We start from the raw sequence: 115,343 nt of genomic DNA on the forward strand, positions 1-115,343 counted from the left end.
CCGGTCGAGTTCTTCCAGCATCTGCAGGGGGACCCAGCTGGGTGGCATGGTGCGCCACGGTTGCTTGTTGGGGTCGGTGAATTCCGGTCGCCGTCGTTTTCTGCTCATGACCCGATTTTACTGGCTGCCATCGACAGTCGGGCTGCCAGTTTTCGTTTCTGTGGATAAGAAACGGACCACCTAAATGCCCCTGTGGAAACCCCTGTTTCAGAGCACGCTCTGGCGTCCGACAGAGGCGGAATATTCGTCGCTCTTCCAGCTCTGCCCGCCACAAACGGTCGCCCCGGCGACAGGCCCATGTTGCGCAGCAACCGTCCGACTAACACTTGACCAGCCGTAGCACCAGCCCATCGGCCACGTCCGGGGAAAGTCCACTACAACACCCCCGCCTTGGTAGATGACCTGTTCCAAGGTGGTCAGTGGTCGGCGGAATTACACCGCTGATTTGTCTCGGATACTGGTGCGTGGCCAGCCGGCCCAGGCTGAGGCGACCATTTCGGAGAGGTCGAACTTGGCTCGCCAGCCAAGTTCGGCTTCGATCCGGGTCACGTCCGCGACCACCTCGGCGGGGTCGCCTGGGCGCCGAGCAACGACGGTTGGTTCGAAGTCGCATCCGGTGATGGTTTTGATCGTGTCGAGCACCTCGAACACGGTGCTGCCGTCGCCGCGACCCACGTTGTACGTCCGTCGGGTAAACCGCTGCTCCAACAGGTCCACTGCCTCGACGTGCGCGGCCGCGAGATCGAGGGCATGGACGTAGTCGCGTACGCACGTGCCGTCGCTGGTCGGCCAGTCATCCCCGAACACCTTCGGTGGTACGTTCTGCTGCAGCGCGGCGAAAACTCTCGGGATGAGGTTGTCGCCACCACGGTCCGCCAGTTGCGCGGTGGCCGCGCCGGCGACGTTGAAATACCGCAGGGAGATATAGCCGATGTCGTGCGCCGTCGACGCGTGGGCGAGGATCTTCTCGCAGTTCAGCTTGGACTCGCCGTACGGATTCTCCGGCCGGCAGTCGGCGTCCTCGGAAACCGGGGAAACGTCAGTGGTGCCATAGACCGCCGCGCTTGAGGAAAGCACGACCCTGCGCACATCGGCCCGGATGGCCGCGTCCAACAACGAGATCATGCCACCCACGTTCTCGTTGTAATAGAAGATCGGGTGGCGAACCGAATCCGGAGCGGACTTTCGTCCGGCCAGATGGACGATGCCGCGGACGTCGTGCTCGCGAATGGTCGACTCGACCAAGGCGGTGTCCAGGACCGATCCCACGACCAGCGGTGTTCCGACCGGAATGCGCTCTGCCACGCCGGTGGACAGGTCGTCCAGGACAACACATTTGTGTCCGGACCGATCCATCGCGTGCAGCACATGTGAGCCGATGTAGCCGGCGCCGCCGGTGAGCAGCCAGGTGGTGCGCCCTGACATCTTTGTCATAGGTAATCCAATGATTGTTGACGGGCATCGCGGAAGACGGTGCAGCGCGACCGTCAGTTGTTGAGCGACATCAAATAGACTATTGACGCTGTTTCCTTGATCTCGGCAGCGTCCGCCTGCAGGATGACCCCGTTCTCAATGGCGGTGTCAGTCGCCGCGTCGAACGCGGTTTGGTACGCGTCCGCGCTTGGATAGATCTCTTTCAACATCGCGGCCGGAAAAGGCGCGGTCAGATCGGTGGGCTCGGGCGGGATGCCGTCCTGTGGACCAACTCCGGTCAGCAACGCGGTCGGCACGTCCACCCACGGTGTCCGAACTCCGCCCACCGCATTGCCGCGCACGTCACGCCGGAGAATGTGCGGTGCGTGCGCGACGGTGGCAAGCCGATCGCCATACGGCAAGGCAACACCATCGCGAAGACAGCGATGGAGGCTGTGAAGCGCGGCGTTGGCCACGTAATGGTGCTGTGGGCCCGAAGTCACGAACTGGTTGAGACCCGGCCCGAACATCTTCGCTCGGCTGGCCAGCGCCGAGATGATATCCGATGGCCGGCGTTGGAGGGGATGGAGCGGGGCCATCGCCTGAAGGTACGCGTCGGATCGCGCCGCTCCGGCGATTTCCCACAGCCGGAAGCATTCCTCGTCCGGCTGCCGGACGGATCCGTACCCAGAACTGGCGACCTCGGTCTCGGTCTGCAGGACGAGCACCGGCACCCGCAGAACATCTGCGAATCGTACGGATCCCGAATCGTCGACGGTATCCGCGCGATGGGGCACTTTGGGCTGCGCGAACGTCGGCCGACAATGCACCAGATATCCGTCGAAGACTTCGGCGATCGGGTCAATTTTGTTGACATAGGTGGTGAGCCGGTGCGCCGACTTCGACATTCCGGCCGCCAGCAGGCGAACCCCTGGCAAGATCGCCCGGATGGCCCGCCCGGCCTGCGAGAACATGTCGTAAGAATATTCGTCGCCGGGATGGTGCAGGCAGGAATACCGCTGGGCGTCCCAGCCTTTTAGCCCGTCCATCACACCGGCGCGCTGCACCGAAACACCGGCCCAGGCGAAACCTCCGCGCACCAGCTCCGGCTGGGTGTATGCCCATTCGTGCGCCGTGTCGACGGAATCGGTGGCATCGAGCCATTCCACCACCGCGGTGCCGTTGAATCGGTCGAACTGTGCCGGGGTCCGAACCAGAATCCGGGTGACGTACGCGGCCTGGGGACCCACGTCGATCTCACTGTCCTCGCCGTGCCGGAACGTCGTCGACACGCCCCGGATTACGTACTCTTCCTCGACATAGCCCATCGCGGCCAGCCGGTCGGCGGACAGCTGTGCTGGACCTGGCGAGAAAGCCTTTCCTTGGTCACCTCGAAAAGGTTCGAGGTCTGGCAGCGGTATCACCGCGGATGTATGTGGAGCGGGAGCCACGCTTATCAGCCTTCCGATGGGCCTGCCTCTGTGAGGTATTGATGCCCAGGTCCGGTTCCCGTCTGAGGTCGCAAGACCAGCCCTGGTGCAAGTAATGACGCATCGGCCGGCATGAAAGGTTGCGCTCGATTCCACATGCGTCCGATATGCAGGGAAAATTTCGCCGGTGCCCTCGATTGTCGGAAATCCGGCGAAGAGGTGACACAGAAGTACGACTCGCGGACCGTCAGTGGGTCGAAGATCCCAGCAGTGACCGGTAAACCGTGACCAGCCGCCGAGTGACGTTTGCGGTGTCCAACCAGGCCAACGCCTCGCGGCCAGTGGAGCGGGTCGGGCTGGTCAGCAGCGGTTCTACCGCGTCCGCCAGGCGGGTAATCAACGTCGCGCGGGATTCGTCGGTTCCCCACGGTTCCGGGAACTTCACCACGGTGCTGGGCGAGGCGTGCGCCAGCGTCTCGGCGGCATCACCAACATCCACGGTGACGACGGGCAAATTCATGGTGGCCGCTTCCTTCACCACCGTCGGCGACGCTTCGGTGCCCTTTCGAGAAGTAAACAACATGACATCCGCGGCGGCGAACTTCGGGACTACCGCGGGCCTGTCCTGTCCCGGCGCGGCCAGCACCAGTTCCTGTGCTGGTACGCCGCGCTCGCGCAGCTCGGCGAGTACATCAGCGAAAACGTCATATCCCTTGACCTGATTGTCCGGGTGACCGCCGAACAAGACCACTCGCGCATCGGGATCTATGCCCAAAGTGGCTCGGGCTTCGGCCCGATCGGTCGGAGTGAAAAGTTCGAAATCCACACCGTTGGCGATGACCGTGGCCTCTGGTTCCTCGGCCGTGACAGCCAATCGGCGTGACACGTAGATCCGTGCCACCGAGCCGGCACCGAGCCGGGTAATCCGCCGCTGTCGTGGCGAGTTGATATCCGACCCGTACAGCGAAAGGATCTTCGGAATACCGGTCACCAGCCGCGCGGCCAGCGCGGTCAGGCCGTAATGGACGTGTACGATGTCGTAACGGCCGGCGCGGGCGCGACGGCGTACCCGAGGCGCGGCCAGCAAATAGTCGACTTTGCCGCGGGCCTGCGCGACCACCTCCACATCCACCTGATGTCCCTGTCTGCGCAGGGCTTCCACCTGTTCGCGTACGAAGACGCCGCGAAAACTGCCACTCTCCGGCCACAGGTTGGTGACCGTCAGAATGCGCAGTGACGGCTGGTGAGATGGCGACAACGCTGTCATGACAACTCCGAATCTTTACTGTACTGGGCGCATCGCCCTTGATGAGCAACCCAGCTAATCCCAGCATAGAGAATGACAGCCGCGGATGAACCGCGTCCTTCAGCAGCGGTTCTTCGCCGTCTGGATGGCATTTGTCATCCAGACGCGATATTCGGACACGCCGGTACGATCCAGCCTTTTCCGCAAAAGACCCAGCACTGATTATCGTACGACCGCAACCTTTCTCGGCCACCATGCGTCTTACCTTCATGCTCACCAGTCGACAACCGCGGACGGAGCGACGAATGCCCTGATTAACCGCTGTAACGCGCGTCCGCATCCGGACTCGCCGGTAAATTCACCCGACCGGCGCGGTTTCGACGGCGGGCCGGCGGGCCGGGCGCAGAATCGGCGCCAGTATGGCCACCACGACCGTGAGCACCACCGGAATTCCCAGCGCCACTGGCAAAGTGACCAGTGACGCGGCAGCGCCGATGGCGACCGGTCCGAGCAGCATGCCGGCGTAGCCGGTGCCGACCACCTGGCCGAGGTCACGGCCGCCCCGGTCGGGATTGCGGTTCGCGGTCGCGGTGAAGACCTGCGGTACGATACTGGCGAGCCCAAAACCGAAGATTCCGAAGCCGATCGCGGCCCCTATCGGCTGGTTGACCAGCAAACCAACGGCCATGCCGGCGGCGCCGAACCCGGCGCTGAGCTGGACCAGCCGGACCGGACCGAGCCACATTGCCAGCCGGTCCCCGATAAACCGGCCCATCGTCATGGTGATGGAGAAGACCGCATAGCCGATCGCCGCTGTGCCGGCCGTCGTGCCCAGGTTTTCGTGCAGGTAGATGGAACTCCAGTCGGCCACCGAACCTTCGGCGAGGAAACAGAACATCGCGAGCAGGCTCAGCACGATCACCGCGAGCGACGGGCCGCGACGCTTGACCGGCAATGCCGACGGGTCCGTACGCGCCGAAGACCCCGTCGCCGGCGGAAGCAGCCAGGCCGGTCCCAGCACGGCGATCACCAGCATCAGTACGGCAGCCGCCGCGAAAGTGGGCAACGCGCCAATCGCCAGCGCGGCCGCCGCACCGCCGAACGCGGAGCCGGCAAATCCGCCGACGCTGTAAATCGCATGAAAAGAAGTCATGATCGGTCGTCCGTACGCGCGCTCGACCTCGACCGCGTGCGCATTCATCCCGACATCGAGGGTGTTGAAGCCGACACCGAAGCAGAAAAGTGCGGCCACCAGCCAAAAGTAGCTGGGCGCGAGGCCGGGGCCCAGGACGACCACGCAGCACAGCACGCCACCCACCAGCACCACCAGTCGGCTGCCGAACCGGTCCACCAGCCGGCCAACGAACGGAATGCAAGCGATAGAGCCAATACCGAAGGCCAGCAGCGCGTAGCTGAGCTGCCCATTGGTCAGCCCCAGCCGCATCTTCACGTCCGGGATCCGGACCGCCCAGGTGGCGGCCAGCATGCCCATCAGGAAGAAGTAGCCAATCACCGCCCACCTTGCCTTGCGCAGCCGGGAATCCACTGCCGGGGCGGCCGGGAAAAGCCGCGCCCGCAACGATTCAGACACGCCGAACCTCCACCCCGGCGGCTTGGAAGTCAGCGATCACGCGCTCCGGGGCGCTCGTGTCGGTGATGAGTACGTCGATCCTGGCCAGCGGGCAGACCTGGCCGAGGGCGGTACGGGCGAATTTGGTGGCGTCCGCGACCGCGATCACCCGCCGGCTGGATTCCAGCGCCGCCTGCTTCACGTCCACGTCGTCGAGGTCGAAGGTGGTCAGGCCGTGCTCGGCGGAAATCCCGCAACAGCCCAGGATCACCGTGTCGAAGCGCAGCGACCGCAGCGCCCGGGTGGTCAGATGCCCGGTGAAGACGAGCTCGCCGGCCCGGACTTCCCCGCCCGGCATCAGCAGGCGTACGCCGCCATGTCCTCCTGCCGGGGCCGACAGCGTGTTCGCCACGTGCAGTCCTAACGGCATCGCGGTGATCCGCCGGCCGATCAGCGCCCGGGCTACCTCGCGGCCGGTCGTACCTCCGTCGACGACGACCGCCTCACCGTCGGTCACCATCGCCGCCGCGGCCGCGCCGATCCGCTTCTTCGCTGCCAGCTCTTCCAGCTCCCGCAGCGCGAACGGTGGCTCGTCGCCACGCGGGAGCAGGCTCACCGCGCCGCCGCGAACCCGCCGCAGCACGCCCTGCGCGGCCAACAGGTCGAGGTCCCGACGAATCGTCATCTCCGAGCACGCGGTCTCCCGGGCCAGGTCGACCACGCTGATCCGCTCGGCGGCCCGCAGGGCCTGGACGATCGTACGCACCCGTTCGTCACTACTCACACGATGATTCGAACACGATTGATGTTCTGAACACAAATCTCTGAACATTTTTTATGTTCGAAACGTCTGATCGAGCGCCCAACTCTGTAGGCCGGCCATATGTACGTCGTCTAGCCTGCGAGGATGACTGATCGACTGCGAGCGGTGACCGAACTCGACCTTGCCACGGCACGGGAGCTGGCCGGCCTGCACGAATATGACGGACGGATCCAGGACCTCTCGGCGGACGGCGTCCAGCGCGCCCTCGCGACCGTCAAAGAGGCGCAGGAGCAGGGAAAACTCGACGATCCGCAAGACGAGGCGCACCTGGCCGCTTTCGAACACAGCGCCCAGGTCGTGTATGGGGACCTGCAGCTGCACCGGCGGTTCCCGCTGCTGCACCAGGCGAACCTGGAGCTGACCGGCTACGAGCGTGACTACGCGCCAACCGCGGACCGTGCACAAGCCCGTGAGCGGCACCTCGCCAGCTGGCCAGATGCGGTCGACATGGCCGTCCGTACGCTCGATCAGGTGCCAGCGCCGGTCGCGCAGGCGTGCCTGGGAGCCGCCCGGGGCGTGGCCGCCGGGCTGGACGCGGATCGGTCCGACATCGAGGCGAAGGCCCTACAAGCGCACGCCCGGTTCGTCGAACACATCGCCGCCGCGGCTGAGCACGGTCCGGCCGACGCGGCGCTCGGCGGCCCGGCTCTGGCCAGCCTCCTGTCGGCCTCCGAAGCGGTCCCGATCGACCTCTCCGAGCTGGGCAAACAGGCCGACGCCGAGCGGGACCGGCTGCGCGAGATGCTGACCGAGGCCTGCGCGCGGCTGCTGCCGGGTGTGTCGGTGGCCGACGCCGTACAGCGGCTCAACGCAGACCACCCGGACGCTGACGGGGTGCTCGACGAGGCCCGCGACCAGACCGAGGAGGTGCTGGCCTGGACAAAGCGGCACGACCTCGCGCCGACCGACGGCGAGTGCCTCGTACGCCCGTCGCCGGAGTCCTACCGGTGGTCCATCGCGTCGCTGTCGCCGGTCGCGCCGTACGAACCAACCAGCCAGACCTTCTACAACATCACTCCGCCGGACGCGTCCTGGCCCGAGGATGAGCAGGAGGGCTGGCTGGAGGTGTTCAGCCGGACCACCCTGCCGGCGATCACCATCCACGAGGTGGCGCCCGGGCACTTCAGCCACTTCCTGGCGATGCGCAGCCTGACCAGCGACGTACGCAAGACCCTGCACAGCAACTCGTTCATCGAGGGCTGGGCGCACTACTGCGAGGAAATGGCGCTGCAGGAGGGTTTCCGGGACGACGACGCCCGCTACGCCGCCGGGGTGGCGATCGAGGGGCTGGTACGAGTGACCCGCCTCGCGATGGCGATCGCGCTGCACACCGGCGCGCTGACGGTGGCCGAGGCGGCCGAGCAGTTCGCCATCAACACCTTCTACGGGACGCCCGGCAACCCCAGCCAGGCCGCCTGGTCGGAGGCCCGCCGCGGCACCTTCGACCCCACTTATGGCCGCTACACATGGGGCAAGCTGGAGATCCTCGCACTGCGGGAGCGGGCCCGTGCGGCCTGGGGCGCCGACTTCGGCCTGCCGCGGTTCCACCGCGAGCTGCTGGCGCTCGGCTCGCCGCCACTCGGCCTGATGGCGTCGCTTATCGCGTGACATAGTCGAACATCGCGCGTTCTTAAGGGTGCCCTTTCGATCACTTTGGAGGCACCCATGAGAATACGCAGGATGGCCCTCGCGCTGGGCATCGCGGCGCTGGCGCTCACGCCAGCCGTCAGCGCGCCGTCGGCGGCGTCCGCGACGACGATCAGCCCGGCGATCTGGGCCGTGGGGCCGTACGCGGACTACTACGACCCCAGGATGTGCTGGGCCGACGGTGACGCGGGCATCGCACAGGGGCGCTGGCGCGAGTACGACTGCCGGCAGCTGCCCGGCATCTACGAGTGGCGCATGTACGTGAACTGGACTATCTAGTTCTGATGACGTGGCCTCGTCACGTACGACTGACGGGGCCACGCCGCCACCCGGTGGTTACTTGCGAGTAAGGGTCTGGCACCATGATCGGCGGTGCGGACTCTGGTGCTCTCCTGGGAATACCCGCCGGCAGTAGTCGGCGGGCTTGGCCGTCACGTGCATGCGCTGTCCGAGGCGATGGCCGCGGCGGGTCACGAGGTCACCGTCATCAGTCGGCACGCGCCCGGTGCCCCGGCCGACGAGATCGTCAACGGCGTACGGGTCATCCGGGTGCCGGACGACCCGCCGCTGTTCGAGTTCAACCCCGAGACGCTGCTGGCCTGGACGATGGCCTTCAACCACGCCGTCACCCGGGCGGCGCTCGCGGTCTGCGACGAGATCCAGCCCGAGGTCGTCCACGCCCACGACTGGCTCGTCGCGCACGCCGCCGCCACCCTCAAACACCACCTCGGGGTGCCGCTGGTCGCCACCATGCACGCCACCGAGGCCGGCCGGCACCAGGGCTGGCTGCCCGGCGACCTGAACCGCTCCATTCATTCGGTCGAATGGTGGCTCACGTACGAGGCCCGCCGGGTGCTGGCCTGCAGCGAATACATGCGCTGGCAGATCACCCAGCTCTTCGAGCTGCCACCGGCCAAAGTGGACACCGTCCCGAACGGTGTTCACCCGCAGGACTGGAAAGTCTCCGCCGCCGCTGTTCGTACGGTCCGCCGCACGTACGGGTCCACATTGGACGCCCCACTCTTGTTGTTCAGCGGCCGACTGGTGTACGAAAAAGGTCTGCAGGACATTCTCGCCGCCCTCCCCCGGCTGCGCCGCCGGCACCCGGGACTGCGGTTGGTGGTCGCCGGCGACGGCCCGTACGGCGACGAACTGCGTGCCCAGGCCCGCCGGCTCCGGCTCGGGAAATCCGTACAGTGGCTGGGTTTCGTCCCCGGCCGACAACTCGCTTCGCTCGCCGCCGCCGCCGACTGCGCGCTGGTGCCGAGCATTTATGAGCCTTTCGGCATGGTCGCCCTGGAAGCCGCCGCCGCCGGCGCCACCCTCGTGCTCTCGGACACCGGCGGATTGGCTGAGCTGGCCAAAAACGGCGTCTCCGCGCTGCAAGTGCCAGCTGGCAGCCCGGCCGCGATCGCCGACGCCGTCAGTCGACTGTTGCGCGACGAGGTGTTGTCCCGGCGACTCTCCCGACAGGCCCGCGCGGTGGCGACGCGGGACTACGCCTGGCCGCGGATCGCCGAGCAGGTCATCGAAACGTACGAACAAGCCGTCATCGAGGAACGCGAACTCGCCGCCGCCCTTCGTCGCACCGGCCGAGCCCCCACTCCCCTGCGCATCGTGGTCCCCGACGGAAATCTCCTCGCCGACGGCACCGACTGATTTCCCACCGAGTGCGGGACTTTATCCGACGGTCGGCGCTGGTCCGGCGGATTACCGATCGGCGGCGCGCAGCTCGCTGACGGCTTCGGCCTGTTTGCGGGCCATGTCGGCGACATCGGCGCGTTGTTGGGCAGCGAGGTCCCAGGCCTGCGCGATGTCCTTGACCACCCGGCCCGGCACGCCGGCGACCACGCTCGCCGCCGGTACGGTGCCCTTGACCACGGTGTGGGCGGCGAAAACGCAGTTAGGGCCGGTGCTGGCGCCGCGCAGCACGGTGACTTTCACGCCGAGCCAGCTGCCCGGGCCGATCCGGACCGGCGACTTCGCCAGGCCCTGGTCCTTGATCGGCACCGACGGATCGGCGTAGACGTGGTCGAAATCCGTCACGTACACCCAGTCGGCGATCAGCGTACCGGCGCCGAACTCCACGTCGACGTAGCAGTTGATGGTGTTCTCACTGCCGAAAACGCACTTGTCGCCGATCCGCATGGTGCCCTCGTGGGCCCGGAACTTGGTGCCCGATCCGATGTGCACCCAGCGGCCCACCACGATCCGGCCATAGCCGCGGCGGACCTCGAACCGCACCTTCTTTCCCAGGAAAACCATGCCTTCCAGGACGATGTCCCGACGGGTCAGGGTGAGGCGGGCGAGGCGCAGGTAGCGGATCAAATACCACGGGGTCCAGGCGCGGTTGCGGATCACCCAGCGCAGCGACGCGAGGGTGAGAAACCTGGCCTGCCGCGGATCTCGCCGTCCCACCTCGCGCACGCTACCGGACCACCCGGCGAGCCAGCGCGCTGGCAGGCATGATGGGACTTTGCCGGGAGACCGAAGGCGGATACGTGAAGGTCTATGTCAGTGCGGACATGGAGGGCGTCACCGGGCTGGTTGACTTCCACGACGTACAGCCCACCGGCCGGGACTACGAGGCCGGCCGGGTGATGATGACCGAGGACGTGAACGCGGCCGTCAGCGGAGCCCTGGAAGGCGGCGCCACCGAGGTTCTCGTCAACGACGCGCACGGCCCGATGCGGAGCCTGCTGCCGGATCGACTGCACCCGGTCGCGGAGTTGGTACGCGGCAAGGCGAAACCGATGAGCATGTTGGAAGGCCTGGACGCGGGTTTCGAGGCGGTGCTGTGCATCGGCTTTCACACCCGGTCCGGCGCGCTCGGCGTGCTGAGCCACAGTTTCATGGGCCACGAGATTGAGGACATGTGGCTCGACGACCGGCCGGTCGGCGAGATCGGCATGGTGTACGCGACCGCCGCCGCCCTCGGCGTACCGGTCATCCTGCTCTCCGGCGACGACGCGGCCTGCGCGGAAATGGCCGAGTGGAACGCGAAAGTCGCGACCGTGCCGGTGAAATGGGCGATCGACCGGTTCGCCGCGAAACTGCGCCCGGCCGTCCAGGCGCGGGAGGCGATCCGGACCGGCGCTCGCGATGCCGTGCGACGTGCGAAGAACAAGGGCGGCAAGGTCAAGCCGGTGCCGGGCACGGCGACTCTCGCGGTCCGCTGGCAGTCCGCGTCGGTGGCGTCCCACCTGCTCGGCATTCCCGGAGTGACGGCACGGGACGGCCGTACGATCCAGACCACCGCTGCCATGCCGGACCTTTTCCGGCAGTTCGCGCTGTTTATGCGGATCGCGTCCACTCTCACCCACCAGCCGCCCTATTGCTAGTCCGTCAACTAGGTTGACTATCCGGCGAGGATCGATGCATACTCCTGGAGTTCGTCAACCACATTGACCATTGGAGTCAAGCAATGCCCGTCATTCCCGCCCCCGAAAAACCGACCCACGAGTTGCCCGGCACCAAGTTCACCTCGCTGGCCACCCCGAGCCGCGGCTCCACCCACCTGAGCGTCTGGCAGGTGGAAATCGAGCCGGGCCCCGAAGCGGCCCCGCACGAGGTCACTCTCGAAGAGGTTTTCGTGATACTCAACGGCAAAGCGTCCGTTGTCCTTGGCGACCGGACGTTCTCGGCCGGCGCCGGCGACGCGATCGTGGTGCCGCCGGACACGCCGTTCGCGATTTCCAACGCCGGGCAGGAGACCCTGCGTACGATCTGCTGCATGCCAGTTGGTGGTCAGGCCCGGATGGCCGACAGTCCGGCCTTTACCCCGCCCTGGGCCGAATAACATGAGCGAGGCCGCCGAGACGGTCCCACTGGCCAGGCTTTTCGCGATGGCCTATGGGCACCTGATCGACGGCCTGCACGCTCGGCTCGCCGAGCAGGGCTGGCACGACGTACGGCCGGCGTTCGGATTTATCCTGCTGGCCGTGCGTTCCGGCCCGATCACCGCGACCGAGATCGCCGCGCTGATGGGCACGACCAAGCAGGCCGCGTCCAAGCTGGTGACCGCGATGGACGAGGCCGGCTATGTCCAGCACACCGTCCATCCGGGCGACAGCAGGGCGAAACTCGTCGGCCTCACGCGCCGCGGCCAGCGCTTACTCGCCGCGGTGGACCAGATCTACCGCGACCTGGAGGCCGAATGGGCCAAAACTCTCGGCGCCACCCGGATCGAACACCTCCGGGCCGACCTCACCACAGTTTTGCGCGCCACCCACCAAGGACAACTCCCACCCGTACGCCCAACCCCCTGACCTACAGCGGTTTGGTGCCGGTGATGAGGAGGTTGTAGAACAGTTCCTTCGGGATCACCTGGCTGAAGACGTGCTTGTCGACGGCGGACAGGGCGAGCCAGCCCTTGTACGCGAACATGGCCCAGTTCCAGCCGAGTTTTCCGGACGGCACCGCACATTCGAACGTACGCACCGGCCAGCCGAACCAGGCGGCGGTGAATTCCTCTGTCTTCACCGAAACATCCTGCGCCCCGGCGCGGACGGCCCGGACAGCCAAGGAATGCGGGTCAAAGGTGTGCAGGTCGACGACTGCCTCCAGGGCCGCCGCCTCGCTGGAGGCATCCAGCTCCTGTTGCGGCCGGCGCCAGTCCGCCAGCACCGGCAGCCTGGTCGCGTTGGTGGTCGCCCACCAGGTCAGCTGGGAGAGCTTGCGGGCGATCACATCGCCGTATTTTGTGGGTTCTCCGGCGAAAACGAACCGGCCGCCGGGCTTGAGCACCCGCAGCACCTCGGCGAAAGCCTGGTCCACATCCGGGATGTGGTGCAGCACCGCGTGTCCGACGACCAGGTCAACCGAGGAGTCCTCGACCGGGATGGTCTCCGCGTCGGCCACCCGGCCGGTCACGTCGAAACCGAGTTCCTTGGCGTTGCGGGTGGCGACCTCGACCATGCCGGGCGAGATGTCGGTGACGATCCCGGAGGTGGCGACCCCGGCACGCATCAGGTTCAGCAGGAAGAATCCCGTGCCGCTGCCGATTTCCAGGGCCGTCTCGTACGGCCAGCCGTCCTCGCCGGCGATGCTGGTGAACCGCTCCTTCGCATAAACCGTGCAGCGGTCGTCGAACGAGATCGACCATTTCTCGTCGTAGGTGGTCGCTTCCCAGTCGTGGTAGAGGATGTTCGCCTGCTTCGGATCGTGCCGAGCGGCTTCGACCTCTTCTTTGGTGACTGCCATGCGGATTTCTCTTCCTCTACTGGCCGGTGAAAGTGGCCTTGCCCGGCCCGTTCTCCACAAAGGACTCCATGCCGGCGGTTCGGTCCTGAGTGGCAAAGGTGGTCGCGAAGAGCTGGCTTTCCAGCGCCAGCCCGGAAGTCAGGTCGACCTCGATGCCACCGTCGATCGCCGCCTTCGCGGCCCGCAGCGCCAGCGAGGCCGCGCCCACGTACGGCCGGACCATCGCGACGGCCGCCTCGTACACGTCGTCCGGCGCGACGATTTTATCCAGCAGCCCCAACGAAAGTGCCTCATCGGCGGCCACGAACCGACCGGAGAAGACCAGGTCTTTCGCCTTCGCCGGGCCGATCAGCCGGGTCAGCCGCTGGGTGCCACCGGCACCCGGGATGATGCCCAGCAGGATCTCCGGCTGGCCGACCTTGACGTTGTCGCCGGCCACCCGAAAGTCCGCGCACAGCGCCAGTTCGTGCCCGCCGCCGAGCGCATAGCCGGTGATCGCGGCAACGACTGGCTTCGGGATTTTGGCGACCGCCACGAAAGACGCCTGCAGCCGGTGCGCTCGTACGGACATATACGCGTACGAGCGGGTCTTCATTTCCTTGATGTCCGCGCCGGCCGCGAAAACCTTCGGTCCGCCGTAAATCACCACCGCGCTGATGTCTTCGCGCGCGGACGCCTCGGTGGCGATCTCGGCCAGCTCGTCCTGCATCTGCTCGTTGAGCGCGTTCATCGGCGGCCGGTCCAGCCGGATCGTGCCGATGCCGTCGCTGACCTCAAGCCGTACGAACTCGCCCATCAAGCCTCCCAAACGTCAGTTAACTAGCGGCCCGCGCGGTGTAGCGGTCGCCGGCCGGGGTCACCTGGCGATCCAGCGTCAGCGGCATCCCGAACGTCTTGGACAGGTTGTCCGCGGTGATCACGTCCGGCGTCAGCCCCGCCGCGACCGCCTGCCCGTCAGCCAGCAGCAGGGCGTGCGTGAAGCCCGGCGGGATTTCCTCGACATGGTGGGTGACCAGCACCAACGCAGGTGCGTCCGGGTCGGCGGCGAGCTGCGAGAGGCGGCGTACAAGATCCTCCCGGCCACCCAGGTCCAGCCCGGCGGCCGGTTCGTCCAGCAGCAGCATCTCCGGGTCGGTCATCAGCGAGCGGGCGATCTGGACGCGCTTGCGCTCGCCCTCGGACAGCGTCCCGTACGTCCGGTGGGCAAGCTGACCGACGCCGAATGCCTCCAGCAGCTCGCGAGCCCGGGTCACGTCCATCTCGTCGTACGTCTCGGTGAACCGCCCGACGACGCCCCACGCGGCAGTCAGCACCACGTCGAGCACCCGCTCGGAGGCCGGCACCCGGCCGGAAACCTGCGAGGTGGTGAGCCCGATCCGCGGCCGCAACTCGAACACGTCCACCGCGCCCAGGCGCTCGCCCAGCACGTACGCGCGGCCGCTGCTCGGGTGCATCTGCGCGGCCGCGACCTGCAGCAAGGTGGTTTTGCCAGCGCCGTTGGGGCCGAGCACGACCCAGCGCTCGTCCAGCTCGACCTGCCAGCTCAGCGCGTCGAGCAGGACGCTGTCGCCGCGCCGGATGGTCACCCGGTCTAGCGCGATCACAGCGTCCGGACTGGGGTCGTGTTCAGGCACGTCACCATCCAACAACATCAGTGTTGCCGGACCGCCCTGGGGTCCGGGACCCAGACGCGACTTGCGCCCCAGAGGACAACCTCTTTAACACCACTTGGACGGTTTTCTCCCAGGCCGACTATGGTGGTCCCGACACCGGGTGTGGTGTCTCCGCGACAGGGGGTGGTTCTGTCGTGGGTGCAGGAGGGGGAAGCGTCATGGCTTCGGGGTCTTTGATGGCCGGGCTGCCCGGAGTGGCTTCCGGGGTGCCCGCGATCGAGGTCAGCGGGCTGCACAAGGAGTTCCGCGGGTTGCGCGGCGGCCGCCGGGTGGCGCTGCACGACATGAACATGTTGGTGGAGGCCGGGACCGTACACGGGTTCCTCGGGCCCAACGGTGCCGGCAAGACGACGACGATCCGGTCCCTGCTCGGGCTGATCCGGCCGGACGCCGGTGAGATGAACATCTTCGGCCACGAGGTGCCCCGCGACCTGCGATCGGTGATCCAGAACATCGGCACGGTCGTGGAGGGCGCGCAGTTCTTCGGCAACTTCTCGGCCCGGCGGAACCTGCGGATGCTGGCCACCCTCGCCAAGGTGCGCAGCACCCGGGTGGACGAGGTGCTGGAGCTGGTCGGTCTGCGGGATCGGGCCGGCGACAAGGTGAAGGGCTTCTCGCTCGGCATGCGCCAGCGCCTCGCGATCGGCGCGACGCTGCTGAAGGAGCCGTTGCTGCTGATCCTGGACGAGCCGAACAACGGGCTGGACCCGGCCGGGATCCGGGAGATCCGGGATCTGATGCGGGCGCTGGGCGACGGCGGCGTGACCGTGCTGCTGTCCTCCCACCAGCTGCTGGAGGTCCAGCAGGTCTGCGACAGCGTCTCCATCGTCGCGCACGGCCGGCACGTGGTCACCGGGCCGGTCAGTGACGTGCTGGCGACCGCGGCGCGCGGCGAGGTGCTGGTACGGGTCGATGAGCCGCAGACCGCGGCGGGGCTGCTCCGGGACGCCGGGATGACGGTCACCACTCGGCCGGACCACCTGATCGTCACCGATGTCGACGATCCGGCGCGGATCACCCAACTGCTGGCGAGGCGCCGGTTGTACGTGTCCGAGCTGACCCCACTGGAGCCGGATTTAGAGGACGTGTTTTTGGAGCTCACCGGCACCGCGCCGGGTGCCACCGAGGCCGAGGGCGAGCTGGCCAGGGGCAACGAGGGTCTGCCCAGCTATGCCCCCCAGCATGCCCCCACTCCGGCGCTGCCTGGCCGGCACGCGGCGCCGGACGAACCCCAGCCGGTGATGGCCGGGGATGTCCCCGGGATGGATTTGCGCGATGAGGCGAACGATCTGTTGGACCAGACGATCGGCGCACCGCCGCCGTTCCGGGGTGAGGCGTAGATGCGACTCGTACGGGTAGAGATTCGCCGGCTGTTCGCCCGCCGGCTCACGTGGGCGTCGGTCGTGGTGGTGTTGGTGCTGGTAGGGCTGTTGGTGGGCGCCAACGCGTACAACGCCCGCGGCCACTACTTCTTCAGCGCCTCCGCACCGATCCTGATCCGGATCTGCGCCGCGCTGTTCGCGATGGTCGCGTTGGTGATCGGCGCGAGCTTCATCGGCGCCGAGTGGACACAGGGCTCGATGGCCTCGCTGCTCACCTGGGAACCACGCCGGCTGCGGGTTTTCGGCAGCAAACTGCTCGGGCTCTGGCTGGGCAGCATCGCGATCGGGCTGCTGGTCTTCGGGCTGGCGCTGGCCATCAACTACCTGGCCGCCCGCCGGTTCGGGCAGATCGGGCCGATGCCCGCGGTCCTGCAGCATGAGCTGCTGATGAGCACCGGGCGCGGCATCGCGTTGGCGCTGGTCGGCGGCGCGGTCGGCTTCGCCATCGCGTACGCGACCCGGCTGTCGTCGGCCGCCCTCGGTGTCGGCCTCGGCTACGCCGTGGTCGGCGAGATCGGCGTACGGCTGGTCGACCCGCATGCCGAGCGGTGGCTGGTCTCCAACAACGTGACCGCCTGGCTGAACAACGGCACCTCGATCGCCGGCTCGACGTCCCCGCTCACGGTCTGGCAGGGCGGCATCTACCTCGGCGCCATCGCGCTGGCCCTGCTCATCGTTTCTGCCGCTCTGTTCGCCCGCCGCGACGTCACGTAACTACCCCACCCGCGCACCGTTTCAGTCGGGCGAGCTCCTTACCGTCGAACCAAATGATGATTGTCATGCACTATTTATGGCAATTGCATCTGGTGCGCCCCGCTATGGACCACGAAAGATGACCCGGCGTGCCCGAAAAGTTCGGGCGTAGGTCCGACCTTGGAAAGGTAGCTACCTATGCGCAAAATCCTTGCCGCCTGCCTCCTCGCGGGAAGCGCGGTCGCGCTGGCGACGGCGATGGCGTCGCCAGCTCAGGCATCGACATCCTCTGTGGTACGGCCCGCTGATCTGGCTTGCTCGGACTACAACGACGCGCATGGCACCGCGTATGCGGTCAAATGCAGCTCGCTGCCGCCGGGTTATACGCAGTACGCGGCCGTTGCTTACTGCTCAGACGGCAGCGTGCAAGTCGGCGACTGGGTTGGTCTGAACACCTGGTCGGAAGCCTACTGTTCAGGCACGTCCATCCTCGACCACGGATACGTCGGCACCCGCTGAACGACAGCGGAAACAGACCGTTCCCGAGCTAACGCAGAACCGCTGGGCGCGTCCGCGCTCGGCGGTTCCGCGGCTGCGCAGCGGGAAGTGCCGGCGACCCAGAGTTATCTCTTGGGCGAAGTCGCTGGGAGTGTCGGGGGTAGGCATTAGAGTGCGGGGTGTGGATCTTGTCCGGGAGCAGTCGAGCAGCCGCCGGGCCGGGTTCTAGCGGATGGCGGTCCGGATCACCGGGCCCGGCGATCCGGGCATTCTGGGCGCGCGCCTACAGCCTGGCCGGCGCAAACGCCGTGCGACCGTCTCGGTGCACAGTTCGGCGGCAGACGCGGTTGACCTGTGTGTCTTCGACCGGCACACCGGCGAGCAGCGACTGCCGTTGCAGCGCTCCGGAGATCGCTGGCACGCCGAGGTCTCCGGCGTACGTCCTGGCACTCGTTACGGCTTTCGCGTCACCGGTCCGTACGACCCGAGCCGTGGCCTGTTCTGCGACCCGGGTCACCTGCTGATCGATCCGTACGCCCGGGCGATCGCCGTCGACCCGCTGATTTCGTTGCTGGTGCCCGAACCAGCCCCGCTGGCCGACCCAGGGCACGCCCGGGTGAGCTGGTCGGACACGATCATCTACGAGATGCACGTCGGCGGTTTCACTCGCCGACACCCGGATGTGCCCAAGCGACTGCGCGGCACGTACGCGGGTCTTGCCCACCCCGCCGCGATCGCGCACCTCACCCGGCTCGGAGTGTCCACTGTGGAGCTGCTCCCAGTGCACGCCCGGATGACCGAGCCGTCGGTGGCCAGTCGCGGGCTGACGAACTACTGGGGTTACAACACTGTTGGTTTTTTCGCGCCAGATCCCCGATTCGCGGCCACCGACGACCCGGTCACCGAGTTTCGCCAGATGGTTGGCGCACTGCACAACGCTGGCCTTGAGGTCATTCTCGACGTGGTCTACAACCACACCGCCGAAGGCACCCCGGACGGTCCGACGCTGAGTTGGCGCGGGCTCGACAATCCCGCCTATTACCGGCTCAATTCCCACGATCGCCGGCAATACTGGGATGTCACCGGTTGCGGCAACACTTTGGACGTACGCCAGCACGTCGTGCAGGATCTGGTGCTGGACTCGCTGCGACACTGGGTCACCGTGATGGGCGTCGACGGTTTCCGTTTCGACCTGGCCACCGTGCTCGGCCGGGTCGACGGCGACGCTTTCGATCCGGAGTCACCATTGTTGCGCGCGATCGGCAGCGATCCGGTGCTCAGCAAGACAAAACTCATCGCCGAGCCGTGGGACCTGGGCCCGGACGGCTATCGGGTGACCGGTTTCTCGGCCGGCTGGGCGGAGTGGAACGACCGCTATCGCAACAGTTTCCGGGAGTTCTGGCTGGGAAACAGCGGTGTCGGTGAACTCGGCACCCGACTCTGCGGCTCCACCGATCTTTACCGCCACCGCACGCCTTACACCTCGGTCAACTTCGTCACCGCGCACGACGGCTTCGCCCTCGCCGATCTGGTTTCCTATTCGGCCAAGCACAACGAGGCCAACGGCGAGAACAACAACGACGGCAGCAACGACAATCGGTCGGCGAACTTCGGCGTCGAAGGTCCCACTGATGATCCGTCGATCCTCGCAGTTCGGCGCCGGAGCGTACGAAATCTACTGGCGACCACGATCTTGTCCGTCGGCGTCCCGATGTTGTCGCACGGCGACGAACTTGGGCGTACTCAGCAAGGAAACAACAACGCCTATTGCCAGGACAACGAGATCAGCTGGATCGACTGGGCGAACGCCGACGACGACCTGCTCACCTTCGTACGAGCCGTGATCGGCGTTCGCCGGAGCATCGCGGCCTTCCGGCCGACCGCGTTCTACACTGGCGAGGGCGACCTTCCGGACGCCTGCTGGTTCCGTCCGGACGGCCAGCGGATGACCTCCGATGACTGGCACCGACCGGAAAACCGGACCGTCGGCATGTACGTACGGGACGACACCGACGACACCACGACCGGCTATCTGTTCTGGCTGCACGGCGGCGACGAGGACGTGTTGGCCCATCTTCCCACCGGTCCGTACGGAAATTCGTACGAGCTGCTGCTCACCACCACCGACCACGACCCCGAAGTCACCGACGCGGTCCTTCTGCCGGCCCGCTCCGCCGTACTCCTGCGGGCGGTTGCCCCACCGACGCGCTAACTGCAGGTGGAGCCGTCGTTCACGTGTTTGCCGAGGTTCGAGGTCTGAATCCAGACGTCGTTGTACGGGGCCGGGAACGGGCTCTGGTCGGTCATCACGTGGCCCCAGGCGTAGCCGCGCGCCCAACCGCTGTCTCGGTACTCGTACACGCTGAAGGTCTGGCCGAGGTCCAGCTGCGTCCATGCCTGCCCCGCCGGATAGTTGCGGATGTAGCCGTTGGGTACGTCGACGCAGCGCCGGTCACCCGAGACCGCTGGGGCCGCCACGATCGCCTGTTTCGCCGCACTGCAAAGCTTGTCGGACAGTACGTACCCGGAAACGCCGTTGTAGTTGCGAACTCCGAAGTCCCAACCGCCGTCTTGGTGGTACACCTGGAAATGCGCGCCCCGTGGCAGCGCGTCGAGCCGGGCCGAGCCGGTGTCCTCGTACTGGTAGATGTAAGCGGTGTCCGCGTGGCAGATGACCGCGTCAAAACCGTGTTGGTCGGCGTTCGCCGCGACACTGCCGGTCAGTAGCAGGCCGGCGGTGGCGAAAAACATTACGGCTACTCGAAAAAAGCGCATGGCTCCTCCTCAGTCGTTGTCGTTGTAGAGGGCGGTCGGCCGCTGGACGCAGCCGATCGGCAGGAATCCCCAGCCCAGGTTCGGGTCGCGGACGACCACCGCGGCGCCGTCGTTGGTGGTGAACCGGTAGAAGACAGTGCTCGCGGCGTTGCCGGCCGGGTTCGCCCAGTGGCCGCCGTTCGAGCTGTAGTCGGTGCCGACGAAGTAGTTGAACTGGACCACGCAACCGGTGTTGGCCGCTGCCGCGGTGCCGTCGCCGGTGGCGTGCGCCGGCTGGTTGTAGTCCTTGCCGACCGTACGGCGATGCGAGATGGCGTTCTGGGTGGTCGTCGAGCAGGTGTCCGCGGTGTCCCCGAGGCTGCCGCCGAGCGACCCGGGCATCACCCAGCCGCACATGTCGACGGTCGTGGACGCGCGGCCGAAATGCCAGTTGCCCGATGACGTGACCTCGTCGTCGAAGACCGAGCCGGCCATCGCCCGGCCAACGTAGTAGCCACTGGGCTTGTTGACGATCCAGCTGCCGCCGCCGAGCACCGGCTGACCGGTGCTCGGCGAGTTGGCGGTCTGGATCACGTGGACGTGACCGGCGGTGGCCGGCGCTTGGACGACCAACCCGGCCGCGGCCGCGGTGGCCAGGACAAACACCAGGTTGCGACGGGTACGAGCCATCATTCCTCCCTCTCTGTGACTGTGTGTCGGGTTCTGAAACGCTGTTCTTCCGGTGGATGTCGGAAAGTTCTCCCAGCCGGCGGTTGTCCGGCTAGAGTCCCGGACGGACTCGGTGGGGGCCGGACATAACCGGATATGGGATTCGCGAGCAAGAGGCGGACCGATGAAGTCAACTGACGACAAACAGGCCGATGGGGCGGACGCCATCTGCGCTCAGCTGGCCGCGGACCTACGGGAGTTGCGGCGCGCCGCCGGCTCGCCGAGCTATGTCGAACTCGCCCGCAAGACCGGCGTGCCACGCAGCACCCTGCACGACGGGCTGACCGGCCGCCGGCTGCCGAGCCTGGAGACGACCCTCGCGGTGGCCGCCGTCTGCGGCGGCGACTCGGTCGAGTGGAAACGCCGCTGGGTCGCCGCGCGCGCCTCGATGGAGGAACCGACGCGTACGCCCGCCGAAGAACCAAACGTTCCCCACCGACGCCGGTGGGCGCTGGTGATCGCGGGCATCCTGGTGCTGGTCGCGGTTGGGGTCACCGCGGCCGTGTTCGTCCGCTCCTCGGCGGCCTGCTCGCCCGTACGCGAATACCGGATCGACGCCGCCGGCGCGGTTCTGAGCGGCACCGGCGCGACGATCGGCGCCGTCGTGGCCGGCGACACCTTCGACGTCACCAGCCTCGCCCACGACCGCTATCCGCATCGCTATCTCGGCACCGTCCGGCGGACTCGGGTCCACGGCTATGTGGACGAGGCAAAACTCACGTTCGTACGCGAAACCTGCAGCTGAAACCCGTGAGCGAAGGAGCACCCATGCGACGACCTCCGGTCAGTTGGGTCATCACCGTGGCAGTGGCGTTGGTCGCGGGACAGCTGGCGACCAGCGGCGCGGCCGCCGCGGTGCCGCGCAAGGTCCCGGCCGATCAGGCCGCGAGCCCGGTCAGTTACGCGTATGACGCCGCCGGCCGACTGGCCGGGGTCAGCCAGGACTCGCAGGGCGCCGGTGCGTACGACTATGACGCGAGCGGCAACGTCACCGCGATCCGCCGGTCCGATGCGAGCGCGTTGTCGATTTTGAGCGTGGTCCCGGTAAAAGCGCCCACCGGTGCGACCGTGACGATCACTGGCACCGGACTCGCGACCTCCGACACGGTGACATTCGCTGGAACGCAGGCAACCGTCGCCAGCGCGACACCCACCGCGCTCACCGTCACTGTTCCCGATGGCGCGGCCTCAGGTGCCATCACCGTCGACAGCGGCGGTGGTACGGCGACCAGCCGCCAGTCCTTCACGGTGACCGCGCCAGCCGGCCCGCTGTCGGTGACCGGAGTGTCGCCGCAGTCCGGTACGACCGGCACGACAGTGACTATTTCCGGCACCGGCTTTGATTCCTCGACCGCGGTGACCTTCGGCCACGCCCGCGCGCCGGTCACCGCGGCGACCGCGACCTCGCTGACCGCGACCGTGCCGGAGGCGGCCGGCTCCGGTCCGGTGACAGTGGCCAGCGGTAGGCGTACGGCCAGCTCGGACGCGACTTTCGTGGTGGTGCCCACTATCGAGAATCTCTCGGACCTCGCCGCGTCCGGAGTGCTCGCGATCGACGGCACCGCGACGACGGTTTCCCTTACCCAACAATACAAGTACACGTTGCTGCGATTCAGCGGCACGAGGGGCCAGCGGCTCAGCCTCGGCCTCACGGGGGTGGCCAATCCGGCCAATGTCTACCTGGCCGTCTACGACCCCTACGGCGCGACTTTCGCCCGCGGTGAGTACAACCGTGGCAGATGGGGCGACGGTCTCTACGGCTCGTACGACCTGCCGCCGTTGCCGACCACCGGTGTTTACCAGGTCCTGGTCTGGCCGGCTGTCGCCAGCGTCGGCTCAGCGACGCTGACCTTGTCCAGCCATATCCTCAAAACGGTCGCGGTGAACGGCGCCGGCACGGCGGTGACCTTCAGCCGGCCGGGCCAGCAGGCCGAAGTGTCCTTCCCAGCCACCAAAGGCCAGTCGATCGGCCTCGGTTTCACCGGTTTCGCCGCGAACAAGACCGGCACCCTCAGCCTCCGAGAACCCAACGGGGTGGCACTGACCTGGGACAACAGCGGCAGCACCGACGGACTCGCCTATCTGGACGGCGAGGGCCACTTTGACCTGTACGCGACCGAAACCGGCACCTACACCGCGGAGATCACGTCCACCGACGCGAGCACCGGCACCTTCACCATGTACGCGTCGACACCGCAGGCGGCCGGCGCGCTTTCGTTGGGCAGCGCGAAAACCGTCACGATGGGGACGCCAGGGCAGCACGCCCGGCTGACGTACGCGGCGACCGCGAACCAGGAAATCGGCGTCGACCTCACCAACAACACCACGCCGTACCAGCCGTATCTGACCATCACCGAGCAGGACGGAACGGTCCTCTGGCAGAACGACATCAGCGGCCACGCGGACCTGCCACCGCTGCCGGTCGGCGGCACCTACACCTTCGACGTCAGCACCTACTCGACCACCGGCCAGTTCGCCCTCAAGGTGAGTACGCGGTCCGCGGCGACCACCATCAGCACGACCGGCCCGACCGTGGTGGCCAAGGTCGCCAGCAAGGGCGACAGCGCGCAGCTCAAGTTCGCGACCACCAAAGGCAACCCGCTGTCCGTTGGCTTCACCAGCTCGACTTTTCCCAGCACCACCACACTGGACGCGCAGATCATCGACTCCAACGGCGACGAGGAACTTACCGAGACCGGGATCACCTCGACCAGCGAGTTCTGGTTCACGCCGGCGCGTACCGGCCAATACAAAGTGCAGATAACCCCGCATGACGGGAAAAGTACCGGCTCGATCGCGGTCACACTGTCCGCGGAGACGGCCGGTGGGACGCTGGCCACCGGTGTCGAAACGACGCTCTCCGCCAGCCGCGCCGGTCAGACAACCCGCTACACGTTCGCCGGCACCTCAGGCCAGAAAATGAGCCTGGTCTTCGGCTCGTTCACGTTCTATGACGACGTGGGCGTGGAAATCCTGAAGCCGGACGGTTCGGTGCTCCGAGATGTCGGAACCTGGACCGAGGTGGACCTCGACCCGTTGCCCTCGACCGGCACCTACCAGGTCATCGTTTATCCCTACGGTGAAACGGGATCAGCGAACATCCGGATCGCGCCGCGCTCGACCGCGCCGGCCGCGACCATCGGCGGGGCCGCGTCGACAGTGGCCATCGGTGTGCTCGGCGGAGCGGTCGAGATTCCGTTCTCGGCCAGCGCGTCCGAGCGGATCTCGGTCGGCATGCAGGACAGCGACCTCGACATCGCCAACGTGCGGATTATCGCGCCGGATGACACGGTCCTGACCAATGCCGTCAGCCAGGACGACAGTTTCGTCACCGCCACGACCACCAAGTCGGGCACCTACCGGCTGATCATGGCACCACCCAACGGCGACTACGGGTCGGCCACCTTCACCCTGTCCGACCAGATCAACGCGGGCAGTATTAGCCTGAACACAGCGAAAACCGTCAGTCTGCCGAGGATCGGGCAGCAGGCGTACCTGACATTCCAGGGCACCGCGGGCCAGAACCTGATGCTGTCTTTCGCCCACATGACGACGAAATACCGGCCGTACGTGGAGATGGTCGAGCCCAACGGCACGGATCTGATGTGGAGCAACAACGACGACAATCCCGTCGCCATCGGCACACTTCCGGTCAGCGGCACGTACCAACTCAACCTCGACCCGTTCGGTTTCCCCGGCTCAGTCACCGCGACTCTGGGCAACTCGACCCTCAACAACGCGATGGTTACGGCAAACCCGAAGGCCGCGGGAGCGTCTCGGAAGGGCCCGCCGACGCTGCTGAAGCCAACGGCTCACCGGCCCGTCGGCGGCCAGGTCAAGCCGCTCAAGCACGGGCGGCGGCCGGTTCCGGTGCCACCGGTGAACACCAAAGGCCGGCAGACTCCGGAAAGACTGCCGTCCTGCGCCACCTGCTCGACGGGCACGGCGCCACCACCCGGGTCCGCGCCGGTGCCCGGTGGCGGCACCGCCGGCGGTGACCCGGTGGACCTGGGCACGGGGCTGCTGGCCGACACCCAGACCGACCTGACCGTGCCGGACGTTCTTTCGTTGGCGGTGACCAGAAACTACCAGCAGAGCGACGTGGGCATCCGGTCTTTCGGGGTCGGCGACAGCAGCCTCTATGACATGTTCCTTTACGCCCCGAACGGCGCGACCACCAGCCAGCTGGTGCTGCCCGGTGGCGGCCGCATCACGTACCAGCGGATCACCCCGGGCGGCAATGCCGACTACCAGGACGCCGTCTTCGCGGCACAGCCCACGCCGACCCAGTTCAGCGGATCTGTGTTGGTGTGGAACGGAAACGGTTTCGACGTACGACTGCGCGATGGCAGCTCGCTGGTCTTCGGTGAGGACGCGCCGCTGCAGGCGATCCGGGACCGCTATGGCAACACGATCACCATCACCCGCGGTCCGGGCGGCTCCGACGAGCAGGGCGATCCGCTCGCGAACGGGCCACTCAGCCAGGTCACCTCACCCAACGGCCGGTGGATCAAGTTCAGCACCGACCGGCTCCGCCGCATCACCCGCGCGCAGGACAACACCGGCCGATCCGTTTCCTACACGTACGACACGAAAGGCCACCTCGCCACTGTCACCAGCCCAACCGGCGATGTGTCGTCCTACACGTACGACCCGCAGGGCCGGCTGGCGACCGCCAAGGACGGCCGCGGGACGACATACCTGACCGACACGTACGACTCGGCCGGCCGGGTGAGTACGCAGACGCTCGGCGACGGCAGCACCTTCCAGTTCGCCTACACGACCGACGCGGCGGACAAACTCGTCGAGACCAGGTTGACCGACCAACGCGGCAACGTCCGCCGGATGACGTTCAACTCCCGCGGCTATTCCACCAGCGACACCAGCGCTTACGGCAATCCACTCGCGCAGACCATCACGGTCGCGCGCGATCCCGTCACCAACCTGCCGACCAGCGCCACCGACGCCCTTGGCCGTCGTACGGACGTCAGCTATGACCCGTACGGAAATGTCGCCACCGTCACTCAGCTCGCCGGCACGTCGTCGGCGCGAACGGAGAGCTTCACCTATCAGGGTCCTTATGACCAGCTCAGCAAAACGACCGACTGGCTCGGCCGAAACACCGTCTACGCCTACCGAGCCGACGGCGCGCTCACCACGGTGACTGACGCGATGTCGCGAACCGTCACGATCGACAGCGATGCCACCGGCATGCCGATCAAGACCACCGACGCGCTCGGCCACACGGTCTCGTACGGCTATGTGCTTGGCGATCTGGCCACGACCACCGACCAGCTTGGCCGGGTGCAACGGCAGATCGTCGACGCGGCCGGACGGGTGGTGAGCAGCACCGACCCGACCGGCGCGACCACCGCCCTCGGCTTCGACGCGGACAGTCGGACGGTGTCGACCACGGACCCGCTGGGGCAGGCGACGACGATCGCGTACGACGGCGACAACAACGTCACGAGCGTCACCGATCCACGCGGCAACGCCACTTCCTATGCGTACGACGCGGAAAACCGCCGGACGTCGATGACAGATCCGCTGAACCACGTCACCACGTACGGATATGACGCGGCCGGCAACCGTACCTCCCTGACGACGCCGGACGGCCAGCAGACCACGTCGGATTACGACGCGCTGGGGCGGCTGACCACGACGCGGTTCAGCGGTTCCGGCGGCACGATTGGCTACGGATATGACGCCGGCAGCCGGGTCACGTCGATCACGGATTCGGTCAGTGGCACCATTTCCGACGTTTACGACGGCCTCGACCGACTGACTCGTACGACCACGCCGACCGGTCAGGTCGACTACGGATACGACGCGGCCAACCATCGCACCGGCATGACGGTCGCCGGCCAGGCCCCGGTCACTTACACGTACAACGCCGACGGTGACCTGACCAACCAGACGCAGGGTTCGACCAGCGTCACGATGGGATATGACACCGTCGGCCGGCGAAGCTCGCTGACATTTCCGGACGGTGTCACTCAGACGTACGGCTACGACGCGGCCAACCAGGTCTCCGGCATTTCGTACGCGCTGGCCGGTTCCTCGCTGGGTGATCTTTCCTATGCGTACGACGGTGCCGGCCGGGTGACGAGCATGGGCGGAAGTTTCGCTCGTACGACGATCCCGGCCGCGTCCGGACCGGCCACCTACAACGCGGCCAACGAGCTGACCAACACCGGCTACACGTACGACCCGAACGGGAACCTGACCTCGGACGGCTCGACGCAATACACCTGGGATGCGCGCGGACAGCTGGCGAGCACCGCGAACAGCGGCCAGACGACGTCGTACGCGTACGACGGATTGGGCCGCAGGACTGGGAAAACCACCGCCGCTGGGACGACCGGATATCTTTACGACGGCACCAACGCCGTCGAAGAGCTGACCGGTGGATCGGTGTCCGCCTCGATGCTGACCGGCGCGACCGACGAGGTTTTCGCGCGTACGTCCAACGGCGCCACCCGGTCGCTGCTGACCGACGCGCTGGGCAGCACCATCGGCGTGGCGGACGGCTCCGGCCAGGTCAACGGGCATTACACGTACGAGCCTTTTGGGGCGACCACCGAAAGTGGCGACGACGGCGGCAACCCGACCCAGTTCGCCGGCCGGGAAAACGACGGCAACGGGCTGTATTTCAACCGCGCACGCTACTACTCGACGAGCACCCAGCGCTTCCTGAGCCCCGACCCGATCGGTTTCGCTGGCGGCGACACGGATCTCTACGCGTACACCGGCGAGCAGCCGACCGACCTGGTGGACCCGACCGGGCTGAGTGCGCAGCAGTCGCTGGGCCAGGATCTCCAGCAGGCGTGGGACGCGATCTGGAACAACCGCACCGTGATCGAGATCGGCACCGGAGTCGGCTCCATCCTGATCGGTGCCGTCGCGGTCTCCCTTGGCTGGGAAGTCCTCGGCACCATCGCCTTCGGCATCGCGGTAGCGGGTCTTGTGTTGGGAGCCGCCGACACCGCCTACGCGTGTACGCATCACGAGCCCGCCAGTTGCGTCCTCGGGATAGCGGGCGTCGCGAGCGGCGTCGGCGGGATGGCTTTCGACCGCGTTGCGGAGAAGTTCGTCACCGAGGCGGCCGAGCGAGGGGATATGAAGCGGACCGCCGGCTGGGTGTTGGTGAACGTGTGGAACTGGGCGGCGGCCGGGTTCCCGTTCATCGACAAGATCCGCCACAAGCCCGAAGAACACTGACTTTTCGCTGCGGACAAAGGAGAGCCATGAGGACAGCACTGATAGCGGCGGCGCTCGTACTGGCCCTGCCGGTGAGTGCCGCGGCGGCGATCCGTCCGGTCGTACGCCATGGCCACGGCCTGGACGTGTCGGCCGAACGGGCGATTTCGGCGCGTACGAACAAAACGCCGGTCGTGCCACTGGCGAGCCCGCCGGCCAGCTACGACCTGAGCCAGTTCGCGCCGCCGGCCGGCGACCAGGGACCGGTCAACTCCTGCCCCACCTGGGCCACTGGCTACACCGCGTACGGGCTGCTGATGAACGAACAACATCTGACCGGCGCGCCAATGGAACCAATGTATGTCTACGCCCAGATCGTGAAGGGCCGCAACCGGGACACCGCGGTGACCACCAGCCTGGAAATGGAGCAGGACCAGGGAATAGACACCAAAGCCGACTATCCCCAGGGCGATTTCGACTACACCACCCAGCCCACCGCGGCGCAGCGGCAGAACGCCGCCCATTATCGGATTTCCAGCTATAGCACCCTTCCTCTGGACGGCACCCTGCAGCAGGCCATCGAATCGGCGGTCGTCCAGGGCCAGGCGGTGGTCGTCGCCTTCCGGGTTCGGCAGAGCTTCGACTACGTCACCGCGGACGACGACGTCTACTCCCCCGGCGGCGACGGCACCGACCCGGTCACCGGCGGCCACACCGTCGTCGTCATCGGCTACGACGCGAACGGCTTCAAGTTCGAAAACAGCTGGGGCACCGGCTGGGGCGCGAACGGCTTCGCCACCGCGCCTTGGAGTTTCGTCAGCTCAGCAGACGTGGATTCGGTCTACGTACTACACAATCTGATCCACTAAGACGGCTCCTGGTCAGGTGACCCGGCCAGTCGTACGGCGGCGGGCGAACGAGGTGTTGAAGCCGGTGACGGCGAAGGTCGGCGGCTGGATGGGCGGCAGGTGGCCGCCGGGCAGTTCGAAGCCGGCGCCGTGGCCGGTCGGCGGGTTCGCGGACCGGTGCGGCTTGGGCTTGTTCGGGTTGTTCGGGTTGTTCGGGTCGGTCGGGTTCTGGTCCTGACCGGTGTTCGCGGACTCGTCGTCGATGCCACCGGAGACGAGATCGTCCGGCGGGGCATCGAAATTCTGCTCGTCCATGCCGTCGGTGACCCGGGCCATCGTGCTGCTGAAGATGTCGTTGGCGACTCTGGTGTCACCCTGGTCGTAGTCGCCGTGGGGGGTGTCCGGGTCGGTGGAGAACGACGCCCCGGCCAGCTGCGGGACGAAGCCGGCGAACCACAACTGCTTGTTGCCCGGCGTCGAGCCGGTCTTGCCGGCCGCTGGCCGCGGGTCCAGCCGGTCGCCGACGCTGCCGCCGGTCGGACCGAAACCGTTGCTGCAGGAGCCGGTCAGCGGTGACTGGCCAATGGGGCAGCGGGCCGCGTCGGTAGCCGCGTCCGCGACCCCGGCCGGAATCACCTGCGAGCACTTCGGGTTGCCCACGTCCAGCGCCTTGCCGTCGGGTCCGGTGATCGACTGCACCGGCGTGGGCTCGCAGTATTTGCCGTGAGCGGCCACTGTGGCGTACGCGTTGGCCATGTAAAGCGGCCAGGTGTCACTGCCCTGACCGAGGGTGAGCGACAACCGCTGGGCCCGCCCGTTGCCCTCCCGGACGATCTGCGCGAGGCTGTTCACCCCGGTCGGGGCGGCCTTGGTTTTGGCGCCGGGAAAGAACGAGATGCCCACCTTGGCCGCCATCTGGGCCACGTTCGCGGCGCCGACCTGCTGCTCGAGCTGCACGAAATACGTGTTCACCGAGGAGCCGAAACCGGTCCACATGTTCTGCCGGCCGGTCATCCCCTTGCTGGCGTTCTGCGCGCAGTATTTGCCGTCGCAGCTGCTGTCCCCGGTGGCCGGCACATTCGACACGTACGTCTGCGGGGCGTAGAAAGCGGTCGACAGCGGCTTGTCCTGGTTCAGCGCGGCGAGCATGGTGAACATCTTGAAGGTCGACCCGGACGGATAGCCGGTGCTCCGCCCGCCATTGGCTGGATCACCGGTCAACAGCGGGTTCTGGGTGTATTCGGACTGCCGGTCCGGCCCGGATCCCTGCGGTGGGACACCGAAGAGCCGGTTGATGGCCATCGCCTTGATCTGACCGGTGCCGGGTTGGATCAGCACGATGCCCTGCGCGAGCCTGCTGTCCATCGACGTGCCGCGGCTGTTCACCACGTCCTGCGCGATGGCCTGCATCTGGGAATCCAGCCCCAGCTTGATCGTGTAGCCGCCGGTCTGCAGGTTGTTCCAGCGTTCCTCCGGGGTGGCCCCGAAAGCCGGCTGCTGCTCGGCCCAGATCCGCAGGTAGTCGCAGCTGAAACCCCAGTTGTTCCCGGTGGTGATGGAACCGTTGTCGAAGCACGAGTTGGGGGTCGTGTACGGGTGCATCGTCGGCGGATGCGCAAGCGCGTCGGCCAACTGCGGGGCGGTGACGAAGTTCAGGTCTTTCATTCGCTGCAACACGAAGTCGCGGCGCTGCTCGGCCGGCACCGGGTGGGCAGGGTAATACGTTGGGCTTTTGATGAAGCCGGCCAGCATCGCCGACTCGCTCAGCGTGAGTTGGTCGACGGACTTGGAGAAATACCGCTGGGCGGCCTGGGCGATGCCGTACGCGCCGTGTCCAAAGTAGACGATGTTCAGATAGCGCTCCAGGATTTGCGCCTTGCTGTACTGCTTTTCCAGCGCGATCGCGAGCCGCGCCTCCCGCAGCTTGCGGCCGATGGTGACCTCGGTGGCCTGCTGCCGCTCCTGCGGGGTCTTGGCGGCCAGGATCAGCTCCTGCCGGACATACTGCTGGGTCAGCGTGGACGCGCCCTGCGACGCACCGCCGGCCTGCTGGTTGGCCACGAACGCGCGGATGATGCCCTTCAGGTCGACGCCGTGGTGCTCGTAGAACCGGGTGTCCTCGGTGGCCACCACGGCGTGCTGGACGGCGACCGGCACCGACGACAGCGGCACCGCCACCCGGTCCTGCACGTACAACGAGGTGACGTACTTCCCGTCGGACGTCAGGATCTTCGTGGTCTGCGGCAGCTGCACGGTTTGCAGCGTGCTCGGCAGCGACTCGAACATCTGGGCACCGGCCTTGGCGCTCAGGCCGGTGACCGCCACTATCGGGAAGGCGGCGGCAGCCACCACCACTCCGGCAAGCAGGCCGCACAAAAGCAGCGATGCCAAGCTGGACAACAGACCGCGTTTGAGTCCTCGCGCCACCTCGACAGCCTACGTGTCATCGGCCGCCGGCGCCGGCAACCGGTGGATCCGCTCGGTGCCAAGTGTCCGGGACCGGTCCAGTCGAGGCGTACGACTGAGCCACTTGTCGAGCGCCATGGACACCGCGATCGACAAAAGAGAAATGCGGCTCGTACGCGCAACACGCCCGGGGGTAATCTTTTTCCCAAAACGTGGACGCTCTTTAGCGACATTCCATCTCTAGCGGTACAAGAGCGACATTCAAAAGGGTTAGCCGACGTCCTGTCCCTGCCAGGACCCTTTACAGTACGGGAAATCGACTACGGTCCGGCATGTTTCACCCGGATTTCGGCCGGACGTACTAACACGTTAAGGGCGACTGTACTGACACGTTAGGACCAGCCGGACGGCCATTTCCCACGGCAACACTCGGCAAAGAGCGGACGTAGGCCCTGTCGATGGTCTATTTTCGGGCCACCTGCGGCAGGGGAAATCCCGTCCGCTGACATCTGGAGGGGAACCAAAGTGCACCATCGTGTAATGGTCCGCGTGGGGGCGGTGCTCGCCGTCTCGGCGCTGGCACTGACCGCATGCGGCAGCCGCAGCGGCGACAGCGGGTCCGGCAGCACCGGCGGCAAAATCGCCAAAATCGGCGTCATCGCCCCGCTTTCGGGTGACCTGTCGGCTATCGGCCAGGGCATCCGGGACTCGGTCAACCTCGCCATCAAGCAGGCCAACGACGCCAAGGCCATCCCCGGCTGGACCCTTCAGCTCGATGACCAGGACGACCAGGCCAACCCCGACGTCGGCAAGAACGCGGCCACCAAACTCGCCTCCGACAACCAGGTCGTCGCGGTGGTCGGCACGCTGAACTCCAGCGTGGCGCAGAACGTGCAGCCAGTGCTCTCCGCGGCCAAGGTCGCCGAGGTGTCGCCGGCCAACACCAACCCGAGCCTGACGCAGGGCGCCACCTGGGCGACGACGAAAAAGCGGCCGTACGCCAACTACTTCCGCACCTGCACCACGGACGCCGTGCAGGGCCCGTTCGCGGCCCGGTACGTCTACAACACGCTGCACCTGACCAAGGTCGCCACCGTGCACGACAAGAAGACCTACGGCCAGGGCCTGGTGCAGACCTTCACCGAGGAGTTCAAGAAGCTCGGTGGCACCATCGTCTCGGCGCAGACGATCAACCCGGACGACAAGAACTACAGCGCCGTCGTCTCCAAGATCAAGCCGAGCGGGCCGCAACTGCTCTACTACGGCGGCGAATACCCGCAGTCCGGTCCGCTGACCCAGCAGATGAAGTCCGCCGGCCTGTCGATCCCGCTGATGGGCGGCGACGGCATGTACTCCAAGGACTACCTGACGCTGGCCGGCAACGCCGCGCCTGGCAACTTCGCCACCTCGGTCGGCGCGCCGCTGGACCAGCTGCCGGCTGCCAAGAAGTACGTCTCCGACTACACCGCCGGTGGCTACAAGGGTGACAACTCCTCGTACGGTGCGTACGCCTTCGACGCGGCCAACGCTGTTATCGCCGCGCTGAAGACCTCGCTGGCCAACGCGACCGACGCCAAGTCGGCCCGGCAGGCGACCATCGACGCGCTCTCGAAGGTGTCCTTCGCCGGTGTCTCCGGCCAGGTCGCCTTCGACCAGTACGGCGACACCACCAACAAGACGCTGACCGTCTACAAGGTCGACGGCACGGCTTGGAAGGGCGTCAACACCGGGGAATTCAAGGACTAACTCTCGTAGCGAAGGGCCGGGCCACGCGCCCGGCCCTTTGTCCGCCATCAGCGGGAGGCCCCACCAGGGCTCAACCCACGGAGGTCACACGTGCAGGCAGTGGAGCAGCTGCTCCAGCAACTCGTGAACGGGCTGTCGCTGGGCGCGCTTTACGCGCTCATCGCGGTCGGATACACGGTTGTTTACGGCATCATCCAACTCATCAACTTCGCGCACGGCGAAGTCTTCATGATCGGCGCGTTCAGCAGTCTCACGGTGTGGCTGGCGCTGTTCAAGGACAACACCGCTCTGTGGGTTTTCCCGTTCATGATCCTGGCCGCGATCGGCGGTTCGATGGGCGTCGCGGTCCTGATGGAACGCGTCGCGTACCGACCGCTGCGCAACGCTCCCCGGCTCGCCCCGCTGATCACCGCGATCGGCGTCTCGGTGTTCCTGCAGGAGGCCGTACGGCTCTTCTACGGTGACATCCCCGGTTTCCCGGACGCCACCCAGGCGCTGCCGTTCCCGCAGATCGACGTGGTGACCGGTACGCCGATCAACGTGGCTGGCGTGCTGGTCCAGCGCTCGTCCATCTTCACCCTGTCCGCACTGGTGATCTGCACGATCTTCCTCTACTACTTCATCAACCGGACCAAGACCGGCCGGGCCATGCAGGCCGTGTCGCAGGACCCGGACACCGCCCGCCTGATGGGCATCAACGTCGACCGGATCATCGTCATCGCGTTCATGCTGGGCGGCGGACTGGCCGCGATCGCCGGCATCGCGCACGGCCTGATCAACACCAACATCGACTTCCGGATGGGCTTCCTGGCCGGCCTGAAGGCGTTCACCGCCGCGGTGCTCGGTGGCATCGGCAACATTTACGGCGCGGTCGTCGGCGGCCTCGTACTGGGCCTGGTGGAAACCATGGCCACCCAGTACATCCCCGGCCGGTTCGGTGGCAGCGCGTGGAAAGACGTGTGGGCCTTCGCGATCCTGATCCTGGTGCTGGTGTTCCGGCCGCAAGGACTGCTCGGTGCCCGGGTGGTGGACCGCGCGTGACCACCAAACTGGACTCCTTCCTGCAAGCCAGATTCGGGAAACTGGCCTGGCCACTGTCGCTGGTCGGCACCCTGCTCGTACTGCTCGGCGGTTTCATGCGCTGGACGTACGACCGCAGCCTGCTCGGCGACGTGACGCTCTACTTCAACCCCGCTCCCGTGCAGTACTGGGTGATCGCGCTGGGCGCGATCGGGGTGCTGTTCCTGATCACCCAGCGGACCGGGCTGCGCCGTGCGTTGCCGGGCGGGCCGGCGGCCGTACGCGCCACCGCGATCTTCTCGGTGATCGTCGTCTGGATGATGCTCGCCTCGATCGTCATCCAGCTCGGTGGCTTGGTGAACCTGGAGCCGGGCATCGCGGTGCCGGCGGTCGGCTCACTGCTGATGCTGGTGGCCAGCCGCGCGCTGCCGTCCGAGCCGCCAGCCAAGCTGAACTGGAACGTGCCCGGCTGGGCTCAGATCCTGATGATCGCCGCCGCGCTCGCGTTGGCGCTGTTCGCCGGCGCATATCTGCTGAACCAGGACGACGGCTGGGTTTTCGTCGGCTTCATGGTCTTCGTGACCGGGCTGGTGCTGATCTGCCGCGCCTTCGGGCTGCTCGGCTTCCTCAACCACGCGTTCGTCGACTACCGGCGGGTGACGCTGCTCGCCGCGGTGGTCGCCGCCTTCGCCTTCCCGTTCACCCAGAACGGCAGCGACGCCAACATGTCGATCGCGACCCAGGTGCTGATTTTCGCGGCCACCGCGATCGGCCTGAACATCGTGGTCGGCCTCGCCGGCCTGCTGGACCTCGGATACATCGCCTTCCTGGGCTCTGGCGCGTACGTCGGCGCCATGTTCTCCAACTCCGCCTTCGCGACCATCGGCTGGCACCCGCCGTTCCTGGTGGTGATGGTCTTCGGAGCGGTGGTCGCGGCCTGTTTCGGTCTGATCATCGGCAGTCCGACACTGCGGGTCAGCGGTGACTACCTGGCCATCGTGACGTTGGCGTTCGGGGAGATTTTCCGGCTCACCATGAACAACCTGGACGGGACCAACGGGCCGAACCTGACCCATGGCCCGAACGGCATCCCGTCGATCCCGGACCTGAACTTCTTCGGCTTTGACTTCGGCCAGCCGCACACCGTCTTCGGGATCGTGCTGGGGCGCTTCGCGAACTACTACTTCCTGCTGCTGGTACTGGTCGGCGCCATCGTGCTGGCCTTCGCCCGGTTGAACAACTCGCGGATCGGCCGCGGCTGGGTGGCGATCCGGGAGGACGAACGGGCCGCCGAGGCGATGGGCATCAACATCTTCGGCCTGAAGCTGCTGGCCTTCGCCGGCGGCGCGTTCCTCGCCGGACTCGCCGGCACCATCAAGGCCCACCACGACGTTTCCGTCACACCGGACCAATACCAGTTCCTGGAGTCGGCCTTCCTGCTCGCCGCGGTGGTGCTGGGCGGCATGGGTACGGTCGGCGGTGTACTGCTCGGTGCCACGATTCTGAAGCTGCTGCCGGAGAAACTCCGGTTCTTCGCGGACTACCGGCTGCTGCTTTTCGGGCTGCTGTTGGTGGTGATGATGCGGTTCCGGCCCGAAGGCATGATCGCCAGTCGGCGGCGGCAGCTGGAACTGCATGAGGAGGACGAGGAATTAGCGACCGAGCTGGACACTCAGGTGGCCGACACCGAGCTGACGGACCAAGTGGGGGTGGCGAAAGCATGACCGCGCCCGCCCTGCAGAAATCGTCACCGGTCGCCGGCCAGGTCGTCTTGGATGCCACCGACGTCACCATGCGGTTCGGTGGCCTGGTGGCCGTCAACAAGGTGAACTTCTCCGTCAACGAAGGCGAGATCGTCGGCCTGATCGGCCCCAACGGCGCCGGCAAGACGACGTTCTTCAACTGCCTCACCGGTCTTTACAAGCCGACCAGCGGCACCGTGCGGTATCTCGGCAAAACCCTCAAACCGCAGCCGGTCGCGGTCACCCGGGCAGGCGTCGCGCGTACTTTCCAGAACATCCGGCTGTTCGGCAACATGAGCGCGCTGGAAAACGTGATGGTCGGGCGCTATTGCCGTACGTCCGCCGGCGTTCTCACGTCGATCCTGCACGGACCGCGCTACCGACGGGAGGAGAAGGAGACCGTCGAGAAATCGAAGGAGCTGCTCAGCTTCGTTGGTCTCACCGACGTCGGTGACCACCTCGCACGGAACCTGAACTACGGCGACCAGCGCCGGCTGGAGATCGCCCGAGCGCTGGCCACCGAGCCGGGGCTGTTGCTGCTGGACGAGCCAACCGCCGGCATGAACCCGCAGGAGACCGGCGAGGCGACCGACCTGATCTTCGCGATCCGCGAGCGGGGCGTGTCGGTCGTGGTGATCGAGCACGACATGCGGTTCATCTTCCGGCTCTGCGACCGGGTCACCTGCCTGGTCCGCGGCGAGACGTTGGTGGAGGGCACGCCGGCGCAGGTGCAGTCGGACGAGCGGGTCATCGAGGCGTACATCGGCAGCGGCCCCACCCACGCCAACAAGCCGGCCACCGAGAAGTCCCTGGACGAGGAGGCCGGCGCGTGACGAGCACTCCGATGCTGGAGGTCAAGGACCTCCAGGTGGCGTACGGCAAAATCAAGGCAGTCAAGGGAATCAGCTTCACCGTCGGCGAGGGGCAACTGGTCAGCCTGATCGGCACCAACGGCGCCGGCAAGACGACCACGCTGCGGACCATCTCCAATCTGCTGCCGACCGCCGGCGGGTCGATCACGTTCGCCGGCGAGCGGATCGACAAGGTGCCGGCTCACCAGATCGTCGAGCGCGGGCTCGCGCACGTCCCCGAGGGTCGGCACATCTTCCCCCGGATGACGGTCGAGGAGAACCTGCTTCTCGGTGCGTACGCTCGAAAAGGCGCCGTCACCAGCGACCTGGAGAGGGCGTACACCCTCTTCCCGGTGCTGGCCGAACGGCGCAAGCAGGCCGCCGGCACGTTTTCCGGCGGTGAGCAGCAGATGCTGGCGATCGGCCGGGCTTTGATGTCAGCGCCCAAAATGCTGATGCTGGACGAGCCGTCGATGGGCCTGTCCCCGATCATGATGGCCCGGATCATGGACACTTTGGCTGAGCTGCGGCAAAGCGGCACCACGATCCTGCTGGTCGAACAGAACGCCCAGGCCGCGCTCGAGCTCGCCGACTACGGTCACGTGCTGGAGATCGGTCGGATCGCGCTGTCCGACACCGGCGAGAACCTGCTCGGTAACCCCAAGGTCCGCAAGGCCTACCTCGGCGAGGACTGACCGTCTTATGGCCGCCGCTGGATATGCGGTTTCAGCGGCGGCCGAGGGGGCGGGCGTAGATTTCGTGGAACTTGAGGGCATCCAGGGCCGCCGCCACCGCTGGTTGGGGCTGGCCGCAGGACAGGGTGGGGACTGCCGGGGTGATGCCCCGGCCAGAGCCGTCGACCAGCACGAAAGAGGACGTCTGCGGCCGGACGTACGGACAGTGGACGTTCGTCGCCCGCGGCTGCGACGGCTTCTCCAGCGCGGCCACCAGATCAGTCGCCGAGGTGTCGGCCCGCTCCGACACCAGCATCTGCCACTTTCCGTTGCCCGCCAACGTACGCGACGCGATGGAACACCGCAGCACCCACGCGACCTGGAATCCGGCGGGAAGGGACACGCCCTGGGCATCGGCCGGCACGGTCGTACAAACCGTCGTCGGCACGCTGGCCGCTGGCGCGCTGATCGGCAGCGTACGCACCTCCTGAGGTCCGCCGCACCCAGCTACCAGGACCACCATCGCTGCTATCGCTGCTGTCGTCGGGAAGATCCGCACGATCAGTCCACCTCTCGTCGACCTCCCCGCTTCGACGCAGCGCACCGTCCCACGGTTCCCTAAAGTCAGCCGGATGCCGACCCTGTGAGGAGATTCAGGTCGACTTCACCGGCAAGGGCTCGCGCTCCCGCGTCGTTGGGGTGTAGCCCGTCGCCGGAGTCGTACGACCTGGCCAGCCGGTCCGCGTCGCCAGCCTCGGCAACAGCCGCCGCGAAATCCACCACAGGCCACTCAGCCTGCGCTCTGATGGCCTGATTTACGGCTAAGCGAATGTCCTCATTCCCGGACCCGACGAAGTCACCGATACGGCTTTCACCGACCGGGGTGATGGTGCCCAGCAGCGGCGAGATGCCGCGCTCCCGCGCTCGGCGCGCGAGCGTATTGAGTCCGTCGACGATCACGGCGGCGGTTGGCTGCGATTCCCCCAGCAGTTTCGGCAGCGCGATGTCGTTGATTCCGCCCATGACGATGACGTGGGTTGTCTCGGTGACCGACAGCACGTCCCGCTCGAACCGCTCGGCCATCGGCGGACCGAGCCCAGAACGCAGGATCCGGTTGGCGCCCAGACCAGCGTTCAGTACGACCGCACCAGCCGGCAGCAGTCGCTGCAGGTGGTCGGGATACCGCTGGTCCGCGTCGAGCGTGGTGAAGTCACCCCTGGTGATGGAGTCGCCGATCGCGACAATGACCGGACCTTGCGCGGGCGCGTCGACGAGCACGCGGGCGATCCAGTACAGCGACGGCGACGACTGCGCGCTTCGCAGGTGCCGGTCGCTCGTCTGGTTGCCGGCGGCGATTTCACTGGTTCGCTGGGCCGAGTGCAGATAGGTCGCCGGCTCGGTCGTGCCCGCGACGAAGCAGCTGATCGACAGCTCCTCACCGGCATCGACCGGCAGCGGGACCGGATCGCTGGCCGCTGTCACGCCCGGCGCGAGGTGCCAGCGCCCGACGCCATGACGCAGCGCCGGCACGTCGTGCTTTGCTGCTCCGCTGACGACGATCTCGTCGATCACCAGCGGTTGGCGGCCGAACTCGTTGCCGAGAACGATCCGTACAGCCGTCCCGGCCCGCCTCAGCCGGACCGACTGGCGGATCGTCTGGTTGGCAAACGCTCGCGACCGCGGCGGAAACGGGAGACTCACCTCGGGTCCGGCGAGAGCAGCGAGAAACGACGTGGTCCAGACATCTGTCGTCACGGGAACACCCTTTATGTCGATGGATATCGAACAGTACGATAGACATCGATAGATGCGGTGGCTAGCCTTCGCCTGTGAGCAGTGACGACAGACACCCCGCGCCCTCCGATCTCGAGTTGTGCGCAGTGTTGGCCGCGCTGGCTGACCCGGTGCGCCTGCTCGTGGTGCAGACGCTTCTGCCTCTGGGCTCCTCGCCCTGCAACGATCTCCACCATGCCGCTGGACTGACGATCAGCCGCTCGACGTTCTCCCACCACCAGAAGATCCTGCGCGAGGCTGGAGTCATCCACGAGCGCATCAACGGCGCGCGCCGAATTCTGAGCGTACGCACCGAAGACCTCCAGGCCCGCTTTCCCGGACTCCTTGACCTCGTCCTTGCCGACGCCCCGAAAGTCGCGGCCGCACCCACCACATCTCGATTCCACCCAACGAAAGTCGATCCTGGACGCGTACGCACATTCCTGCCCAGACGATGATCCGCGATCGATGGACGTCCGCCGCGCGGACGCGCTGCTGGATTTGGCTACTAGCCGCAGCTTGGGTGATATTCCGGCACCGCAACTCCCGGACGATGACACAGACAACAGTGAAGGCAACCAGCGCACAGCCGACGGCACGGGTGTAAGCGGCGGTGGCACCGACGGCTGCGGGTACGAGCCGTCCACTTCCTCAGCAACTGCAGCGGGTTCTGGTGGTACCGGCCATACTCGTTCACGCAAGCCGGGCGTTGACCTGCGAGTCGTGGTCGGGGCCGGCACGACAAAGACCACTCCATCCCGTTTCCGGATGGGTGCACCTGCAAGGAAAATCTTCTCAGCTTGGGCCGCTTCCACCACCGGTTGAAAACACACTCCGACTGGAAGGTAAGACTTGCCCCAGACGGCACGTACACCGTCATGAGCCCCACCGGACGCGTCTACGTCACCGAGCCACCACCGCCCGGAGAAGACGTCTGCCCACCTACCAGAAACCGGCGACGCGGATCGATCTACCTGAACGACAAGGACGAACCACGCGTCCAGCCGCCCCCCACCCGAAAAACCCACCACCTGGCCAGCCGAACCACCGTTTTAGGGCCGCCGGATGAGTTTATGAGGTCAGGCGTTGGGGTCGAAGGTGGTGTCGATGCCGTTGGCCCAGTCGCGGACGCCGTCCGTACGACCAGCCAGCCAGTCCTTGACCCCGCGCAGCTCGATCGTCTCGATCACGTCCGCGATCTCTTCGTTCCAGGCGCTGAAATGTTCGTCGTCTCCGGTCACTCTCGCACCTCCGTCGCGGAACGGGACCGGACCGCGATGGCCACCAGCGTAGCGAAAAGCCGGCCAGCGAGGGTCGGCGACCGCCCGTTGGACACGGCGTTGACGTCGTTGACACCGATGACGATCATCACCATCCAGCTGCTCCACCATTCCAGCGGCCAGGCAGGCGGAATCCTTCAAGGTCTAGCCACCTCAGGGCGCGTGCGTTGAGGTTGCGGGGAATGTGTGTAACTGCATGCTCGTACGCGACTCGAAACTTGGTGCCCAGTCGCCCATCTTGACGTTCAGTGCTACTGACTGGCAGGCGTTTGTTGTATCTGTTCGTAACGGTATGTGAGCGCCCGGCTCCTTGATACGCTTCTGCCCTAAGCAACACACGCCAACGGGTGGAGGGTTTCTTCGTGGCCAAGGTCATCGTCCCAGTCGGCTTCGACGGCGGACCTCTGTTTGACCGGGACGACAGCAACGGTGCCATCACCGGTCCCGGCACTTTCGAGATCGTCAAGCCAACCGAGATTATCGACCTCACTAGGGACGAGTATCGAGTCTGGCTGCTCAGCTACGCAGATCCCGAGGCCGCGAGCCGCTGCGAGTTCAGCCGGGCGGATCTGGAGAACCTGGCAACCCTTGAGATGGCTGCGCAAGAAGCGGACGGGAATCCCGCCGTGGACGTGTTGGCTGTGGTGGACCGCCTGTTCAAGTACGGGTTGCTGGCCGAGTTTGATCCGGATGGGCCGTCCGGCCTCGAATTCCTCAAGAATCACCGGCTGTTCCCCAGCGGTGACGGACTCGGCGAGAGCGAAGACACGCCAGGCTATTTCCAGGTGGGACGCGAGGGGCGCATCCTCTTGAAGTTGATGATCGATCCCTACGTCGCTTGGCTACAGGGGGCGTACGCGAAGTCGATCTGGGACAACATGATCGCTTTCCGCGCTGATAGTGATGAGGAGCCGCTGCTCAGCGAGCAGAACACGATGCAGATGGTCGCCCAGTCGGTTCCCGGCATCGTGACCAATCGTTGTGGGTTTGTGCAGCCATCATGACTAAATTCAGTCGCAACCGGAATGGCGTCGTTCGAAGTGGCCTCAGTGCCTCCGGTGTGACTGAGAAGAAACAGCAGGATGGGGTTTTTGAGGAGGCTCGCAAGACTGGGCTGAAGATTGCTGGTCTCTCGCCGATTCAGTGGATTTCCACCACGGTGTCCACAACTCTACTGTCCCACAACTACTCCCTTGCGGTTCTCCAGGACACCGCGATCAGAGCGGGCGTCACCACCGCGTTGAGCTCCGCACTCACCTTCGGTCAGACCGTGTTCAGCAAGATCGGTGAGGGGCGTGAAGGCAGCAGGGAGATGGCCAAGGATCGGAAAGCGGGCAAAGACGTAGACACGCCGCTTGACGATCAGGTTCAGCAGCACGGCAAGGGCATTACCTCGCTCAATACCCGCTATCGGCGGACGCTTGAGCTGTTTGGAAAAGTCGTACGCAGCCTCAAAGATGGACAGAAACACACCAACGAGCGCCTCGACGCCGTTGAGGTGTCGATGGGCGACGCGCTCGACCAACGGATCCAGACCGCAGTCAATACCGCAGTCAATGCGGCGCTCGCCGGACAGGAACAGCGGCATCAAACCGAAATCGCCGCGTTGCAGCAAAAGGTCACCATTCTGGAGGCCAATACCGACGGCAAACTGGAAGCCGTCTACCGGCACACCGAGGAGCGGATTGGGGCGGCCGAGCGGCGTACGGTCAGCACTCTCAACGCCCACACTAATCACGTGGGCGCGGAATTGGCTTCGGTACGGGAAGATCTCGGCGCGACGCAGGCCGAAACCGCCGGCAACTCCGAGCTGCTGGGTAAGCACGACGGCCAGTTGCGCGAGCACATCGACCTGATCACCGAGCAGGCGCACCTGACCATGGTCCACGGTCAACGGATGTCCGAGCAGAGCGTGAAACTCCAGGAATACGGCGGAAAACTCACTCAGCACTCGGCCGGCCTGCGGCTGGCCGAAAACGCCTTCCGTACGCTGGACGCAAAAGTCACCGCGAGCGCACCACCACCCGCTCCCCCGGCCGCCCCTGGCGTGCTTTCCCCGGAAGATGCGGCAAAAGCGATGGGCGTGCGGGACGGAGCCGAGCGGCTGCGCGAAAAAGCCCGCGAAACCGCGCCGCGACCGCAGCCACCCCACCAGTCGCCGCCGGCGCAACCACCGCCCCAGCAGCCACCCAGCTCGCACCGGCATCCGACCCGCTAGCGGACCGTGACCGGCAGGGTCCCCGGGTCGTACGCGTAGAGCCAAGCCGTCGCTTTTGGGTAAGCACGGGCGAAAAACAGCGGCATGAAAAGGTTCCGCATTCGCGCCGCGAGGGGGCCGGCGATCTTGGCGTCGGTGTTGGCGGCGGCCATCCTGACCATCTTCTCGGTACGAGTGCGGCGCAAGTGGTCGTACGCCCGCAAACCCGCGGCGACAGAGTCAGCCTTGCGCAGTTGTTGGGCGAGGACAACGGCATCTTCGATCGCCATCGAAGCACCCTGGCCGGCGCCAACTGGATGAGCGGCGTCGCCGACCAACACGGTCCGTCCGTCCTGGTGCCGGCTGACCGGCCCGACGACATGGTGCAGAGTCGAGCCCAGGACTGCGCCGGCTGCCCGTACGATCGGCAGAACGTGAGTGTCCGCGACAAAAACCGTCATCAACTCATCGATCCCGATCGTTGCCAGGTCCGGCGGCTGGGCCGAAGGCACCTGTGCCTGCCACCAAATCGAGCCATCCGGGGCTGGCAGATAAAGGAAAGTGGCCCGCCGGCCGTAGACCATGTTGAATGTCCCGGAAGGCCGCGCAAGGCCGCGCGACACCCCGGAAACGCTGTAGAGACCGGCATAGCTGGGCTCTGCAGCGGTCGCGTCCAACTCCCCGCGATATCCCGACCAGAGCCCGTCCGCGCCCACGACCAGATCGGCGCCGTCGACGACGCCGGCCAGCCGCTGCCCGGTGACGATCCGCGCATCGGCACGTACGGCGGCCTCCCGCAGCACCTCGACCAGATCGCCGCGCATGAGCGTGACACTGTGCAACGGATCGCCGTCCGGACGGCCTCGGGCCACCTCACCGAGCATTTTCCCGTTGCCAGACCACATTCGCTGCAGGGGCACCGAAAAGCCGACCTCCTGCACCTGCGTCAGGCAGCCCAGCGCACCCAGCCCACGCAGCCCGTTCGCGGCCAGGCTGAGGAACGAACCCACCGGACCGGCGGGATCCTCGTACGCCTCAACCACCGTCACCTCCGCGCCGATCCGGGCCAACGCGATCGCGCTGGCCGCACCTGCCACTCCCCCACCAGCGATAACAGCCTTCATCACAGCTCCTGAAATCATATTCACCGAACCTATATTCGCCGAAACTTTGTTCAGTATGATCAGCGGCGACGACAAACGTCAAGGAGGCAATCGGGTGGGCGTACGAAAGGCCAAAGCGGCCGAGACCGAGGCGGCGCTCAAGGAGGCCGCCCGTCGGCTGTTCGTCGAGCGCGGCTACCTGAAGACGAAAATCGCCGACATCACCTCGGCGGCGGGCCGGGCCACCGGCGTGTTCTACGACCATTTCGCCAGCAAGGAAGCGCTGCTCCAGGCGCTGCTGGCGGACATGCACGAGCAGGCCAGCGACGAGTTGGGCAGTCACGAGCACCCCGCCGACCACGACCTGACCGACCGCGCCCAACTGCGCGCCCACCTCGCGGTGCCCTGGCGGCTGATGCGCGACAACCTGCCGGTCATCGTCGCCCTCCAGGAGTCCGCGATGGCCGCCGGATCGCAGTCGGGACAGGCCTGGCAGCGGCTCTCCCAAGACACCGCGGTGCTTCGCGAGCACCTCGACTACCTGCGAGAACGCCGGCATGAACTGCCCGGCGACCCGGCCCTGATCGCGGCCGCGATGGGCGGGATGCTGGCCACCCTCGCGTACGCACTGCTCCCGGAGGGCGGGCCCGACTACTCCGATGACGAAGTGGTCGACACGGTCACCGATCTGCTGCTCCACGGCCTCAAGGGGGCACTACGTCACTTGGAGTAGGCGCATACCGCCGTACGACGACGACTAAGCACCGCCCGCCGGTTAGCGTGAGCGGATGAACGCAGCCTGGTTCCGGGATCGCCGGCCGAGCCGGTACGACCTGGCACTCGGCCTGGTCACTGGCGGGGTGATCGCCTTCAACGGCATCACCGGCATCGGGCTCGGCGGCGTCGACCTTCGCCGCTTCGACGTGGTCGGCGCGCTCCTGGTCGCTGCGGTCACGGCGGCCACGATCCTGCGTCGGCGCTATCCCGTACCAACCGCCGTCACCAACCTGACCTGCATGCTGCTGTGGTTCCTGCTCGGCTTCTACGGCCGGGTGATCCTGATCGTGCCGATCATCGTCTGCGTCACCCTGACCATCGTGTTGGGCCGCTGGTCAGGGATTTTGGCCGGCCTGCTGACCATCGGCTTCGGCACCGGAACGATCCGGCTGCTCTTCAGCGACCACCGGTTCGTCGATTACTCGGTCATCGCGGTCCTGCTGGCACTGAGCTCCGTCGCTTTCGGCGAGGCGATCCGCTACAACCTCGCGTGGCGCAAGGTGATGACCGAGCGGGTCGCGCAGCTGGAGCGGGAGCGGGACGCCGAGGCGGCCCGGCTGGTGAACGAGGAGCGGCTGCGGATCGCGTACGAGGTGCATGACGTGATCGCGCACAGCATTGCGAGCATCAGCGTGCAGGCGGGGGTCGCGTCGCACGTCATCGACCGCAGGCCGGAGAAGGCCAAAGAGTCGTTGGATGCCATAAAACAGACGTCCACCGAGGCGCTCGGTGAACTGCGTAGCGTCCTTGGGGCGCTGCGCAGCCAGGACGCCAACCTGGACGAACGGCACCCGGCGGCGAGCCTGCGCCGGCTGCCGGAGCTGACTCGGATGGCCGAGGCGGCCGGCCTGCACGCCACCGTTACCGTGCTGGGAGAACCGGCGACGCTGCCGGCCGCGGTGGAACTCGCCGCATATCGGATCGTCCAGGAGGCGCTCACCAACGTGGTCCGACACGCGCACGCGAGCAAAGTGGCGATCCAGCTCACCTACCGATCCGACGCGCTCGGCATCACCGTCGAGGACGACGGGTCGGGATCGGGCTCTTTCGGCGGCAGCGGCAGCGGCCTCGCCGGCATGCGAGAGCGCGCTCGTACGCTCGGCGGCACCTTTGACGCCGGCCGGGTCGGCGGCGGTTTTCAGGTCGCGTGCCAGCTGCCGGTGGAGTCCCGATGAGCCGCATCCGGGTGCTGATCGCGGACGACCATGCGCTGGTACGAGCCGGTTTCCGGACTCTGGTGGAAACCGAGGACGATCTGGAACTGGTCGGCGAGGCATCCACCGGTCACGAAGTCCTTGATTTAGTAAGAAAAGTACGCGCGGACGTGGTGCTGATGGACATCCGGATGCCGGAGCTGGACGGCATCGAAGCGACTCAGCGGATCACCGCCGACGAGGATCTGGCTGGCGTACACGTCCTCATCCTCACCACGTTCGATCACGACGAGCACGTGCTGGCCGCCTTACGGGCCGGCGCGAGCGGTTTTCTGGTCAAGGACACCGATCCGGTCGAGCTGCTGCGGGCGATCCGGGTGGTCGCCAGCGGCGACGGTCTGCTCTCCCCCGGTGTCACCCGGCGGATGATCGCCCGGATCGCCGCCAGCCCTGGACCGTCCACTGTGGACAACGCGGCGCTGGCCGCACTGACCGAACGCGAACGTGAAGTGGTCACCCTGGTCGCCGAAGGCCTGAACAACGACGACATCGCCGAGCGCCTGTTCATCAGCCCCACCACCGCGAAAACCCACGTCAGCCGGGCACTGGTCAAACTCGACGCGCGCGACCGTGCGCAACTCGTCGCCATGGCGTACCGCAGTGGCTTGGTCACCCCGCCCCGCTGATTCCTGATCGCGCGGGGCAGACTCGCTTCCCCAAAGGGAAAACCGATCGACCATCAGCGCCACCCCAGATACGATCTTGTTCCAGAGCACTCCCGGTGCGCGGCTTGGCGGTTACTTCCTTAAAGAATCCACCGCTGGGCATTACTGATCTCGGGAGCGACAACTTCATGGATGCCCGGTGCGCAGGCGACGGTTACTTCCTTTTAATGGTGAGGTCGCGGGTTCGAGTCCCGCCGGTCGTTCGGGCGACCGTAGCTCAGCTGGGAGAGCACATTACGTACCGTTTCCGACTTTGGTCTCGGGCATTCTTGAAGCTGCGGCTCCCCACACGGAGGGGAAAGACGTGAGCAAGTTCAACGCGGCGACGGCCAGGCCGGCCGCGTTCGGTCCGGTGACCAGCGAGCAGGTGCCTAGCCAGCTGACGTTTCAAGGTGGCGCGGGTTACGCTCGTGACGCGAAGTCGGAACTTTTCCTGCTGGCCGTGATGAACCTGGTCGGGGAGGAGACTTTCTATGTGTCCGCCGGCGATCGCGACAGCCGTTTCGTCGGGCTGGTGCATGCGGTGACCCAGCAGGATCCGGACTGGACTGGCCGGTTCCTGCGCTGGCTGCGGACCGAGGCCAACCTGCGCTCGGCTGCGCTGGTCGGCGCCGCCGAGTTCGCGCGCGCCCGACTGCTCGCCGGCGAGGCCGGACTTTCCCGTCAGGTGGTCGATTCCGTGCTGCTGCGCGCCGACGAGCCGGGCGAGCTGCTGGCGTACTGGACCTCACGTTATGGCCGGTCCATCCCGAAACCGGTCAAGCGCGGGATCGCCGACGGGGTACGCCGGTTGTACGACCAGCGTTCGCTGCTCAAGTGGGATTCCGCCGCGCATGGCTACCGGTTCGCGGACGTACTGGAGTTGACACACGCCTCGCCGGCGGCGGATTCGCCGTGGCAGGGCGATCTTTTCCGGCACGCCATCGACCGGCGACACAAGCGCGACAACCCGATCCCGGACTCGCTGCCGCTGCTGGTCGCGCACGCGGATCTGATGAGCTGGCCGCACGAGGCCCGGATCGAGCTGTTCACCCGGCACGAGCCCGAAGAAGTGGCGGCCGTGCTGCGCGATGCGGGCATGACGTGGGAATCGCTGTCCGGATGGCTGCAGGCTCCGCTCTCGGCCAAGAAATGGGCCGCGATCATCCCGTCGATGGGTTACATGGCGCTGCTTCGCAACCTGCGGAATTTCGACCAGGCCGGACTTTCCGACCGGAGCGCCGGAAAAGTCGCCGAGAGACTCGCCGATCCGGACCAGGTCGCGCGGTCGCGGCAGCTGCCGATGCGGTTCCTGTCGGCGTACAACGCGGCACCAAGCCTGCGCTGGGCCTGGCCGCTGGAGCAGGCTCTGCAGCATTCACTCGGCCGCATTCCCGCGCTGCGTGGACGTACGCTGGTGCTGGTCGACACCTCGGGATCGATGGACGAGAGCTTCTCGCGGGACGGCAGCCTGATGCGGTGGGACGCGGCGGTGCTTTTCGGCCTGGCGCTGGCGCAACGCTGTGAGAAGGCCGACGTGGTGTCCTTCTCGAACGGCTGGCAGGGCCAGACCCCGTCGCTGGTTTTCCCCGCCAAGGCGGGGGAATCGGTGCTCAAGGCCGTGCAGCGGTGGAAGTCCGACGGCTATTTTCTCAACGGCGGCACCGACACTGTCGGCGCCGTGCAGAGGCACTTCGCGGGGCATGACCGGGTTGTCATCCTCACCGACGAGCAAGCGGCCCGCGGCGATGTCGGGCAGGCGCTGCCGGACACTGTTCCGCTGTATACCTGGAATCTGGCCGGCTACCAACAGGGCCACGCCGCGGACCGAGCCAACCGATACACCTTCGGTGGGCTGACCGACCAGTGCTTCGCGATGATCCCTCTGCTGGAAGGCGGCCGGAACGCCGACTGGCCGTTCTGACTCGCCGTTCTGACTGGCCGGTCTCAGGTCAGGGGCGAAGGCCAGAGCGAAGGTCACGGTCTGCCCTCAAGACCGCCGCGCGGTAGGCGTACGCCCCTGGGAGTACGGGCAACTGACAGCATGACGACGAGGCGGACGACGGGGTGTGGTCGGCAGCATCGGTGTCATGAGCGAACTGACTGTGGCGCGGTGGGAGTTCGCCGCCACCACCTCGTTTCATTTTCTCTTTGTCCTTCTCACTCTCGGGCTCGTGACGCTGGTCGCGATCCTGCAGACCCGATACGCGTTCACGAAAAACCCCGAGCACCTGCGGCAGGTCCGGTTCTGGGGCCAGCTGTACGTGGTCAACTACCTGGTCGGCATCGCCAGCGGGGTGCTGATGGAATTCCAGCTGGGGCTGAACTGGGCCGGGCTGAACAAGCTGGTCGGTGGGGTTTTCGGTGCCCCGCTGACCATGGAGACGCTGGTGGCGTTCTTCATAGAATCCACGCTGCTGGGGATCTGGATCTTCGGCTGGGACCGGATCGGCCGGGTCGCGCACACGGTGGTGATCTGGCTGGTTTGCGTGACCGCGTACCTGTCCGCTTTCTGGGTGCTGGTGGCGAATTCCTTCCTGCACCACCCGGTCGGGTACGCGATCCAAGGTGACGTGGGCATACTGACCGATTTCGGGGCGCTGCTGACAAACCCGAACCTCTGGCTGGCCTTCCCGCACGTCGCGTCGGCCGGCATTATGGTCGGCGCCTGGTTCATGATCGGGGTCAGCACATGGCACCTGCGGCGCGGCCGGGACCGCGAATTCTTCCTGCCCACGCTGCGGTTCGCGCTGCCGATCGCCACTCTGGCCGCCGGCGCCCAGATCTATACCGGTGTCCGACAGTTCCACGTTTTCACATTGATACCAGCAAAAGCCGCCATGTGGCACGAAAGTCCGGTCGAGATGGCGAAGGTGCAGGCCGACCTGAGCGCTCAGTACGGCCCGGGCAACTACCTGCCGCCGGACTGGATTCACTGGGCCGGCGACACCATGCTCTACATCGGCATTGTTCTTGCGGCGGTCGGCCTGGTCGCCTCGCTCTTCCTTTTCCGGGACCGTTTGTTGCGCTGGTCGTGGCCGCTGCGGCTGCTGACGTACCTGATGTTCCTGCCGTTCCTCGCCGCCATCGCCGGTTGGGTGTGGCGAGAAGTCGGCCGGCAACCGTGGGTCGTCTACGGCGTACTGAAAACTGACCAGGCCATCTCCGGCGTCGGGGCGACCACCGTGGGAGTGAGCTTCGCGATTTTCGCTGTGCTGTTCGCATTTCTCGGCGGCCTTGACTGGATCTTGCTGACCCGGCTGGCAAAACGTGGTCCAGGCTGGACTTTCTGGTCCGTTCCTTCCGATGACAGCGGCATCGAACCCGTACGAGACGACCTTGAGATGGTGACCCTGTGATCGGCTGGGCGCTCGCGCTGGGCGTGCTCTTTGCCGGCTACCTGCTGTTGGCCGGCTATGACTACGGCGTCGGCATGCTGTCCGTTCTTTCTGGACGGGCCCGGGCCGAGACGCTGGACACGCTGCGACCGGTGTTGCTCCGCAACGAAGTCTGGTTGGTCGCCACTGTTGGGGTGGTCGCCGGGGCGTTCACGCACGCCGAAGAACTGTTGTTGTCCGGGTTATATCCGCTGGTGGTCGTGGCCTTGGCTGGCGTTGTCGCGGTCACCGCAGGGGTTCCGCTTTTCTGGGTGGCCCGAGGTCGCGGGCAACGAGTCGCCGGCACGATCGCGGCCGGTGGCGCGGTGGCCGCGGCGCTGGGCTGGGGCGCGGTGCTGGGGACACTCTTCGTCGGCCTGCCCTGGCGGATCGGTGCGGCTCCGGACCAGCTGGCGCTGCTGACCCAGCCGATGACGTACGTCGGTGCGTTGACCATGGTCGCGCTGATGGTCACGCACGGCGCGACTTTCCTGTCGTTGCGGGCCGGCGGTGACGTACGCCAGCTGGCGGCTCGGATCGGGCAGCGCAGCGCGCCCCTGTCGATTGGCCTTTTGTTGGTGAGTGCCGGCTGTCTGGCCTTCGTCCACATGGGACAGACGGGCAGCGAGATCGTCCTGCTCTGCGTGGGAATCGCCGCCCTGGTGGCGGTCCGGGTCTGGCTGCGCCGGAATCGACTGTGGTCGGCTTTCGCGGCCAGTATGGTCGCGATGGCGGTGCCGATCGTGGCGCTCGTGGCCGCCCACCCTGGAGTTCTGGTGGCCTCATCGGTCGATCCGGCCAGCGGCCTGACGGTTGCCGCGGCGGCCTCTGGCTCGTCGACTTTGCAGACCCTGACCACTTTCGCGGTCATCGCCGCTCCGCTGATGGCCGCCAGCCAGCTCGTGAGCTGGTGGCTTTTCCGCACGCCGGTGCCGCGAGTCCGGAGTGGACAGTGAGCAAGGACGCGGTGGCTGGCCGGCTGCGCGGTCTGCCGTCGGTACGGCGGCACCTGGTGGTCAGCACCGCGCTGGCGGTCGTGGTGGCCGGAACCGTGCTGGCGCAGGCAGACGCGTTCGCCGCGCTGCTGACCGAAACCATGAGCGGCCGGATCCGGCTCGACAGCGCGAGTTGGCTGCTCGCCGCGGTCGGCGCCCGTGCCGTGGTCGGGTGGGTACGAGTGCGCCTCGCGGAACGGTCCGCGGGCGCGATCACCTGTGAACTTCGGGACGCTGTCAGCGAAAGCTGCGCCCGCCGCGGCCCGACCCGGTTGACCACCGAGCGATCTGGCGAGCTGGTGACGCTGTTGACTCGCGGTCTCGCGGGCCTGCGACCGTACCTGTCCGGCTATCTGCCGGCGACCGTCACGGCTGCGATCATCCCCGTCACAGTGCTGATCCGGCTGGCCGTCGCCGACCCGACCTCCGCGGTCATCACCGCTGTGACGCTGCCCCTGGTGCCGATTTTCGGGATCCTGGTTGGCTGGCACACCCAAACCAAGACGGACTTGCAGTGGCGCCGACTGTCCACTGTGGGCGGTCATTTCCTGGATGTGGTGCGCGGGCTGCCCACCCTGCGAATGTACGGCCGGGCGCGAGCGCAGGTCGAGGTCATCCGGCAGCTGGCGGACCGCTGTCGGGTGGCCACCATGGCGACCCTGCGGATCGCCTTCCTGTCCGCGCTGGTGCTGGAAATCCTGGCGAGCCTAGCGGTCGCACTGGTCGCGGTTCCGCTCGGTTTCCGCCTACTGGACGGGCAAGTGGGTCTGCGGACGGCATTATTGGTGCTGTTGCTCGCACCGGAGGCGTTTCTCGCGCTACGGGCCGCCGGTGGCCAGTTCCACGCCAGCGCGGAAGGCTTGGCCGCCGCCAAAGACGTCTTCGCTGTCCTGGATCTTCCGGCGGCGGCACCAAAACCGACATTGAGCGTACGGTCGGCCGCGGCACGGATAGAGTTCGAGAACGTCAGCGTGCGTTATGAGCCGGACGGCCCGTACGCATTGCGAGACGTGTCCCTGACGATCCGGCCCGGCGAGCGAATCGCGGTGGCCGGTCCGAGCGGCGCCGGCAAGTCCACCCTACTGTCGCTGCTTCTTCGTTTTATGGAGCCAACTTCCGGCCGCATCACGGTGGACGGCGCCAACCTTGCGGACCTCGACCCGGAACAGTGGCGCCGGCGGATCGGCTGGCTGCCGCAGCGGCCGCGGCTTTTCGCCCGCAGTGTGGCCGAAAACATCCGGCTGGGGCAGCCTTCGTACGACCTGGAAGCCGTCGCGACCGCGGCCCGCCAGGCCGGCGCGGACATCTTTATCGACGCCCTACCGGCCGGTTATGCCACTGTGCTGGGCGAAAACGGCTGCGGGCTGTCCGCCGGCCAGGTGCAGCGGGTAGCGCTCGCGCGTACTTTCCTGCAAGACCACGACCTCGTGCTGCTCGACGAGCCGACCGCCCGGCTGGACCGGGCCACCGAGGCGGACGTGCTGGCCGGCATCGAGCGGATCAGCCAGGGCCGTACCGCACTGCTCGTCGCGCATCGGCCAGCGGTCGCCGCGCTGGCCGATCGCTTGCTGCGGCTGGAAAACGGCCACTTGGAGGTGGGCGAATGCGTACGTCTGGGCTGATCAGATCGGCGATGCCCGGGCTTGGCCGCGCGCTGGCACCGGCCGGTATCGCCGGGGTGGCTGGAGAACTCGCCAGCATCGGGTTGCTGAGCACCGCGACCTGGCTGCTCTGCGAGGCGGCGCGGCGCCCGTCGCTCGCCGTCCTCGCGGTCGCCATCGTGGGTGTACGCGCGCTGGCTCTGGGGCGCGGAACGCTGCGATACGTGGAAAGGCTGCGCGGACACGACGTGGCCCTGCGGATGGTGGCCGGGCTGCGCGGACTGCTCTTCGGCGGGCTGGTCGAAGGTCGCGCGCGGCTGGCCAGCGGCGACCTGCTGAGCCGGCTGGTGTCCGATGTGGACGCCGGCCAGGATCTGTTGGTGCGCTGCCTCCTGCCGGGTATCACGGCGGTGGGCACCGGTGCCGCGGTGGTGACCGGCATCGCGGTGGTCGACCCCGCGGCCGGCCTCGCGGCCGCGATCGTGGTGCTCCTGGCCTGGCTGGGCCCACCGTTGTCGGCCGCCTTTGTCAGCCGTCGTACGGCCAAACGGCTCGCGCCACTACGTGGCGAGCTGGCCGCGGCGGTGGCCGACCAGCTGCACGGAGCCGCCGACCTGACCGCCGCCGGTGCTTGGCCGTGGCTTCTTCGGCACACCCACCTGCTCGGAATCCGGCTGGCGGGTAACGAAAAGTCAGCGGCCGGTCCGGCCGCGGCCGGACTTTTCCTGCCGGCGACCGGCGCGGTCGCGGTCCTGTCCTTCACTCGGGTCACCGGGCCGGTCGCGGCGGCCCTCGCGATGGCCGCGTTCGGCGCGGTCGGATCGGCGCTGCCGCTGGTCGACGCGGCCGCGTACTGGCACCGCTCGATCCGCTCGCTCGGCCGAGTCGGCTCGCTCTTCGACGTTTCTCCTGACGAACAGCCCAAAGCAGTCCAGGGCACGGTACGTACGCTTCGGCTGCGCAGTGTCCACTGTGGATACGGGAGCGGGGATGTGCTGTCCGGGGTCGACCTCGACCTGTGGCCGGGGCGGCGGGTAGCCCTCGTTGGGCCCAGCGGTGCCGGGAAAACCACCCTGTTGAAGCTGATCGCCGGCCAGCTCGCGCCGACCGCTGGCACGATGATCGCCGGCGGGCGACCGGTCGGGCCAGCGGACCTCGCGGCCAGCTGCCGGGGCGTACTGGCCGACTCGCACGTCTTCCATCGCAGCGTTCGGGCCAACCTGCTGATCGCCCGACCGGTGGCCGGCGACGACGAGGTCACCGAGGCGCTGCACAGGGCCGGATTGGGGCCATGGCTGGAAACCCTGCCGGCCGGTCTGGACACCGTGGTGGGTGAGGACGGCGGCCGGCTCTCCGGCGGGCAGCGCCAGCGGCTGCTGCTGGCTCGGGCTCTGCTGTCCGACGCGCCGCTGCTGGTCCTGGACGAGCCCACCGAAGGACTGGACCGGGCCACCGCCGCCGAGGTGCTGGCGAGCATCGTCGAAGCCACCCACGACCGCGCCCTGGTGGTGGCCACCCACGATCTGGATGCGGCTCTGTTTCAGGAGATTCTCGACGTGCGGGACGGTCGGGTAGTGCGCCGCGAGTCGATCAGGACGGGTTGAGGACGGCGAAGTTCTGGTCCCGGCGGGCCGCGAGCGCCGGCTGCGTGGGCACCGGGGTAAGGATGAATTCGTACGCCGCATCATCAGAACCCTGCCGGAACGAGTAGCCGCGGACCTCCACCTCGTACCAGCCGCCCGGCACCCCCACCGCGCGGTTCTTCGGGTGCCGCGGGTCCCACCGGGTCAGATAACCGGCACCGCAAAAGACCAGGTATCCGCTCTCGGTGCCCAGGACCCAGCCGGGCGAGGAAAATCTCGGCGCGTACGGCAGCGCCGCATCGTCGGCGTGCCGGACGATGACCGTGTAATAGCCGGTGTCGACGCCGGACATCGGCAACGCCACCCCGTCCCGTACGACCCGCTCGCCAAGGTCGGTCGCGTCGAACAGGGACAACACGTCCCGGCCGGCGGCGTGGCCGCCGCAGGCCCGGTCGAGCCGGGCCGGATCAAGGAGCACGAAACCGAAGAGCTCAGGAAAGCACCCGGTTAGACGTACGGCTGGAAACACCATGGTCGCGACAGTAGCGCCACCGCAAACCCAGTGCTCGCCTCGTGTTCATGAATGTGGGCAATGGGTGCTCTCCCGGCGGCCCGCACGCGGCGATGCCGTATCGTGTCGCCCGGTACGCAGCTACTGACACGGCGGAGGTGGCGTGACCGCTGATTTCTGGGAAGACGTAAGCACAACATGGGCGGAAGCCGAGCAACTCGGCGACCAGCCTGACCCCTCGGCGAACGCGAGTGTCGAGCTCAGGAAGGTGCGGTTCGGCCGTACCGACAATCCCATCGCTATCACCGGCCAACCCGGGGCCGGCAAGACCGTTCTCTACGACTCGATCGTGAACCGGATCGGACCGGACTACCGGCCGCCGGGTCAGAGCCATAACAGGGAAAAACATCGCACGCTGGTACGCACGGGGGCCACTTCGCAGCGGTCCTCGGTGATTGTGGTGCCCGGCCAGCGATCCAACAACCAGGCGGCGGCTTTCGACGAGCTGCTCGCCACCGGCAGCGGGCCGGTCGGCATCATCCACACCGTGTGCTGGGGTTACAACACCCCGTGGAACGCCGGCAACCGGGCCACCATGCTGGACGAGATCACAGCCAGCGGCGAGCCGCTGGACGACGCGTCCGTACGAGCCTGGCATCTGGCCGGCGAGCTGGCCGACTTCCGTGTGCTGGCAGAGAAACTCGCCATCTCCGGAGCGCTGGAGCGGCTTCGCTGGCTGATTGTCGCGGTCGGCAAATGCGACCTTTTCTGGTCGGAGATCGCGGCCGCGAGGGAGTACTACATTCCGGTGCCCGGCCACCCGACCGCGGATTCACCTTTCGGTGAGGTGCTGCGTGGGCTGACCGCGGACGGGAAAAACGACGTGCGGCTCGCCGTCGTACCGATCAGCTCCTATTCCAAGGACCACGATTTCGGGGTGGGCCTTGCCAAACAGCGGCACCAGTTCGACGCCGCCCAGGCCGCGGCCGTACGCAACCAGTTCTTCACCGTCTTGGGGAGGTTCCTGTGAAACCGGACGCGCCCAATCGGGGCCCGGCCACCGGCGACGACTTCGACCAGGCACTGCGGGTCGCCGAACAACTGCTGTCCGGAGTGGACCGCGGCCGGCACCGGGTCGGCGAGGCGCGGATGCTGCAGATCCTGGTGTTGCTGGCCGGCGCGGTGATCGCGGTCGCGGCAGCCGTCCTGTCCTCTCCCACGGTCGCCATCATCGCGGTGGTGGCCGCGATCCTCGGCCTGCTGGCCGGCCACATCCTGCTGGTCGTACCGCTGGGCGCCCGGGTGCTGCGGGACGAGCGGGCGATGGTCGAGATCATCACCGTGCTGCGGGAGCTGCACCCGCACGTGGCCGAGCGCGAGGCCTGGAGTGCCGTACGCGACCGGTTCGCCCGCGAGCGGATCTCCCGGTTCCCGGTGGCCGAGCGCACTCGCGGCATCACCACCTTCTCCGGCCTCGCCGCCGACGTCGCCAAGCGCCGTCCCACCATCAAACGCGCCACCGGCGCCGCCGCCCCTTAACTCCGCGCACGCCACAACTCTCCGCCGGAGTACGGGCGGCGGAAATTGGCGCCAGGATCACCTGCGCTGGATCGAGCCGATGTCGGCTCGGACTGGAACAATGGGGGCAGGCGAGGGGAGGCGACGGTGGCCGAGTACGACATGGTGTGGCACGACGACGAGTGGTTCGACTCGGGGTGGTTCCGGCTGCTGCCCACCCAGGGCGACCAGCTGCGGATGATCGCGCTGAACGCCGGCCGCCGCGACCTGACCGGCTCGCTGGACTACCTCGTGCTCACCCTTGACCAGGGCACTTTCGACCGGCGGACCGGTGGGATGGACGCCGAGGTGACCTGGGGCGAGCCCTATGAGGCCAGACCGGGCCACATCGTCGGGGCCACCGCCAAGGAGCGCGCCTGGCGCCGGGACGTCTGCATCGCCGCCCTGGAGACCAGCGGATACCCGGTCCCGGTCACGGTGCGAGACCTCGCCGACACCATGGAGATGCTCGGCCTGCTGACGGTGACCAACCGCGGCAAACCGTCCGAGAAATGGCGTACGGAGAAGTTCCTGCCGCATCCCGACGAAGTCCTCACGCTGTCCGACGACTGGCTCCAGGACGACGCGAAGACCCGCTGGGCCCTCGCCCTCGCCGACGTGACCTCCGCCTTCTGGGAGCTACAGGACCGCCGGCGCAGCGCCGCCCACCAGCCGTGGCGGACGAGCATCAGCAAGATCGCGAAGTCGACCGAGCACGACCCCGAGTCAGTCCGGCAGATGCTCGGGCTGGTTTGCCGCGGCGACTACTACGGCGACGTGGAGCATTGGGGCGTCGAGATCAGTACGGTCGGCCATGAGGGGCCGTTCGACGCCGATCCCGAGCGGATTCTCCGGTCCAAGACGATCTACTTTCGGTTCATCACCCCGCCGGGCCTGCAGGCCGCGCTCGACGACATCGACCGCATCTTCGGCCCCGGCCGTTCCAAGAAGGAAAACTAGCGGGGGCGACCACCTCGGCCACCCCGCCAGTGCGGCTATGAGGCGAGTACGACCAGGCCTGGCTCGGCGGACGACGACAGCAACTCGTGCCGCGGGAGCACTCGTACGGTGTAGCCGAAAGCGCCGGCTCGCTGCAGCGGCACGTCACCGTCGAAGATGGTGAACTCGTCGCCATCGCCGGTGTGGCTCATCTCCACACAGGTCACGTCGTGCAGTTCCTCAGTCGCATCGACCCGGCCGTAGCAGGCCTGCACGGTCACGTCCGACGGCGACAACGGCCCGAGCACCACCTCGGCACGCAGGTGCATGCTCGCGCCCAGCTGCGGGGTGTCGCCGGTGCCACTGGCGTCCACGTGCGCGACGCGTACGGAGTCCCAGCCGGCCCGGATTCGGCCGTACCAGCCGGCCAGCTCGCGAGCACCTTCATAAGAAGAAGCAGCGAGCCGTCCGGCCGCCGCACCCGCCGGGGTGTAGAGCTCCTCGACGTAGTCACGCACCATCCGGGTCGCCTGGACCAGCGGGCCGAGCGACTTCAGGGTGTGCCGGACCATGTCGATCCAGCTCTTGGGCACGCCGTCGGCGCCGCGGTCGTAGAAACGCGCCCGTACGTGCTGCTCGACCAGGTCATAGAAGGCGGCGGCCTCCAGGTCGTCGCGGCGGTCCGGGTCGGCGATGCCGTCGGCGGTCGGGATGGCCCACCCGTTGCCGCCGTCGTACATCTCGTCCCACCAGCCGTCCCGGATGGACAGGTTCAGGCCACCGTTGAGCGCCGACTTCATGCCGGACGTGCCGCACGCCTCCAGCGGCCGCAGCGGGTTGTTCAGCCACACATCGCAACCGGCGTAGAGGAACTGCGCCATGCCGATGTCGTAGTCGGGCAGGAAGACGATCCGGTTGCGGACGGCCGGGTCGTCGGCGAACTGCACCATCTGCTGGATCAGGTGCTTGCCACCCTCGTCGGCCGGGTGCGACTTGCCGGCGATGACGATCTGGATCGGCCGCTCGGGGTCGGTCAGCATGGCCCGCAGCCGGGCCGGGTCGCGCAGCATCATGGTCAGCCGCTTGTACGACGGCACCCGGCGGGCGAACCCAATGGTCAGCACGTCCGGGTCGAAGACGTTCTGCACCCAGCCGAGCTCGGCCTCGGTGTGTCCGCGGTGCACCATCGAGTGGTGCACCCGGCGACGGACCTCGTCGACGAGGCGGCCGCGCAGCTCCCGGCGGATCGCCCAGAGCCGGTCCGCCGGCAGCTCACCGACGATCTCCCAGGTGGACTGGGGGCCGACGCCGAGCAGTTCGGTGATCTCACGGGCCACCCACGACGGCGCGTGTACGCCGTTGGTAACCGAGCTGATCGGTACGTCCACCGAGCCGAAACCGGGCCACAGTGCGGAGAACATCTCCCGGCTGACGTGCCCGTGGAGTTTGGAAACGCCGTTCGCGCGCTGGCCGAGCCGCAGCCCCATGTGCGCCATGTTGAACACACCCGGGTCGTCCTCGGCGCCCAGCGCCAGGATCCGGTCCACTGGTACGCCCGGCGACGCGTTGTCGCCGCCGAAGGTGTGCTCGATGAGCGTACGCGGGAAGCGGTCGATGCCGGCTGGTACGGGCGTGTGTGTGGTGAACACCGTGCCGGCGCGTACGGCCTGCAGGGCGTCGTCGAAGGACAGGCCGGCACCGGCGACCAGCTCGCGGATCCGCTCCAGGCCCTGGAAGCCGGCGTGGCCCTCGTTGGTGTGGTAAACCTCCGGCTCGACCGCGCCGGTCAGGTGGCAATAGGCGCGTACGGCCCGTACACCACCGATGCCCAGCAGCAGCTCCTGCCGCAGCCGGTGCTCCGCGCCGCCGCCGTACAAGCGGTCGGTGATGGCCCGGATGGACGGGTCGTTGGACTCGATGTCGGCGTCCATAAGGAGCAGGGGCACGCGGCCGACCTGGGCCTGCCAGATCTGCGCGCCGAGGGTCTGCCCGTCCGGCAGCCCGACCGAGATCTCCAACGGCGTGCCGTCGGGGTTGCGCAGCAGCGCCAGCGGCAGGCCGTTGGGGTCCAGCGACGGGTAGTGCTCCTCCTGCCAGCCGTCCGGTGACAGGGACTGGGTGAAGTAGCCCGCGTGATAGAGCAGACCCACCCCGAGGATCGGTACGCCCAGGTCACTGGCCGCCTTCAGGTGGTCACCGGCGAGGATCCCGAGGCCACCGGAATACTGCGGCAGCACCTCGGTGATGCCGAATTCCGGCGAGAAGTAGGCGATCGAGCCGGGCACCCCGGCCATCGACTGATACCAGCGCGGCTCGCTGAGGTAGCCCTGTAAGTCGGCGTGGACGGCGTTCAGCTGCGCGATGAAGGCGCCGTCGCGGGCGAGCGCGTCCAGCCGCTCGGCGCTGACCTCCCCGAGCAGCCGGACCGGGTCCCCGGCCACCGTCTGCCACAGCTGCGGGTCGACGGCGGCGAACAGGTCGGTCGTCTCGGTGTGCCACGCCCAGCGCAGGTTCATCACCAGCTCGGAGAGCGGCGCGAGCGGCGCTGGCAGGGCGGCACGGACAGTGAATCGGCGAAGTGCTTTCACCTGGGCGAAGATACCGAGAGCTGCCACTGCACCGATCAGGGACCGCCCACCTGTCCAAAATGTCGGTACGGGATCATCCCGTCCGGTTCGGCGATCTGGCCGGCGCGACCGCACGTCGTGCGACCGTACGACGGCGGGGTTAGGATCGAAGATGTTCTTGATCGACCAAGAAATCCGGTGTCGAGGCGGCCCGCCAAGCACAGGTCGAACAGGCGGTGTTGCCTTCAAGCCGATAAAGACATACGGCTACGGTGACGGGCGATGACCGGACGAATTCCCATAGAAGACATCACTCCCGCCGTCGCGTGTGGGCGCTATCCCTCGCGCGCCGTGATCGGTGAGTACGTGCCCATCGGCGCCACCGTCTACCGCGAGGGCCACGACCTCGTCGGTGCCAACGTGGTCTGGAAAGGCCCGGACAACCGTCGGCGCCGGTTCCTGCGGATGGAGCCTGGCCCGGCTTGGACCTCCCGGTGGTACGCGGAGGTGGTGCCGGACTCCCCCGGCCGCTGGACCTTCGCGATCGAGGCGTGGTCCGACCCGTACGCGACCTGGCGGCACAACGTCGAGGTCAAGATCGAGGCCGGCCAGGGCGCCATCGAGCTGGCCAACGACCTCGCCGACGGCGTCTCGCTCATGCAGCGCGCGTCGCAGAGCATCATCCGGATCGGCGGTGACGCGGCCCGGGACCACCGTGGCTCGCTCGCCGAGGCGGCCCGGGCGCTCGGCGACGCCTCGCTGCCGCTGGAACAGCGGGTGAAGCAGGCCCTGGACCTCGCGCCGCTGCTGCACGAGATCCCGCTGCGGGAGCTGATCACTCGCTCCCCCACACACGTCATGTGGGTGGATCGACCACGCGCGCTCTACGGCTCCTGGTACGAGTTCTTCCCGCGCTCTGAAGGCGCGGTGGTGCCCGACCCGACGCATCCGGAGTCCATCCAGACTCCCGTGCACGGGACCTTTCGGACGGCCGCCGAACGGTTGCCGGCGGTCGCCGACATGGGCTTCGACGTCGTCTACCTGCCGCCGATCCACCCGATTGGCGAGGTGAACCGCAAGGGCCCGAACAACACCCTGCACGCCGGCCCGGACGACTTCGGCTCGCCGTGGGCGATCGGCTCGGCCGAGGGCGGCCACGACGCGATCCACCCGCGGCTGGGCACGTTCGAGGACTTCGACCACTTCGTCGCTCGTACCCACGAGCTCGGCATGGAGGTCGCGCTCGACCTCGCGCTGCAGTGCGCGCCGGACCACCCGTGGGTCAGCCAGCACCCGGAGTGGTTCACCACGCTCGCCGACGGCACCATCGCGTACGCCGAGAATCCGCCGAAGAAATACCAGGACATCTATCCGCTCAACTTCGACAACGACGCCGACGGCATCGCGGTCGCAGTGCTCGACGTGGTCCGCAAGTGGATCTCGCACGGGGTGAAGATCTTCCGGGTCGACAACCCGCACACCAAGCCGGTGAATTTCTGGAACTGGCTGATCTCCGAGGTGAAGAACACCGACCCGGACGTGCTTTTCCTGGCCGAGGCATTCACCAAGTCGGCGATGATGCACGGCCTCGCGAAAATCGGCTTCACCCAGTCGTACACGTATTTCACCTGGCGGACCACCAAGCAGGAGCTGACCGAGTACGGCACCGAGCTGATCGAGTCGGCGCACTACATGCGGCCGAACTTCTTCGTCAACACGCCGGATATCTTGCACGATTCACTGCAATATGGCGGCCCGCCAATGTTTAAGATCCGAGCGGTGTTGGCCAGTACGCTGGCGCCGTCGTGGGGCGTCTACTCCGGTTACGAGCTCTATGAGCATGTCGCCGTGCGGCCCGGCAGCGAGGAATATCTGGACAGCGAGAAATACCAGTTGCGGCCCCGTGACTGGGAAAGAGCGGCCGCCGAGCATCGTACGCTCGCGCCGTACTTGAAGATGCTGAACGAGTTTCGCCGCGAACACCCCGCATTGCACTGGTTGCGGAACCTGCGTTTCCACGACATGGACAACGATGCGATGATGTGTTGGTCCAAAGTGGACCGTGAGAGCGGCGACACGATTTTGGTGATCTGCTCACTCGATCCCCTCAATGTCCAGTGGGGCAACACCGCGCTGGACATGCCCGAACTCGGCCTCGACTGGAATGACCGCTTCCGGGTCGTGGACCGGGTCACCGGGGCGGAATACGACTGGGGACAGTTCAACCCGGTCAAGCTCGATCCGCATGAGCAACCCGCTCATCTTTTCACCTTGCACAAGTACTGAAGTCTCCCCGCCCAGCCCCTATTCCAGAGGTAATGATGAGCTCCAGCCAAGGCGCGGTTGCCGTTTCCGAGGCGTTGGCACCCGCCGGCGTCCTCGAGACCCGGCCGGCGCAGGTTCCCCAGTCCACGCACCCAGACCACGTCGAGCACACTGGGGACGCTCAGCTGCCGGACGGCACCCTGGTCGAACCGCAGGCCGACGACTTCGCGCACGCGAGGCCGGCCCGCAAGGACGACCAGTGGTATAAAAGCGCGGTTTTCTACGAGGTGTTGGTACGCGCCTTCCGGGACTCCAACGGCGACGGCACCGGCGACTTACGCGGGCTCACCGAGCAGCTGGACTACCTCTCGTGGCTCGGCGTGGACTGCCTGTGGCTGCCGCCGTTCTACGCCTCACCGCTGCGCGACGGCGGCTATGACATCAGCGACTTCCGTTCCGTACTCCCGGAATTCGGCACCGTTGACGATTTCGTCCGGCTGCTCGACGCGGCCCACAAACGTGGCATCCGGGTGATCACCGACCTGGTCATGAACCACACCTCGGACCAGCACCCGTGGTTCCAGGAGTCCCGGCGCGACCCGGAAGGTCCGTACGGCGACTACTACATGTGGAACGACGACGACCAGAAATACCCGGAAGCCCGGATCATCTTCGTGGACACCGAAACCTCGAACTGGACGTACGATCCGGTCCGCGGCCAGTTCTACTGGCACCGGTTCTTCAGCCACCAGCCCGATCTGAACTACGACAACCCGGACGTCTGCGACGCGATGATCGACGTCCTGCGGTTCTGGCTGGACATCGGCATCGACGGTTTCCGGCTCGACGCGGTGCCGTATCTGTACGCCCGCGAAGGCACCAACTGCGAGAACCTGCCCGAGACGCACACTTTCCTCAAGCGCTGCCGCAAAGTTGTCGAGGACGAGTATCCGGACCGGGTGCTGCTGGCCGAGGCGAACCAGTGGCCGGCGGACGTCGTCGAATACTTCGGTGAGACCAGCGTCGGCGGCGACGAGTGCCACATGGCGTTCCATTTCCCTCTGATGCCACGGATTTTCATGGCCGTACGCCGGGAGAGCCGGTTCCCGATCGCGGAGATCCTGGCCCAGACTCCGGACATCCCGGCCGGCTGCCAGTGGGGCATCTTCCTGCGCAACCACGACGAGCTCACGCTCGAGATGGTCAGCGACGAGGAACGCGACTACATGTACGCCGAGTACGCCAGCGACCCGCGGATGCGGGCCAACGTGGGCATCCGGCGCCGGCTCGCGCCGCTGCTGAACAACGACCGCAACCAGATGGAGCTGTTCACCGCGCTGCTGCTTTCGCTGCCGGGCTCGCCGATTCTGTACTACGGTGACGAGATCGGGATGGGAGACAACATCTGGCTGGGCGACCGGGACGCAGTCCGTACGCCCATGCAGTGGAGCCCGGACCGCAACGCCGGCTTCTCCACCGCCGACCCGGGCCGGCTCTATCTGCCGCCGCTGATGGACACGCTTTACGGCTACCAGTCGATCAACGTCGAGTCCCAGTCCAACGACACGTCGTCGCTGCTGCACTGGACCCGCCGAATGATCGAGGTCCGCAAGCAACACCCCGCTTTCGGGCTCGGCACCTTCGCCGACCTCGGCTCGTCGAACCCGGCTGTTCTCGCGTACGTGCGGGAAACCGACGAAGACCACGACGGGCCGCAGGACCGGGTGGTGTGCGTCAGCAACCTGTCCCGTTTTCCGCAACCGGTGCAGTTGGACCTTTCCGCGTACGCCGGCGAGGCGTTGCGGGAGCTCACCGGTGGCGCCCTGTTCCCGCGGATCGGCGACCTGCCGTATCTGCTGACCCTGCCGGGCCACGGTTTCTACTGGTTCCAGATCGTGCCGGCCGAGGACGAACTGTGACTTCCCCCGAACCAGCGAAGAAATCGCCAGCCACCCCGAGCGCGAGCTCGGCCCGGCTGGTCGACGACCTGGGCGCGCAACTGGTCGGCCCACTGGCCGACTGGCTGCCAGCCCAGCGCTGGTTCGGCAGCAAGGGCCAGGAAATCGCGGGCGTACGGCCCATTCGGACGTACACCCTGCAGGACGGCGAGCCGCAGCTGGAACACCTGCTGGTGGCCGTCGACCAGGCCGATGGCGAGCACCTCTACCAGTTGTTGGTGGGGGTGCGCCGGAGCCTGCCGGAATACCTGGAACACGGCAGGATCGGGACCGTGCAAGGACCGCACGGCAAGGCGGTCGCGTACGACGCGGTGCTCGACCCGGACCTGGCCGGTCGGCTGGTCGAGCTGATCGCCGCTGGCGCGCACACCGACGAGCTGACTTTCGCGGCGGAGCCTGGGGTTGAGCTGGAAACCGGGCTGTCCAGCCGGCCGGTGACCACCGAGCAAAGCAACACCTCGCTGATTTTCGGCAACCTCTACATTCTGAAGCTGTTCCGGCGAATCAGCCCCGGACTGTCCGCCGACGTCGAACTGCACCGGGCGCTGCGGGACGTGGGCAGCACCCACATCGCGAACCCGCTGGGCAGCATTTCCGGTGACCTGGACGGAAAACCGGTCACGTACGGGATGCTGCAGGACTTCCTGGACAACACCGCGGACGGCTGGGCGATGGCCGAGGGCAGCGTTCGCGACCTGATTGGCGAGGCCGATTTGCACGCCAGCGAGGTCGGCGGCGACTTCGCGTCAGAGGCGTATCGGCTCGGCGAGGCGGTCGCGAACGTGCACCACGATTTGGCTCTGTCGTTGGGAACCGCACAGCTGGACCGGGCCGGCCTGGAGCGTACGGTCGCCACCATGCATCGGCGGCTGGACAAGATGGTCGCCACCATCGCCGAGCTCGCGGACTACGCCGGGCCGCTGCATTCCGCGTACGACGCGCTGCTCACGGTGGGCTATCCCATTGCGGTGCAACGCATTCACGGCGACCTGCACCTGGGCCAGGTGTTGCGAACGCTGAACGGCTGGGTCCTGATCGACTTCGAGGGCGAGCCGGCCCGGCCGCTGCCCGAACGCAGCGCGTACATGTCGCCGCTGCAGGACGTGGCCGGCATGTTGCGTTCTTTTGACTACGCGGCAAGGCATTTGCTGGTCGGCCTGGCGCCGGACCCGCAACTGGACTACCGCGCGAACGAATGGGCCGAGCGCAACCGCGGCGCTTTTTGCGACGGATATGCGAGTGTGGGCCTGGATCCGCGTGAGCAGCCGGCGCTGCTTCGGGCGCTGGAGCTGGACAAGGCCGTTTACGAGGTCGCGTACGAACACAACAACCGGCCGACCTGGCTGCCGATCCCGCTCGGGTCGGTGGCCCGGCTGGCCAGCGACGGAGCGGACTCGCAGCGATGAGCGACGCGGATCTAGAGGCGAAAACAGCAGAGACTGGGCCGATCCCGGACCGGGTGGAGCTGGACCGGTTGATCGGCGGCGCACACCACGACCCGCATGCGGTGCTGGGCGCGCACCCCCTGGAGAACGGCCGGACCGTGGTACGGGCTTTGCGGCCGTACGCGGAACAAGTCGTGCTGGTCGCGGCCGGATCGCGGGTGCCGATGCATCGGGTGCACGGTGGCGGGATTTTCCAGACCACAGTGGACGGTGCGCTCGGCGACTACCGGCTGTCGGTCAGCACGGCCGACGAGGTTTATATCGAGGACGACCCGTACCGCTGGCTGCCCACCCTCGGCGAGCTCGACCTGCACCTGATCGGTGAGGGTCGGCACGAAAAACTGTGGACCGTGCTCGGCGCCCATGTGCGGACGTACGAAACCGCCTCCGGGCCGGTCACCGGCACGTCTTTCGCGGTGTGGGCGCCCAACGCGCAGGGCGTCCGGATAACCGGCGACTTCTCTTTCTGGGACGGCAAAGCGCTGCCCATGCGAGTGCTCGGCTCCTCCGGAGTCTGGGAGCTTTTCCTGCCCGCGGTGCGAGCTGGCGCGCTGTACAAATACCAGATTCTGGGCCGTGACGGTGTCTGGCGGGAAAAAGCCGACCCGCTCGCCTTCGCCACCGAGATCCCACCCAGCACCGCGTCCAAGGTCAATGAGTCGGACTATGTGTGGACCGACGCCGACTGGGTCGCCAAACGCGCCGAGACGGCCTGGCACGCCAGCCCGATGAGCATCTACGAAGTGCATCTCGGATCTTGGCGACAGGGCCTCAGTTATCGCGAGCTGGCCACCGAACTTGTCTCGTACGTCACCGAAACCGGCTTCACGCACGTGGAGCTCCTGCCGGTCGCCGAGCATCCTTTCGGCGGCTCGTGGGGATATCAGGTTTCCTCGTACTATGCGCCGACCTCGCGTTTCGGCTCGCCCGACGACTTTCGCTATCTCGTCGACCAACTGCACGAGGCCGGCATCGGCGTGATCGTGGACTGGGTGCCCGCGCACTTTCCCAAGGACGAGTGGTCGCTGGCCCGCTTCGATGGCACGGCGTTGTACGAGCATGCCGACCCGCGGCGCGGCGAACAGCCGGACTGGGGCACGTACGTCTTCGACGTCGGCCGGCACGAGGTGCGCAACTTCCTGGTCGCCAACGCGCTTTACTGGATGAGTGAGTTCCACATCGACGGCCTCCGAGTCGACGCGGTGGCCTCGATGCTCTACCTGGACTACTCCCGGCAGGACGGCGAGTGGGTGCCGAACAAATACGGCGGCCGGGAGAACCTGGAATCCGTGGAATTCCTCAAGGAAGTCAATGCGACTCTTTACCGCGAGCATCCCGGTGCGGTGATGATCGCGGAGGAATCCACCGCCTGGCCGGGCGTCACCCGGCCCACCCACCTCGGCGGCCTCGGATTCGGCTTCAAATGGAACATGGGCTGGATGCACGACACCCTGTCGTATTTGTCGCACGAACCGGTGTACAGGCAGTATCACCATCACGAGATGACCTTCTCGATGATGTACGCGTACAGCGAGAACTTCGTGCTGCCGATCAGCCACGACGAGGTCGTGCACGGAAAAGGTTCACTGCTGCGGAAAATGCCCGGCGACCGCTGGCAGCAACTGGCGAACGTGCGGGCGCTGCTCGCGTACATGTGGGCGCATCCCGGCAAACAGCTGCTCTTCATGGGCAGCGAGTTCGCTCAGGAATCGGAATGGGCCGAAGGCCGGTCGCTGGACTGGTGGCTGCTGGAGAACGCGGACCACGCCGGCGTCCAGCATCTCGTACGGGATCTCAACGGTGTCTACAAGGAAACCTCCGCGCTGTGGGAGCGAGACACCGACCCCTCCGGTTTTGCCTGGATCGACGCGAATGACTCGCTCGGCAATGTGCTCTCGTTCGTACGATATGCGGCCGATTCGACGTTGGTGTGCGTGGCGAACTTCGCCGGTGTGCCGCACAATGACTACCGCCTCGGGTTGCCGCTGACCGGCCGCTGGGACGAGGTGCTGAACACCGACGCCGGCCACTACTGCGGTTCCGGGGTGGGAAATCTCGGCGGTGTGCTGGCCCAAGCCGAGCCATGGCACGCGATGCCGGCTTCGGCGGCCGTACAGCTGCCGCCTTTGGGCACCGTCTGGCTGCGCCATCGGCCGGTCGCCGAGGCAGACTGAGAAACATGAGCAGTGGCGACTCGCCCGTGGGACGGACGGGAAGGTTGATCCTGGCCAGCCGTGGCGCCGAGGGAGCCGGTGAAGTGCTCATTAGAATTCGCGGCGGGACAGAGACTTTCATCGCTTGGACCGACGCGCCCTTGCCAAAAGGTGCAAGAGTGTTAGTTGTCGAATCACGGGGCGCCCGGACGGTTCACGTGGTGGAGTGGTCCCCACACGATCCGAGCGTGGTGGATTAGGAGAGATGATGTTCGGCTATCACGTTCCAAGGCCTGACCAGGCGATGCTGATCTCCGGCGCACGCGGCCGGGCCGGCACACCGTTCCGGGTGGTCACCGGGCACGGCACCTTCGCCATGCCAGTTTTTCGTAAAGTTCGCTACCTCACGCTGTCCATGAACGAGGCCGAGGTCGCCGAAAACTGCGTCACGAAACAGGGCATCGCGCTGCAGGTGCGGGCCGTTATCGCCTTCAAAGTCGGAAACGACGACGAAAGCATCGTCAATGCCGCGCAGCGGTTCCTCTCCGACCAGGACCAGATGTCGGTGCTGACGGGCCGGATCTTCTCCGGTCACCTGCGCTCGATCGTCGGCTCGATGACCGTCGAGGAAATCGTCACCGAGCGGCAGAAACTCGCCACCGAGGTGCTGGACGGCTCCAAGGCGGAAATGGCGAAGATCGGTCTTTCGGTCGACTCACTGCAGATTCAGTCGATCGACGACATGAAGCTGGGATACATCGCCGCGATGGCGGCACCGCACAACGCGGCGATCCAGCAGCGGGCAAAGGTCGCGCAAGCGCAGGCCAACCAGCTCTCCGTCGAGGCCGAGCAGCAGGCGCAGCGCAACCAGGCCGAATACTCGCGGCAGACCGCGGTCGTCCAGGCGCAGTACAAGGCCGAGGTGGACAAGGCACAGGCCGAGTCGGCCCAGGCCGGCCCGTTGGCGCAGGCACAGGCACAGCGCCAGGTCCTGCAGGCACAGACCGAGTTGGCCCAGCGCGCCGCCGAGCTGCGCCAGCAACAGCTCATTTCCGAGGTCGTCAAACCGGCTGAGGCCGAAGCCGAACGGGTCCGCATTCTGGCTCAGGCGGACGCCGAGCGCATCCGCATCCAGGCCGAGGCGGCGGCCTCGCACAACCGGGTCGCGCTGGACCGGATGCTCATTGATCAGCTTCCCCTGCTCGTACGGGAGGCCGCTCAGGGCCTTTCCGGCGCCAACGTGAACATCCTCAACGGCGCCGACGGCCTCGGTGAAATCGCCGCCGGCCTGGTGGGTCAGGGTCTGGCGATCCTGGACTCGGTGAAGAAAGGCCTGCCGTCGTCGAATGCCGCTCCGGAGGCGTCCTCGTCTTCGGACGCGACCCCGCGCGGCCTGGAAGCCGTGCCAGCCGCCAAGAAACAGCAGTAGTTTCTTCCAGGAGGGCCCGGCGCCGGTGGCGCCGGGTCTTTCTTTTTTGCCTCAAGCCGCGAGGCAGCGCAGGTTTCGCTCGGTCAGCGCGAGATCTGGGTGCTCTGGACCCAGGATTTTCCGCTTGATCCTGATGGCTTTCTGGTAATACCGCCGAGCCTGCTCGGGACGACCCTGTGCTGCTTTGAGTACGCCGAGATCGTTGAATGTCACGGCCAGCTCGTAGTTGTCCGCGTCGTACACGCGCTGGAAGGTGGCCAATGCCCGCAGGTAAAGCCGCTCAGCTTCGTCGTACTTTTTCTGTCCCGCCAACAACGACGCCAATGCGGCCTGGTCAGCGGCCACGATCGGATGGTCCAGACCAAGCAGTTTGGCGCGAATCCTGACCGACCTGCGGGCCGCCGGCTCGCCGGCCGCGTACCGGCCGCGAGAATGCTCCAAGCCACCGAGGTTGTGCCAGAGCGACGCGGCGGCCAAGCTGTCCGGCTCCGCCATTTCCAGTGCCTGCCAATAAACAGTCTCGGCTTCGTCGAAACGTTTGGCGTATTTGTAGACGACACCTAAACCGCACAGTAGGGTGACCCGGTCCTGGCTCATCTCGACTTGCGAAAGGGCCGACTGGTAAAGCGCCGCCGCCGAGTCCAGTCGGTTGCCAATTCTTTCCATCACGGCCAGCCTGGCCAGCGCGTGAACCCGCAGCCGCGTATCACACGTGGTGCCGAGCGATTCAGTGATCGCAGCAGCCCGTTGAGCGTACGACTCTGCGTCGTCATATCGCGACAGCTGTTCGCAGATAGCGCTCAACCCGATGCACATATGGGCAACCTCGGCGTGTTCCGCGCCACGTACATTTTCCCATGCCGCTAGCGCGGCCTTGGCCGGCGCGAAAGCTAGCGCCGGCCGCCCCTGCACGTAAAACTCCCGAGCCCGCGCGTTTGCCTCTTTCGCCGCACCCAACTCGTCATTCGTGATCATGGCGGGTTTTATCGCCCGGAGCTTTTCGCCACACCAGCCTGGCTGTGATTGTTCGGCTCCTGCCGCAGCAACCATTCCCACTCGATGGCCGCGGGAACCTCAGCCTGGCTGTGATTGACATCGGGATTGGTGAGAATCCACGCCCAGTCGCTGACAGCGGTGTCGGCCTGATTGTGGTTATGCGGCTCGGTCATGGCCCACCAAATGTCGGCCACGTCACATTGTTTAGCGGTTGTAGTCATCTGCTCGCTCTCCTTGCCATTGTTTCCGAATCAACCATGACTCGAGAACGGCCCGAGAGCATCCGTAGTAATACCTAGATCAAAACCAGCCCGCCTTCGCTCGACCACACCCGTACATATCGCCGGCGCCCACCTGGCCGCCACCGTCCAAGCGGCCGTCGAAACCGTCGACGCCGGACCGCGTTGACATTTGTCAACAGGTAGACCGAAAGCCTACTGACGGCAAGGCGCGATGCATGATGGGGACATGCGGATCCTGATGGCGACCACGTCCGGCAGCGGGCATTTCCAGCCGATGCTGCCCTTCGGGGCGGCGTTCCGGCGAGCCGGGCACGAGGTGCTGGTGGCCGCGCCGCGGTCGTTCGCCGGCCAGGTCGAGCGGGCCGGCTACCCGTACTGGCCGTGTGACGACATCGCCGACGAGGACTTGGCGGTGGTGCACGCCAAGATCAAGAACGCGCCGCCCGGCGAGGGCAACCTGCTGACTGTTGGCATCGGCGCCGACCTCGCGCCGCGGGCCATCCTGCCCCGGATGCTCGCCGCCGTCGACCAGTGGCGGCCTGACCTGGTCTTTCGCGAAGTCGCCGAGCTCGGCTCGGCGCTGGCCGCCGAGCTGCGCGGGGTGCCCCAACTGCAGGTGCTGGTCGGGTTGGAGAAGTTCAGCAGGATCACCATTCCGGTCGGCGCACCGCTGCTCGCGCGCGTACGAGAGTCCGTCGGGCTGCCGCCGGATGAGGCCGGCGACCGCCTCCGCTCACTGCGGTCGGTGAGCCTGTTGCCGCCGTCCTTCGAGGAGTCGCCGGCCCCATCCATCCATCGCTTCCGTGACGACGTCTTCTCCCCGGCCGGTGCCTCTCCGAGCGACGAACCGTTGGTCTACGTGACCTTCGGTACGGTCGCCGGCGCGATTCCCTTTGCGGAGAGGGCGTTCCGCGCGACCGTCGACGCCCTCGCCGACCTCCCCGTCCGCGTCCTCGCCACCGGCGCCGACGCGGCCGACTTCACGGACCTACCGGCCAACGTACGTGTCGAGAAATGGGTCCCCCAAGACGACATTCTCCGAGCGGCCGCCGTGATGGTGTGCCACGGCGGGATGGGTACGGTCCTGGGCGCGCTGCGAGCCGGCGTCCCGCTGGTCGTCGTCCCCCAGTTCGCCGACCACCCCGACAACGCTGCCCGCGTCGAGGCTCTTGGCGCAGGCCTGCGGGTAGGCGTCGACGGCAGCACCGCCCCAGCCGATCCCGACGCCGTACGAGCGGCTGTGGTGCGAGTGCTCGCCGACCCGTCTTTTCGTTCAGCAGCCCAGGTGGTGGCCCGCGAGATCGCTTCGCTTCCGCCAGCGGACGAGGTGGTCGGTAGCTACCTAACTGGCGGGGATCGTCCCCGTCGATTGTTGGGTACGTAGGATTCGCCAGCACAGATATAGGCACACGGCCAGCGCCGGGGTTGTCAGCACGGTGGTCGCGATTCCCAGTGCGATCACGTTTTCGCTGACATACAGCGGAATCATTACGCCGGCAGCCAGAGCGAATTTGGTCAGGAAGACCGCGGTGCACCGCTGGTAGCGTCGTCGACGTACGAGGTCGCGCCGCCAGTTGAACCGGCCAAGCTGGTCACCGCGCGCTGTTTCGACGATGAGACCGACGATCGGCAGTTGGATCAGCATGGAAATCAGCACGATAGGGCCAAGGACCAGGTCGGGTAGCATTTCCGGAAGGTAGAAGTCGACGGCGTGTCCGGTGCCGCCGGCCAGGATCGTGGACAGGCCGACGATGGCCAGCGGGATGCCTGCCCGCCACCACTTTTCCGGCTGCCTGATCACCCGGATCAGCGCGATGATGAGTACACACCCCACGGCGATCAGTGCTGACGGCAGCACCTGCCCGGTCCGCAGGTAAACAAGCAGGAACAGTGCGCGGATGGTGACGGCTTCAGCGATAGTGCGCCAGCCGCCGACAGTGTCGAGCAGGGACAGCGACTTGCGGGTCAGGAAACTCATTCCAGTCATTCATGCCACCGGCTATGGGATGCGCTCCGGTGTTGCGCTGCCGACACTGGTTTCACGGCGTGGTTGTCGCTACGCATGTCGTGCTCGACGGCGCCGATCGCGGCCACCAGGTCTTCTTGTCCTCTGGCGGTCCTGGCGAGCGCGTCGCGGAGGCGGTACGCGTCGCGCATCGCCAGGTTGCCACCGAAACCGGGGGCCGCGTGGATGGCGTCACCGATGACCGTCACCGGACCCGCCGGCCACGCCGGTGTGGGAGGGATCATTCCGATCCGGAGCGCGACCGTCGCATGCGGCCAGGCGCCGTCGATGACGTCCAGCAGCGGCGCGGGAAGCCCCCTTGCCAGGCTCCGGGCTCGATGCCACACAGAGTGCGGCGAGTCGGCGGAGCCCAGCTGATCGGGTGTAACGGGCATCGCCCACATCACGTAGTCCTCGGCGCCGGTCACGGCGGCGGCGTGCAGGTCAGGCAGCCACCGGTCCCGCGCGGTCACTGGCGGCTCGGTGAACCGCAGAACACCCAGGACCACGATCCTGCCGCGCACCTGCGCACTGGTGGCGTTGTCACCAATCCGCGTGAGAAGTACGGTGTCGGCCACGGTCGCCAAGGGTGCCGCACCCATCAGCATGCGCTTACCCGTATCGATTACCCGCACCTGCGGGAGGAGCTGGCGGCGGACCGCCGATCCAACACCATCGGCACCGATCAGGGCGTCCGCGGTGTCCACGCTTCCATCGCCGAAGTACACCCGAACAGTGCCATTGGCACGAGTTTCGAATCGGGTGAACGGTGCGCCGAACCGTACGGCGTCCTCCAGCCCATGCAACAAGACCGCGCGTAGCAGCGGCCGGTCCACCTGCCGGCCGGCGCGCACCCCACCAGCTCCGCCGTTCAGTGGCTCGCTGCGTACGACGGTCAGTTCGCCGGCCACCTCGGACAACACCTGGGTCCGGTCCCGCTGTCGGCCCATCGCGGCTTGCGCCATCTTCAGGTGCGCCGGAGGAAGACATGCACTCAGTGCTGTCATCCCGCGATCATCCAGATGCAGGCTGACACCCTGCCGGCGCCGCTGCGGCCCGTCGCGTTCGTACACCCGGACCTCGATTCCCTCCCGACGGAGTCCCTGGGCCAGCGTCAAGCCACCGACGCCCGCCCCTACCACGATCACTTTCATGTACGGCCTCGTTTCTTCACCAGTTGGTGAAGTTCACGCTAGCGCGGCCGCGGTCAAAACACCACCGAATGATGAAGAAAGGCGGGTAGACTCCGACCGATGACAGACGACCTACCCGCGACGCGACCTGGACGCTGGCGCTCCGGTGCGCAGAGCAGGCAGCGAGTTCTCGACGCCGCTCGCACCCTGTTCGCCGCGCGCGGATACAGCGGCACCACCGTGCGCGCGGTCGCCGCCAACGCTGGCGTGGACCCGGCGATGGTGTATTACTTCTTCGGCACCAAACAGGGCCTTTTCAGCGCCGCGCTTGAGATGTCTCCGCAGGTCGCGCCGGCGCTACACGCGGTCTTCGCCGGCAGCTTGGACAGCATGGGGGTACGGATCATTCGGACCCTCTTGGAAGCCATGGACGCGTCCGACCACGTGCCGTTGGCGATCCTGACGCGGACGGCTCCGCATCATGACGAGTCCGAGGTATTGCTGCGCGAATTCATCGACCGGGAACTTACCGACCGATTGATGGCGATGCTCGACGCTCCAGATGCGGCGATGCGGGTCGGGACTGTCAATGCCTTCATCCTGGGCGTCGCCGTGGCGCGCTACGTCGTACGCATGGAGCCCGTTGCCAGCGCGTCCGTCGACGAACTGGTCGCGAGGATCGGACCGACCTTGCAGCAATGCCTCACCGGGCCGACTGCCTAGTGCGGACCGGAGGCCTAAGCTCGCGCCTCGGCAGCCACTTCAGACTCATGAGTCGCGGGCTCGTATCGCAGCAATACTCGCTGTCGAGCAGCCGCCGCACGGCCGGACCGGGGTCGGGCCAGGACGAGTTGGGCGGTCAACGACAACAGCGTCAGGCCGGCGATGAATCCAGCCATCGGGATCGCCGTAGAGCTGCCACCCAAGCCCATAAGAGCGGTCACAGCGCCACCGAGCACGAACTGGCTGGCGCCCATCAGAGCGGCGCCGGTGCCGGCGGATTTCGGGTAGTCGTTCAGGGCCATCGCCATCCCGTTGGGCATCACCAGGCCGATGCTCGCGACCATCACGAACAGCGGCACCGCGATCCACCACACGCTGCTGGGACGAGTGGTGGCGATGCCGAGCAGCACCGCGCCGGAGAGGGTGGCGATGACCACGCCGACGATCAGCAGCCGGCGGGGTGCGAAGTAGCTGACCAGCCGGCCGTTGACCTGGGTCATCGCGACCATTCCGAGCGCGTTGATGCCAGCCGCGACGCCGTACGCCTGCGGGGTCAGGTGGTAAATGCCCTGGTAGACGAAGGACGCGGCGGCTATGTAGCCGAAGACAGCGCCGAACATCAGGCCGTTGGTCAGCGCGTAGCCGACGTAGATGCGGTCGGTGATCAGCACCCGGTAGCTGCGCAGGGCCGTACGAACGCCGCCGGTCGTCCGGCGGTCCGCGGGCAGGGTCTCCGGAATCGCGAAATACGCGGTGGCCAACAGCCCCAACGCGACCACGGCCAGGAACCAGAACACGCCGCGCCAGTCGACCAGCCTCAGCAACTGGCCGCCGATCATCGGCGCGAGGATCGGGCCGAGGCCGGTCACCAGCATCATGGTGGACAGCAGCCGGGCCGCGGCGGCCCCGGCGGCCAGGTCGCGGACCATGCCCATCGCGACCGCGACGCCGAACGCGCCGGCCACACCCTGCAGGAACCGGGCGCCGATCAGGATCTCGATGCTCGGCGAGACGGCCAACAGCACCGACATCGCCAGGTAGATGGTGAGCCCGATCAGCATCGGCCGGCGCCGTCCGATCGCGTCCGAGAGCGGGCCGGAAATCGGCTGACCGAGCGCCAGCCCGACCAGGAATCCGGTCAGCGTCAGCTGCACCGACGCCTCGCTCGCGCCCAGCTCGTGCTGAATGGTCGGGAACGCCGGCAGGTAGAGATCGATGGACAGCGGCCCCAAGATGGTGATCGCCCCCAGCAGCAGCACCAACCCGACGCGTGGTCGGCCGGTCGCCGTGACTGTCGGCTGGGATGTCTTGACGCTGGTCACCGTGGCCGCCCTTTCCAGTGAAAATTTCTCGACAACACCACCGTCGCACGGGGGTACGACAAGAAAGCCCTAGCTAGATCTTTTCTGGTTAATCGACGTGGCGCGACGGAATATTTCACTGGCGAAAAGTGAGCCAGCTAACACTTGTTCCGTCACATCAATACAGACTCCGGTACGCCGGAAAACTCATCGCCCGGCGGCGTACCCCTGCGCACCTCGCGGATTGGCGGCCGCACGCAGGAAACCTCTGCCAGGGAAGTCCGCGTCCCGCGCGACCGCGGACAGCCGGCCCAGCGTCCACGGCCCCTCGACGGTGACCGCGTGACCGCGGCGGCGCAGCTCGGCGATCACCGGCTCGCCGATCCGGTCCTCGACCACCATCTGGCCCGGCTGGGCCAGCCGCGGATAGAACGAGCTCGGGAAGTGCACGCTGTGGAACGCCGGCGCGTCGATGGCCTCCTGGAGGTTCATCCCGCCGTGTACGAGAGAGAGGAAGAGCTGCAGGCTCCATTGGTCCTGCTGGTCGCCGCCGGGCGTACCAAAGGCCAGCCACGGCCGCCCCTCCCGCAGCGCGAAGGACGGCGTCAGGGTCGTACGCGGCCGCGATCCCGGCCGCAGCGTCGATGGGAGGCCTTCCTGGAGCCGGAACATCTGGCCGCGGGTGCCCAGGCAGAAGCCGAGCGCCGGGATCACCGGCGAGCTCTGCAGCCAGCCGCCGCTGGGCGTGGCGGACACCATGTTGCCGAACCGGTCGGCCACATCCAGGTGGCAGGTGTCGCCGCGGACTCGGCCGTCGGATCCCAGGGTGGGCTCCCCCACCCCGTCCGGCATCGGCGCGTCGCTGACACCCTGGCTCGGGTCAGCGGTCAGGTCGGTACGCACCGAGGGCAGCACCGGCTGTCGCCCATCCGGCCGCCCGGGCCGCAGCTCGGTATTCGCCGTTTCACTCACCAAAGCGGCCCTGGTGCGCGAATACGCCTCGGACAGCAGCGCCTTCAGCGGTACGTCAACAAAGTTCGGGTCGCCGTAGAAGGCCTCCCGGTCGGCGAAGGCAAGTTTGGCGCACTCGATCACGGTGTGGACGTAGTCGGCGCTGCGCAGATCCATCGCGGCGAGATCGAAGCTGCGAAGCAATCCCAGCTGCTGCAGGAAAACCGGCCCCTGTCCCCAGGGTCCGGTCTTGCAAACCGTGTAACCGTGGTAATCCAGCGTGACCGGTTCCTCGACGGTCGCCTCCCAGCCGGCCAGATCGTCGCCGGTGAGCAGCCCACCATGCGACTCACCGGAGGTGTCCGGCCACTGAGTTTCCGCGCAGAATCGAGCAATCTCGTCCGCGACGAACCCGCCGTACCAAGCCTGCACAGCGGCGGCCAGCTGGCCGTCCCGGTCGGCGGTGACCGACTCGGCTTGCTCCAGAACTCGTTCGTACGTACGGGCAAGCGTCGGATTGCGCAGCCGGTCGCCTTCAGCTGGCACCGCACCGCCGGGCAGCCAGATCTGCGCGGACGTCGGCCAGTCCGTACGCAACAGCCGCTCGACCACCCCGATCGTGTTCACAATGCCGGCGACGGCGGGGAAACCCTTGTCAGCGTACGAAATCGCCGGCTCCAGCACGTCCCGAAGCGACCATGTGCCGTGCTCACGTAACATTCGCAGCCAGCCACCGAAGGCGCCCGGCACGGTCGCGGCCAGCAGGCCGGTGCCCGGCATGATGTCCAGCCCGAGCGCGGTCATCCGCTCGATCGTCGCGGCGGCCGGCGCCACCCCTTGTCCGCAGATCACCGAAACTCGCCGCGCGGCCTCGCTCCACAGCAGGATCGGCACCTCGCCGCCTGGCCCGTTCAGGTGTGGTTCGACCACCTGCAAGACAAAACCGGCCGCGGCCGCCGCGTCAAAAGCATTTCCGCCGCGTTCGAGCACACTCATGCCCACAGCGGAGGCAAGCCAGTGCGTACTGGCCACCATTCCATGGTCGCCAGTCAGCTCGGGTCGAGTGGTGAACACCGCAAACACTCCTCACGTAGTTTTTCTGTGCGAACCCGTCGGACTATGGAACAAGTCGGCCAATTCTGGTACGTGTAGGAAGTTGAAATCCGACCGACGGGAGCCCACATGGACCGCCGGACCTTCCTCGCTTCGTCCAGCGCCGCAGCCCTGAGTGTGCTGGTGCCGCCGGTGTCCACCGAGGCCGACATGTCGGTCGCGATCGACCCGAAGACGACATGGTGTGTCTGGGAAGGCTGGGGCACTTCGCTGTGCTGGTGGGGCAAGGCGTACGGCACCCGGGACGACCTCGCTGACCTGCTGTTCACCACCAACCAAGTGTCGTACGAGGGCAATCTGTTCCCCGGTTTGGGGCTGACTGTCGTGCGCTACAACGCTGGCGCTTGTACGGCGGCGAAAACCAGCGACGGGTCCACGATGGTGCCGTCGTCCAATATCCCAGCGAGCCGGCAAATGGAGGGTTACTGGCTGGACTGGACGAGTGCGGACCCGAGTTCGGCGAGCTGGAACTGGCTGGCCGATGCCGGCCAGCGGGCGATCATGGGCAAGGCCCGCGACCGTGGCGCGACCACCTTCGAGCTGTTTTCGAATTCGCCGATGTGGTGGATGTGCTACAACCACAATCCGTCCGGCTCCCCGATCGGGATCACCGACAACCTGCAGTCCTGGAACTACCAGCAGCACGCGGTCTATCTCGCCACCGTCGCGAAATACGCGCACGACCACTGGGGCATCGACTTCGCGTCGGTGGAGCCTTTCAACGAGCCGGCCGCGCCTTGGTGGACCGCCTTCGGCACCCAGGAGGGCTGCCATTTCGGCGCCTCCACTCAACAAACCGTGGTCGGAGGCCTCCGCCGAGAGCTGGACAGCCGCGGCCTGACCAGCACGATGGTGGCCGCCTCCGACGAAAACACGTACGACCAGGCCCGCGCCACCTGGGGAGGTTTCAGCAGCCAGGCCAAAGGCAGCGTCGGCCGGGTCAACGTGCACGGCTATCAGCAGGGCGGCGGCCGCCGTGACCTGCTCTACAACGACGTCGTCGTCGCGGCCGGCAAGAAACTCTGGAATTCCGAGTACGGCGAAAACGACGCGACCGGTCTGAGCATGGCCAGCAATATCAACCTGGACATGTATTGGCTGCATCCCAGCGCCTGGGTTTACTGGCAGGTGCTGGACGGCTCGGACTGGGGCCTGCTGGACGCCGACGAAACCGCCGGCACCGTCGGCACGGTGCGCCGCAAGTTCTATGTGCTGGCCCATTACAGCCGGCACATCCGGCCGGGCATGCAGGTGATCCGCAGCGCGGACCCGAACACCGTCGCTGCGTACGATCAGGCCACCCGGAAGCTGGTCCTGGTTACCGCGAACTTGGGCACCGCGCAGTGGGTTTCCTATGACCTGTCCGCTTTCGGGACGGTGGTGGGCGATCTCGGCCAGGTCCGCCGCTGGGTCACCCAGACCGACGGCGGCGACGCGTATCAGGCCTATTCCGACACATCGTTGTCCGGCAAGGGTTTCCGCTGCTGGTTTGGCACAAACACCGTTCAGACGTTCGAAATCGACAACGTTCTGCGCTGAATCGCCGGCGTCAGAGGACATCTGGCACGCTCGTCGCGGTCACCAGGTGGCAGGCGACCAACTGCCCGCTCGTACGAGCGTCCACCAGTTTTGGTTCGTCCTCCCGACAGCGATCCACCGCGACCGGGCAGCGGGTGTGGAATCGGCAGCCCGGCGGCGGCGCGACCGGTGAGGGCACGTCCGAGCCGAGCACCACCCGGCGACGCTGGCGCTGCCGGACCGGGTCGGGCACCGGCGCGGCGGACAACAGCGCCTGCGTGTAAGGATGCTGCGGCTGACCGAAAATCTGCTCCCGCGGGCCGTGTTCCACAATCTGGCCCACATACATCACCGCGATCCGGTCGGCGAGGAACTCGACCACGGACAGGTCATGGGTGATGAAAAGGCAGGAAAATCCCATCTCCGCCTGCAAATCGGTGATCAGGTTCAGCACCGCCGCCCGCACCGACACGTCCAATGCGGACACCGGCTCGTCGGCCACCACCAGCGCCGGCTCCAAGACCAGCGCACGGGCCAGCCCGACCCGTTGCCGCTGACCGCCGGACAGCTCATGTGGATAGCGATGCGCGGTGGTCGCTGGCAAACCCACCCGGTCGAGCATCCGAGTCACCTTCGACGCCAGCTGGGCGCCGGCCGCCAGTCGATGCCGGCGTAGCGGTTCGGCGACGATCTGGCCAACGGTGAACCGCGGGTTCAGCGACGAGAAAGGATCCTGGAAAACGATGTGGATGTCCCGCCGGACCGGTCGCAGCTGGCGTCGGGACAGGTGGGTGATGTCCCGGCCATTCAACGAAATCGTGCCGGCGGTCGGGTCGATGAGCCGGACCAGGCAGCGGCCGACCGTCGACTTTCCGCTGCCTGACTCGCCTACCAGCCCCAGCACCTCGCCGGGCGCGATGTCGAAGGAAATGCCATCCACTGCCCGTACCGACCGACCGCCGCCGACCCGGTAGTGCTTCACCAGATCGCGGACTTCCAGCACCTGCCCGGTCATCGGACCGCCTCCGGATGGAAACACGCCAACTGATGGCTGTATTTGTCCACTGTGGACCGTCCAGTGCCGGCCAGCGCCGGGCGGGCCGCGGCGCAGTCCGGTTCGGCACGCCGACAGCGCGGCGCGAAAGCACAGTCATCCCCATCCCGGCGGGGATCGGGCAGCATGCCGGGAATTTCCACCAATCGGCCACGAGTGCCGTCGCTGATGCGGCTGACCGCCGCTGGTAACGCGCCGAGCAACCCGACGGTGTACGGATGGCGGGGCGCCGCGAACAGTTCGGTGACACCGGCCCGCTCGACCAGTCGGCCGGCGTACATGATCGCCACCTGGTCGGCGACCGCGGCGACCACGCCGAGATCGTGAGTGATGAGCACGATCGCGGTGCCCAACCGGTCCGCCAAATCCCGAAAAATGTCCAGTACGCCGGCCTGGATCGTCACGTCCAGGGCGGTGGTCGGCTCGTCCGCGATCAACACCCGCGGCGAACAGGCCACCGCCATCGCGATCATCACCCGCTGCCGCATGCCGCCGGAAAGCTGATGCGGATATTCCCGGCACCGCCGGGCCGGGTCGGCGATCCCGACCAGTTCCAGCAATTCGACCGTCCGGACGCGAGCCGCCCGGCGGGATAGTTTTTCATGCTGACGGAGCACTTCGTCGATTTGGAAGCCGACAGTGAACGAAGGGTTCAGCGAGGTCATCGGCTCCTGGAACACCATCGACACGTCCTTGCCGCGGACCTGCCGCAGCTCCCGCTCGGAAAGACCGGTCAGCTCCCGGCCATCCAGGCGTACGGACCCGGAAATTCGGGCGTTCGGTGGCAACAGCCGACTCACCGCCATCGCGGTGACCGACTTCCCGCAACCGGATTCCCCGCAGAGCGCCAGAATCTCCCCCGGTCGTACGCTCAAAGACACGTCCTTGACGGCCAGCACGTCGCCATCTTCGGTCGCGAATCGTACGGCCAGCTCGGAAATCTCCAACGCTGTCATCGCGCACCCCGCGGGTCGAGGACGTCTCTGAGCCCGTCGCCGAGCAGGTTGAATCCGAGAGTGGCGAGCGCGATCAGCACGCCCGGCCAGACCGCGAGCCACGGTGCCTGGCTGAGAAACTGCTGCGCGTCGGTAAGCATCACACCCCATGACGGAGTGGGCGGCTGCACGCCAAGGCCGAGAAAGGACAACGTGGCCTCGCCGATAATCGCCACCGGAATGGCCACCGTGGCCTGCACGATCAGCGCGTTCGCCGCGTTCGGCAGGATATAGCGGAAAAGGATCACCCCGTCGCCGGCGCCGTCGGCGATCGCGCCGGCCACAAAGTCTTCCTGACGCAGCGCCAGGGTCTCGCCACGGGCGATGCGTACGACCCCTGGAATCTGCGAGATTCCCAGCGCCAGCACCACATTACGCAGCGACGGCCCGAGGATCGCGGCCAGTCCGACCGCGAAGATCAGGAACGGAAACGCCAACACCACGTCGACGCCCCGCATCAGGATCGGGTCGACCCAGCGCCGGTAATAGCCAGCCACCAGACCGATCGGAATCCCGACCAGCATCGCCAGCAAGGTGGACAGCACGCCCGCCGTCAACGAAATCCGGGCGCCGGTGGCAAGCCGGGCGAGCGCGTCTCGGCCCAGGTCGTCGGTGCCGAACCAGTGCGCCAGCGATGGTGGCGCCAGCACGTTGTCGAAGTTGGTGGCCGCCGGGTCCGTGGTCACCAGCGGACCGAAAATGGCCAACAGTAAGAAAAGACCAACCAACACCAGGCCGGTCATCGGCAGCGGCTGGCGGCGAAACCTTCGCCACATCCGGACGCCCTGCCGCTCTCGCGCGGCCGGCAGCGTCGCGATCACCTGCTCAGCCATCGGCGGCCGCCACCAACCGGGTTCTCGGATTCAGGGCCGCATAAGCCACATCGACCAGAAGGTTGATCACCACGTACCCGACGACGGTCACCAGGACGACTCCCTGGATCACCGGGTAGTTGCGGGTCAGCACCGCGTCGATCGTCAGCTTTCCGAAGCCTGGGATGACAAAGATCTGCTCGGTGACCACCGCGCCGCTGATCAGCGCGCCCAACTGCAGGCCCAACACGGTGACCACCGTCGTCAGGCTGTTGCGCAACGCGTGCAGGCCGACGACTCTTGCTTCCGACAGCCCTTTGGCCCTGGCCGTACGAATGTAGTCCGCCGACAGTGAGCTGAGCATCGCCGACCGCGTCTGTCTCATCAGCACAGCGGCGAAACCGGTCCCGAGTACCAGCGCCGGCAACACCATCCGGCGCAGGTTGTCCAGCGGATCCACGGTAAACGACACGAAACCGGACGCGGGCAGCACGCCCCAACCCACCGCGAACACCAGGATCGCCAGCAGCGCCAACCAGAAATGCGGGACGGACAGGCCCACCAGCCCGAACCCGGTCGCCGCGTAGTCGGCCAGTTTTCCCCGCCGTACGGCCGCGATCGTACCGGCGCCGACGCCGACCAGCACTGCGATCACGATCGCCAAGGCGGCCAACTCCACCGTGATCGGCAGCCGCTCGGCCAGGATCTGCGTCACCGGCAGCTTGTCCTGAGTGGACACTCCCATGTTTCCGTGTGCCAGTTGGGAAAGATAGTCCACATACTGAACGGGCAGCGGCTTGTCCAGGCCGTATTCGGTGCGAATGGCGGCGATCACCGACGGGGAGGCGTCCTCACCGGCCAGCACCAGCGCCGGATCGCCAGGCAGCGCTCGTACGCCCAGAAAGACCAGCACGCTGGCCAGGAAGATGACCACCAGGGCCGCACCGGCCCGACGCAACAAATACCAGCCCATCAGGCACCCGCCTGTGCCGCATAGCCGGCGGTGGTCAGCCGCGGCAGCCCGTCGGCGTAGTAGCGGATGCCGGCGATCTTGTCTGATACGCCCAGAAAGTAGCGCTCGTGGTAAAGATAGATGTTGCCTTGCAAGGCATCCAGCCGATCGATGATCCTGCTGTAGAGCACTCGCCGGGCCGGCACGTCAGCGGTGGCCGCGGCGGCCTTCAGGTCGCTGTCGATGCCCAGGTCATGGATCAGTCCGTAGTTGCTCGACCCACCGGTGTTCACCAGGCCATTCAGGTTGCCGTCCGGGTCGACCCGGCCCGACCAGCCGACCTGAATGGCGTCGAACTTCCCTGATTTCGCCTGGGCAAGTGACGTGACGAACTCCTCCGGCACGATGCTGACCGCGAAACCGGCGTCCTTGGCCATCCCCTGGATGACCGCGCCGAGCCGCTCGCTCTGCGCCGCGGCGGTCACGATCAGCTGCACCGGAATCGGCGTCTTCACCCCGCTAGCGGTGATAAGCGCTCTCGCCTTGGCCACCTCGCGAGTCGAACATTTCAGCGCTGGATCGCGAAAAACACTCAGCCGCGGCAACGGCGAGCAGTCCGGGTCGTACAGGCCGTTGAAGACCACCCGGTTGATGACATCGCGGTCCAGCGACAGCTCGAAGGCCTGCCGGAGCTGCTGACTCCTAGCCAGTGGCGTGTTGACCGTGCCGGGTTTTCCGGTCGAACCAGCCACATTCGCGAGGTTGATGGTGATGCCCTGATAGCCGATAGTGCCGCCGGACAGCACTCGCACTTTTCCGTCCGCGGCCAGCAACGGCACATCGCTGGAGGCGACCCGCTCGGCCACCTGGATGTCACCGGACTTGAGGTTGGCGGACCGGACATTGCTGTCGGTGATGATCGTGTAGACGATTCGGGCCAGCTTGACCTTGGCCCGATCGTAGTAATATCCCGACTTTGTCAGCACGATCTGGCTGCCCGAGACCCGACTGGCGAAGGCGAACGGCCCGACGCACACCGGGTGCGCGCCGAAGTCGTCGCCGTAGCGGGCCAACGCGGCCGGTGACATGATCATCCCGGCCCGGTCGGCCAGCTGCGAGGTCAGCGGCGCGAACGGCCGCGACAGGTTCAGCCGTACGGTCAGCGAATCCACCACGTCGACCGAGGCGACCGCGCCGATTTCCTTGCTCCGGGCCGAATCTTTCTTCGTCCGGTCCCGGTCGAGTGACTCCTTCACGGCGCCGGCTGTCAAAGGCGTGCCATCGTTGAACACCAACCCCGGCCGTAACCGGATCGTCGCGGTCTTCTGGTCGGTCGAGATATCCGGCAACCCGGCCGCCAACTGTGGTACGACCGCGAGCGTACTGCTGATGTCGTAGAGCTTTTCGCACATATTGATGAAGATTTCCCGGCCAACGAAGGTCGTGCTGGTGGTCGGGTCAAGCGCGTCCGCGTCCGAGCTGAGCGCGACTGTCAGCGTCCCGCCGGCCGCGACCGCCCGCGCGTCGAACGGCGCCACCGCGGGAATGCCGACCGCGGCCCCAGTGGTGCCAGCGCACGCTGACAGCGCTGCCAAAAGGCAGAGCGCGACCGCCAGCCGGCGGCCGGCACTGGAGGGGCGCAGCACCTGGAAACGCATCTTGTGGATACCGTATACGTCCTACGGGACCACTCCAAGGTTTGCGACCCACGCCCACTCGCATGACCGCGACTGGCCACCGCGCACGCCCGTACGACCCCGGTTTTGTCGCTTTGGGCGGGGTCGAATACCAGCTGTTACGGGGTGCCACCTGTCGGTGGCTTGCCCGGCTTGGGCTGCGTGGACGTCACCGGTTTCCCCCCTGGATAACCCGGCGGGTAGGCCGTCAGCTCGAGCCCCAGCGCAGCCAACTGCGCGGCGGTCACATTCGGCTCCGAGCGAGTCACCGGGTCAGCGCCGGGCAGGCTGTTCGTCTCCATGGCCCCGACCGACGTCCCGTCTGGCCGCTCCACGGTGACGACGTACTGGATGTTGCCACCACTGGTTTTGAAGGTCGACTCGCTGACCACCGAACCGTCAGGCGCCACGTACTGACGGCACGGGCTCGGTTTCGCACCGGTGGGCGGGTTGCACGCATCAAACATCGAATCGGGAAGTCTTGGCTCCACGTCTATGAAAACGTACGACTCCCCGCGACTGTCCCGCACCAGCCCGGCGGCTTTGTAGTCGCCTTGGCTGGAGTAATAAGTGAAAGGCGCGTCATGTTTGCCTCCAGAGATCAGCGTCCACTCGAAAGTGCTGCCTGGCACGGACCGCTGCAGGCTCGCGACCGAAGCAGCCCGCAGCCGGGCGGTGGCTTTCGGCGCAGGCTCGGTCATTTCCCGCCCAGGCCGCAACGCGACGGTCGCCGACGCGGGGACGGTCGTCGGCGTACGACCGACAGACGGCTGCACCACACTCACCGCATTGTGGTCGGCCAGCGCGAAAACGCCGGTCGAGCCGGCGATCACGACGGCGGTGGACAACGCCGCCGTACCGGCGATCCGAACCCGGCGTTGCCGGTTCCCACGTGCGATCACCGCGTTCAGGTCAAAGACTGGCGGTGGTGGATCGCCGGACACCGCGTCCAGCAGTTGGCTCAGGTTTCCCATTCTTTCTCACTCCTAAGAAACGGCGGCGGACTCGCCCAGCCGCATGCGTAGCGTGCGCAGGGCACGGGCCGTCTGGCTTTTCACCGTGCCGGCGCTGATCTCCAGCGTGGCCGCGGTTTCCTCCACCGAAAGCTCGTCGAAATAACGCAACACCAACACTGCCCGTCGTCCTGGCGGCAGCCCGGCCAAAGCGGCCATCAACGCTTCCCGATCGGGCACCGAGTCAAACTCGTACGTGTCGTCGATCGAGACCTCGGGCATGTCCTTCGTGCTGAACTCCCGCCGCCACGGCCGGCGCAACTCGTCGAGCCACGTACGAACCAGCATCCGTCGTACGTACGCGTCGACGTTCTCCAGCGCGCTCACTTTGCCCCACTGCCGATAAAGTTTGTAAAGCACGGTAGATACCAGGTCGTCTGCGGTGTGCCAACTCCCGCAGATCAGATAGCCGAACCGTCTCAACCGATGCATCCGCGCGGTGACGTACTCGTGGTACGCCTCCATATCCGCATCCCGCACGCTGCCTCCATTCTCCGTCGCCTAGGAAACGGAGTATCCGGCCGCGAGGTTGCCTGCGACAGCGAAGTTTTTATCCCGGCCAGGAAGCGTTGGGCACCCCTTGGGTCTGCACCCAGCGCCGCCCGTCGACGGAGACCATCCGCTGATAGAAGTTCGGATCGTCCTGATATTCCCCGACCACCAGCTGCCCCGGCGTTGCGTGCGCCAGGCTCCGCACGTTGCCCACCGCTGAGACCGGCGCGAAACTCCGGCCACCATCGGAGCTGATCACCAGCGATCCGACTGAGTCTGTGAACGACTCGAATTTGTAGGTCCCCCGGTCGACGGCAAGCAGCGATCCGTCCGGGCTGATCACCACGGTGCTCAGGTGCCTCGGCCGGTCCTGCGGAACGAAGGTCCATGACCTGCCACCGTCCCGGGTCACGTAGATCCTGGACGCGGTGGTCGTACGTCCGTTGGATTGCACGTCGACCGTCGCGTAGCCGATTTGCCCGTCGACACTGTCAAAACCGACGACACACGCCTGCGGCGCGCCCACGTGATCGCTGGCCGGAAGAGGTGATTTCTGTGGTGTACGAGTGTCCAGCGACGCGTCGGGTTTCGGTGTCGCTATCTTGGCACCCGACCAGCTGGCTCCCTGATCGCGGCTGATGATGGGAAAGACCAGCTGCCCCGCGCTCGTACACGCCGGATTCGCCCACAAAGATCCGTCCTTCGCGGTGACGACCGCTGGTGACGCGACTGAACTATTGTTCAGGTCGGGCTGCGATATCAGCCGGTGGCTGACTCCGGTGACCGGATCAAATGCTGTTAGCGCCTCGTCTTTGCCAATCGGCGCGGACGACGGCGTGCCATAGCGCACCAGATCCCAGCCCTGCGGGATCGTCTTGACCGGCGCGCCCTGCGCCGGCACCGGCGCCCAGGTTTGTCCGCCATCCCTGCTGAAATAGTCCACGAACGCCTGGTTCCCGCGGGTGGTGGCAAAGAGGGTCTGGCCCGAATGCACGGTGAGGTGGTCTGGTTCACCGATGGGCTTGGGCAGGAACCATGCCTGCCAGCCCCGACCGCCGTCGAGCGTACGCGCCACCGCCCACCGGTTGTTGTCGATCTTGAGCAGCGCGTACGACTGCCAGCTGTTCACCGTCACCACCTGCATCAGCGTGGTTTTCCGACCGAGATCCACCGCCGCGCCTTTCAGTGCGCTGTGAACCGGCGGCGGCAGCGTCGGCGGCGGTCCGCTCGGCACCGGTCCGCGTTGACCACCGATCAGCAGATTTACCCCCACCAGCGCCAAAACAACCAAGATGGCGACGGCCGCGGCGGCCACTCCACCGCGTCGCACGGTCCGCCGCCGATCGCCGAAGCGGTAGATGACGTCCAGGTCCGGCACCTCAACAGTGCCACTGATCTGCTCTCGTACGTCTCGAAAATCAGTCGGGTTCATGACACTGTGTCTTTCAGGTCAAGGGAAAGCGCGGCACGGGCTCGGGAAAGTCGAGCTTTCACCGTGCCGACCGGTACGCCGAGGGTGGCGGCAATCTCGTTCACCGGCAGGTCGGCGATGTAGAAGAGCGCCACGGTGTCCCGCTGCGCGGCCGGCAGTCGGCCGATCGCCGCCATCACCGCGACCCGGTCCGGCGACAGCTCCGGCTCGGCCACCGGCGCTCCGGCCGCGGACTGGCGCAGCAGGGCGACCAGCTGCCTGGACCTTCGCCATCGCCTGCGAACAACGTTCCGTAAAACGGTCCGCAGCCATGCCTCCGGGCTGTCGGCCGCGAGCAGCGTCGACCGATGCGCGACCCCGCGCATGAACGCCTCCGCGACCACGTCCTGCGCCTCGGTGATGTTTCCGGTGAGCGCGTACCCGGTGATCACCAACCGGCCGTAGCACGCCCGGAAGATCTCATCGAGCCGCTCGCGCTCAGATGGTCCGTCCACCTGTTCCCCACTCCTGCGGTCCACCTACGGATGCTCTCACCGGCCATGAGTCACCACCTGTCGAGCCGGTTGCATCCGCCTGAGGCCGTTACGCAGTGATGTCGAGCACCACCTTGCCGTGGACCTGGCGGCCGAGCAGCGCCTCGACGGCGTCCGCCGCCCGCGTCCACGGCGCCCGCCAGCCGACCTGCGGGTCGAGCTCCTTCCGTGCCAGCAACGCGACCAGGTCCTGGAGGTCTTCGCCCAACGGTGTCTGGATGACGAACGGCTGGATCCGCCGGTCGCGGCCACGCAGCCGCTCGGCCTCGAAGGCGATCGTGGTCGGCTGCCCGGACGCCTGCCCGATCGACCGCGCCGATCCGCCGCTGACCACGAGCCCGAACGCCGCCGCCAGCAGTGGCCCACCAACATTGTCCAGTACGCCGAAAACCGGCTCGACGTTCTCAAGGGAGGTCACGATTTCGGCCGCTCCGAGGGCTGCCAGGCCCTCGCCGCGGGTGCGGCTACCCACGGCGGCGATGACGTACGCACCGGCTTTGGCCGCGAGTTGGACGGCGAACCGGCCGACGACGACCGCCCGGCCGTCCAGGTGTTCGTGGAGTCCTGCACGCGGTGCTTCTGTTCGGCCTGACCGGGTCACCTCCTTGCTTTAAGTCTTAAATTTTGGTTCGCTGAAAGTGGAGTGAACCGGTTAGCAAAGGATGCCCGCATGTCCCCACACGTACGTGTCCGAACACTTCTGGCTGTCACCGCGGTGATCGCGGCCGTCGCGGCGGCCAGCACCAGCGCGGCCGCGACCACCGCCGCAGCCCCCGTCGCGCCCGCGCAGCGGCCGTCCACCACGGTCGAGCAGTGGCTCACCCTGCCGGGCGTCGACACACCCACGGTGACCCAGCTGCCGATCCAGCAGCCGGCCAAGTTCGGCGCCGCCATTGTCGGGGTCGAGCCGCGGGTCAGATACCAGACGGTCGCGGGTTTCGGAGCGGCGATCACCGACTCCTCGGCGAACGTGCTCTACTGGCTGTCCGACGCCGACCGCGCCACGGTGATGAACAACCTCTTCGATCCCGCCACCGGCGCCGGCATCAGTTTCCTCCGGCAGCCGATCGGTGCCTCGGATTTCGTCGCGGACAAGGACTACAGCTTCGACGACGTGCCGGCCGGGCAGACCGACTATTCCCTCAGCCATTTCTCGATCGCTCATGACGAGGCGAAGATCCTGCCGTTGCTGCGGCAGGCGAAGAAACTCAACCCGGCGATCCAGATCGTCGGCAGCCCGTGGAGCCCGCCGGCGTGGATGAAAACCGGCGACTCGATGATCGACGGCAAGCTCATCGACTCGCCGGCGATTTACCGGGCGTACGCGCAGTATCTCGTCAAGTTCGTGCAGGCGTACCGCAAAGCCGGCGTGCGGGTCGACTACCTGACCGTACAGAACGAGCCGCAGGCCTTGCGGCGCAACAACTATCCGGGCACCGACCTGTCCTGGCAGCAGGAGGCCAAGGTCATCGAGCAACTCGGACCGGCGCTGCGAGCAGCCGGGCTGGACACCAAAGTCCTTGGCTTCGACCACAACTGGGGCCTGCACCCAGGTGATGTCAAGTCGTACCAGCTCGTCAACGAAGACCCGATGCTGAGCTATCCGTACGACCTGCTGGCCACCAACGCGGCCAAGTGGATCTATGGCACGGCTTATCACTGCTATTACGGCGACGCCAGCGCACAGACAGCGCTCAAGGCGTCCTTCCCGGACAAGCCCATCCTGATGACCGAATGCGAAGGTGGCGACAACTCCACCATCACCGCGGTGATGCAGAACTGGGGTTCGGCCTCGATCGACTGGAACATCGCGCTCGACCAGAACCACGGCCCGCATGTCGGTGGCTGCGGCACCTGCAACGGCACGATCACGGTGAACTCGGACACCAAACAGGTCACGTACAATGACCAATACCGCGACATCGCACACTTCTCGAAGTTCGTGCCCAAGGGTGCGGTCCGGATCGCCAGCACGGTAAGGGACACCACCGGCGCGACCCAGGTGGACACCGTCGCCTTCACCAACCCGGACCGGTCGACCGTGTTGGTCGCCTCAAATCCGGGCACCACGGCGAAAACCTTCACGGTGATGTGCGACGGCCGCTCTTTCGACGCCACCCTGGCGCCGGGCGCGGTGGCCACTTATCACTGGCACTAGAGGAAAATGCGAAGGCGGGCGTCCCCCCGAGGGTCGCCCGCCTTCTCGTTATTCGGCTTCGCTCAACGTCAGGGACCGCAGCCGGCGGCCGGCGTACCAGGTGGCCGCCACCGCCGCGACAATCAACAGCGGGATGCCCACAGCCGGCCCCACGCCGGTCGGCTGCACCTTGTCAATCAAGTCTGTGACAGACTGTGCCCACCGCTGGACGCTCAGAACCTGGGCGCCCGGCACGAAGTTGCCGATCAGACTTTCCCAGATCAGCGCGTAAAACAGGCCGATCACCACAGCGTGCTTGGTGATCACCGCGAGCAGCACGAAAATGGCGCAGTACGCGATGCCGGCCAACACCGCGCCGACCGCGAAGCCCACCGCGAAACCACCCTGCAGGCCGGCCATGATCAGCCCGGCTATCAGGGTCGGAATGCCGGCGAAAACAATCACACAGCCGATCGCCAGCGCCAGTTTGCTGAGCACGATCGTCAACCGGGAAACCGGTTTGGAGAGTATGTAAACAATAGATCCGTCGTCGATTTCCGGGCCGATGACGCCGGTGCCGATGATCAACCCGAGCAGCGGCACCACCGTACCCACCGCGAAGACCGACAACACCTGGCTGGCGATCTCCACGCTCTGGCCCGCGTAGATCCGCAGCCCGATCGCCAACAGCACCAGAATGGCCGGCAGGATCAGCAGAAACACCCCGCGCCGGCGACCGAGCAACACCCTTGAGGTGAGCGAGACAACCGTCATGTTCACTGTGGACACCTGTCGCTTTTCAGGATTCGATGAGATAGGCGAAGACGCTGCCGAGCGATTCGTCGGCGGGCGCGACCTCGAAGAGCCGGATGCCGGCGGAGGCAGCCAGCCGCGGCACCATCCGGCTGAACTGTCCGAAGTGGACGGTCTGGACCTGCAAGCCGTTCTTCGGATCGAGCTGAACGCCCGAGCACGAGCCGTCGGCGATCAACGCGGCCGCGAGCGCACGGTCGTCGCTGGACCGGATCGCATAGCGATGCGGCCGGTCGGTCATCAGCCGGCGGATCTTGCGGAAGTCGCCGGAAGCCGCGTGCCGCCCGGAAACGACCACCTCGATATGCGAGGCGACCTGCTCGACCTCCTCCAGGATGTGCGAGCTGAACAGGACCGTACGCCCCTCGGCGCCGATTTTGCGGATCAGGTCCATCAACTGCAGCCGCTGCCGCGGATCCATCCCGTTGAAAGGCTCGTCCAGCAACAAAACCGACGGGTCATGCACCAGCGCCGACGCCATTTTGATGCGCTGCTTCATGCCCTTGGAGTACGTGCCCACCGGCCGGCTCGCCGCCTCGGTCATCTCGACCGTCTCCAGCGCCCGGCGGGCCGCCTCCCGCGGTTCCGGCAGGCCATGCAGAGCCGCGTTGGCCTCGATGAATTTCCAGCCGGACATGGCATCGTAAAGCGCCTCGCGCTCGGGCACCAAGCCGATCTTGCGGTAAACCTCGGGATTGTGCCAGATCTTCGCGCCATCGAGTGTCACGGATCCGGTCGAGGGAGCCAAGAAACCAGACATGAGGTGGATAAGCGTCGACTTGCCAGCGCCGTTCGGACCCAGCAGGCCGGTCACCCCGGGACCGATCGTCATCGTAATATTGTTGACCGCCACCACATTCCCGTACCAGCGGGAAACACCGTCGATCCGCAGCTCGCTCATGCCGCGACCACCTTCCGGTAACGGGCCAGCAGCAGGTAAAAGCTCGCGGTGATCACGACGAGCGGCGCGACCGTGAAGACGCCGCCGCTGACGAGGTCCAACGGCCCGGCGGGCCCGGCCGGCGTCGCTCCCAACAAGGCGACCTGCAGACCGTCCACCAAGCCGTACGGCGAGAAAAGGCCGGCGTACGTGGCGAGGAAACCAAGGCCCAGCTGATGAGCCAGCCCCTGCACCATCAGCGCACCGGTGGAACTCACCAGCAGCAAAGCGATAACCGTCGCGACACCAATCCCGCGGCGAATGGTCAACGAGGCCAGCAACAGGCCAACCCCAGCCAACAGCACCGACAGGACAGCCGCGCCGACGATCGCCGACAAGAATTGCGTGGTCTGCTCAAGGATCGGCAGCTTGGCAAGCAACATTCCGACATAAAGCACCACCAGCGGCGCCGCTGTCAGCACGAAAAGCGCGCTGGCCAGCGCGGCGAACTTGGCGGTGACATAGTCGAATCGACTGAGCGGCCGGGAAAAGTAAAGTGTGGTGAGGCGGAACCGGAGATCTCGGGAGACCAGCTGAGGCGCCTGCGAGGCCACGAAAATCGAGACGATCACCTGGAATGTGATCGCATAACTGGTGTAAGCGAGCGGGATCGCGGTCATGTGGGCGAAACTCACGATGGCTACCACGATAAACGCCGGCAGCACCATGACCGCGAAAATCCCGATCGGCAGGATCTTCGCCTTCGCCGACCGGCCGAGGCCGTACGCGGATCGCAGACTCTGGAGGAAAAGGGACCGGAAGATGTAGCCGCGACCGAGCCGGCTGCCCTCGTAATGCCGGTAGCCGATGTCGTGAATGACATCTCGGTCCGTTGCGACAATGTCAGACAACGCTGGCCTCCTCCGCCCGAAAGACTTCCTCGATGCGGTGGCGCCGCTGCTGCAGGCGTACCAACGCGAGATCCAGCTCGACCACCGTGTCCCGGACCGTGTCGTACGCGCTGTCGTCCTCGACATCGACGGCCACCAAGTGCCCGTCCAGCTGGGTTCGCAACCCGGCGGAATCCAGTGCGCGAGCCAACAGATCCGCACCCTCGACCAGCTCGACGACGACCGTACGGGTCGCCCGGGTGAGGTCTCCGACGGCTGAGGATCGCAGGAGTTTTCCGCCGTCCAAAACCACAACGTGGTCGCAGACCCGCTCCAACTCCCCCAGCAGATGCGAGGTGACCAGCACGGTGATGCCAAAATCGGTGCCAATCCTGCGGATCAGCTCCAGCATGTCGTCGCGACCGCGCGGATCGAGGCCGTTTGTCGGCTCGTCCAGGAAAACCAGTTCTGGGTCATGGACGAGAGCCTGCGCGAGTTTCACCCGCTGCCGCATTCCGGTGGAATACCCACCAATCTGCCGATATCGCTCCTCCTGCAACCCGACATGACGCAGCGTGTCCGCCGCGCGCTCTCGGGCCGCCACCGGCGGCAGGCCCGACATTCGGGCCATATGCACGACAAACTCGGTCGCTGACACATCCGGCGGCAGGCAGTCATGCTCGGGCATATATCCCACTCGCGCCCGGATCGCCTCGCCGTCGTCGACCACGTCACGGCCCAGCACCTTGGCCGTGCCCACGGTGGCCGGCTGCAGCCCGAGCAGAATCTTGATGAGAGTGGACTTGCCGGCACCGTTGGCACCGACCAGGCCGGTCACCCCGCCGCCCACGTCCAGCGTCAGCTGGTCTAGGGCGGTGACCCGCGGGAACCTCTTGGTGAGGTTTCTGACTTCAATCATGCTCACCGAACGAACGTAGCGCCGATCACTGGCTCACCGCGTCGGCCGATGGAGCGAGAGCGGGTAGGCCTCCGTGCGTACGCCTGTGCGTCACTACCCGTAGGGGTGGGCTCAGGTATTTCCCGGAGCGGCCTTATCATACCGCCCGGAACATCTCCAGCTCGGCCATCGATTCCCTTTGCACAGCGGCAAAACGGTCGGTCAGTGCGGACTCGATCCGGGCCAGCTTGTCCGGCGGCAGCCGCAGCCCGTCCGCTATCGGCCCGGTCTTGCGCCCGCCATGCCATCCGATCGCGACCCGCCCACCGGGCCTCAGCACCCTCTGGATCTCGCCGACGCCAGCCGCGAGATCCGGCCAGATCGCGACATTGTTGATCGACACCACGCAGTCGACACATGCTTCGTCGAGCCCGGTTTTCTCCGCCGTACCGATGGCCAGCCGGACCCGCTCCGCCTTTCGATTCAGCCATACGGCCGCCTTGTGCATCGATTCGGACGGGTCAACGCCGTAAATGGTCCGCGCTTGGGTATGACCCGCCAGCAGCCGGATCAGGCCACCGGGCCCGTACCCGATCTCCAACACATCCTCACCGGGCCGGATGTCCAGCTTCTCCAGCACATCATCCTGTTTGTTGAACCACAGCATCGAGCGCCCAACGATCCACCCGCCCACCCCACGCGGCACCGCCGCCGTCGAATTCGGCGCTCGCCCGGTGGCCCACGAGTTCCCCACACCATCCATCACCCCAGCATCACACTTAACCCCGACCTGAAGTCAAGCCCACCTACCTGCGATAATTGGTGCCAATGAAAACCAACCGCCGGGAGCGGGCACTTGCCTGCCTACACGGTCTCACCGTTGGCGACGCTTTCGGATCACAGTTTTTCGTCCCCAGCAACCGCACCAACCTCGAACAGCGTCAGCTGCCGGCAGGTCCCTGGCAGTGGACCGACGACACCGAAATGGCCTGCTCGGTTTTCGCCGCTCTGCAACAGAATGGTCACATCAATCAGGACTCCCTCGCGGAGAGTTTCGCCTCGCACCACGATTTCGACCGTGGATACGGCCCCGCGATGAACCGGATGCTCCGGTTGGTACGGGCCGGACAGGACTGGCGGACGCTCGCTGCCGAATTGTTCGAAGGCCAGGGATCCTGGGGAAACGGCGCCGCGATGCGGGTCGCGCCACTGGGCGCGTGGTTTGCCGACGACCTCTCGAAAGTCGCCGAGCAGGCCGCCCTGTCCGCGGCCGTCACCCACACTCACCCGGACGGCATAGCCGCCGCGATCGCGGTCGCGGTGGCCACCGCAGTCGCCCCCGAATCCCTGCCACCACGCGATTTTCTCGACACCGTGCTGCAATGGACGCCGCCTGGCCGGGTCCACCAGGGAATGCGGGCCGCGAGGGGCCTCGCGCACGTCTCGTCCGCCAAAATCGCCGTACACGAACTCGGCAATGGCCGTCTGACCGCCGGCTGGGACACCGTGCCCTTCGCATTGTGGGCGGCAGCCCGGAATCTCGATGACTTCGAAGAGGCCCTTTGGGTCACCGCACAAACCGGCGGTGACGTCGACACCACCTGCGCCATCGTCGGAGGCGTCGTCGCCGTACGATCGGGCGTCCCCGCCGCCTGGGCCGCGCAATGCGAAGAACTCCCGAGCTGGGCGCGGGCGCAGAACTGAGGTCTGCGCCGCGGAGTGATCCCGCACTGTGAGCCGCGGCGCGCTATTTGTCGTCCCTGGAGTTAGAGACCGCGAGCGAGCAGGTCGAATGCGTCATCGATGAGTGTCTCGATGTCCTTTTCGCCGGTACGCGCGCGTTGTTCGGCCGTCTGCATGGCGGCGAAAGACGCGCCGACCAGGAGATGCGGATACTGGTCGGTGTCCGCATCCGCGCCCGTACGCGCCGCCAGCTCGGTGGCGAGCGCGAGCATGGTGGCGTCGATCTGGTCGCCGAGTCGCATCTTGGCGAAAAGCTGCGGATAGCGCTCGTAGAGCTCCTGGAGCAGCGCCATCTGGTCATGCATGGAGCCAAAATTGGCCGCCACCGCCATCGCCTTGATCACTGAGCGCATCGACTCCAGCGGCTTTTCGTGGGCCGGCCGGGAACGCAGCTCGGCGAGGATTTCGGCCTCCGTCCACTGCATTGGTTCGAGTGAGTAGACATCGTCTTTTGTGGCGAAGTAGTTGAAAAACGTCCTCGGCGCGATATCCGCGGCCTCGCTGATCTCCTCGATGGTAACCGCGTCGGGGCCGTTGGCCAGAGCCAGCCGCACGGCCGCCGCCCTGATCTCCGCCCGCCGGGCGACCTTTCGCCGTTCCCGCCGTTCGCTGGCCTTGTCCACAGGTTGCAGTCTACGCACGTTATGCAGCTTGCGCATTCAGGGAAGCGGGAGCAGCAAAACTTCGCCGCCATCGGGCGGCACGACCGCGACGGCGTCGGCGAGCGCCAAGCCTCGGAGCATCGCGCTTCCGCCGTGTTCCAGTCCTCGCGCGACGCCGTCCCGTACGACGACGGGAACAAGTCGCGTACTGGTGCCATGCGGCCCCAATCCGGGGGCGGAAACCGTTGACAGCGAAGGCAAAGGCAGTCCGCGCAGCGCCGCGCAAATCGGCACCGCGAGCGTCAGGAAGGCGACCACCGCTGCCAGCGGGTTGCCGGGAAGGCCCACCAGCAGCCGCCCATCACCGAGCCGCGCGAGGCTCTGCGGATGCCCCGGCCGGCAGTCGACGCGCTCAATGAGCATCGTGCCGCCCAGGCTGCGCAGCGATCGTCGCAGCTGGTCGGCGGGTCCGACTGACGACGAGCCGGACACCAACAACAGCTGCCCTGGCGACGATTCCACCGCTCGTACGAGATCTTTCTCGGTGTCGGCGGCATATTCGGTCGCCACCAGTTCGCCGCCGCACGAGGCCACGAATCCGGGCAGCAACGGACCAATCGCGTCACGCACGCAGCCGTCCTCCGGAATGCCGTGCGTACGCACCTCGTCGCCGCTGATGACCACACCGACCGTGGGCTTGGCGCGCACCCACAGCCGATCGTATCCGACCGCGGCCGCCAATCCCTGCACCTGCGCGGAAACGACAGTGCCGGCCGGCAGAAGGTGTTCGCCACGCTGGCATTCCTCGCCGGCCCGGCGGATGTTCTCGCCGGCCGCGACCGGACCGGTCAGCGATCGGCCGCAAAGCTGGGCATATTCGTACGGGAGCACCGCGGTCGTATCAGCCGGGATGACCGCTCCGGTGGCGATTTCGTACGCCTGTCCCGATTCCAGCGGCGGTGGTGCGGGTTGACCGGCCAACAGCTGCCCGCGTACGAACCAGGGCGCTGGGCCGCAAACCGCATAACCGTCCATGGCCGATCGGTCGAAAGAAGGCAAAGAGATCAGCGCCGTCAAGGGTTTCGCCAGCACGGTACCCAAAGAATCAGAAACTGGCAGCGGGCTCGGCAGGACTGCGCAAGCCGCCGAGTACGCGACCTGTCTCGCCTCGGCCCACCGCATGTCAGCGAACTGTCTGTTGTTGTAAGAGCTCCGCGGCCCGTACGGCTATCGGGTGCAGGCCCTCACCGCCGGCCACCGCGTGGGCCATCAGCTGACCGCGCATTCGTGGATCCCAGAACTTGCGGACATGCGCGGCCACCACCTCAGCCGACTCCTCAAACGGCCGATGGGTGAACTGTACGGCGATTTCGTTGACCAACCTTAAATACGGAGGATTTTCCACGGCGATCAGTCCTGCGCCAACGCGGGCAGCCGCTCTGAGGCCACGCTCGACTCGTGTCGCTCGGCCGCCTTCTTCAGCCGTACCTGCACGGCCGTCACCTTGTATTCCGGGCAGTTCGTGGCCCAGTCGGAATTGTCGGTGGTCACCACGTTCGCACCGGTGACTGGATGATGGAACGTCGTGTAGACGACCCCAACCGGCATCCGGTCATCGATCCTGGCGTGCAGATGGGTTTCCCCGACTCGACTGGCCAGCGCCACCTCGTCGCCGTCCTTGATGCCTCGCACCTCAGCGTCGTGCGGATGCAGTTCCAGCAGATCTTCCGGATGCCAGGCCACATTCGCCGTACGGCGAGTCTGCGCGCCGACGTTGTACTGCGAAAGAATACGGCCGGTGGTCAGGATCAACGGGAACCGTCGAGTGCTGCGCTCACTGGTCGGAATGTAGTCGGTCTCGACGAACCTTCCCTTGCCACGTACGAAACCGTCGACGTGCATGATCGGGGTACCCTGCGGCGCGTTGGCGTTACAAGGCCACTGCACACTGCCCTTTTCGTCGAGCATCTTGAACGACACTCCGGAAAAGGTGGGTGTGGTGATCGCGATCTCGTCCATGATCTCGCTGGAATGGTCGTACGTCATCGGATAGCCCATCGCCTGGGCGATCTCGCAGACGATTTCCCATTCGTGTTTTCCGGTCCGCGGCGCCATGATCGGCCGGACTCGGTTGATCCGCCGCTCGGCATTGATGAACGTGCCGTCCTTCTCCAGGAAGGACGTGCCAGGCAACAGAACGTGCGCCAGTTTCGCCGTCTCGTTGATGAAAAGGTCCTGCACGACCAGCAGGTCCAGCGACTTCAGCGCGGCGGTCACGTGCTTGGTGTTCGGGTCGGACTGCGCGATGTCCTCGCCCTGCACGAAAAGCGCCTTGAAGGAGCCGTCGACGGCGGCGTCGAACATGTTCGGAATGCGCAGCCCCGGCTCAGCCTCCAGCGCACGACCCCACAGCGTCTCATACACTCCACGGACGGTGTCGTCAGACACGTGCCGATAGCCGGGAAACTCGTGCGGGAAGGAGCCCATGTCGCAGGAGCCCTGCACATTGTTCTGGCCCCGCAACGGGTTGATGCCAACACCGTCACGGCCGATGTTGCCAGTGGCCATCGCCAGGTTTGCCATGCCCATCACCATGGTTGAACCCTGACTGTGCTCGGTCACCCCGAGGCCGTAATAAATCGCGCCATTCCCGCCGGTGGCGTAGAGCCGGGCGGCCTCCCGCAGCTCGCTTGCTGGTACGCCGGTGATCTCCTCAACGGCCTCCGGACTGTGCTCGGGCCGCGCGATGAACTCCGCCCACTGCTCGTACCCTTCGCAGCGTTCAGCCACAAAATCGCTGTCCACCAAACCTTCAGTGACCACGACATGCGCGAAAGCGTTGACCACGGCCACATTCGTGCCGGGCGCGAGCTGAAGATGGTACGACGCCTCGACATGTGGCGAGCGGACCAGGTCGATCCGGCGCGGGTCGATGACGACCAGCTTCGCGCCCTCGCGCAGCCGGCGTTTCATTCGGGAGGCGAACACCGGGTGACCGTCGGTCGGATTGGCGCCGATGACCACGATCACGTCGGACTTCGCGACCGACTTGAAATCCTGGGTGCCGGCGGACGTACCAAAAGTCTGGCTCAGGCCGTAACCGGTCGGCGAGTGGCAGACCCTGGCGCAGGTGTCCACATTGTTGTTGCCAAACGCGGCCCGGACCATTTTCTGGACGACATAGACCTCTTCGTCCGTACAACGGGACGAGGTGATGCCGCCGATCGCGCCGACGCCGTACTGATCCTGGATTTCCCGCATCCGGCGACCGACGAACCCGATCGCTTCTTCCCACTCCACTTCGCGCCACTGGTCAGTGATCTTCTCCCGCATCAGTGGCTTCATCACCCGATCGGGATGGCTGGCATAGCCAAACGCGAAACGACCCTTCACGCAGGAATGGCCTTCGTTCGCCCCGCCGTCCTTGTACGGCACCATGCGCACCAACTCGTCGCCGCGCATTTCGGCCTTGAAGGAACAGCCGACGCCACAGTACGCGCAAGTGGTGATGACCGAACGAGTCGGCATACCGAGGTCGACGACCGATTTTTCCTGCAGCGTCGAGGTCGGGCAGGCCTGGACGCAGGCACCGCAGGAAACACACTCGGAATTGAGAAAAAGCTCGCCGGCGCTGGCCGAGACCTTGGAATCGAAACCGCGGCCGGCGATGGTCAGCGCAAAGGTGCCCTGGACCTCAGAACACGCCCGTACGCACCGCGAGCAGGCGATGCACTTGCTTTCGTCAAAGTCGAAATACGGATTGGAACTGTCGGTCGGCGCGTCCAGATGGTTCTCGCCATCAAAGCCGTACCGCACTTCCCGCAAACCCACCACACCGGCCATGTCCTGCAGTTCACAGTCGCCGTTGGCCGGGCAGGTGAGGCAGTCCAGCGGGTGATCGGAAATGTAGAGCTCCATGACCCCACGGCGGAGCTTCTCCAGCTTCGGGGTCTGCGTCTTCACCTTCATGCCGGCCGCGACCGGTGTCGTACATGAGGCCGGGGTGCCCCTGCCGCCCTCGATTTCCACCAGACAGAGCCGGCAAGACCCAAAAGCCTCGAGGCTGTCGGTGGCGCAGAGTTTCGGAATGCTGAAGCCGGCCAACGCGGCCGCCCGCATCACCGACGTACCCGCCGGCACCTTGACCGGCTGGCCGTCGATCTGCAACTCGACGATCTGCTCCGAGTCAGCTGCCGGCGTGCCGTAGTCCGGTTCCTTGATCAGCGTCATCGTCCTGCCTCCGTCGCCAAACTTTCGGTGGCATCCAGAATCGAGAAGTTCTCGGTCGGCAACTTCTGGAAATCCTCGGGGAAGTGTTTCATCGCACTGCGCACCGGCATGGGTGTCAGGCCACCCATCGCACACAGCGAACCGTCGGTCATCAAATCGCAGAGATCGTCCAGGACCACCAGATTCTGGGATCTGTTGTGGCCGGCGATGATTTTGTCGATCACCTCGACACCGCGGACCGAGCCGATCCGGCACGGCGTGCATTTGCCGCACGATTCCTCGGCGCAGAACTCCATCGCGAACCGGGCCTGATGTGCCATGTCAACGGTGTCGTCGAAGACGACAATCCCGCCGTGGCCCACCATCGCGCCGGCGGCGGCGAAAGATTCGTAATCCATCGGCAGATCGAACTGCTCGGCCGGCAGGTACGCACCGAGAGGCCCACCGACCTGGACGGCCCGCACCGGCCGCCCGGAACGCGAGCCGCCGCCGTACCGCTGGACGAGATCGCCCAAGGTAATGCCAAAGGCGGTCTCGACGATGCCGCCACGGGCGATGTTCCCGGCCAGCTGGAAAACCTGAGTTCCGCGCGAGCGCCCGATGCCGTATTCGGCGAACGCTTTCGGTCCGTCAGCCAGAATCATCGGAACCGTGCCCAACGAGAGCACGTTGTTGACTACGGTCGGCTTGCCGAAAAGCCCGTGCAGCGCCGGAATGGGTGGCTTCGCGCGAATCATGCCGCGCTTGCCCTCCAAACTTTCCAGCATCGAGGTCTCTTCGCCGCAGATGTACGCTCCGGCGCCGACTCTGACGACCAGCTCAAAGGAAAAATCTGCCCCGAGCACGCGCGCGCCCAGCCAGCCGTGCGCGTACGCGATATCGATCGCCTGTCGCAGGGTCGCGACCGCGTCCGGATACTCGGACCGTACGTAGATGTAGCCCTCGGTCGCGCCGACCGCATATGCGGCGATGGTCATGCCCTCGATGAGAGTGAAGGGATCGCCTTCCATCAGCATGCGGTCCGCGAAGGTGCCGCTGTCGCCCTCGTCCGCGTTGCAGCACACGAACTTGAGCTCGGACTTGGCACCCAGCACGGTCTTCCACTTGATGCCAGTGGGAAAGCCAGCGCCGCCGCGGCCGCGCAGGCCGGACTCGGTCACCTCGGTGACGACTTGTTCCTGGCTCAGCTCCAGCGCCCGGCGCAGGCCCACCATTCCGCCGTGCCACTCATAGTCCTCAGTGGACAGTGGGTCGACGACCCCGACGCGGGCGAAGGTCACCCGGGTCTGACTCGCCAGCCACTCCTGTTCGTCGACCGGTCCGACCCTGAGCGGATGCTCGGCACCGTCCAGGAAACCCGCCTCGAAAAGGCCTTCGACGTCGTCCAAAGCCACCGGGCCATAGCCGATCCGGCCAGCCGAAGTGACCACTTCGACCAGTGGCTCCAGCCAGAGCATGCCGCGAGATCCGTTGCGTACCAACCGAACCCGCGGGTCCTGTTCGATCGCAGCGGCGACCTCGTCGGCGCCGACCGACTTCGCGGCGGAGTCCCGGGGCACGTACACGGTCACCTGATCGCTCATCGGTCCACCTCCAACAGCGCGGCCAGCCGGCTCGGATCGACCCGGCCGTGCAGCCGGTCACCGACCTGCACCGCCGGCCCGAGAGCGCAGTTTCCGAAACAGAAAGTCTGCTCGAGGGTCACCCGGCCATCCACCGTGGTTTCGCCAAAACCGACGCCCAGCCGGGATTTCGCCGCCTCGGCAAGGCGTTCGGCGCCGACCGATTGGCACGCCTCGGCGCGGCAGATGCGTACGGTCGTGGCGCCCGCCGGTTCTTTCCTGAAATCCCGGTAAAAAGTCACCACTCCGTGCACGTCGGCGCGGGACAGATTCAGTTCTTTGGCGAGGATCGGGATGACGGCCGAATCCACGCATCCGAGTTCACGCTGAATCGTGTGCAAGATCGGCATCAGGGCACCCCGCTCGGCACGGTGGGCGTCAATCGCGCCACGCACCGTGTCCTGCCACGCCTGCTCATGCGACACGGCCAAGATGGTGCTCCCCACGGACGACTCGAGTGACTCGTCCATCGTCCTTCGAGACTGGCGCGCGGTCAAAACGTTGCTCTCTATCAGGTGATAGAGAGCGTCTATCACAGCAGCTCAGAGGGCATTATTTATGATTGGATTCTGTCTGCAATCCGTTGCCCTCGGCCCAGCCGGCGGCCATCGCGGTCACCGTGACGGCCGCCTCGGACAACGACATCCCCCGCCCGACCGCTACTCCGACCAGAAACGTGGTCAACGGCGCCGCCGGCCGCGCCACCCCATGAGCGACATCTTTGGCGATATCGAGCACAACCGTCTGGTCCAGGGCAGCTGAATCGAGACCGAATTCCGCTACCACCTGTTTTGTCCACTCTTCCAACGTATTCACGACGGATCCGCCTCTCATTCGCGCAAATCGCCCCTCCGTGCTTACTGTAGGTGGGATTCCATCGAAGGACAGGCAGGTGTGCGATGGGGCGCGTGACGACACGGCGGCGAGTGATCCGGGTGGTCGACGGCCGGCCAACCGCCCGGCCGGACACTCTGGTGGCCGAAGAGCCGCTGGAAATCCGGGTAGACGGCAAGTCGCTGTCGGTCACCATGCGAACGCCAGTCGACGATTTCGACCTGGCGGCCGGATTCCTGGTCAGCGAGGGCGTGATTAGCCGCGCAGACCAGCTATCGGCTATCCGCTACTGCGCCGGCGCGACCGCGGATGGCCAAAACACGTACAACGTCCTCGACGCGACGCTCGCCGACGGTGTGCCCGGCCCGGACCCTTCACTGGAGCGAAACTTCTACACCACGTCCTCATGTGGGCTGTGCGGAAAGGCCAGCCTGGACGCGGTTCGTACGAGCGCGGCCTGGACAGTCGAAGCCGATTCGTTACGCGTGTCGGCCGAAACCATTGTCGGATTACCGGACAGCCTGCGGGCCGCTCAGAAGGTTTTCGACCGGACCGGCGGCCTGCACGCGGCCGGCCTTTTCGACGCGGACGGCACTTTGCTGTGCCTGCGGGAAGATGTCGGCCGGCACAACGCCGTCGACAAGGTCGTCGGCTGGGCCGTACGGGACGGCCGACTTCCGTTGTCCGGCACCATTTTGATGGTCAGCGGCCGAGCTTCCTTCGAGCTGGTACAAAAAGCCACCATGGCCGGCATCCCGATGCTCGCCGCGGTGTCCGCCCCATCGTCGCTGGCCGTCGACCTGGCCGCCGAAATGGGCCTAACCCTGGTCGGATTCCTGCGGGGAAACTCGATGAATGTCTACGCCGGTGCGCATCGGGTCGCGCTGGCCGAATCACCCGTCGGTTAACGGCACTACCGCAGGCCGCTCGCAGGTGCTGGTCACGGTGGTCGCCTGTCCGGACTTTGCCGATGCGAGCAGGGATTCCATCACGTCGAGCACATGGTAGGCGAGCCGCCCGCTAGCTCGCGGTGGCGCACCGCCGGCCAACTCGGCCAACCCGTACCCGCGCCGCCCGGTGCGATAACCGGCCTTGGCCTCCACCACCTGCCATTGCGTTTCACCAAGGCCGCGCATCAAGACATCGCCGCCGAAGGTGTTTGGATCCGGTACGACCAAGGAGGCCTTGGTGCCGTGCACCTCGATGTTCGCCGATCTGGTCGCCACCGCGTCAAAACTCATGACCAGCGTGGAAAGTACGCCGCAGGCATGCGTCAGCACGCCACTGACGTGAGTGTCGATCTCGACCGGGATGATCTCCCCGACGCGTGCGCCCGAGCCGATCGTCCGCTCCGACCGGCGGTGGCTGGCCGCGCCGATCACCGAAACAACGGGGCCCAGCAAGGTGATCAGCGAGCTGAGGTAATACGGCCCCATGTCCAGCAGCGGGCCTCCCCCGGCCACGTAATAGAAATCCGGGTTCGGGTGCCATCTTTCGTGGCCAGGAGTCACCATCGTGGCGGTCGCCGCGATCGGCGTCCCGATCAGGCCGCCATCGATCACCCACCGGGCCGTCTGCGTCCCAGTGCCCAGAACGGTGTCTGGCGCACACCCGACCCGTACACCGGCCGCCTGCGCCGCGTCGAGCACCCCGGCTGCCTCGGCGGTGCTGGCCGCGAGCGGTTTTTCGCCGTAAACATCCTTTCCGGCCGCGATCGCCCGCAACGCCACCTCGGCGTGCGCGGCCGGAATGGTCAGGTTCAGCACGACCTCCACGTGAGCATCGGCGAGTAACTCGTCGACCGTGAGGGCTCGCACCTGCGGATAAGCATCGGCCACCGCTTTCGCTCGGGCCGGGTCCAGATCCGCGACCGCGATCAGCCGCAAGTTCGGCAGCCGGGCGATGGTGTCGAGATACTGCGCCGAAATCGCGCCGCAGCCGACGATTCCCACCTTCACCTGCTGGCCCACAACAGCCCCCTCCCAATAATCTTACGCACGCTCGGATGCTGGAGAATATCCATACTGTGTCCAGGTGTGGCAACGAAAACCCGGCCGGCGCCCCACTGCCGCGTCCAGACCGCCGGCGAGGTCACCTCGCGGCGCCACGGGTCCCACTCACGCATTTTCTGTGTCGTGGTCGCGAGAACGTCGATATAGTCATCGGAAAGCACCCAATACTGCTCGGTCACCAGCTCAAAGTCGCCGATGCCCTCGGTGATCGGATGTTGTTTCGCCGCCGGCAGCATGTTCACCTCGTACGGCACGAAATTATGGTCCGGCGTGCCGTCGGACTTCGGACTTTTGCCCGGATGGCAGGCGAACTGGCCGCCTATCAGGTGCAGATAGTCAGAAGAATTCCGGTACGAATCGGCAATGCCGCCATGCCACCCGGCCAGCCCGGTGCCGCCCTCGACGGCCGACCGCAAGCCAGCCAACTGCTCGCCGTCAATGGCGCCCATCGTGTAGCACTGCATCACCAGGTCGACGGTCGCCATGTAGTCGGCGTCCGCATACGGCTCAGGCGAGTCCGCTACCCGGATCTCGTACCCGTGCGTTTCGAGGAACGGAATGAAAAGATCGGTCGCGGCGACCGGCACATGTCCCTCCCAGCCACCCCGCACCACCAACGCCCGCCGTCGATCACTCGTCATCAGGCCACCCTATTTCAGTCACCACCCTGACTGAAGGCGCCCGCTCGACAACTTTAGTAGGTAGTGCCGTTCCGTGCGTTGCGCATATCGGACAAGCTGCCTTAGCCCGTGCCAGTATCCATCTCATGAACGCTAACGACACCGTCATCGCGCAGGGCAAATACATTGGCGCCACCAGCGACGAGCTGGCCGGCAAGGATGCCGCCGACAAGGTCGCGGCCGGCGTGAGCCAAAAAGCACTGTTCCGTCGCCGCGGCGAGATCACCCTTTACCGAGATCGTCTCGTACTCACCGAATGGGCCGAGTCCGGCGAGCTGGTGCTGCGCCCGGCCGACATCAGGTCCGTGGACGTACGGTTCACCGAGCTCTATGGCCGTTTCATTGGTGGCCTACTCAATGCCGGCAAGCCGCTGATCCTGCAGACCGCCGCGGCCGGCGAGATGTATTTGCTGATCGACCGAAAAGAGTTCATGGAGACCACCGACGATCGCCGGTGGGCCACCCTCCTCACCGACTGGCAACGGTCCGCCTCAAGCACCGCCCAATAGCTGAATATGGCCCGCCACCAGGAAAGTAGCGGGCCATATTGCCGTTGTCAGCCCGAGGCGGAAGCCCGGATGACTGTACGGATCTGCCGTAACAACACCGAAAGCGTGGCGAGGTCACTGCCCAGCTCGTCCACGTCGGTCAGGCTGGCTTGTACGCGCTGCAGCGACGAACGGTTCGCGGTCAGCCACTCCTTCACCCGCTCCTGCGGCCCGAGCGTGTCCGATGTGGACTGCAGGACCTCGGCGGTGAATTCGGCCATCGCCGCGTAAAGGTCATAGCGCAGCGCCATCCGTGCCAGCGCCTTCCACCGGTCGTCCCGCTGCAGCGCGGAAATCCGGTCCAGCAGCGCTTCCATTTCGAACCGCTCGGCGAGCGCGAAATAGACCTCGGCGACCTCAGCCGGCGGCCGACCGGTGCGGTTGGCGACCTCGACCACGTCCAACAGCCCGAAGCCGTAGATGAGCCGTACGGACTGCCGGGAGATCTCGGTTGGTACGCCCTCAGCGCACAGCTGGGCGACCTCCGCCTCGATCGACTCCCGCTCGCGCGGCCCGCGCATCTGTTCCACCCGCGGCAAAAGCTCCGCCACCGCCGGCCGGAACCGGGCCACTTCGGCGCTCACGTCAATGGGCGGCCGGCGGCTCTGCAGCAGCCACCGGGTGGCCCGGTCGACCAGCCGCCGGCTGCTCAGGTAGAGCTTGGTCTGCGCCTCGGTAGGCACCTTGACGTCGAGTTTCTCCGCGTCCGCCCAGATCTGCCGAAGTCCGAAGACCTGCCGGACCACTTCGGCGGCGCGTACCACGTCGACCACGTCGGCGCCGGTTTCTTCCACCGCACGGAAAACGAAGGACGAGCCGCCGCGGTCGACGCAGTCATTGACGATCCGAGTGGTGATGATGTCCCGGCGTAGCGGATGCGACCGCATCCGGTCCGCATACGTCTTTCGCAGCGGAGTGGGGAAGTAGTCCACCAAGGTGGGCAGGCACCAGTCCTCGTCCGGCAGCGAGGACGCGGCGATATCCTGCTCCAGGCCAATTTTCACGTACGCCAGCAGCACCGACAATTCCGGTGACGTGAGCCCGCCGCCGGCCTGCGCCCGGGCCCGCAGTTCCTCAGCGGACGGCAGGAACTCCAGCGCCCGGTCGAGCCGGCCAGCGGTTTCCAGCGCCCGCAGCTGCCGCTCATGCACGGTGACCATCGGCACCGCACCCGATCGCGAGTTGCCCAGCGCGATGTTCTGCTCGTAGTTGTCGACCAGGACCAGCTTGCCCAGCTCGTCGGTCATCTCGGCGAGCAGGCTGTTGCGCTCCGGACCGGTCAGTTGGCCAGCCGAAACCGCGCCATCCAACAGAATCTTGATGTTCACCTCGCGGTCCGAGGTGTCCACGCCGGCCGAGTTGTCGATCGCGTCGGTGTTGATCCGGCCGCCGGCCAGCGCGTATTCGATCCGGCCGCGCTGGGTGAGCCCGAGGTTTCCGCCCTCCCCCACCACCTTGCACCGCAGGTCCCGGCCGTTGACCCGCAGCACGTCGTTGGCCTTGTCGCCGACCTCGGCATGAGTTTCGTTGCTGGCCTTGACGTACGTGCCGATGCCGCCATTCCAGAGCAGGTCGGCCGGTGCCATCAGGATCAGCCTGATCAGCTCGGTCGGCGGCAACTTGGTCACGGTCGGGTCGGCAATGCCCAGCGCGGCGGCCATTTCCGGCGTGATCCGGATGGATTTGGCCGTACGCGGGAAAATCCCGCCGCCGGCGGAGATCAGCGAATCGTCGTAGTCGGCCCACGACGACCGTGGCAGGTCGAAAAGCCGGCGCCGCTCGGCGTACGAGGAGGCCGCGTCTGGCGTGGGGTCGAAGAAAATGTGTCGGTGGTCGAAGGCGGCGACCAGCCGGATGTGTTCGGACAGCAGCATGCCGTTGCCGAACACGTCACCGGACATGTCACCGATGCCGACCACGGTGAACTCCTCGGTCTGGGTGTCGTGACCCAGCTCGCGGAAGTGCCGTTTCACCGACTCCCAGGCACCCCGCGAGGTGATGCCCATCTTCTTGTGGTCGTAGCCCTGGGATCCACCGGACGCGAACGCGTCGCCGAGCCAGAAACCGTATTCCGCCGAGATCGAGTTGGCCAGGTCGCTGAAGGTCGCGGTGCCCTTGTCCGCGGCGACCACCAGATAGCTGTCATCGTCGTCGTGGCGTACGACATCCTTGGGCGGCACGATCTCGGTGCTGCCGTCGGCCCGGATTTTCCTGTCATCGGTCAGATCCAGCAGGCCGGAGATGAACATCCGGTAGCAGGCCTTGCCTTCGGCGAGCAGCGCTTCCCGATCGCCGCCGGACGGCGGCTGCTTCAACACGAACCCGCCCTTCGCGCCGACCGGTACGATCACCGAGTTCTTCACCATCTGGGCCTTCACCAGCCCGAGCACCTCGGTGCGAAAGTCGTCCCTGCGGTCGGACCAGCGCAGCCCACCGCGGGCAATCGCGCCGAACCGCAGGTGTACGCCTTCGAATCGGGGCGAGTAAACGAAAATCTCGTGCTTGGGCTTGGGTGCCGGCAGGTCCGGCACCGCGGCCGGGTCGATTTTCAGTGCCAGGTAAGGCTTCGCACGACCGTCCGCGGCCCGCTGGTAGTAGTTCGTACGGCGGGTGGCGAGAATGGTCGCGAGCAGGCTGCGCATGATCCGGTCGGCGTCCAGGCTGGCCACCGAATCCAGTTCCTTGGAAATCGCTCCGACCAGCTCCTCGCCGCGACTGGCCCGCTCGTCGTCGCTGATCCGCAGACCAGGATCGAAGCGCAGCAGGAAAAGCTCGACCAGCCGCCGGGCGATGACCGGGTTTTCCCCGAGTGTGGTGGAAATCAGCCGGTCGGAATAGACGGTGCCGACCTGCCGGGAATACTTCGCGTACGCCCGGAGCACCGAGACCTGCTGCCAGGTCAGTCCGGCGGAAAGCACCAGCGCGTTCAGACCGTCCACTTCGGACTCGCCGCGCCAGCAGGCGGAGAAGGCGTTCTGGACCGGGCCGCGGACCGCGTCGGCGTCCACCGAGGGGCACGGGCCGAGACCGAAGTCGTAGACCCAAGCGGTGTCCTCGGCGGTGTTGCGGCCGTCCCCGTCCAGCCGATGGAACCGGAAGGGCCGCTCGTCGAGCACGCGTACGCCCATGGAGTGCAGCACCGGCAGCACGTCCGACAGCGACATCGGGTCCAGCAGCCGGCGAACGGTGAACCGCAGCTCGCCGTTCTTGCGGTAAAGGTGGGTGCCGAGGTCGCCGGGCTCTTCCAGCATCTCCAGCCGGGACACGTCCTCGGCGGCCTGCAGGACAGTGTGTTCTTCCTTGTACGCCTCCGGGAAGGCCGGCCCGTACCGGCGTACCAGCATCCGGGCCTGCTCCTCGCCGACCGACTCCTGCATCGCGGCCGCGAAGTCGTCGTCCCAGGATCGGGTCGCGGTGGCCAGCTCGGCCTGCAGCGCGACGGTGTCGATCTGGCCGGGCGGGTTGGCCGGGTCCGTACGCACCGTGAAGTGCACCCGCGCCTGCATGTCCTCCGTGACCCTGGTCGTGTAGTCCAGGCCGACGCCGTTGAGCGCGCGCGTCAGGATCTGCTGCATCCGCAGCCGGTTCTTCGTGGTGTAGCGGTCGCGCGGCATGTAGACCAGGCAGGAGATGAACCGGCCGTACGAGTCGCGGCGGACGAACAGCCGCAGCACCCGACGGCCGGCCATCCGTAGGACGGCCATTGCGATGTCGTAGATCTCGCTGGTCGGGGCCTGGAAGAACTCGTCTCGCGGGTACGTCTCCAGGATGGAGATGAGGTCCTTGCCGGAGTGGCTGCGCTTGGAGAGCCCGGAGCGGGTCAGCACGTCGGCGACCTTGCGGCGGACCACCGGCAGCTTCTTGACGCTCTCCAGGTATGCCGCGGACGAGAACAGGCCAAGGAAGCGGCGCTCGCCGGACACCTCGCCGTCGGGGCCGAAGACCTTGATGCCGATGTAGTCCAAATACGCGTTGCGGTGCACGGTCGCGCGCGCGTTGGCCTTCGTGATGACCAGCAGCCGCTTCTCCCGGATCCGCTCCTGGGCGCCCGGCGGCATGGTCTTGAAAGACCGCACTTGGGTCTGGTCTTGGCGCAGAATCCCGAGGCCGGTGCCATTCAGGGCCGCCAGGAAGTCATCGCCGCTCTCGTCGGTGCCGAGCCGGTATTCGCGGTAGCCAAGAAACGTAAAATGCTCGTCCGCGAGCCATCGCAGCAGCTCACGGGCATCTTCCACGTCCTTCGACGGCACCGGCAACTCGCTCTGGACCAGCTCGCCGGCCAGCGCGATCGCCTTGTCCCGCATCCGCGACCAGTCCTCGACCGCTTCCCGTACGTCCGTCAGCACCCGCTGCAGGTCGTTCAGGATCCTGGTCAGCTCGGTCTCGTCCCGAGTCCGGTCGACCTCGACGTGCATCCACGATTCGACCAGCTCATCCGGACCAGCCTCGTCCGGGCCGGGCGCGGCCGGCACTTCGGCGAGCGCACCCAACACCTCACGGCGTACGACCAGCTGCGGGTGTACGACCAGGTGCACGTTCAGGTCGTGCCGGGACAGCTCCGCGGTCACCGAGTCGACCAGGAACGGCATGTCGTCGGTGACGATTTCCACCAACGTGTGGCCACCGGCCCAGCTGGCCTGCCCCGGATCGGGAGTATGGACGCGCAGCCGCACCTCGCCGGACACCCGCTGGGCGGCCAGCTCGCGGTGCGAGCGGACGGCAGCGAGCAGGTCTTCCGGAGCCCGGCCGACCAGATCCTCGGCCGGCACCATTCCCCAGTACTGCCGGACCAACTCCGCGGTCCGAGAGTCCGGGGCCCGCTCGGCGGCGGCGTCGATCAGCGCGCCCACCGAACCGGGGTTGTCCAGATCGCCTTCGCTGTCAGCGCCGTCCAGCGGTGCGCTGGGGGCAGAGGTACGCATCGGTCCGCTCCTTAGTCGTCCCACGCCGTTGTGGTGACCACACAACCCTACTGACCATCCCGTCAAGACCTATGAGCCCTCTGCATCGGTTTCCCATCCCTTTCTTGCCCCTTCTGGACCTCTTGACATGCCTTACCGACAGACTTACCTTACAAAGTAAGGCGTACTAAGTAAGGGAGAGATTCGATGAACTGGACACTGGTCGCGGCCGTCCCGCCGCTGGTCATGCTCGCTTTTCTGATCGTCACCGAATGGGTGCCGATGTTCCCGTTCAATGACCTGGCCGCCCAGCCGGTCCGCCGACGGCTGTTCGCGGCCGCCATCAACTACCCGGTGATGGCGCTGATCGCGGTGCTCTTCGCGGTCGACGTGACTGTGAGCACCTTGATCGCCACAGTGCTCTGTTTCACAGTGGTGGCCGGCAACATCAACTCGTGGTGGTTCCCGTATTTCACCGGCCGCGGCAACGCGGACATGCGGCGCAACTGGGAGCGCGAGTACGGCCGGACCCTGAAACTGCTGCCCACCGACGGCCACGTGGTCACCCCGGACGCACAGCATCTGGTCGTCACCGCGATCGCTTGGGCGATGCTGATCACCGGGGTGGGTGCTAGCGTCCACGTCTTGTGAGGCAGGGGCTGACGCGCGCCGCGATCGTGGCAGCGGCCATCGAGGTGATCGACACCGTCGGGCTGGAAAAACTCACCATGCGCCGGCTCGCCAGCCAGGTCGGGGTCGAGCCGATGTCGCTCTACCACCACTTTCCCAACAAGGCGAACCTGCTGGACGCGATCGTCGACAGCGCGGCCATCTCGTACGCGACCGCCGCGAAAGCCCACCTCGCCGAGCACCCCGCCGCCGGGACCTCCTGGCCGACGGGGTTGCAGGCGTTGGGCACCGCGATGCGGACCGCCCTGCTGACCCATCCGCGGCTGATCCCGTTGGTCTCCACCCGGCCGGCCAGCCCCGGCACCGCGGAAGAACTGGGCGAGGATCTGCTGGACGCGATGACCGGCGCCGGGTTTTCCCGGCGGGACGCCGAATACGCCCTCCAGTCGATCGTCGTCTACGTTATCGGCCACGTACTGGCCGAAGCCGGCCAGACCCCCGGCGCCGCCGACGTACCGAACCGCTCCGCCGACCAGACCTACTACGACGACTGGTTCACCCTCGGCCTGACCGCGCTCATCGAGGGCCTGTCCGTACGAAAAAACCCTCCGCGAGCCTGACTTTTTCGTTGTCAACACGCCGATGTTGACGACGAAAACGTCAAGTTCGTGAAGGAATCAGGTCCACTCCCAGCACATTCCGTAGATGCCGGCACTCAAATCCGTGAACGCCACGTGCGCGACCAGCTCCGGACTTATCCAGACCTCACGCAGATCCGTACGCTCATCGGACGGTTTCGGGCGACGGAAAGACAAGCATCGAGCCGGCACCGCCTCCGGGCTGAACTCGACCTCCAGCAAATACTGCATGGTGTCGTGCCGGAAAATCCGGTCGAAGTAGTCGTCGCGCGTACCGGTTTCCAGGAAATACTCGTAAATCGTGGTGTCACCGCGGCCGAGCACCCGGTCGAAGACGATCTCGATCGCGACATAGCCGGCCGCCGCATTGGTGCGTACGCGGCCAATCCGGCAGTGCCGGGTGTCGACCATGCTGACCAGCCGGCCCTGCGGATCCCCCGAATGCAGGAAATAGTTTCGACTGACCCTGTCCACGGTCGCCTGCACCACCAGCCGCGACGAATGCCCGGACAATGTCCGGTCAGCGTTGACCCGTACCCGATCGTGGCTGGTCAACAGCTTTACCTGCTGCACGTCCGGCACTCCGAGCTCGGCCATCAGGCGCTCGGCCGCCTCGGAATTGTCGAAAAACTCGCCGACCCGGGTCGGCGGCGGTTCGGCGTTGATCCACCGCCCGCGCGGCCGCGGCTGCCCGAGCAACCCGGTCAGGCTCTCCGGCGGCAACCGGAGCAGCTTTTCCAGCACTCGTACGCCTTGCAGCGATCCGGCCCGCTCCGGCTGGCTTCGACCGTGTTTCCAGTAACTCAAAGTCGTGATGCTGACACTCACGCCATTGTCCGCCAACCGCTGCTGCAGTCGTTGCAGACTAAGACCACTGGCCTGCACGGCCAGCGTCAACGCACGATGGAACGGGCCCCGCTCCAACGCCTCGGACAACTCCGCGGGCAGCACCGCATCCTGACCCAGTGTCACGGGCATCGCACCCTCATCCACGTCACGAGCTCCCACCTGCGAACCCCTAAACCGGTCAACACTTGATATTCAGTTGAATTCACATAACTGCTGATTGGTTCCGCTAGGCCGCAAAACCAGCGTATGGTCCGGATGTTCCCCAGTCACGGCATATAAGCCGGACTTAAGGAAATCTCGTACGTCCGGCACACATTTCCCAGCACCCTGGAACAGTTCGGTCACGTCACGTAACTAAAACGTTCTATAAGTGCGCGGTTTTCCGGTTCAGGCCACACAGAACGGCAGATATACCCCAAATCGCCCCGCGCTGTCGCCGGCAGCGCATCACCGAAAGGACGCCCGATGCGTTCGTACGCCCTGCGCACCATCGCCGTCGTCGGCACCGCCGCGTGCCTGAGCCTTGGCTCAGCCACCGTCGCGGCCGCCGCCCCCGCGCCGAACCAGAGCGCACGCCACGGCTTGGGTCTGCGGCTCGACCAGCCCGCAGCGCCCAGCCGGCACACCGGTTTGCCAGTCCTGCCAAGCAAATCGGCGTCGGTGCCGACCAGCTACAGCCTCAGTCAGTACGCCATCTCACCCGGCGACCAAGGCCAGGTTGGCTCCTGCGTGGCCTGGTCAACGATGCACAGCGGCTACGGAATCCTGATGAACGAACAGGGAATCTCGGGCTCGCCGATGGCACCGATGTATATCTACGCGCAAATCGCGCAAGGCGATGACGAGGGTACAAACGGTAATGTCGCGCTGGACCTGGCCGACTCCCAGGGCGTGGACACCGCGTCCGATTACTGGCAGGGCGATTTCGACTACACAACGCAACCCGACTCCAACGAGCGCGCGAATGCCATTCACTACAAGCTTTCCGGCTACAACACGCTGTCCACCGGCTCGGGCCTGAAGTCCGCCGTCCAGCAGTCGATCTCGCAGGGCATGCCGGTATCGGTCGGCCTGCCGGTGCACAACAGCTTCATGGACCTGGACGCGCAGAGCGCCTCTGACTACAGCTACATGCCTGGCCAGAATGACCCGGTCGCCGGTGGCCACGAGATGGCGGTCATCGCGTACAACAGCCAGGGCGTCACGCTGGAAAACTCGTGGGGCACCAACTGGGGCAACAGCGGCTACGTCAACGTTTCCTGGACCTTCCTCACCAGGTACGTCGATGAGGCCTACGCCCTGGGCAAGATCACCCAGTCCTAACACTCAGCCCTCCGCGAACTTGACGCTTTCGTCTCAACACGCCCGGTGTTGACAAACGAAAACGTCAAGTTCGCGGAGACTTTTAGGTGTTGAGGTCGACAGCGGGGAAGGTGTAACCGTTCCAGAGGGCGCGTTCGGTGTCGCGTGGGGCGTTGACGACGGTTGGTGAGTAGTTCCAGATCATCGTGGCGCGGGTGGAGGTCCGGTACGTGGGCCACCGGTCACCTGGATTTCCGGTACGAGCAAAGGTTGTCCAGGCGGTGACCATTTGCTTCGACAGGGCGGCGATCCGGGTGCGGTCGCTCTGCAGGGCCTCGGCGCCGCCGGGAATGCCGGTGAATCGCAGGGTTCCAAAAACAAAGGGCAACTCGGCGGTGTGAATGGCGCCAAGGCTCTTGGCATTGTTCGGCGCCCAGTCGAACTGGTAGACGTACGAGCGAGCGAAGCGGCTCTGGGCAGCGGCGAGGCGGGTCGCTGGTACGCGCATTGCCTGGTCGTTGATCATCGCGAGCACGATGTCGCCTTCACTGGCTCCCGGCCGGGCGCCCTGGTAGGCAGCCACCATCGCGGCTCGCTGCTTCGCAAGTACGGTGGGGAAAACCACGCTGTACTGCGGTTGGGTGATGCTCAGCACCCGCGGGTCGAACTGAGCGAAATAGCGGAACTCGTCGCGGTTGCTGCCGACGATCAGGTCGATACCGCGGGCATTTCCCTGCGAGACGCGGTCGATCGTCGGCGCTTTGACCAGTGTCCCGTCAACGTACGCACCGAAATACGTGGCCCGGCCGATCGCACCGGCCGAGGCTTCCAGCGCTTTTTCCTGCAGCCCAAGCAGCTGGACGGTGCTGAGCGCCCGCAGCTGACCGATGCTCTTGATCCCGGTTGTCGCGAAGAAGGAAGCGGTGTTCTTCTTTTCCAGCGAGGCCGACCGATCCAGATAACCGGTGCCGCTTTCCAGGATCGCCCGGTGGAAAAGTCGCTGCGGGTGGTCGGTGGCGAGCATGGCGCTCAGCGAGAAAGCGCCTTCGGACTCGCCGACCGCGGTCACGTTCCCCGGGTCTCCACCGAAATCGGCGACATGCTGGCGGATCCAGGTGAGCGCGGCGATCTGGTCGCGCAAGCCGTTGTTGCCCGAGCCGCGGTATTTCGGGTCCAGGCCACCGAGTTCGGTCCAACCGAGCACCCCGAGCCGGTAGTTCAGCGTGACCACGATCGCGTCACCGGTGGTGGCCAGCGTGCTGCCGTCATAGCGGGCTT

The 115,343-nt window shown here is 66.3% G+C and carries 99 protein-coding genes and 1 pseudogene (1 of these 100 running past the window's edge); 48 read left to right on the forward strand and 52 right to left on the reverse strand.

The features are described 5' to 3' along the window. Positions 1-432 precede the first annotated feature (432 nt). From galE to ABD301_RS02510, 5 genes are all read right to left on the reverse strand, one after another. Complete coding sequence (galE, locus tag ABD301_RS02490; protein WP_344306735.1) at positions 433-1,434, reverse strand: UDP-glucose 4-epimerase GalE; 1,002 nt, start codon at positions 1,432-1,434, stop codon at positions 433-435. Between the two features lie 53 nt (positions 1,435-1,487). Continuing rightward, positions 1,488-2,837: an alpha/beta hydrolase domain-containing protein gene (locus ABD301_RS02495; RefSeq protein WP_344306737.1), complete on the reverse strand. Its 1,350-nt coding sequence runs from the start codon at positions 2,835-2,837 to the stop codon at positions 1,488-1,490. Between the two features lie 253 nt (positions 2,838-3,090). After that, on the reverse strand, positions 3,091-4,110 hold the full coding sequence (locus ABD301_RS42270) for a glycosyltransferase family 4 protein (RefSeq protein ID WP_425551879.1): 1,020 nt from the start codon (positions 4,108-4,110) through the stop codon (positions 3,091-3,093). A gap of 337 nt (positions 4,111-4,447) precedes the next feature. Continuing rightward, complete coding sequence (locus ABD301_RS02505; protein WP_163567533.1) at positions 4,448-5,680, reverse strand: MFS transporter; 1,233 nt, start codon at positions 5,678-5,680, stop codon at positions 4,448-4,450. Next, positions 5,673-6,443 (reverse strand): DeoR/GlpR family DNA-binding transcription regulator, encoded by a 771-nt coding sequence (locus ABD301_RS02510; protein WP_163567532.1) that lies wholly within the window; start codon positions 6,441-6,443, stop codon positions 5,673-5,675. Before ABD301_RS02510 ends, ABD301_RS02505 begins: the two co-directional genes overlap by 8 nt. Positions 6,444-6,566: 123 nt before the next feature. Between ABD301_RS02510 and ABD301_RS02515 the strand changes: the two genes are divergently transcribed. From ABD301_RS02515 to ABD301_RS02525, 3 genes are all read left to right on the forward strand, one after another. After that, on the forward strand, positions 6,567-8,090 hold the full coding sequence (locus ABD301_RS02515; protein ID WP_344306742.1) for a DUF885 family protein: 1,524 nt from the start codon (positions 6,567-6,569) through the stop codon (positions 8,088-8,090). 57 nt (positions 8,091-8,147) lie between these two features. Then, positions 8,148-8,408, forward strand: coding sequence for a hypothetical protein (locus tag ABD301_RS02520; protein ID WP_344306744.1), 261 nt, complete (start codon positions 8,148-8,150; stop codon positions 8,406-8,408). Positions 8,409-8,501: 93 nt separating this feature from the next. Then, the gene (locus tag ABD301_RS02525; RefSeq protein WP_344306746.1) at positions 8,502-9,788 is read left to right on the forward strand and encodes a glycosyltransferase family 4 protein; all 1,287 of its coding nucleotides are present in this window, start codon (positions 8,502-8,504) and stop codon (positions 9,786-9,788) included. Positions 9,789-9,839: 51 nt separating this feature from the next. Here the strand turns inward: ABD301_RS02525 and ABD301_RS02530 are convergent, their stop codons facing one another. Then, positions 9,840-10,547, reverse strand: a complete 708-nt coding sequence (locus tag ABD301_RS02530; protein ID WP_344306748.1) for an acyltransferase — start codon at positions 10,545-10,547, stop codon at positions 9,840-9,842. A gap of 47 nt (positions 10,548-10,594) precedes the next feature. Here ABD301_RS02530 and ABD301_RS02535 point away from each other — a divergent pair, with 47 nt between their 5' ends. From ABD301_RS02535 to ABD301_RS02545, 3 genes are all read left to right on the forward strand, one after another. Then, on the forward strand, positions 10,595-11,470 hold the full coding sequence (locus tag ABD301_RS02535; protein ID WP_344306750.1) for a M55 family metallopeptidase: 876 nt from the start codon (positions 10,595-10,597) through the stop codon (positions 11,468-11,470). Positions 11,471-11,553: 83 nt separating this feature from the next. Then, a complete protein-coding gene (locus tag ABD301_RS02540) occupies positions 11,554-11,928 on the forward strand; it encodes a cupin domain-containing protein (RefSeq protein ID WP_344306752.1) in 375 nt (124 codons plus the stop codon). Position 11,929: 1 nt separating this feature from the next. After that, positions 11,930-12,397, forward strand: coding sequence for a MarR family winged helix-turn-helix transcriptional regulator (locus ABD301_RS02545; RefSeq protein WP_344306754.1), 468 nt, complete (start codon positions 11,930-11,932; stop codon positions 12,395-12,397). Between the two features lies 1 nt (position 12,398). Here ABD301_RS02545 and ABD301_RS02550 read toward each other — a convergent pair whose 3' ends face one another. Genes ABD301_RS02550 through ABD301_RS02560 form a run of 3 tightly spaced genes read right to left on the reverse strand, consistent with a single transcriptional unit; the run spans position 12,399 to position 14,983 of the window. Further along, entirely contained in the window at positions 12,399-13,331 is a 933-nt protein-coding gene (locus ABD301_RS02550; RefSeq protein ID WP_344306756.1) for a class I SAM-dependent methyltransferase, read from the reverse strand. Between the two features lie 16 nt (positions 13,332-13,347). Beyond that, complete coding sequence (locus tag ABD301_RS02555; RefSeq protein WP_344306758.1) at positions 13,348-14,127, reverse strand: enoyl-CoA hydratase/isomerase family protein; 780 nt, start codon at positions 14,125-14,127, stop codon at positions 13,348-13,350. A gap of 19 nt (positions 14,128-14,146) precedes the next feature. Next, on the reverse strand, positions 14,147-14,983 hold the full coding sequence (locus ABD301_RS02560; protein ID WP_344306760.1) for an ABC transporter ATP-binding protein: 837 nt from the start codon (positions 14,981-14,983) through the stop codon (positions 14,147-14,149). A gap of 179 nt (positions 14,984-15,162) precedes the next feature. On the opposite strand from ABD301_RS02560, the gene ABD301_RS02565 reads away from it, so the two are divergent. From ABD301_RS02565 to glgX, 4 genes are all read left to right on the forward strand, one after another. Continuing rightward, positions 15,163-16,344, forward strand: coding sequence for an ABC transporter ATP-binding protein (locus tag ABD301_RS02565; protein WP_344306762.1), 1,182 nt, complete (start codon positions 15,163-15,165; stop codon positions 16,342-16,344). Beyond that, positions 16,345-17,100 (forward strand): ABC transporter permease, encoded by a 756-nt coding sequence (locus tag ABD301_RS02570; RefSeq protein ID WP_163567528.1) that lies wholly within the window; start codon positions 16,345-16,347, stop codon positions 17,098-17,100. A gap of 177 nt (positions 17,101-17,277) precedes the next feature. Continuing rightward, positions 17,278-17,598, forward strand: a complete 321-nt coding sequence (locus ABD301_RS02575; RefSeq protein ID WP_163567527.1) for a hypothetical protein — start codon at positions 17,278-17,280, stop codon at positions 17,596-17,598. Positions 17,599-17,809: 211 nt separating this feature from the next. Beyond that, entirely contained in the window at positions 17,810-19,789 is a 1,980-nt protein-coding gene (gene glgX, locus ABD301_RS02580; protein WP_344306765.1) for a glycogen debranching protein GlgX, read from the forward strand. On the opposite strand, the gene ABD301_RS02585 is transcribed toward glgX, so the two are convergent. Continuing rightward, on the reverse strand, positions 19,786-20,352 hold the full coding sequence (locus ABD301_RS02585; RefSeq protein WP_344306767.1) for an SH3 domain-containing protein: 567 nt from the start codon (positions 20,350-20,352) through the stop codon (positions 19,786-19,788). The two genes, glgX and ABD301_RS02585, sit on opposite strands and share 4 nt — an antisense overlap. A gap of 9 nt (positions 20,353-20,361) precedes the next feature. Further along, on the reverse strand, positions 20,362-21,021 hold the full coding sequence (locus tag ABD301_RS02590) for a hypothetical protein (RefSeq protein WP_344306769.1): 660 nt from the start codon (positions 21,019-21,021) through the stop codon (positions 20,362-20,364). A gap of 163 nt (positions 21,022-21,184) precedes the next feature. On the opposite strand from ABD301_RS02590, the gene ABD301_RS02595 reads away from it, so the two are divergent. Genes ABD301_RS02595 through ABD301_RS02605 form a run of 3 tightly spaced genes read left to right on the forward strand, consistent with a single transcriptional unit; the run spans position 21,185 to position 29,129 of the window. Further along, positions 21,185-21,805, forward strand: a complete 621-nt coding sequence (locus ABD301_RS02595; protein WP_344306771.1) for a helix-turn-helix domain-containing protein — start codon at positions 21,185-21,187, stop codon at positions 21,803-21,805. A gap of 23 nt (positions 21,806-21,828) precedes the next feature. Further along, on the forward strand, positions 21,829-28,281 hold the full coding sequence (locus tag ABD301_RS02600; protein ID WP_344306773.1) for an RHS repeat-associated core domain-containing protein: 6,453 nt from the start codon (positions 21,829-21,831) through the stop codon (positions 28,279-28,281). Between the two features lie 26 nt (positions 28,282-28,307). Then, a complete protein-coding gene (locus ABD301_RS02605; RefSeq protein WP_344306775.1) occupies positions 28,308-29,129 on the forward strand; it encodes a C1 family peptidase in 822 nt (273 codons plus the stop codon). Between the two features lie 12 nt (positions 29,130-29,141). On the opposite strand, the gene ABD301_RS02610 is transcribed toward ABD301_RS02605, so the two are convergent. Next, positions 29,142-31,535 carry a transglycosylase domain-containing protein gene (locus ABD301_RS02610; RefSeq protein ID WP_344306777.1) on the reverse strand — a complete coding sequence of 798 codons (2,394 nt, stop codon included), beginning with the start codon at positions 31,533-31,535 and terminating at the stop codon, positions 29,142-29,144. A 519-nt stretch (positions 31,536-32,054) separates the two neighbouring features. Between ABD301_RS02610 and ABD301_RS02615 the strand changes: the two genes are divergently transcribed. The 5 genes from ABD301_RS02615 (at position 32,055) to ABD301_RS02635 (ending at position 37,568) form a co-directional block, all read left to right on the forward strand. Beyond that, entirely contained in the window at positions 32,055-33,260 is a 1,206-nt protein-coding gene (locus ABD301_RS02615; RefSeq protein ID WP_344306779.1) for a branched-chain amino acid ABC transporter substrate-binding protein, read from the forward strand. 90 nt (positions 33,261-33,350) lie between these two features. Next, on the forward strand, positions 33,351-34,301 hold the full coding sequence (locus ABD301_RS02620; RefSeq protein ID WP_344306781.1) for a branched-chain amino acid ABC transporter permease: 951 nt from the start codon (positions 33,351-33,353) through the stop codon (positions 34,299-34,301). Beyond that, positions 34,298-36,004 carry a branched-chain amino acid ABC transporter permease gene (locus ABD301_RS02625; protein WP_344306783.1) on the forward strand — a complete coding sequence of 569 codons (1,707 nt, stop codon included), beginning with the start codon at positions 34,298-34,300 and terminating at the stop codon, positions 36,002-36,004. Before ABD301_RS02620 ends, ABD301_RS02625 begins: the two co-directional genes overlap by 4 nt. Further along, on the forward strand, positions 36,001-36,855 hold the full coding sequence (locus ABD301_RS02630) for an ABC transporter ATP-binding protein (protein WP_279579695.1): 855 nt from the start codon (positions 36,001-36,003) through the stop codon (positions 36,853-36,855). The genes ABD301_RS02625 and ABD301_RS02630 overlap by 4 nt, the downstream gene beginning before the upstream one ends. Next, a complete protein-coding gene (locus tag ABD301_RS02635; RefSeq protein WP_279579694.1) occupies positions 36,852-37,568 on the forward strand; it encodes an ABC transporter ATP-binding protein in 717 nt (238 codons plus the stop codon). Before ABD301_RS02630 ends, ABD301_RS02635 begins: the two co-directional genes overlap by 4 nt. A 31-nt stretch (positions 37,569-37,599) precedes the next feature. On the opposite strand, the gene ABD301_RS02640 is transcribed toward ABD301_RS02635, so the two are convergent. Together ABD301_RS02640 and ABD301_RS02645 are read right to left on the reverse strand one after the other, a co-directional pair. Then, a complete protein-coding gene (locus ABD301_RS02640; protein WP_344306788.1) occupies positions 37,600-38,106 on the reverse strand; it encodes a hypothetical protein in 507 nt (168 codons plus the stop codon). A gap of 65 nt (positions 38,107-38,171) precedes the next feature. Then, the gene (locus ABD301_RS02645) at positions 38,172-39,302 is read right to left on the reverse strand and encodes a GDSL-type esterase/lipase family protein (RefSeq protein ID WP_344306790.1); all 1,131 of its coding nucleotides are present in this window, start codon (positions 39,300-39,302) and stop codon (positions 38,172-38,174) included. 74 nt (positions 39,303-39,376) lie between these two features. Between ABD301_RS02645 and ABD301_RS02650 the strand changes: the two genes are divergently transcribed. Beyond that, complete coding sequence (locus ABD301_RS02650) at positions 39,377-39,778, forward strand: ArsR/SmtB family transcription factor (RefSeq protein ID WP_344306792.1); 402 nt, start codon at positions 39,377-39,379, stop codon at positions 39,776-39,778. A gap of 621 nt (positions 39,779-40,399) precedes the next feature. Here the strand turns inward: ABD301_RS02650 and ABD301_RS02655 are convergent. Together ABD301_RS02655 and ABD301_RS02660 are read right to left on the reverse strand one after the other, a co-directional pair. After that, on the reverse strand, positions 40,400-40,561 hold the full coding sequence (locus tag ABD301_RS02655) for a hypothetical protein (RefSeq protein WP_163567508.1): 162 nt from the start codon (positions 40,559-40,561) through the stop codon (positions 40,400-40,402). Beyond that, positions 40,558-40,695 (reverse strand): hypothetical protein, encoded by a 138-nt coding sequence (locus ABD301_RS02660; protein ID WP_163567507.1) that lies wholly within the window; start codon positions 40,693-40,695, stop codon positions 40,558-40,560. The genes ABD301_RS02655 and ABD301_RS02660 overlap by 4 nt, the downstream gene beginning before the upstream one ends. 74 nt (positions 40,696-40,769) lie before the next feature. Here ABD301_RS02660 and ABD301_RS42275 point away from each other — a divergent pair. The 3 genes and pseudogenes from ABD301_RS42275 to ABD301_RS02670 form a co-directional block, all read left to right on the forward strand. After that, positions 40,770-40,898: pseudogene (locus ABD301_RS42275) on the forward strand (DUF397 domain-containing protein); the annotation flags it as partial. Between the two features lie 64 nt (positions 40,899-40,962). Beyond that, a complete protein-coding gene (locus ABD301_RS02665; protein WP_344306795.1) occupies positions 40,963-41,604 on the forward strand; it encodes a hypothetical protein in 642 nt (213 codons plus the stop codon). Positions 41,605-41,660: 56 nt separating this feature from the next. Further along, positions 41,661-42,818 carry a hypothetical protein gene (locus ABD301_RS02670; RefSeq protein ID WP_344306797.1) on the forward strand — a complete coding sequence of 386 codons (1,158 nt, stop codon included), beginning with the start codon at positions 41,661-41,663 and terminating at the stop codon, positions 42,816-42,818. Here the strand turns inward: ABD301_RS02670 and ABD301_RS02675 are convergent. Further along, positions 42,815-43,921 (reverse strand): FAD-dependent monooxygenase, encoded by a 1,107-nt coding sequence (locus ABD301_RS02675; RefSeq protein WP_344306799.1) that lies wholly within the window; start codon positions 43,919-43,921, stop codon positions 42,815-42,817. The genes ABD301_RS02670 and ABD301_RS02675 overlap by 4 nt on opposite strands. A gap of 94 nt (positions 43,922-44,015) precedes the next feature. Here ABD301_RS02675 and ABD301_RS02680 point away from each other — a divergent pair, with 94 nt between their 5' ends. From ABD301_RS02680 to cydC, 8 genes are all read left to right on the forward strand, one after another. Further along, positions 44,016-44,633, forward strand: coding sequence for a TetR/AcrR family transcriptional regulator (locus ABD301_RS02680; RefSeq protein ID WP_344306801.1), 618 nt, complete (start codon positions 44,016-44,018; stop codon positions 44,631-44,633). Between the two features lie 55 nt (positions 44,634-44,688). Next, the gene (locus ABD301_RS02685; RefSeq protein ID WP_344306803.1) at positions 44,689-45,852 is read left to right on the forward strand and encodes a sensor histidine kinase; all 1,164 of its coding nucleotides are present in this window, start codon (positions 44,689-44,691) and stop codon (positions 45,850-45,852) included. Beyond that, complete coding sequence (locus tag ABD301_RS02690; RefSeq protein ID WP_344306805.1) at positions 45,849-46,517, forward strand: response regulator; 669 nt, start codon at positions 45,849-45,851, stop codon at positions 46,515-46,517. Before ABD301_RS02685 ends, ABD301_RS02690 begins: the two co-directional genes overlap by 4 nt. A 343-nt stretch (positions 46,518-46,860) precedes the next feature. Continuing rightward, positions 46,861-48,459 (forward strand): TROVE domain-containing protein, encoded by a 1,599-nt coding sequence (locus ABD301_RS02695; RefSeq protein WP_344306807.1) that lies wholly within the window; start codon positions 46,861-46,863, stop codon positions 48,457-48,459. Between the two features lie 166 nt (positions 48,460-48,625). After that, positions 48,626-49,894: a cytochrome ubiquinol oxidase subunit I gene (locus tag ABD301_RS02700; protein WP_344306809.1), complete on the forward strand. Its 1,269-nt coding sequence runs from the start codon at positions 48,626-48,628 to the stop codon at positions 49,892-49,894. Further along, entirely contained in the window at positions 49,891-50,868 is a 978-nt protein-coding gene (locus tag ABD301_RS02705) for a cytochrome d ubiquinol oxidase subunit II (protein WP_344306811.1), read from the forward strand. Before ABD301_RS02700 ends, ABD301_RS02705 begins: the two co-directional genes overlap by 4 nt. Next, entirely contained in the window at positions 50,865-52,529 is a 1,665-nt protein-coding gene (cydD, locus tag ABD301_RS02710) for a thiol reductant ABC exporter subunit CydD (RefSeq protein ID WP_344306813.1), read from the forward strand. Before ABD301_RS02705 ends, cydD begins: the two co-directional genes overlap by 4 nt. Beyond that, positions 52,511-54,112, forward strand: a complete 1,602-nt coding sequence (gene cydC, locus ABD301_RS02715) for a thiol reductant ABC exporter subunit CydC (protein ID WP_163567499.1) — start codon at positions 52,511-52,513, stop codon at positions 54,110-54,112. Before cydD ends, cydC begins: the two co-directional genes overlap by 19 nt. Here cydC and ABD301_RS02720 read toward each other — a convergent pair. After that, on the reverse strand, positions 54,099-54,623 hold the full coding sequence (locus ABD301_RS02720) for a hypothetical protein (protein ID WP_163567498.1): 525 nt from the start codon (positions 54,621-54,623) through the stop codon (positions 54,099-54,101). The two genes, cydC and ABD301_RS02720, sit on opposite strands and share 14 nt — an antisense overlap. Positions 54,624-54,765: 142 nt before the next feature. Between ABD301_RS02720 and ABD301_RS02725 the strand changes: the two genes are divergently transcribed. The 3 genes from ABD301_RS02725 to ABD301_RS02735 all read left to right on the forward strand — a co-directional run bounded on the left by ABD301_RS02725 (position 54,766) and on the right by ABD301_RS02735 (position 57,119). Continuing rightward, positions 54,766-55,632, forward strand: coding sequence for a hypothetical protein (locus ABD301_RS02725; protein WP_344306816.1), 867 nt, complete (start codon positions 54,766-54,768; stop codon positions 55,630-55,632). Further along, entirely contained in the window at positions 55,629-56,141 is a 513-nt protein-coding gene (locus tag ABD301_RS02730) for a hypothetical protein (protein ID WP_344306818.1), read from the forward strand. Before ABD301_RS02725 ends, ABD301_RS02730 begins: the two co-directional genes overlap by 4 nt. Positions 56,142-56,267: 126 nt before the next feature. Further along, positions 56,268-57,119 (forward strand): DUF6042 family protein, encoded by an 852-nt coding sequence (locus tag ABD301_RS02735; RefSeq protein ID WP_344306820.1) that lies wholly within the window; start codon positions 56,268-56,270, stop codon positions 57,117-57,119. Between the two features lie 35 nt (positions 57,120-57,154). On the opposite strand, the gene glgP is transcribed toward ABD301_RS02735, so the two are convergent. Further along, the gene (gene glgP / locus ABD301_RS02740; protein WP_344306822.1) at positions 57,155-59,686 is read right to left on the reverse strand and encodes an alpha-glucan family phosphorylase; all 2,532 of its coding nucleotides are present in this window, start codon (positions 59,684-59,686) and stop codon (positions 57,155-57,157) included. A 261-nt stretch (positions 59,687-59,947) separates the two neighbouring features. Here glgP and ABD301_RS02745 point away from each other — a divergent pair, with 261 nt between their 5' ends. From ABD301_RS02745 to ABD301_RS02765, 5 genes are all read left to right on the forward strand, one after another. Continuing rightward, a complete protein-coding gene (locus ABD301_RS02745; protein WP_344306824.1) occupies positions 59,948-61,951 on the forward strand; it encodes an alpha-1,4-glucan--maltose-1-phosphate maltosyltransferase in 2,004 nt (667 codons plus the stop codon). 35 nt (positions 61,952-61,986) lie between these two features. Next, positions 61,987-63,849, forward strand: coding sequence for a maltose alpha-D-glucosyltransferase (treS, locus tag ABD301_RS02750; RefSeq protein WP_344306826.1), 1,863 nt, complete (start codon positions 61,987-61,989; stop codon positions 63,847-63,849). Then, positions 63,846-65,294: a maltokinase N-terminal cap-like domain-containing protein gene (locus ABD301_RS02755; protein ID WP_344306828.1), complete on the forward strand. Its 1,449-nt coding sequence runs from the start codon at positions 63,846-63,848 to the stop codon at positions 65,292-65,294. The genes treS and ABD301_RS02755 overlap by 4 nt, the downstream gene beginning before the upstream one ends. Then, a complete protein-coding gene (glgB, locus tag ABD301_RS02760) occupies positions 65,291-67,507 on the forward strand; it encodes a 1,4-alpha-glucan branching protein GlgB (protein WP_344306830.1) in 2,217 nt (738 codons plus the stop codon). Before ABD301_RS02755 ends, glgB begins: the two co-directional genes overlap by 4 nt. A gap of 247 nt (positions 67,508-67,754) precedes the next feature. Further along, entirely contained in the window at positions 67,755-68,915 is a 1,161-nt protein-coding gene (locus ABD301_RS02765) for a flotillin family protein (protein WP_163567578.1), read from the forward strand. A gap of 51 nt (positions 68,916-68,966) precedes the next feature. Here the strand turns inward: ABD301_RS02765 and ABD301_RS02770 are convergent, their stop codons facing one another. Continuing rightward, positions 68,967-69,890, reverse strand: a complete 924-nt coding sequence (locus tag ABD301_RS02770) for a tetratricopeptide repeat protein (RefSeq protein WP_163567493.1) — start codon at positions 69,888-69,890, stop codon at positions 68,967-68,969. A gap of 8 nt (positions 69,891-69,898) precedes the next feature. Beyond that, positions 69,899-70,132 carry a hypothetical protein gene (locus tag ABD301_RS02775; protein ID WP_344306834.1) on the reverse strand — a complete coding sequence of 78 codons (234 nt, stop codon included), beginning with the start codon at positions 70,130-70,132 and terminating at the stop codon, positions 69,899-69,901. 247 nt (positions 70,133-70,379) lie between these two features. Between ABD301_RS02775 and ABD301_RS02780 the strand changes: the two genes are divergently transcribed. After that, positions 70,380-71,537 carry a glycosyltransferase gene (locus ABD301_RS02780; RefSeq protein ID WP_344306836.1) on the forward strand — a complete coding sequence of 386 codons (1,158 nt, stop codon included), beginning with the start codon at positions 70,380-70,382 and terminating at the stop codon, positions 71,535-71,537. Here ABD301_RS02780 and ABD301_RS02785 read toward each other — a convergent pair. Together ABD301_RS02785 and ABD301_RS02790 are read right to left on the reverse strand one after the other, a co-directional pair. Next, the gene (locus ABD301_RS02785) at positions 71,496-72,140 is read right to left on the reverse strand and encodes a DUF3159 domain-containing protein (RefSeq protein WP_344306839.1); all 645 of its coding nucleotides are present in this window, start codon (positions 72,138-72,140) and stop codon (positions 71,496-71,498) included. The two genes, ABD301_RS02780 and ABD301_RS02785, sit on opposite strands and share 42 nt — an antisense overlap. After that, positions 72,137-73,312 carry an FAD-dependent oxidoreductase gene (locus ABD301_RS02790; RefSeq protein ID WP_344306841.1) on the reverse strand — a complete coding sequence of 392 codons (1,176 nt, stop codon included), beginning with the start codon at positions 73,310-73,312 and terminating at the stop codon, positions 72,137-72,139. Before ABD301_RS02790 ends, ABD301_RS02785 begins: the two co-directional genes overlap by 4 nt. A 99-nt stretch (positions 73,313-73,411) precedes the next feature. On the opposite strand from ABD301_RS02790, the gene ABD301_RS02795 reads away from it, so the two are divergent. Further along, complete coding sequence (locus ABD301_RS02795; RefSeq protein ID WP_163567488.1) at positions 73,412-74,014, forward strand: TetR/AcrR family transcriptional regulator; 603 nt, start codon at positions 73,412-73,414, stop codon at positions 74,012-74,014. Between the two features lie 14 nt (positions 74,015-74,028). Here ABD301_RS02795 and ABD301_RS02800 read toward each other — a convergent pair whose 3' ends face one another. Then, a complete protein-coding gene (locus tag ABD301_RS02800; RefSeq protein ID WP_344306844.1) occupies positions 74,029-75,336 on the reverse strand; it encodes a multidrug effflux MFS transporter in 1,308 nt (435 codons plus the stop codon). Between the two features lie 186 nt (positions 75,337-75,522). Then, entirely contained in the window at positions 75,523-77,340 is a 1,818-nt protein-coding gene (locus tag ABD301_RS02805; protein WP_279579673.1) for a gamma-glutamyltransferase family protein, read from the reverse strand. A gap of 108 nt (positions 77,341-77,448) precedes the next feature. Between ABD301_RS02805 and ABD301_RS02810 the strand changes: the two genes are divergently transcribed. Continuing rightward, positions 77,449-78,918, forward strand: a complete 1,470-nt coding sequence (locus tag ABD301_RS02810; protein ID WP_163567485.1) for a glycoside hydrolase — start codon at positions 77,449-77,451, stop codon at positions 78,916-78,918. A 10-nt stretch (positions 78,919-78,928) separates the two neighbouring features. Here ABD301_RS02810 and ABD301_RS02815 read toward each other — a convergent pair whose 3' ends face one another. The 10 genes from ABD301_RS02815 to ABD301_RS02860 form a co-directional block, all read right to left on the reverse strand. Next, complete coding sequence (locus tag ABD301_RS02815; protein ID WP_344306848.1) at positions 78,929-79,912, reverse strand: ABC transporter ATP-binding protein; 984 nt, start codon at positions 79,910-79,912, stop codon at positions 78,929-78,931. Then, positions 79,909-80,907, reverse strand: coding sequence for an ABC transporter ATP-binding protein (locus tag ABD301_RS02820; protein ID WP_344306850.1), 999 nt, complete (start codon positions 80,905-80,907; stop codon positions 79,909-79,911). Before ABD301_RS02820 ends, ABD301_RS02815 begins: the two co-directional genes overlap by 4 nt. Continuing rightward, positions 80,904-81,779 (reverse strand): ABC transporter permease, encoded by an 876-nt coding sequence (locus ABD301_RS02825; RefSeq protein WP_344306852.1) that lies wholly within the window; start codon positions 81,777-81,779, stop codon positions 80,904-80,906. The genes ABD301_RS02820 and ABD301_RS02825 overlap by 4 nt, the downstream gene beginning before the upstream one ends. Continuing rightward, on the reverse strand, positions 81,772-82,731 hold the full coding sequence (locus ABD301_RS02830; RefSeq protein WP_344306854.1) for an ABC transporter permease: 960 nt from the start codon (positions 82,729-82,731) through the stop codon (positions 81,772-81,774). The genes ABD301_RS02825 and ABD301_RS02830 overlap by 8 nt, the downstream gene beginning before the upstream one ends. Next, a complete protein-coding gene (locus tag ABD301_RS02835) occupies positions 82,731-84,368 on the reverse strand; it encodes an ABC transporter substrate-binding protein (protein WP_344306856.1) in 1,638 nt (545 codons plus the stop codon). The genes ABD301_RS02830 and ABD301_RS02835 overlap by 1 nt, the downstream gene beginning before the upstream one ends. Before the next feature lie 137 nt (positions 84,369-84,505). Continuing rightward, positions 84,506-85,360, reverse strand: a complete 855-nt coding sequence (locus ABD301_RS02840) for a hypothetical protein (RefSeq protein ID WP_344306858.1) — start codon at positions 85,358-85,360, stop codon at positions 84,506-84,508. Positions 85,361-85,372: 12 nt separating this feature from the next. Continuing rightward, complete coding sequence (locus ABD301_RS02845; RefSeq protein WP_344306860.1) at positions 85,373-85,879, reverse strand: SigE family RNA polymerase sigma factor; 507 nt, start codon at positions 85,877-85,879, stop codon at positions 85,373-85,375. A 70-nt stretch (positions 85,880-85,949) separates the two neighbouring features. Beyond that, positions 85,950-87,323 carry a sialidase family protein gene (locus ABD301_RS02850; protein WP_344306862.1) on the reverse strand — a complete coding sequence of 458 codons (1,374 nt, stop codon included), beginning with the start codon at positions 87,321-87,323 and terminating at the stop codon, positions 85,950-85,952. Beyond that, positions 87,320-87,817, reverse strand: a complete 498-nt coding sequence (locus tag ABD301_RS02855; RefSeq protein ID WP_344306864.1) for an RNA polymerase sigma factor — start codon at positions 87,815-87,817, stop codon at positions 87,320-87,322. Before ABD301_RS02855 ends, ABD301_RS02850 begins: the two co-directional genes overlap by 4 nt. Positions 87,818-87,905: 88 nt before the next feature. Then, positions 87,906-88,457, reverse strand: a complete 552-nt coding sequence (locus tag ABD301_RS02860) for a zinc-binding dehydrogenase (RefSeq protein WP_344306866.1) — start codon at positions 88,455-88,457, stop codon at positions 87,906-87,908. 69 nt (positions 88,458-88,526) lie between these two features. Here ABD301_RS02860 and ABD301_RS02865 point away from each other — a divergent pair, with 69 nt between their 5' ends. Next, positions 88,527-90,014 (forward strand): glycoside hydrolase family 30 protein, encoded by a 1,488-nt coding sequence (locus tag ABD301_RS02865; RefSeq protein WP_344306868.1) that lies wholly within the window; start codon positions 88,527-88,529, stop codon positions 90,012-90,014. A 48-nt stretch (positions 90,015-90,062) separates the two neighbouring features. Here the strand turns inward: ABD301_RS02865 and ABD301_RS02870 are convergent, their stop codons facing one another. The 5 genes from ABD301_RS02870 to ABD301_RS02890 all read right to left on the reverse strand — a co-directional run bounded on the left by ABD301_RS02870 (position 90,063) and on the right by ABD301_RS02890 (position 94,237). Next, positions 90,063-90,767 carry an ABC transporter permease gene (locus tag ABD301_RS02870; RefSeq protein ID WP_344307381.1) on the reverse strand — a complete coding sequence of 235 codons (705 nt, stop codon included), beginning with the start codon at positions 90,765-90,767 and terminating at the stop codon, positions 90,063-90,065. A gap of 25 nt (positions 90,768-90,792) precedes the next feature. Continuing rightward, on the reverse strand, positions 90,793-91,707 hold the full coding sequence (locus ABD301_RS02875; RefSeq protein WP_344306870.1) for an ABC transporter ATP-binding protein: 915 nt from the start codon (positions 91,705-91,707) through the stop codon (positions 90,793-90,795). Further along, a complete protein-coding gene (locus ABD301_RS02880) occupies positions 91,704-92,597 on the reverse strand; it encodes a hypothetical protein (protein ID WP_344306872.1) in 894 nt (297 codons plus the stop codon). Before ABD301_RS02880 ends, ABD301_RS02875 begins: the two co-directional genes overlap by 4 nt. Next, a complete protein-coding gene (locus tag ABD301_RS02885) occupies positions 92,590-93,495 on the reverse strand; it encodes an ABC transporter ATP-binding protein (RefSeq protein WP_344307383.1) in 906 nt (301 codons plus the stop codon). The genes ABD301_RS02880 and ABD301_RS02885 overlap by 8 nt, the downstream gene beginning before the upstream one ends. A 136-nt stretch (positions 93,496-93,631) precedes the next feature. Next, positions 93,632-94,237 carry a class I SAM-dependent methyltransferase gene (locus tag ABD301_RS02890; RefSeq protein ID WP_279579655.1) on the reverse strand — a complete coding sequence of 202 codons (606 nt, stop codon included), beginning with the start codon at positions 94,235-94,237 and terminating at the stop codon, positions 93,632-93,634. A gap of 65 nt (positions 94,238-94,302) precedes the next feature. Between ABD301_RS02890 and ABD301_RS02895 the strand changes: the two genes are divergently transcribed. Beyond that, entirely contained in the window at positions 94,303-95,178 is an 876-nt protein-coding gene (locus tag ABD301_RS02895) for an ADP-ribosylglycohydrolase family protein (RefSeq protein ID WP_344306875.1), read from the forward strand. A 62-nt stretch (positions 95,179-95,240) separates the two neighbouring features. Here ABD301_RS02895 and ABD301_RS02900 read toward each other — a convergent pair whose 3' ends face one another. From ABD301_RS02900 to ABD301_RS02930, 7 genes are all read right to left on the reverse strand, one after another. Further along, positions 95,241-95,840: a TetR/AcrR family transcriptional regulator gene (locus tag ABD301_RS02900; RefSeq protein ID WP_344306877.1), complete on the reverse strand. Its 600-nt coding sequence runs from the start codon at positions 95,838-95,840 to the stop codon at positions 95,241-95,243. 36 nt (positions 95,841-95,876) lie between these two features. Further along, a complete protein-coding gene (locus tag ABD301_RS02905; RefSeq protein ID WP_344306879.1) occupies positions 95,877-97,001 on the reverse strand; it encodes a molybdopterin molybdotransferase MoeA in 1,125 nt (374 codons plus the stop codon). A 1-nt stretch (position 97,002) separates the two neighbouring features. Further along, positions 97,003-97,224, reverse strand: a complete 222-nt coding sequence (locus ABD301_RS02910; protein ID WP_163567475.1) for a formate dehydrogenase subunit delta — start codon at positions 97,222-97,224, stop codon at positions 97,003-97,005. Between the two features lie 5 nt (positions 97,225-97,229). Continuing rightward, positions 97,230-100,049, reverse strand: a complete 2,820-nt coding sequence (gene fdhF, locus ABD301_RS02915; RefSeq protein WP_344306882.1) for a formate dehydrogenase subunit alpha — start codon at positions 100,047-100,049, stop codon at positions 97,230-97,232. Beyond that, a complete protein-coding gene (locus ABD301_RS02920; protein WP_344306884.1) occupies positions 100,046-101,632 on the reverse strand; it encodes a formate dehydrogenase beta subunit in 1,587 nt (528 codons plus the stop codon). Before ABD301_RS02920 ends, fdhF begins: the two co-directional genes overlap by 4 nt. Continuing rightward, positions 101,629-102,096 carry a formate dehydrogenase subunit gamma gene (locus tag ABD301_RS02925; protein WP_344306886.1) on the reverse strand — a complete coding sequence of 156 codons (468 nt, stop codon included), beginning with the start codon at positions 102,094-102,096 and terminating at the stop codon, positions 101,629-101,631. Before ABD301_RS02925 ends, ABD301_RS02920 begins: the two co-directional genes overlap by 4 nt. 127 nt (positions 102,097-102,223) lie before the next feature. Beyond that, positions 102,224-102,487 (reverse strand): DUF6457 domain-containing protein, encoded by a 264-nt coding sequence (locus tag ABD301_RS02930; protein ID WP_163567473.1) that lies wholly within the window; start codon positions 102,485-102,487, stop codon positions 102,224-102,226. Positions 102,488-102,570: 83 nt separating this feature from the next. On the opposite strand from ABD301_RS02930, the gene fdhD reads away from it, so the two are divergent. Continuing rightward, entirely contained in the window at positions 102,571-103,413 is an 843-nt protein-coding gene (fdhD, locus tag ABD301_RS02935; protein ID WP_163567472.1) for a formate dehydrogenase accessory sulfurtransferase FdhD, read from the forward strand. Here the strand turns inward: fdhD and ABD301_RS02940 are convergent. Both ABD301_RS02940 and ABD301_RS02945 read right to left on the reverse strand, forming a co-directional pair. Further along, on the reverse strand, positions 103,399-104,475 hold the full coding sequence (locus ABD301_RS02940; RefSeq protein WP_344306890.1) for a Gfo/Idh/MocA family protein: 1,077 nt from the start codon (positions 104,473-104,475) through the stop codon (positions 103,399-103,401). The genes fdhD and ABD301_RS02940 overlap by 15 nt on opposite strands. Beyond that, the gene (locus tag ABD301_RS02945; RefSeq protein ID WP_163567471.1) at positions 104,460-105,158 is read right to left on the reverse strand and encodes a ThuA domain-containing protein; all 699 of its coding nucleotides are present in this window, start codon (positions 105,156-105,158) and stop codon (positions 104,460-104,462) included. The genes ABD301_RS02940 and ABD301_RS02945 overlap by 16 nt, the downstream gene beginning before the upstream one ends. A 125-nt stretch (positions 105,159-105,283) precedes the next feature. Here ABD301_RS02945 and ABD301_RS02950 point away from each other — a divergent pair, with 125 nt between their 5' ends. Continuing rightward, positions 105,284-105,706, forward strand: coding sequence for a hypothetical protein (locus tag ABD301_RS02950; RefSeq protein ID WP_344306892.1), 423 nt, complete (start codon positions 105,284-105,286; stop codon positions 105,704-105,706). Positions 105,707-105,753: 47 nt separating this feature from the next. On the opposite strand, the gene ABD301_RS02955 is transcribed toward ABD301_RS02950, so the two are convergent. Next, positions 105,754-110,667 (reverse strand): NAD-glutamate dehydrogenase, encoded by a 4,914-nt coding sequence (locus ABD301_RS02955; protein WP_344306894.1) that lies wholly within the window; start codon positions 110,665-110,667, stop codon positions 105,754-105,756. Positions 110,668-110,853: 186 nt separating this feature from the next. On the opposite strand from ABD301_RS02955, the gene ABD301_RS02960 reads away from it, so the two are divergent. Beyond that, positions 110,854-111,297, forward strand: a complete 444-nt coding sequence (locus tag ABD301_RS02960; RefSeq protein ID WP_344306896.1) for a hypothetical protein — start codon at positions 110,854-110,856, stop codon at positions 111,295-111,297. After that, the gene (locus ABD301_RS02965) at positions 111,294-111,896 is read left to right on the forward strand and encodes a TetR/AcrR family transcriptional regulator C-terminal domain-containing protein (RefSeq protein ID WP_344306898.1); all 603 of its coding nucleotides are present in this window, start codon (positions 111,294-111,296) and stop codon (positions 111,894-111,896) included. The genes ABD301_RS02960 and ABD301_RS02965 overlap by 4 nt, the downstream gene beginning before the upstream one ends. 57 nt (positions 111,897-111,953) lie before the next feature. On the opposite strand, the gene ABD301_RS02970 is transcribed toward ABD301_RS02965, so the two are convergent. Further along, positions 111,954-112,892 carry a hypothetical protein gene (locus tag ABD301_RS02970; RefSeq protein ID WP_344306900.1) on the reverse strand — a complete coding sequence of 313 codons (939 nt, stop codon included), beginning with the start codon at positions 112,890-112,892 and terminating at the stop codon, positions 111,954-111,956. A gap of 336 nt (positions 112,893-113,228) precedes the next feature. Here ABD301_RS02970 and ABD301_RS02975 point away from each other — a divergent pair, with 336 nt between their 5' ends. Beyond that, on the forward strand, positions 113,229-114,086 hold the full coding sequence (locus tag ABD301_RS02975) for a C1 family peptidase (protein WP_163567466.1): 858 nt from the start codon (positions 113,229-113,231) through the stop codon (positions 114,084-114,086). 82 nt (positions 114,087-114,168) lie between these two features. On the opposite strand, the gene ABD301_RS02980 is transcribed toward ABD301_RS02975, so the two are convergent. Next, positions 114,169-115,343 carry the 3' portion of a carboxylesterase/lipase family protein gene (locus ABD301_RS02980; protein WP_344306902.1) on the reverse strand. The gene runs 469 nt beyond the window's last position, so the window shows 1,175 of its 1,644 coding nt (coding positions 470-1,644); its start codon lies off the right edge, out of view — the gene reads right to left on this strand; its stop codon occupies positions 114,169-114,171.

Source organism: Fodinicola feengrottensis, assembly GCF_039530045.1.
In the GTDB taxonomy this organism is placed as follows: domain Bacteria; phylum Actinomycetota; class Actinomycetes; order Mycobacteriales; family HKI-0501; genus Fodinicola; species Fodinicola feengrottensis.

Excerpts from the sequence above, each read along its gene's own strand:
- ABD301_RS02885 (WP_344307383.1), bottom strand. The coding sequence starts at position 93,495 with ATGATTGAAGTCAGAAACCTCACCAAGAGGTTCCCGCGGGTCACCGCC.
- ABD301_RS02895 (WP_344306875.1), top strand. The coding sequence starts at position 94,303 with ATGAAAACCAACCGCCGGGAGCGGGCACTTGCCTGCCTACACGGTCTC.
- ABD301_RS02535 (WP_344306750.1), top strand. The coding sequence starts at position 10,595 with ATGATGGGACTTTGCCGGGAGACCGAAGGCGGATACGTGAAGGTCTAT.
- ABD301_RS02600 (WP_344306773.1), top strand. The coding sequence starts at position 21,829 with ATGCGACGACCTCCGGTCAGTTGGGTCATCACCGTGGCAGTGGCGTTG.
- ABD301_RS02780 (WP_344306836.1), top strand. The coding sequence starts at position 70,380 with ATGCGGATCCTGATGGCGACCACGTCCGGCAGCGGGCATTTCCAGCCG.
- ABD301_RS02545 (WP_344306754.1), top strand. The coding sequence starts at position 11,930 with ATGAGCGAGGCCGCCGAGACGGTCCCACTGGCCAGGCTTTTCGCGATG.
- ABD301_RS02515 (WP_344306742.1), top strand. The coding sequence starts at position 6,567 with ATGACTGATCGACTGCGAGCGGTGACCGAACTCGACCTTGCCACGGCA.
- ABD301_RS02835 (WP_344306856.1), bottom strand. The coding sequence starts at position 84,368 with ATGCGTTTCCAGGTGCTGCGCCCCTCCAGTGCCGGCCGCCGGCTGGCG.
- ABD301_RS02970 (WP_344306900.1), bottom strand. The coding sequence starts at position 112,892 with ATGCCCGTGACACTGGGTCAGGATGCGGTGCTGCCCGCGGAGTTGTCC.
- ABD301_RS02685 (WP_344306803.1), top strand. The coding sequence starts at position 44,689 with ATGAACGCAGCCTGGTTCCGGGATCGCCGGCCGAGCCGGTACGACCTG.
- ABD301_RS02975 (WP_163567466.1), top strand. The coding sequence starts at position 113,229 with ATGCGTTCGTACGCCCTGCGCACCATCGCCGTCGTCGGCACCGCCGCG.
- ABD301_RS02630 (WP_279579695.1), top strand. The coding sequence starts at position 36,001 with ATGACCGCGCCCGCCCTGCAGAAATCGTCACCGGTCGCCGGCCAGGTC.
- ABD301_RS02830 (WP_344306854.1), bottom strand. The coding sequence starts at position 82,731 with ATGGGCTGGTATTTGTTGCGTCGGGCCGGTGCGGCCCTGGTGGTCATC.
- ABD301_RS42270 (WP_425551879.1), bottom strand. The coding sequence starts at position 4,110 with ATGACAGCGTTGTCGCCATCTCACCAGCCGTCACTGCGCATTCTGACG.
- ABD301_RS02660 (WP_163567507.1), bottom strand. The coding sequence starts at position 40,695 with ATGGTGATGATCGTCATCGGTGTCAACGACGTCAACGCCGTGTCCAAC.
- ABD301_RS02605 (WP_344306775.1), top strand. The coding sequence starts at position 28,308 with ATGAGGACAGCACTGATAGCGGCGGCGCTCGTACTGGCCCTGCCGGTG.
- ABD301_RS02720 (WP_163567498.1), bottom strand. The coding sequence starts at position 54,623 with ATGGTGTTTCCAGCCGTACGTCTAACCGGGTGCTTTCCTGAGCTCTTC.
- ABD301_RS02920 (WP_344306884.1), bottom strand. The coding sequence starts at position 101,632 with ATGAGCGATCAGGTGACCGTGTACGTGCCCCGGGACTCCGCCGCGAAG.
- ABD301_RS02550 (WP_344306756.1), bottom strand. The coding sequence starts at position 13,331 with ATGGCAGTCACCAAAGAAGAGGTCGAAGCCGCTCGGCACGATCCGAAG.
- ABD301_RS02795 (WP_163567488.1), top strand. The coding sequence starts at position 73,412 with ATGACAGACGACCTACCCGCGACGCGACCTGGACGCTGGCGCTCCGGT.
- ABD301_RS02765 (WP_163567578.1), top strand. The coding sequence starts at position 67,755 with ATGTTCGGCTATCACGTTCCAAGGCCTGACCAGGCGATGCTGATCTCC.
- treS (WP_344306826.1), top strand. The coding sequence starts at position 61,987 with ATGAGCTCCAGCCAAGGCGCGGTTGCCGTTTCCGAGGCGTTGGCACCC.
- ABD301_RS02815 (WP_344306848.1), bottom strand. The coding sequence starts at position 79,912 with ATGACCGGGCAGGTGCTGGAAGTCCGCGATCTGGTGAAGCACTACCGG.
- ABD301_RS02955 (WP_344306894.1), bottom strand. The coding sequence starts at position 110,667 with ATGCGTACCTCTGCCCCCAGCGCACCGCTGGACGGCGCTGACAGCGAA.
- ABD301_RS02700 (WP_344306809.1), top strand. The coding sequence starts at position 48,626 with ATGAGCGAACTGACTGTGGCGCGGTGGGAGTTCGCCGCCACCACCTCG.
- ABD301_RS02875 (WP_344306870.1), bottom strand. The coding sequence starts at position 91,707 with ATGAGCGAGCTGCGGATCGACGGTGTTTCCCGCTGGTACGGGAATGTG.
- ABD301_RS02950 (WP_344306892.1), top strand. The coding sequence starts at position 105,284 with ATGAACGCTAACGACACCGTCATCGCGCAGGGCAAATACATTGGCGCC.
- glgX (WP_344306765.1), top strand. The coding sequence starts at position 17,810 with ATGGCGGTCCGGATCACCGGGCCCGGCGATCCGGGCATTCTGGGCGCG.
- ABD301_RS02945 (WP_163567471.1), bottom strand. The coding sequence starts at position 105,158 with ATGACGAGTGATCGACGGCGGGCGTTGGTGGTGCGGGGTGGCTGGGAG.
- ABD301_RS02570 (WP_163567528.1), top strand. The coding sequence starts at position 16,345 with ATGCGACTCGTACGGGTAGAGATTCGCCGGCTGTTCGCCCGCCGGCTC.
- ABD301_RS02790 (WP_344306841.1), bottom strand. The coding sequence starts at position 73,312 with ATGAAAGTGATCGTGGTAGGGGCGGGCGTCGGTGGCTTGACGCTGGCC.
- ABD301_RS02575 (WP_163567527.1), top strand. The coding sequence starts at position 17,278 with ATGCGCAAAATCCTTGCCGCCTGCCTCCTCGCGGGAAGCGCGGTCGCG.
- ABD301_RS02905 (WP_344306879.1), bottom strand. The coding sequence starts at position 97,001 with ATGCGGTGGGCCGAGGCGAGACAGGTCGCGTACTCGGCGGCTTGCGCA.
- ABD301_RS02810 (WP_163567485.1), top strand. The coding sequence starts at position 77,449 with ATGGACCGCCGGACCTTCCTCGCTTCGTCCAGCGCCGCAGCCCTGAGT.
- ABD301_RS02560 (WP_344306760.1), bottom strand. The coding sequence starts at position 14,983 with ATGTTGTTGGATGGTGACGTGCCTGAACACGACCCCAGTCCGGACGCT.
- ABD301_RS02540 (WP_344306752.1), top strand. The coding sequence starts at position 11,554 with ATGCCCGTCATTCCCGCCCCCGAAAAACCGACCCACGAGTTGCCCGGC.
- ABD301_RS02785 (WP_344306839.1), bottom strand. The coding sequence starts at position 72,140 with ATGACTGGAATGAGTTTCCTGACCCGCAAGTCGCTGTCCCTGCTCGAC.
- cydC (WP_163567499.1), top strand. The coding sequence starts at position 52,511 with ATGCGTACGTCTGGGCTGATCAGATCGGCGATGCCCGGGCTTGGCCGC.
- ABD301_RS02775 (WP_344306834.1), bottom strand. The coding sequence starts at position 70,132 with ATGACTACAACCGCTAAACAATGTGACGTGGCCGACATTTGGTGGGCC.
- ABD301_RS02615 (WP_344306779.1), top strand. The coding sequence starts at position 32,055 with ATGGTCCGCGTGGGGGCGGTGCTCGCCGTCTCGGCGCTGGCACTGACC.
- ABD301_RS02770 (WP_163567493.1), bottom strand. The coding sequence starts at position 69,890 with ATGATCACGAATGACGAGTTGGGTGCGGCGAAAGAGGCAAACGCGCGG.
- ABD301_RS02890 (WP_279579655.1), bottom strand. The coding sequence starts at position 94,237 with ATGGATGGTGTGGGGAACTCGTGGGCCACCGGGCGAGCGCCGAATTCG.
- ABD301_RS02850 (WP_344306862.1), bottom strand. The coding sequence starts at position 87,323 with ATGAACCCGACTGATTTTCGAGACGTACGAGAGCAGATCAGTGGCACT.
- ABD301_RS02595 (WP_344306771.1), top strand. The coding sequence starts at position 21,185 with ATGAAGTCAACTGACGACAAACAGGCCGATGGGGCGGACGCCATCTGC.
- glgB (WP_344306830.1), top strand. The coding sequence starts at position 65,291 with ATGAGCGACGCGGATCTAGAGGCGAAAACAGCAGAGACTGGGCCGATC.
- ABD301_RS02865 (WP_344306868.1), top strand. The coding sequence starts at position 88,527 with ATGTCCCCACACGTACGTGTCCGAACACTTCTGGCTGTCACCGCGGTG.
- ABD301_RS02690 (WP_344306805.1), top strand. The coding sequence starts at position 45,849 with ATGAGCCGCATCCGGGTGCTGATCGCGGACGACCATGCGCTGGTACGA.
- ABD301_RS02840 (WP_344306858.1), bottom strand. The coding sequence starts at position 85,360 with ATGGGAAACCTGAGCCAACTGCTGGACGCGGTGTCCGGCGATCCACCA.
- ABD301_RS02520 (WP_344306744.1), top strand. The coding sequence starts at position 8,148 with ATGAGAATACGCAGGATGGCCCTCGCGCTGGGCATCGCGGCGCTGGCG.
- galE (WP_344306735.1), bottom strand. The coding sequence starts at position 1,434 with ATGACAAAGATGTCAGGGCGCACCACCTGGCTGCTCACCGGCGGCGCC.
- ABD301_RS02555 (WP_344306758.1), bottom strand. The coding sequence starts at position 14,127 with ATGGGCGAGTTCGTACGGCTTGAGGTCAGCGACGGCATCGGCACGATC.
- ABD301_RS02870 (WP_344307381.1), bottom strand. The coding sequence starts at position 90,767 with ATGACGGTTGTCTCGCTCACCTCAAGGGTGTTGCTCGGTCGCCGGCGC.
- fdhD (WP_163567472.1), top strand. The coding sequence starts at position 102,571 with ATGGGGCGCGTGACGACACGGCGGCGAGTGATCCGGGTGGTCGACGGC.
- fdhF (WP_344306882.1), bottom strand. The coding sequence starts at position 100,049 with ATGACGCTGATCAAGGAACCGGACTACGGCACGCCGGCAGCTGACTCG.
- ABD301_RS02675 (WP_344306799.1), bottom strand. The coding sequence starts at position 43,921 with ATGAAGGCTGTTATCGCTGGTGGGGGAGTGGCAGGTGCGGCCAGCGCG.
- ABD301_RS02585 (WP_344306767.1), bottom strand. The coding sequence starts at position 20,352 with ATGCGCTTTTTTCGAGTAGCCGTAATGTTTTTCGCCACCGCCGGCCTG.
- ABD301_RS02590 (WP_344306769.1), bottom strand. The coding sequence starts at position 21,021 with ATGGCTCGTACCCGTCGCAACCTGGTGTTTGTCCTGGCCACCGCGGCC.
- ABD301_RS02960 (WP_344306896.1), top strand. The coding sequence starts at position 110,854 with ATGAACTGGACACTGGTCGCGGCCGTCCCGCCGCTGGTCATGCTCGCT.
- ABD301_RS02825 (WP_344306852.1), bottom strand. The coding sequence starts at position 81,779 with ATGGCTGAGCAGGTGATCGCGACGCTGCCGGCCGCGCGAGAGCGGCAG.
- ABD301_RS02745 (WP_344306824.1), top strand. The coding sequence starts at position 59,948 with ATGACCGGACGAATTCCCATAGAAGACATCACTCCCGCCGTCGCGTGT.
- ABD301_RS02820 (WP_344306850.1), bottom strand. The coding sequence starts at position 80,907 with ATGACAGCGTTGGAGATTTCCGAGCTGGCCGTACGATTCGCGACCGAA.
- ABD301_RS02565 (WP_344306762.1), top strand. The coding sequence starts at position 15,163 with ATGGCTTCGGGGTCTTTGATGGCCGGGCTGCCCGGAGTGGCTTCCGGG.